This window comes from Limoniibacter endophyticus, from assembly GCF_014652835.1.
Classification (GTDB): Bacteria; Pseudomonadota; Alphaproteobacteria; order Rhizobiales; family Rhizobiaceae; genus Limoniibacter; species Limoniibacter endophyticus.
Genome location: NZ_BMZO01000012.1, coordinates 57,301 through 147,030 on the forward strand (window position 1 = coordinate 57,301; position 89,730 = coordinate 147,030).

Annotated in this window: 83 protein-coding genes, 3 tRNA genes and 1 riboswitch; of the genes, 59 read left to right on the top strand and 27 right to left on the bottom strand. The window is 57.5% G+C overall.

From position 1 onward, the window contains the following. Positions 1 to 54: 54 nt before the first annotated feature. On the bottom strand, positions 55 to 1,284 hold the full coding sequence (gene hemA, locus IE151_RS16565) for a 5-aminolevulinate synthase (RefSeq protein ID WP_189492956.1): 1,230 nt from the start codon (positions 1,282 to 1,284) through the stop codon (positions 55 to 57). A gap of 155 nt (positions 1,285 to 1,439) precedes the next feature. Between hemA and IE151_RS16570 the strand changes: the two genes are divergently transcribed. Continuing rightward, positions 1,440 to 2,348 (top strand): histone deacetylase family protein, encoded by a 909-nt coding sequence (locus IE151_RS16570; protein WP_189492807.1) that lies wholly within the window; start codon positions 1,440 to 1,442, stop codon positions 2,346 to 2,348. On the opposite strand, the gene IE151_RS16575 is transcribed toward IE151_RS16570, so the two are convergent. Further along, positions 2,335 to 2,595, bottom strand: coding sequence for a DUF6460 domain-containing protein (locus IE151_RS16575; protein ID WP_189492809.1), 261 nt, complete (start codon positions 2,593 to 2,595; stop codon positions 2,335 to 2,337). The two genes, IE151_RS16570 and IE151_RS16575, sit on opposite strands and share 14 nt — an antisense overlap. 122 nt (positions 2,596 to 2,717) lie before the next feature. Here IE151_RS16575 and IE151_RS16580 point away from each other — a divergent pair. Continuing rightward, positions 2,718 to 2,791, top strand: a tRNA-Gly gene (locus tag IE151_RS16580). Between the two features lie 64 nt (positions 2,792 to 2,855). Here IE151_RS16580 and IE151_RS16585 read toward each other — a convergent pair. Further along, positions 2,856 to 4,187 carry a dicarboxylate/amino acid:cation symporter gene (locus IE151_RS16585; RefSeq protein ID WP_189492811.1) on the bottom strand — a complete coding sequence of 444 codons (1,332 nt, stop codon included), beginning with the start codon at positions 4,185 to 4,187 and terminating at the stop codon, positions 2,856 to 2,858. 236 nt (positions 4,188 to 4,423) lie between these two features. Between IE151_RS16585 and IE151_RS16590 the strand changes: the two genes are divergently transcribed. After that, on the top strand, positions 4,424 to 6,271 hold the full coding sequence (locus IE151_RS16590) for a sensor histidine kinase (protein ID WP_189492813.1): 1,848 nt from the start codon (positions 4,424 to 4,426) through the stop codon (positions 6,269 to 6,271). A gap of 2 nt (positions 6,272 to 6,273) precedes the next feature. Then, a complete protein-coding gene (locus IE151_RS16595; RefSeq protein ID WP_189492816.1) occupies positions 6,274 to 7,623 on the top strand; it encodes a sigma-54-dependent transcriptional regulator in 1,350 nt (449 codons plus the stop codon). On the opposite strand, the gene IE151_RS16600 is transcribed toward IE151_RS16595, so the two are convergent. Then, entirely contained in the window at positions 7,620 to 8,714 is a 1,095-nt protein-coding gene (locus IE151_RS16600; RefSeq protein WP_189492818.1) for a 2'-deoxycytidine 5'-triphosphate deaminase, read from the bottom strand. The two genes, IE151_RS16595 and IE151_RS16600, sit on opposite strands and share 4 nt — an antisense overlap. 119 nt (positions 8,715 to 8,833) lie before the next feature. Continuing rightward, positions 8,834 to 8,911: riboswitch (SAM riboswitch) on the top strand. Between the two features lie 48 nt (positions 8,912 to 8,959). Between IE151_RS16600 and IE151_RS16605 the strand changes: the two genes are divergently transcribed. Together IE151_RS16605 and IE151_RS16610 are read left to right on the top strand one after the other, a co-directional pair. After that, positions 8,960 to 10,159 (top strand): O-succinylhomoserine sulfhydrylase, encoded by a 1,200-nt coding sequence (locus tag IE151_RS16605; protein ID WP_189492820.1) that lies wholly within the window; start codon positions 8,960 to 8,962, stop codon positions 10,157 to 10,159. A gap of 304 nt (positions 10,160 to 10,463) precedes the next feature. Beyond that, on the top strand, positions 10,464 to 12,407 hold the full coding sequence (locus tag IE151_RS16610) for a glycosyltransferase family 2 protein (RefSeq protein WP_189492822.1): 1,944 nt from the start codon (positions 10,464 to 10,466) through the stop codon (positions 12,405 to 12,407). A 10-nt stretch (positions 12,408 to 12,417) separates the two neighbouring features. On the opposite strand, the gene polA is transcribed toward IE151_RS16610, so the two are convergent. After that, the gene (polA, locus tag IE151_RS16615; protein ID WP_189492824.1) at positions 12,418 to 15,321 is read right to left on the bottom strand and encodes a DNA polymerase I; all 2,904 of its coding nucleotides are present in this window, start codon (positions 15,319 to 15,321) and stop codon (positions 12,418 to 12,420) included. Positions 15,322 to 15,697: 376 nt separating this feature from the next. Between polA and IE151_RS16620 the strand changes: the two genes are divergently transcribed. Together IE151_RS16620 and IE151_RS16625 are read left to right on the top strand one after the other, a co-directional pair. Continuing rightward, positions 15,698 to 17,089: a M20/M25/M40 family metallo-hydrolase gene (locus tag IE151_RS16620; RefSeq protein ID WP_189492826.1), complete on the top strand. Its 1,392-nt coding sequence runs from the start codon at positions 15,698 to 15,700 to the stop codon at positions 17,087 to 17,089. A 73-nt stretch (positions 17,090 to 17,162) separates the two neighbouring features. Continuing rightward, positions 17,163 to 17,780, top strand: coding sequence for a ribonuclease D (locus IE151_RS16625; protein WP_189492828.1), 618 nt, complete (start codon positions 17,163 to 17,165; stop codon positions 17,778 to 17,780). Positions 17,781 to 17,931: 151 nt separating this feature from the next. On the opposite strand, the gene IE151_RS16630 is transcribed toward IE151_RS16625, so the two are convergent. The 5 genes from IE151_RS16630 to IE151_RS16650 all read right to left on the bottom strand — a co-directional run bounded on the left by IE151_RS16630 (position 17,932) and on the right by IE151_RS16650 (position 23,678). Next, the gene (locus tag IE151_RS16630) at positions 17,932 to 18,282 is read right to left on the bottom strand and encodes a septal ring lytic transglycosylase RlpA family protein (protein ID WP_189492959.1); all 351 of its coding nucleotides are present in this window, start codon (positions 18,280 to 18,282) and stop codon (positions 17,932 to 17,934) included. A 396-nt stretch (positions 18,283 to 18,678) separates the two neighbouring features. Next, a complete protein-coding gene (gene lpdA / locus IE151_RS16635) occupies positions 18,679 to 20,076 on the bottom strand; it encodes a dihydrolipoyl dehydrogenase (protein ID WP_189492829.1) in 1,398 nt (465 codons plus the stop codon). A gap of 1 nt (position 20,077) precedes the next feature. Further along, positions 20,078 to 21,391 carry a dihydrolipoamide acetyltransferase family protein gene (locus tag IE151_RS16640; RefSeq protein ID WP_189492831.1) on the bottom strand — a complete coding sequence of 438 codons (1,314 nt, stop codon included), beginning with the start codon at positions 21,389 to 21,391 and terminating at the stop codon, positions 20,078 to 20,080. Continuing rightward, entirely contained in the window at positions 21,388 to 22,407 is a 1,020-nt protein-coding gene (locus tag IE151_RS16645; RefSeq protein ID WP_189492833.1) for an alpha-ketoacid dehydrogenase subunit beta, read from the bottom strand. The genes IE151_RS16640 and IE151_RS16645 overlap by 4 nt, the downstream gene beginning before the upstream one ends. Positions 22,408 to 22,409: 2 nt before the next feature. Beyond that, positions 22,410 to 23,678 carry a 3-methyl-2-oxobutanoate dehydrogenase (2-methylpropanoyl-transferring) subunit alpha gene (locus IE151_RS16650; RefSeq protein WP_189492835.1) on the bottom strand — a complete coding sequence of 423 codons (1,269 nt, stop codon included), beginning with the start codon at positions 23,676 to 23,678 and terminating at the stop codon, positions 22,410 to 22,412. A 508-nt stretch (positions 23,679 to 24,186) separates the two neighbouring features. Here IE151_RS16650 and IE151_RS16655 point away from each other — a divergent pair. The 5 genes from IE151_RS16655 to IE151_RS16675 all read left to right on the top strand — a co-directional run bounded on the left by IE151_RS16655 (position 24,187) and on the right by IE151_RS16675 (position 30,660). Next, complete coding sequence (locus tag IE151_RS16655) at positions 24,187 to 25,509, top strand: MFS transporter (RefSeq protein ID WP_244636850.1); 1,323 nt, start codon at positions 24,187 to 24,189, stop codon at positions 25,507 to 25,509. Between the two features lie 181 nt (positions 25,510 to 25,690). Next, a complete protein-coding gene (locus IE151_RS16660; RefSeq protein ID WP_189492839.1) occupies positions 25,691 to 27,856 on the top strand; it encodes a transglycosylase domain-containing protein in 2,166 nt (721 codons plus the stop codon). A gap of 95 nt (positions 27,857 to 27,951) precedes the next feature. Next, positions 27,952 to 29,172, top strand: coding sequence for a polyhydroxyalkanoate depolymerase (locus IE151_RS16665; RefSeq protein ID WP_189492841.1), 1,221 nt, complete (start codon positions 27,952 to 27,954; stop codon positions 29,170 to 29,172). A 15-nt stretch (positions 29,173 to 29,187) separates the two neighbouring features. After that, on the top strand, positions 29,188 to 29,709 hold the full coding sequence (locus IE151_RS16670; RefSeq protein ID WP_210310908.1) for a hypothetical protein: 522 nt from the start codon (positions 29,188 to 29,190) through the stop codon (positions 29,707 to 29,709). Positions 29,710 to 29,910: 201 nt separating this feature from the next. After that, positions 29,911 to 30,660 carry a helix-turn-helix transcriptional regulator gene (locus IE151_RS16675; protein WP_189492845.1) on the top strand — a complete coding sequence of 250 codons (750 nt, stop codon included), beginning with the start codon at positions 29,911 to 29,913 and terminating at the stop codon, positions 30,658 to 30,660. A gap of 17 nt (positions 30,661 to 30,677) precedes the next feature. Here IE151_RS16675 and IE151_RS16680 read toward each other — a convergent pair whose 3' ends face one another. The 3 genes from IE151_RS16680 to IE151_RS16690 form a co-directional block, all read right to left on the bottom strand. Continuing rightward, the gene (locus tag IE151_RS16680; RefSeq protein ID WP_244636851.1) at positions 30,678 to 31,652 is read right to left on the bottom strand and encodes an Hsp33 family molecular chaperone; all 975 of its coding nucleotides are present in this window, start codon (positions 31,650 to 31,652) and stop codon (positions 30,678 to 30,680) included. A 142-nt stretch (positions 31,653 to 31,794) separates the two neighbouring features. Further along, positions 31,795 to 32,706, bottom strand: coding sequence for an ornithine carbamoyltransferase (gene argF, locus IE151_RS16685; RefSeq protein WP_189492847.1), 912 nt, complete (start codon positions 32,704 to 32,706; stop codon positions 31,795 to 31,797). Next, on the bottom strand, positions 32,706 to 33,926 hold the full coding sequence (locus tag IE151_RS16690; RefSeq protein ID WP_189492849.1) for an aspartate aminotransferase family protein: 1,221 nt from the start codon (positions 33,924 to 33,926) through the stop codon (positions 32,706 to 32,708). The genes argF and IE151_RS16690 overlap by 1 nt, the downstream gene beginning before the upstream one ends. A gap of 466 nt (positions 33,927 to 34,392) precedes the next feature. Here IE151_RS16690 and IE151_RS16695 point away from each other — a divergent pair, with 466 nt between their 5' ends. Continuing rightward, positions 34,393 to 34,965 carry a GcrA family cell cycle regulator gene (locus IE151_RS16695; protein WP_189492851.1) on the top strand — a complete coding sequence of 191 codons (573 nt, stop codon included), beginning with the start codon at positions 34,393 to 34,395 and terminating at the stop codon, positions 34,963 to 34,965. Between the two features lie 66 nt (positions 34,966 to 35,031). Here the strand turns inward: IE151_RS16695 and phoU are convergent, their stop codons facing one another. Together phoU and IE151_RS16705 are read right to left on the bottom strand one after the other, a co-directional pair. Further along, positions 35,032 to 35,754, bottom strand: a complete 723-nt coding sequence (gene phoU / locus IE151_RS16700; RefSeq protein WP_189492853.1) for a phosphate signaling complex protein PhoU — start codon at positions 35,752 to 35,754, stop codon at positions 35,032 to 35,034. A 137-nt stretch (positions 35,755 to 35,891) separates the two neighbouring features. After that, positions 35,892 to 37,232, bottom strand: coding sequence for an ATP-binding protein (locus IE151_RS16705; RefSeq protein WP_244636852.1), 1,341 nt, complete (start codon positions 37,230 to 37,232; stop codon positions 35,892 to 35,894). A 176-nt stretch (positions 37,233 to 37,408) separates the two neighbouring features. Between IE151_RS16705 and ppk2 the strand changes: the two genes are divergently transcribed. Beyond that, entirely contained in the window at positions 37,409 to 38,329 is a 921-nt protein-coding gene (ppk2, locus tag IE151_RS16710; protein ID WP_189492854.1) for a polyphosphate kinase 2, read from the top strand. 4 nt (positions 38,330 to 38,333) lie between these two features. On the opposite strand, the gene IE151_RS16715 is transcribed toward ppk2, so the two are convergent. Further along, positions 38,334 to 38,774, bottom strand: a complete 441-nt coding sequence (locus IE151_RS16715) for a Fur family transcriptional regulator (protein WP_189492856.1) — start codon at positions 38,772 to 38,774, stop codon at positions 38,334 to 38,336. Between the two features lie 154 nt (positions 38,775 to 38,928). Here IE151_RS16715 and IE151_RS16720 point away from each other — a divergent pair, with 154 nt between their 5' ends. From IE151_RS16720 to IE151_RS16740, 5 genes are all read left to right on the top strand, one after another. Beyond that, positions 38,929 to 39,840 carry a metal ABC transporter substrate-binding protein gene (locus tag IE151_RS16720; RefSeq protein WP_189492858.1) on the top strand — a complete coding sequence of 304 codons (912 nt, stop codon included), beginning with the start codon at positions 38,929 to 38,931 and terminating at the stop codon, positions 39,838 to 39,840. Next, the gene (locus tag IE151_RS16725) at positions 39,837 to 40,697 is read left to right on the top strand and encodes a manganese/iron ABC transporter ATP-binding protein (protein ID WP_189492860.1); all 861 of its coding nucleotides are present in this window, start codon (positions 39,837 to 39,839) and stop codon (positions 40,695 to 40,697) included. The genes IE151_RS16720 and IE151_RS16725 overlap by 4 nt, the downstream gene beginning before the upstream one ends. Beyond that, positions 40,694 to 41,560, top strand: coding sequence for a metal ABC transporter permease (locus tag IE151_RS16730; protein WP_189492862.1), 867 nt, complete (start codon positions 40,694 to 40,696; stop codon positions 41,558 to 41,560). Before IE151_RS16725 ends, IE151_RS16730 begins: the two co-directional genes overlap by 4 nt. Beyond that, positions 41,557 to 42,411: a metal ABC transporter permease gene (locus tag IE151_RS16735; RefSeq protein ID WP_189492864.1), complete on the top strand. Its 855-nt coding sequence runs from the start codon at positions 41,557 to 41,559 to the stop codon at positions 42,409 to 42,411. The genes IE151_RS16730 and IE151_RS16735 overlap by 4 nt, the downstream gene beginning before the upstream one ends. 78 nt (positions 42,412 to 42,489) lie before the next feature. Then, positions 42,490 to 43,737: an NAD(P)/FAD-dependent oxidoreductase gene (locus IE151_RS16740; protein WP_189492866.1), complete on the top strand. Its 1,248-nt coding sequence runs from the start codon at positions 42,490 to 42,492 to the stop codon at positions 43,735 to 43,737. Here the strand turns inward: IE151_RS16740 and nth are convergent. After that, positions 43,734 to 44,471, bottom strand: coding sequence for an endonuclease III (nth, locus tag IE151_RS16745; RefSeq protein WP_189492868.1), 738 nt, complete (start codon positions 44,469 to 44,471; stop codon positions 43,734 to 43,736). The two genes, IE151_RS16740 and nth, sit on opposite strands and share 4 nt — an antisense overlap. Positions 44,472 to 44,493: 22 nt before the next feature. On the opposite strand from nth, the gene IE151_RS16750 reads away from it, so the two are divergent. From IE151_RS16750 to IE151_RS16765, 4 genes are all read left to right on the top strand, one after another. Continuing rightward, complete coding sequence (locus tag IE151_RS16750; RefSeq protein ID WP_189492965.1) at positions 44,494 to 44,985, top strand: DUF2244 domain-containing protein; 492 nt, start codon at positions 44,494 to 44,496, stop codon at positions 44,983 to 44,985. Between the two features lie 84 nt (positions 44,986 to 45,069). Further along, a complete protein-coding gene (locus IE151_RS16755) occupies positions 45,070 to 45,954 on the top strand; it encodes a methylated-DNA--[protein]-cysteine S-methyltransferase (RefSeq protein ID WP_244636853.1) in 885 nt (294 codons plus the stop codon). A 207-nt stretch (positions 45,955 to 46,161) separates the two neighbouring features. After that, a complete protein-coding gene (locus tag IE151_RS16760; protein ID WP_189492870.1) occupies positions 46,162 to 47,160 on the top strand; it encodes a BMP family lipoprotein in 999 nt (332 codons plus the stop codon). A gap of 584 nt (positions 47,161 to 47,744) precedes the next feature. Then, positions 47,745 to 47,942: a Flp family type IVb pilin gene (locus IE151_RS16765; RefSeq protein ID WP_189492872.1), complete on the top strand. Its 198-nt coding sequence runs from the start codon at positions 47,745 to 47,747 to the stop codon at positions 47,940 to 47,942. A 55-nt stretch (positions 47,943 to 47,997) separates the two neighbouring features. On the opposite strand, the gene IE151_RS16770 is transcribed toward IE151_RS16765, so the two are convergent. Further along, a tRNA-Thr gene (locus IE151_RS16770) sits at positions 47,998 to 48,072 on the bottom strand. Positions 48,073 to 48,237: 165 nt separating this feature from the next. Here IE151_RS16770 and IE151_RS16775 point away from each other — a divergent pair. From IE151_RS16775 to IE151_RS16820, 10 genes are all read left to right on the top strand, one after another. Next, positions 48,238 to 48,423, top strand: coding sequence for a hypothetical protein (locus tag IE151_RS16775; protein ID WP_189492874.1), 186 nt, complete (start codon positions 48,238 to 48,240; stop codon positions 48,421 to 48,423). Between the two features lie 99 nt (positions 48,424 to 48,522). Beyond that, positions 48,523 to 49,815 carry a UDP-N-acetylglucosamine 1-carboxyvinyltransferase gene (murA, locus tag IE151_RS16780; RefSeq protein ID WP_189492969.1) on the top strand — a complete coding sequence of 431 codons (1,293 nt, stop codon included), beginning with the start codon at positions 48,523 to 48,525 and terminating at the stop codon, positions 49,813 to 49,815. Positions 49,816 to 49,856: 41 nt separating this feature from the next. Further along, positions 49,857 to 51,149: a histidinol dehydrogenase gene (gene hisD, locus IE151_RS16785; protein ID WP_189492876.1), complete on the top strand. Its 1,293-nt coding sequence runs from the start codon at positions 49,857 to 49,859 to the stop codon at positions 51,147 to 51,149. A 110-nt stretch (positions 51,150 to 51,259) separates the two neighbouring features. Then, a complete protein-coding gene (locus IE151_RS16790; RefSeq protein ID WP_189492971.1) occupies positions 51,260 to 51,742 on the top strand; it encodes a UPF0262 family protein in 483 nt (160 codons plus the stop codon). A 62-nt stretch (positions 51,743 to 51,804) separates the two neighbouring features. Continuing rightward, a complete protein-coding gene (locus tag IE151_RS16795) occupies positions 51,805 to 52,224 on the top strand; it encodes an arsenate-mycothiol transferase ArsC (RefSeq protein WP_189492973.1) in 420 nt (139 codons plus the stop codon). 105 nt (positions 52,225 to 52,329) lie between these two features. Beyond that, positions 52,330 to 52,548 carry a translation initiation factor IF-1 gene (infA, locus tag IE151_RS16800; protein ID WP_189492878.1) on the top strand — a complete coding sequence of 73 codons (219 nt, stop codon included), beginning with the start codon at positions 52,330 to 52,332 and terminating at the stop codon, positions 52,546 to 52,548. Between the two features lie 51 nt (positions 52,549 to 52,599). Further along, the gene (locus IE151_RS16805; protein WP_189492879.1) at positions 52,600 to 53,229 is read left to right on the top strand and encodes a Maf-like protein; all 630 of its coding nucleotides are present in this window, start codon (positions 52,600 to 52,602) and stop codon (positions 53,227 to 53,229) included. A gap of 109 nt (positions 53,230 to 53,338) precedes the next feature. Further along, positions 53,339 to 53,548, top strand: coding sequence for a DNA gyrase inhibitor YacG (gene yacG, locus IE151_RS16810; RefSeq protein ID WP_189492882.1), 210 nt, complete (start codon positions 53,339 to 53,341; stop codon positions 53,546 to 53,548). A gap of 183 nt (positions 53,549 to 53,731) precedes the next feature. Then, a tRNA-Phe gene (locus tag IE151_RS16815) sits at positions 53,732 to 53,807 on the top strand. A gap of 329 nt (positions 53,808 to 54,136) precedes the next feature. Next, the gene (locus IE151_RS16820; RefSeq protein WP_189492884.1) at positions 54,137 to 54,769 is read left to right on the top strand and encodes an SGNH/GDSL hydrolase family protein; all 633 of its coding nucleotides are present in this window, start codon (positions 54,137 to 54,139) and stop codon (positions 54,767 to 54,769) included. Positions 54,770 to 54,773: 4 nt separating this feature from the next. Here the strand turns inward: IE151_RS16820 and IE151_RS16825 are convergent, their stop codons facing one another. Further along, positions 54,774 to 55,484 carry a FadR/GntR family transcriptional regulator gene (locus tag IE151_RS16825; protein ID WP_189492886.1) on the bottom strand — a complete coding sequence of 237 codons (711 nt, stop codon included), beginning with the start codon at positions 55,482 to 55,484 and terminating at the stop codon, positions 54,774 to 54,776. Positions 55,485 to 55,757: 273 nt separating this feature from the next. On the opposite strand from IE151_RS16825, the gene IE151_RS16830 reads away from it, so the two are divergent. The 7 genes from IE151_RS16830 (at position 55,758) to IE151_RS16860 (ending at position 63,876) form a co-directional block, all read left to right on the top strand. After that, complete coding sequence (locus IE151_RS16830) at positions 55,758 to 56,696, top strand: tripartite tricarboxylate transporter substrate binding protein (RefSeq protein WP_189492887.1); 939 nt, start codon at positions 55,758 to 55,760, stop codon at positions 56,694 to 56,696. A gap of 51 nt (positions 56,697 to 56,747) precedes the next feature. Next, on the top strand, positions 56,748 to 57,257 hold the full coding sequence (locus IE151_RS16835) for a tripartite tricarboxylate transporter TctB family protein (protein WP_189492889.1): 510 nt from the start codon (positions 56,748 to 56,750) through the stop codon (positions 57,255 to 57,257). An 11-nt stretch (positions 57,258 to 57,268) separates the two neighbouring features. Beyond that, positions 57,269 to 58,756 (top strand): tripartite tricarboxylate transporter permease, encoded by a 1,488-nt coding sequence (locus IE151_RS16840; protein WP_189492891.1) that lies wholly within the window; start codon positions 57,269 to 57,271, stop codon positions 58,754 to 58,756. Positions 58,757 to 58,840: 84 nt separating this feature from the next. Beyond that, complete coding sequence (locus IE151_RS16845; protein WP_189492893.1) at positions 58,841 to 60,004, top strand: mandelate racemase/muconate lactonizing enzyme family protein; 1,164 nt, start codon at positions 58,841 to 58,843, stop codon at positions 60,002 to 60,004. A gap of 46 nt (positions 60,005 to 60,050) precedes the next feature. Beyond that, on the top strand, positions 60,051 to 61,790 hold the full coding sequence (araD, locus tag IE151_RS16850) for an L-arabinonate dehydratase (protein ID WP_189492895.1): 1,740 nt from the start codon (positions 60,051 to 60,053) through the stop codon (positions 61,788 to 61,790). Between the two features lie 9 nt (positions 61,791 to 61,799). After that, positions 61,800 to 62,696, top strand: coding sequence for a dihydrodipicolinate synthase family protein (locus IE151_RS16855; protein WP_189492897.1), 897 nt, complete (start codon positions 61,800 to 61,802; stop codon positions 62,694 to 62,696). A gap of 244 nt (positions 62,697 to 62,940) precedes the next feature. Beyond that, positions 62,941 to 63,876 carry a pirin family protein gene (locus tag IE151_RS16860; protein ID WP_189492899.1) on the top strand — a complete coding sequence of 312 codons (936 nt, stop codon included), beginning with the start codon at positions 62,941 to 62,943 and terminating at the stop codon, positions 63,874 to 63,876. Positions 63,877 to 63,905: 29 nt separating this feature from the next. On the opposite strand, the gene IE151_RS16865 is transcribed toward IE151_RS16860, so the two are convergent. Beyond that, a complete protein-coding gene (locus IE151_RS16865; RefSeq protein ID WP_189492901.1) occupies positions 63,906 to 64,823 on the bottom strand; it encodes a LysR family transcriptional regulator in 918 nt (305 codons plus the stop codon). Between the two features lie 140 nt (positions 64,824 to 64,963). Between IE151_RS16865 and IE151_RS16870 the strand changes: the two genes are divergently transcribed. The 11 genes from IE151_RS16870 (at position 64,964) to mnhG (ending at position 77,450) form a co-directional block, all read left to right on the top strand. Next, the gene (locus IE151_RS16870; RefSeq protein ID WP_189492903.1) at positions 64,964 to 65,911 is read left to right on the top strand and encodes a ring-cleaving dioxygenase; all 948 of its coding nucleotides are present in this window, start codon (positions 64,964 to 64,966) and stop codon (positions 65,909 to 65,911) included. Positions 65,912 to 66,061: 150 nt separating this feature from the next. Next, positions 66,062 to 66,694, top strand: coding sequence for an isochorismate family cysteine hydrolase YcaC (ycaC, locus tag IE151_RS16875; RefSeq protein ID WP_189492905.1), 633 nt, complete (start codon positions 66,062 to 66,064; stop codon positions 66,692 to 66,694). 553 nt (positions 66,695 to 67,247) lie between these two features. Beyond that, positions 67,248 to 67,949 carry a gluconate 2-dehydrogenase subunit 3 family protein gene (locus IE151_RS16880; protein ID WP_189492907.1) on the top strand — a complete coding sequence of 234 codons (702 nt, stop codon included), beginning with the start codon at positions 67,248 to 67,250 and terminating at the stop codon, positions 67,947 to 67,949. Positions 67,950 to 67,952: 3 nt separating this feature from the next. Next, on the top strand, positions 67,953 to 69,722 hold the full coding sequence (locus IE151_RS16885) for a GMC family oxidoreductase (RefSeq protein ID WP_189492909.1): 1,770 nt from the start codon (positions 67,953 to 67,955) through the stop codon (positions 69,720 to 69,722). A gap of 11 nt (positions 69,723 to 69,733) precedes the next feature. After that, positions 69,734 to 71,053: a cytochrome c gene (locus IE151_RS16890; RefSeq protein ID WP_189492911.1), complete on the top strand. Its 1,320-nt coding sequence runs from the start codon at positions 69,734 to 69,736 to the stop codon at positions 71,051 to 71,053. 367 nt (positions 71,054 to 71,420) lie between these two features. Beyond that, positions 71,421 to 74,327, top strand: a complete 2,907-nt coding sequence (locus IE151_RS16895; protein ID WP_382344864.1) for a monovalent cation/H+ antiporter subunit A — start codon at positions 71,421 to 71,423, stop codon at positions 74,325 to 74,327. Next, complete coding sequence (locus IE151_RS16900) at positions 74,327 to 74,665, top strand: Na+/H+ antiporter subunit C (RefSeq protein ID WP_189492915.1); 339 nt, start codon at positions 74,327 to 74,329, stop codon at positions 74,663 to 74,665. Before IE151_RS16895 ends, IE151_RS16900 begins: the two co-directional genes overlap by 1 nt. Further along, the gene (locus IE151_RS16905; protein ID WP_189492917.1) at positions 74,662 to 76,287 is read left to right on the top strand and encodes a monovalent cation/H+ antiporter subunit D; all 1,626 of its coding nucleotides are present in this window, start codon (positions 74,662 to 74,664) and stop codon (positions 76,285 to 76,287) included. Before IE151_RS16900 ends, IE151_RS16905 begins: the two co-directional genes overlap by 4 nt. Before the next feature lies 1 nt (position 76,288). Next, the gene (locus tag IE151_RS16910) at positions 76,289 to 76,765 is read left to right on the top strand and encodes a Na+/H+ antiporter subunit E (RefSeq protein ID WP_189492919.1); all 477 of its coding nucleotides are present in this window, start codon (positions 76,289 to 76,291) and stop codon (positions 76,763 to 76,765) included. Then, positions 76,765 to 77,046, top strand: coding sequence for a K+/H+ antiporter subunit F (locus IE151_RS16915; RefSeq protein WP_189492975.1), 282 nt, complete (start codon positions 76,765 to 76,767; stop codon positions 77,044 to 77,046). The genes IE151_RS16910 and IE151_RS16915 overlap by 1 nt, the downstream gene beginning before the upstream one ends. Beyond that, complete coding sequence (mnhG, locus tag IE151_RS16920; protein WP_189492977.1) at positions 77,046 to 77,450, top strand: monovalent cation/H(+) antiporter subunit G; 405 nt, start codon at positions 77,046 to 77,048, stop codon at positions 77,448 to 77,450. Before IE151_RS16915 ends, mnhG begins: the two co-directional genes overlap by 1 nt. A 47-nt stretch (positions 77,451 to 77,497) precedes the next feature. On the opposite strand, the gene IE151_RS16925 is transcribed toward mnhG, so the two are convergent. From IE151_RS16925 to IE151_RS16940, 4 genes are all read right to left on the bottom strand, one after another. After that, a complete protein-coding gene (locus tag IE151_RS16925; protein WP_189492921.1) occupies positions 77,498 to 78,301 on the bottom strand; it encodes an ABC transporter permease in 804 nt (267 codons plus the stop codon). Further along, positions 78,298 to 79,179: an ABC transporter permease gene (locus IE151_RS16930; protein ID WP_189492923.1), complete on the bottom strand. Its 882-nt coding sequence runs from the start codon at positions 79,177 to 79,179 to the stop codon at positions 78,298 to 78,300. The genes IE151_RS16925 and IE151_RS16930 overlap by 4 nt, the downstream gene beginning before the upstream one ends. Further along, positions 79,172 to 80,236 carry an ABC transporter ATP-binding protein gene (locus tag IE151_RS16935; RefSeq protein ID WP_189492925.1) on the bottom strand — a complete coding sequence of 355 codons (1,065 nt, stop codon included), beginning with the start codon at positions 80,234 to 80,236 and terminating at the stop codon, positions 79,172 to 79,174. The genes IE151_RS16930 and IE151_RS16935 overlap by 8 nt, the downstream gene beginning before the upstream one ends. A gap of 77 nt (positions 80,237 to 80,313) precedes the next feature. Next, the gene (locus IE151_RS16940; RefSeq protein WP_189492927.1) at positions 80,314 to 81,435 is read right to left on the bottom strand and encodes an extracellular solute-binding protein; all 1,122 of its coding nucleotides are present in this window, start codon (positions 81,433 to 81,435) and stop codon (positions 80,314 to 80,316) included. A 501-nt stretch (positions 81,436 to 81,936) separates the two neighbouring features. Here IE151_RS16940 and IE151_RS16945 point away from each other — a divergent pair. Then, on the top strand, positions 81,937 to 82,635 hold the full coding sequence (locus IE151_RS16945; protein ID WP_189492929.1) for a sulfate transporter family protein: 699 nt from the start codon (positions 81,937 to 81,939) through the stop codon (positions 82,633 to 82,635). A 2-nt stretch (positions 82,636 to 82,637) separates the two neighbouring features. Here the strand turns inward: IE151_RS16945 and IE151_RS16950 are convergent, their stop codons facing one another. From IE151_RS16950 to hrcA, 3 genes are all read right to left on the bottom strand, one after another. Next, positions 82,638 to 83,267 (bottom strand): trimeric intracellular cation channel family protein, encoded by a 630-nt coding sequence (locus tag IE151_RS16950; RefSeq protein ID WP_382344869.1) that lies wholly within the window; start codon positions 83,265 to 83,267, stop codon positions 82,638 to 82,640. A gap of 103 nt (positions 83,268 to 83,370) precedes the next feature. After that, complete coding sequence (grpE, locus tag IE151_RS16955; RefSeq protein WP_189492932.1) at positions 83,371 to 84,033, bottom strand: nucleotide exchange factor GrpE; 663 nt, start codon at positions 84,031 to 84,033, stop codon at positions 83,371 to 83,373. Between the two features lie 99 nt (positions 84,034 to 84,132). Beyond that, a complete protein-coding gene (gene hrcA / locus IE151_RS16960) occupies positions 84,133 to 85,203 on the bottom strand; it encodes a heat-inducible transcriptional repressor HrcA (RefSeq protein WP_189492934.1) in 1,071 nt (356 codons plus the stop codon). A gap of 147 nt (positions 85,204 to 85,350) precedes the next feature. On the opposite strand from hrcA, the gene rph reads away from it, so the two are divergent. From rph to IE151_RS16990, 6 genes are read left to right on the top strand one after another with little or no spacing between them, the layout of a single operon-like run. Continuing rightward, a complete protein-coding gene (gene rph / locus IE151_RS16965; protein WP_189492936.1) occupies positions 85,351 to 86,067 on the top strand; it encodes a ribonuclease PH in 717 nt (238 codons plus the stop codon). Between the two features lie 2 nt (positions 86,068 to 86,069). After that, on the top strand, positions 86,070 to 86,480 hold the full coding sequence (locus tag IE151_RS16970; protein ID WP_189492938.1) for a VOC family protein: 411 nt from the start codon (positions 86,070 to 86,072) through the stop codon (positions 86,478 to 86,480). A 2-nt stretch (positions 86,481 to 86,482) separates the two neighbouring features. Further along, positions 86,483 to 87,130 (top strand): RdgB/HAM1 family non-canonical purine NTP pyrophosphatase, encoded by a 648-nt coding sequence (rdgB, locus tag IE151_RS16975; protein ID WP_189492940.1) that lies wholly within the window; start codon positions 86,483 to 86,485, stop codon positions 87,128 to 87,130. Continuing rightward, positions 87,127 to 88,293 carry a radical SAM family heme chaperone HemW gene (hemW, locus tag IE151_RS16980; RefSeq protein ID WP_189492942.1) on the top strand — a complete coding sequence of 389 codons (1,167 nt, stop codon included), beginning with the start codon at positions 87,127 to 87,129 and terminating at the stop codon, positions 88,291 to 88,293. Before rdgB ends, hemW begins: the two co-directional genes overlap by 4 nt. A 4-nt stretch (positions 88,294 to 88,297) precedes the next feature. Continuing rightward, on the top strand, positions 88,298 to 89,194 hold the full coding sequence (gene rsmI / locus IE151_RS16985) for a 16S rRNA (cytidine(1402)-2'-O)-methyltransferase (RefSeq protein ID WP_189492943.1): 897 nt from the start codon (positions 88,298 to 88,300) through the stop codon (positions 89,192 to 89,194). Continuing rightward, positions 89,187 to 89,567, top strand: a complete 381-nt coding sequence (locus tag IE151_RS16990; RefSeq protein WP_189492945.1) for a YraN family protein — start codon at positions 89,187 to 89,189, stop codon at positions 89,565 to 89,567. Before rsmI ends, IE151_RS16990 begins: the two co-directional genes overlap by 8 nt. Positions 89,568 to 89,730: the final 163 nt, after the last annotated feature.

The following is an 89,730-nucleotide window of genomic DNA, read 5'->3' on the forward strand; positions in this document are numbered from 1 at the left end:
GGTTATTATAGAAACGCCCGCTTCAAGCGGGCGTTTTCTTTGAATAAAGCGGCCTTAGGCCGCCTGGGAACTGGTTTGAGATGTAATTCCCAACGCTTCCCACGTTTCCAGAAGAGCATCTTTCAGCACCTCGATCATCGCATTGTCATGAAATGGCGACGGGGTGATCCGCAAGCGTTCCGTGCCACGTGGCACGGTGGGATAGTTGATCGGCTGAATATAAATGCCGTGCCTTTCAAGAAGACGGTCACTCGCCTTCTTGCACAGCTCCGCATTGCCGACCAATACCGGCACGATATGCGTCACTGAGTCCATCACCGGCAGACCGGCGGCGCGCAAGACGTCCTTGGCGCGCTGCGCCTGTCTTTGCTGCCCTTCGCGTTCAGCGTGAGAAGATTTGAGATGGCGGATCGAAGCGCAAGCCGCGGCAGCGACCGAAGGCGGCAAGGCCGTCGTGAAAATGAAGCCAGGCGCATAGGAACGCACGGCATCGATAAGCGCGCGCGAACCAGTAATATAACCGCCCATCGCGCCGAAGGCCTTGCCGAGCGTCCCTTCGATAACGTCGATCTCGGTCGCAAGGCCCTCGCATTCTGTGATGCCCCCACCGCGGGCGCCGTACATGCCCACCGCATGCACTTCGTCAATATAGGTCATGGCATCATAGCGTTTGGCGAGCGCCACGATCTCCGCGATAGGCGCAATATCGCCATCCATCGAATAAACAGATTCGAATGCGATCAGCTTGGCCCGTTCCAATGGCTGTGCTTTGAGCAGCTCTTCGAGATGCGCCACGTCATTATGTCGGAAAATCTGCTTTTCGCAGCCGGAGTGTCGTACGCCCTCGATCATAGAGGCGTGGTTGAGCGCGTCGGACAGAATGAGGCAGTTTGGAAGCAGCTTGGCAATCGTCGCGATGCCTGTTGCATTGGAAACATATCCGGAGGTGAAAACAAGACCGGCTTCCTTGCCATGCAGATCGGCAAGCTCTGTTTCCAGCTCGACGAGCGGATGATTGGTGCCGGAAATATTGCGCGTGCCGCCCGCACCTGTACCCATCCCTTGTGCTGCTTCGGTCATGGCGGCAATCACCTTTGGATGCTGGCCCATGCCGAGATAATCATTCGAGCACCAGATGGTGATTTCCCGGGTTTCCTTCGCCGACCTGTGCCAGGTTGCGACAGGAAAACGACCGACGATACGCTCAATATCCGCAAATACGCGATAGCGCCGCTCACGATGCAGCTGGTCTACCGCATCTTCGAAAAACTGCTGGTAATTCATCACATCTCCGCGCGTCCGTAACATCGTACCGCGCCTCTTTTGCTGATGACGAACATAGGCAATTCGCACGAAAACGTCCATACGAGGACACCGGGCAAATTGACACGGCAGCCCCGAGGCGCTTGCATGGCGGGCGCAACCGAACAGAGATCTTAATGCCACTGCACATCGTTCATCACCCCGCCTATGATGCGCAGTTCGATCCGGCTCATCGTTTCCCGATGAGCAAATACAGCCTTCTGATGCGCGAAATCGATGCGCTGGGCCTTGCGCACAGGGGGTTTATACACGCGCCAGCGCTTGCCAGCCGAACCCTGCTGTCCAAGGCCCATGATCGCCTCTATGTCGATCAGGTTTGCGATCTTCGGGTGCCTGAGACGATTGAAAAAGAAATCGGTTTTCAGGTTGATGAGAAGGTCTCGAGGCGCGCGCGTTATGCGAGCATGGGTTCGCTCATGGCCGGGCAACTTGCACTTGAACATGGAATTGCGTGCAACACGGCAGGTGGTAGCCATCATGCACGACGCGCCCATGGCGCAGGCTTTTGCACCTTCAATGACGTGGCGGTCGCGGCCTGCGCGCTCCTCGACCAAGGCAGGGTGGAGCGCGTTCTGATCGTTGACCTCGACGTCCACCAGGGTGACGGGACCGCCGATATTTTCCGCGGAGAGCCGCGTGTCTTCACGTTCTCGATGCATGCCGAGCGCAACTACCCAAGCCGGAAAATCCCATCCTCGCTGGACATAGGTTTGCCCGACGGCATGGGTGACCGCGCCTACCTTGATCAGTTGAACGCTGTTTTGCCACGTCTTATTGAAGCGGGGCGTCCCGATCTGGTCTTTTACAATGCGGGCGTCGATCCTCATATGGATGATCGTCTGGGCCGTATGAAGATGACCGATCAGGGGTTAGAATGGCGGGAGCGTACCGTGATCGATTTCTTTCGCAGCCGTCATATACCGCTCTGCGGTGTCATTGGCGGCGGCTACTCATACGATGCCGCCGCAGTCGCGAAGCGGCACGTCACCCTGTTCAGAGTCGGGGCCGAATTTAGCGACGGTTGAGGATGCGCAGGAGAATAAATACTGGAACGACCACCGAAGCGCCAAGCAGCAAATAGCCTGCAAACCGATTTACCGAATTGAAGCCAAGGCGCCAGATGTCGACAACGAAATCGCGGATACCGTAATATATATCGTAGGGTCCCCAGCCGAAGGCGCTCATGACGATGCCGACCAGAAAGGACACGATCGCAAGCTTCACCAGAATGCGAAGCGGGCTGTCTCCAAGAAAATCCGTTGCACGCGACATCGAAGCACTCTCCATATTGGTTATATGGACATAGAATGAGCGCTGGCGCATCGCAAGTCTTTGCATCGTTGGATTTTGCGCATTGAAGCGGCGCGGTGCCCGGTGTAACGATGCTGGCACAGGCGGGTATGATGTAATGGTAGCCTGTCAGCTTCCCAAGCTGAACGCGCGGGTTCGATTCCCGCTACCCGCTCCAATGTTTCTCCTGGAGACAAAAAGCGCCGCACAAGGCAGCGCTTTTTCCGGTCATTGGAGCAGTATTATTCTGCCGGCTGGATGACCTCGCCGGTTTCCTCGATCACGACAGGCTTGCCGCCCAGCGCCGTGTTCATCTTGTCCACGTCGAGTTCGTTTTCCCAACGTGCAACAACGAGCGAAGCAACGGCATTTCCGACAAGGTTGGTCAGTGCGCGGCATTCTGACATGAAGCGGTCGATGCCGAGGATCAGTGCCATTCCCGCTACCGGAACGGTTGGTACGACCGAAAGCGTCGCGGCAAGCGTTATGAAGCCCGCGCCGGTGATGCCCGCGGCACCCTTGGATGAAAGCATCGCCACCAGAAGTAGCAGGATTTGATCGCCGATCGAAAGGTCGATATTGGTCGCCTGCGCAATGAAGAGCGCAGCCATCGTCATGTAGATATTGGTGCCGTCGAGGTTGAAGGAATAGCCTGTCGGGATGACGAGGCCGACAACCGATTTCTTCGCGCCGGCTGCTTCCATCTTTTCCATCAGGCTCGGGAGCGCGGCTTCCGAGGAAGACGTACCGAGAACGAGCAGCAGCTCTTCCTTGATATAGCGGATCAGCGCGAAGATCGAGAAGCCATTATACCTGGCGACCGCGCCGAGCACCACGATCACGAAGAGAAGCGATGTCAGGTAGAACGTGCCGACGAGCATTGCGAGATTGGCGATTGAGCCGATGCCGTAGCGGCCGATGGTAAAGGCCATCGCTCCAAATGCACCGATCGGAGCCGCCTTCATCAGGATCCCGACGAGCTTGAACATCGGCGCGGTGACGGCGTGGAGAAAATCGAGAACCGGCTTGCCGCGATCTCCGACCATGCCAAGTGCTATGCCGAACAGGACAGAGAAGAACAGAACCTGCAGAATGTCGCCAGACGAGAAAGCACCGACGATGGTCGTCGGGATAATGTTCATCAGGAAGCCGGTGATCGACTGTTCATGTGCCTTCTCGGCATAGCTCGCGACAGCGGCGCCATCCAGCGTGGCGGGATCGATGTTAAGGCCAGCTCCAGGCTGGATGACATTGGCGACGATCATGCCGACGATCAGCGCAAGCGTTGAAAATGTGACGAAGTAGATCATTGCCTTGCCGGCAACTCGTCCGACCTTCTTCAGATCGCTCATGCCAGCAATGCCCGTGACGATGGTCAGGAAGATCACCGGAGCGATGATCATCTTGACGAGCTTGATGAAGGCATCACCGAGTGGCTTCATCGCTTCGCCATAGACCGGATGAAAGTGGCCAAGCAAAGTTCCGACGACGATCGCGAAGATCACCTGAACGTAAAGAACCTTGTAAAAAGGCACATGGCCGCGCGGCTGCGCGGTCGAAGGTATAGCTTTCATAATTGTCCTCCAAGACAGGCCCAGATGGAATGCTGTCACTCCGCCTCCCGGGCCGTTTGGCGTAGTTGCCAAATTGAATCTTGAAAAAGCATTTCGTGTGCCACTTCGGATTAACTTCCTGCAAGGATATGATTTCCAATGAGAAAAATTTTCAATCGATCAACTTTGGTTTTGGTTTGTGCGGAAAACCACACAAGCTTCTTGCGTATCTGGCGGATCTGTGCACAAGAAATCGTATGAGCGATGTTAGCTATAATGAACGTTTGCAGCGAAGTGCTTCCTATCTGCGCTTCTTTGTCATCATCGCTGTTCTCGCCACGCTAGCCGTCTCCCTTTTTGCTGTGCATCTGGGGCGGTCGACGGCGCTGGCAGACATGCAGGCGCAAGCTCGGACGGATACGACGCTTAAGATCGCGCTCCTGCGGGCGGTTCTCGAGCGGTCCGGCATATTGCCGCAGGTCTTGGCGCGTGATCCCGACCTGCGTTTGACGCTGAAAAGCCAAAGAGCTGTCGATTTTCGCAAACTGAACGAGAAGCTGGAACTCGTGGCGCGCGAAACCGGTGCGGCCGTTATCTATGCCGTGCGCGTGGATGGGCTGGCGGTTGCCGCCAGCAACTGGCGCGAGCCGGACAGTTTTGTCGGCAATGATTATAGCTTTCGCGCTTATTTTTACGACGCGATGAAAAGCGGCGCAGGCAAGCACTACGCGCTCGGCACAGTCAGCCGTCGGCCCGGTCTTTATGTCTCGCGTCGCATTGATGATCTCGATGGCACTCCTCTTGGTGCCATCGTTGTCAAGCTCGAGTTCGACCAGTTGGAACGCGATTGGGCAAGCTCCGGCAATCTGACTTTTATCACAGACGAAAAGGGCGTCGTTCTGGTTACCAGCAATTCCTCATTGCGCTTTCGCGCGATGAAGGCGCTTTCCGAACAGGAGCGAGAGACGTTGCGGGCGAGCCTGCAATTCGGCGACGCATCACTCGAACAGCTTGATATCCGGCAAAGGCAGCCGCTTGGTCCTGAAGAGAATCTGGTTTCCGCCGGCGAACCCATTGGAAAAATGAGCGAGACTTATCTCGATTTGCAGATGCCGGTTGAAGGAACGGGCTGGACGATCAACTACCTTGCGCCCGTCTCCGAAGCGATCGCAAAGGGCATACGCGAGTGGCTTTTGCTCTCTCTTGCCGCGCTTTTCCCGGTTCTCGCTGGAAGCGGCTTTTATCTGCGCAAGCGACACGCTGCCGATTTGCGCCTGATCGCGGAGCAGGAGGCGCGCGATGCGCTCGAACGCCGTGTGGAAGAGCGAACCAGCGATCTGAAGGCCGCGCATGGCCGCCTTGAAGCGGAGATAGAAGAGCATCGGGAAACGGAGCGGAAGCTTCAGGCAGTGCAACAGGAGCTGGTGAGCGCTAATCGCCTCGCCATTCTAGGACAGGTGGTCGCGGGTGTCGCGCATGAGGTTAATCAGCCGCTCGCGACCATTCGTACCTATGCCGACAATGCCCTCTCTTTTTTATCCATCGGGCGTGCCGAGGACGCCTGCCAGAACTTGACAACCATCGCCTCGCTTACAGAGCGGATCGCCCGCATCACACAGGAACTCAGAAACTTTGCGCGAAAGGGCAAGGGAAGCGACAAGTCAGAAGCCATTCCTGTGGGGGAAATCATCGACGGCGCACTTATGCTTTTACGCGCACGCTTTCGTACCCGGATGGAGGCATTGGAGATCGAATGGCCATCCTCGGACATGCGCGTTATGGGAAGTCGGATCCGTCTGGAGCAGGTATTAATCAATCTGCTGCAGAACGCTTTCGAAGCGATAGGAGAGCGCAGCGATGGAGAAGTTCGTGTTTACGCCGAGGTGAGAGAGGGCAGGGTGCACATCGTGGTGCATGATAATGGCGTTGGTCTGTCGCCCATGATCCGTGCGGGCCTGTTTACGCCATTCAATACCTCGAAAGAGCAGGGCCTTGGCCTGGGACTTGTCATTTCGCGCGAAATAATCACCGAACATGGCGGCACATTGTCGCTGGATAGTGATGAAGCTGGGACGCGCGCAACGATAATTGTGGAGAGAATTTAGGCATGATGACAGATGTCCTTCTTGTCGACGACGATCGCGATCTATCCGCTGCTATCGCGCAGTCACTGGAAATTGCCGGTCTTTCCGTTCAGCGTGCTGGGAGTGCCAATCAGGCCCGCACTTTGCTCGATGAGAATTTCTCGGGCGTGGTCGTCTCCGACGTGCGTATGCCTGGTATGGATGGGCTGGAATTTCTCGATCTCCTACATGCGATGGATGCGGATTTGCCTGTTGTGCTGATGACTGGCCATGGCGATATTCCCATGGCCGTGCGCGCCATGCAGACGGGTGCCTATGATTTCATTACCAAGCCCTTCGCTACGGAACAGCTTGTGACCAGCATCCGCCGTGCACTTGAAAAGCGCCGTCTTGTCATAGAAAACCGCGATCTGCGGGCTCGATCCCTTCAGGCTGGCGACAGCGCGCCGCTGATCGGCCAGACGCCGGCTATCGAACGTCTGCGCCAGACGCTGCGCCATATCGCCGATACCGACGTCGACGTGCTCGTGGCTGGTGAAACGGGAAGCGGCAAGGAGGTTGTTGCGACGCTGTTGCACCAATGGAGCGAACGGCGCTCCAAAGGCAATTTCGTTGCGCTCAATTGCGGTGCACTTCCCGACACGGTCCTGGAAAGTGAGCTCTTCGGCCATGAGGCTGGTGCCTTCACCGGCGCGCAGAAAAGACGTGTCGGCAGGATCGAGCACGCGAGTGGTGGCACGCTCTTCCTCGACGAGATCGAGAGCATGCCCGTTGAAACGCAGGTGAAGTTGCTGCGCGTTATCGAAGCGCGTGAGATTGCTCCGCTTGGTACGAATGAAATCAGACCGGTCGATTTACGTGTCGTGGCTGCGGCCAAAGTCGATCTGAGCGACCCGTCTACCCGGGGTGAATTTCGTGAGGACCTTTACTATCGCCTCAATGTCGTGACGATCTGCATTCCCCCGCTGCGAGAACGCAAAGCCGACATACCGCTGCTCTACACCCACTTTCTCCAACGCGCCTGTCAGCGGTTTAAGGCGGATATGCCGGAGACGAGTCGCGATATTCATGATTTCCTGATGAGCCATGATTGGCCCGGTAATGTTCGCGAGCTGTCGCATTTTGCCGAGCGGCGAGCGCTTGGCCTCGACCTCGCGACCTCGGTCGGTTCAAGTTCAGACGAGCGGCCAACGCCGCATGGCAGCCTGCCTGAGCAGGTGGAGGCATTTGAAAAGCAGGTGATCGAAAATGTCCTGCGCGGCACGCACGGGGATGTGAAGGAAACGCTCGCAGCGCTAGGAATTCCCCGTAAGACCTTCTATGACAAGCTGCAGCGCCACGGCATAAATCGTAGCGATTTCGCCGCGACTTAGGAACTTACGCGGAAATGCTTCGACAGTTTCAGGCCCTGCGCCTGATAATTGGATTTCAGATCGGTTCCATAGAGTGCGTCTGGGCGTGACAGCATATGCTCATAAACGAGCCGTCCGACGATCTGGCCGTGATCGAGAATGAACGGCACCTCGTGGCTGCGCACTTCCAGAACTGCACGGCTGCCCGTTCCGCCTGCTGCGGAATGCCCAAAGCCTGGATCGAAGAAGCCCGCGTAATGGACACGGAATTCGCCTACCAGAGGATCGAAAGGCGTCATCTCAGCAGCGTGATGCGGCGGCACATGCACCGCCTCCCGGGATACGAGAATATAGAACTCATCCGGGTCGAGCACGAGTTCGGGACGACCGTGATTATAAAGCGGCTCCCAGAAATCGTGCACATCCTGCGCAGCCTTCGCGTCAACGTCGACAAGGCCAGTATGATGTTTGGCGCGGTAGCCGATCAGCCCTTCATCAGTGCCGGTCAGGTCAATGGAAAGCGCGATGCCGCCACCGGAAACATTTGGCGCTTCGGCGGCAACCAGGGTCTCCGCTTCGTGTAAGGTCGAGACTTCCGTCTCTGTCAGCAATGCGTGTCCTTTGCGAAAACGGATCTGCGACAGGCGCGATCCCTTGCGTACGACGATCGGAAAGGTGCGCGGCGACACCTCCATATAAAGCGGGCCCTTGTAACCCGCCGGGATCTGGTCAAACTCCTGTCCGTAATCGGTCATGACGCGCGTGAAGATATCAAGACGACCGGTCGAACTCTTCGGATTGGCCGAGGCTGAAATCTCCTGCGGCAGCGCAAGGCGCTCAAGCAGAGGAATGATATAGACGCACCCGGTTTCAAGGACGGCGCCGTCCTCCAGGTTGATCTCGTGCAGCGTCAGGCGTTCTAATTTTTCGTCCACGCGGGAGATCGGCCCTGGTAGAAAACTGGCGCGCACACGCAGCGCTTTTGATCCGAGGCGCAGGTCGAGGCTGGCCGGTTGGATTTGGTCATCGGCGAGCACGTTCGGCGCGCTCAGAGCGCCGGTCTGAAAGAGGGCGGCGATATCCCGGTCGGGCAGAATTCCTGTCGTGCGCAAAGCTCAAGCCTTTTAAAAATCGGTGCATTGGCGCGAATTTCAGTTCGCTGGCCCAAGGCTGTGGCGCAAAACTTTAGACATTGGGCCAATTGACGCAAGAAGCCCGGAGGTCTAAACCCCATTTATCCCGTGGTGATTTGCCGGTCGGCTTGCAGCCACGTTAAATAAGTCGCTAAAGGGGCCGCACGTATGAGCGACCGGTTGCGACTTTTGCGACCGGTTTTTTTGTGCGTGAAAGATGGCAAATGACAACAGATACCGAAAAGCCCTTCAGCATCGAAACCCAACTTATTCATTCCGGTGTGATCCGTTCACAGTTTGCGGAAACCTCGGAATCGATCTTTCTGACACAGGGTTTCGTCTATCCGACAGCGGAAGCAGCACTCGCGCGCTTTAACGGCGAAGATCCGGGTTTCATCTATTCGCGCTATGCCAATCCGACCACCCAGATGTTCGAAGATCGCATGTGCGCGATCGAAGGCGCGGAAGATGCGCGGGCCATGGCATCCGGCATGGCGGCGGTCACCTCGGCGCTCCTGTGCTCGCTCAAGGCTGGAGATCACATCGTTTCGGCGCGGGCCTTGTTTGGCTCCTGTCGCTGGGTGATCGAGAATCTGATGCCCCGCTACGGCATAGAGTTTACCTTCGTAGATGGACGCGACCTCGACGCATGGAAGAAGGCGGTTCGTCCAAACACGAAGCTTTTCTTCATGGAAAGCCCGACGAATCCTTCCTTGGAAGTCATCGATATTCGTGCCGTTGCCGACATCGCAAACGGGATCGGCGCACGCGTTGTAGTTGATAATGTGTTCGCAACGCCGCTCTACCAGAAGCCGCTGCAGCTGGGCGCGCACGTCGTCGTCTATTCCGCTACCAAGCATATTGACGGGCAGGGGCGTTGCCTCGGCGGTATCGTGCTTTCGGACAAGAAGTGGATCGATGAGAACCTCCACGATTACTTCCGCCACACCGGCCCATCCATGTCGCCATTCAACGCCTGGACGCTTTTGAAGGGTTTGGAAACGCTGGCCGTTCGAGTCGAGTACCAGACGAAGTCGGCAGCGCGCGTCGCCGATTATCTTGCGGAAAGCGACGTCGTTTCACGTCTGCTCTACGCTGGACGCGCCGATCATCCGCAAGCCGATATCATCCGGAAGCAGATGACGGGCGGCTCGACCTTGATTTGCTTTGACGTAAAAGGTGGCCAGAAGGCCGCATTCGCCTTCGAAAACGCGCTCAAGATCATCCGCATTTCCAACAATCTTGGCGATGCCAAATCTCTGATTACTCATCCGGCTACAACAACCCATAAGAGCCTGGATGATCAAGGCCGGGCGGAGGCGGGTATCGGTGATGGCTCGTTGCGATTGTCGATTGGTCTTGAAAATCCGGACGACCTAATTGCGGACATCGAACGCGGCCTGAAGGCGGCGGCCGCAGCCTGAATTTTCGCCGAGATCGACTAGAAAGCCCGGTATTTAAAGGAGTGCCGGGCTTTTTACATGCTCCTCCGAGCCTCAATTAAAGCACATATTTTTTTGTCGCGCTATTACGCGATCGCGTACCTTACAAACCACTCATTTCCTGCCATGTTCGATCCGGAATTCGGCGACGGGGGCACCGTCTCTTCAGGGAACGTTCGGGTGGTGGCCCGGACTATAGCCATTTTATTGTCGAAACACTGGATTGGGGCGCTTCAAGCGACCGCCGGAGGCGTGTGTGCTTGAGACGGCATTGGGGGAATAGGGCATGTCGACCATGCAACGGACAGTGCTGCCTGCGATTACGCCGGCGGTGGAGGAGAAAATACGCGCGATCGTACCGGTCTATCCGGAACTGGGTGAGTGGCAGGCACTTCTGCGGACGCTGCGACTTTCGGAAGATAGTCAGGCCATCCTTGCCGCTCAGGCGAGACTGCGCAAGGTCAGCCTCTTGCAGGTCATGCGTGATCATCCGGCAATTGGCGAGACCGTGCTCTACAAAGCGATCGCACGGGCCGCCGGCATCGTGTATCGCCCCTATCCGCTTCCGTCCGACCTGCTCTTTTCGGATGATCAGGCGTCCCGTCTGCTAAGGCGTCATTCATGTGCACTTTTCGCGCCGCTGCGCCGCGGCACTTTGAGTATCCATTTCGCCATGCCTTTCGATGTTCTTGAGTATCCCGGCAATTTCGCGCGGCTTTGTGCAATGTCTGCGGAAGTAAAGGAAAGCTTCTGTCTCATCCCGCCATTGCACCTGCGTCAGGCCCTGTTCATTCGTTCGCGCGACCTGATCGCCCATCGGGCAACCTATGATATCGCGCTCAACACACCGGAGCACAGTGCACGGCAAGTAGTTGCCGGCGGGCAGACATTCATCCTCTGCACGATCGTGCTCATCTTGATAAGCCTGTCTCTGTCGAGCGCACCAGGATTTTGGCCGGGTCTTCATTTCCTGGCAAGTTCGGCTTTTCTGGTTTGCGTTCTCTTACGCGTTTTTGCAGCAACCGAAGCCCGCGCTGTCCCGGCGCCGACCATGCCCGAGCTCGGAATTTCCGATGATCCTCCAATCTATACCGTCCTGATCGCCCTCTACCGCGAAGCCGACGTAGTTCCGCAATTGCTTGTTGCACTCGGCAAACTTGTGTGGCCACGCGAACGACTGGAGATCAAGCTCGTTTGCGAGGAAGGAGATCATGAGACGATAGCAGCCATCGAAGCGCAACCCTTGCGGTCGTTCGTGGAACTGATCAAGGTCCCGCGTTTCGGACCTCAAACGAAGCCCAAGGCGCTTGCCTACGCGCTACAGGCATCGAGCGGGAGCCTGGTCGTTCTTTACGACGCGGAGGATCGGCCGCATTCGTTGCAATTGATGGAGGCATGGGAACGCTTTCGCGACGAAGGACCCGAACTTGCCTGCTTGCAAGCCCCCCTCGATATCGATAATCGCCACGAAGGCACTTTGGCCCGCATGTTCTGGTTCGAGTACTGCGGGCTGTTCAAGGGTCTGCTGCCATGGCTGGCGAAGCGAGGGCTGATCATGCCGCTTGGTGGCACGTCAAACCATTTCCGGCGCGAGGCCCTGGAAAAGGTGGGCGGATGGGATCCGTTCAATGTCACTGAAGATGCGGACCTCGGGGTTCGTCTGGCGCGGCATGGTTACCGCTGCGGCGTGCTTTCACTTCCGACGCTCGAGGATGCCCCTATTTCATTCAAGGATTGGTTGCCGCAACGCACGCGCTGGATGAAGGGCTGGATGCAGACATGGCTCGTTCACATGCGCCATCCGCTGCGACTGGTCCGCCAGATCGGCCTCAAGTCTTTTATCCTGGTCCAGGTGCTCTTTGCCGGGATGCTCCTTTCAGCGATGGTTCACCCACTGCTCGTTTTCTCGGTAATTTCGACAGTCGGAATGGCAATTCTAAGCGAGGACGTAACGCAATATTCGGTATTGATCGGCGTCGATATCGCGGTTCTGTCCTTGGGCTACGTCTCGTTCCTGTTGCTCGGCCACCGGACGCTGGCGCCGAAGCAGAAACGCGGTTTCTGGAAGGTGGCGATGATGACGCCCGTCTACTGGTGCCTGCTGGCGCTTGCCGGGTGGCGCGCATTTTTCCAATTGATGCGCCGCCCCCACCACTGGGAAAAGACGACGCACAAGCCCAGTAACAAACTTCTGGCGCCGTCCGGCAATTCCTTGGACGCCGCGGAGTGACGAAGAGTAATCAGTGCGCCTCGTCCCAGCTGTTGGCAGCACGCGCATCGACATGGAGAGGCACGCGCATGGAAAGGGCGGGCATTGCTGCACTTTCCATGGTCTGGCGAATGACAGGAATTGCCTTCTCTGCTTCCGCGTCGTCCACTTCGAAGATTAACTCATCATGCACTTGCAGCAGCATGTCGGCTTTTACCTTCGCCGCTTGGAGGGCTGCATCCATCTGCACCATCGCTCTACGGATAATGTCGGCGGCAGAACCCTGAATGGGAGCGTTGATGGCCGCGCGTTCATTGAAGGCGCGGATCTGCGGGTTGGAAGCCTTGATGTCGGGATAATGCGCGCGTCGCCCAAAGATCGTTTCGACATAACCGTTCTCGCGGCAGAAATTCTTTGTGCTTTCCATGTAGTCGCGAATGCCCGGGAAACGCTCGAAATAGCGCTTGATATAGTCCGAAGCTTCTTCCCTCGGGATTGATAGCTGGTTAGCTAAACCAAAGGCAGAGATGCCATAGATAATGCCGAAATTGATCGCCTTGGCGCGGCGGCGAATCTCAGTCGGCATGCCCTCGACCGGTACCGAGAACATTTCCGATGCGGTCATGGCATGGATGTCGACACCGTCGGAGAAGGCTTGACGCAGCTGAGGAATGTCGGCGACATGCGCCAGCACACGCAACTCGATTTGACTATAGTCGGCAGAAATCAACTTCCTGCCCGCCGGCGCAATGAAAGCCGTCCGGATTTTTCGACCTTCCGCCGTGCGAATCGGAATGTTCTGCAGATTCGGCTCCGATGAGGAAAGCCGGCCCGTGGAGGTCGCGGCCATAGCATAAGAGGTATGAACCCGCCTTGTGCGCGGATGGATATAGCCTGGCAGTGCGTCCGTATAGGTTGATTTCAGCTTGGTGAGCTGCCGCCAATCGACGATCTTGCGCGGCAATTCATGCCCTTCCGCCGCAAGTTCTTCCAAAACCTGGGCTGAAGTGGACCATTGGCCGGTTTTCGTTTTGGATCCGCCGGGTACACCCATCTTGCCGAACAGAATATCGCCAAGTTGCTTGGGCGACCCGATATTGAACCGTTCGCCGGCAACCTCGTAGATTTCGTCTTCGAACGCGGCTGCACGTTGCGCTAACTCGCCCGAGAGGCGGCTCAGGGTCTGCCGGTCAATCTCGATGCCGCGTTGTTCCATGGCGCCAAGCGCGGCAATCAGCGGTCGCTCCAGGCGCTCATAAACACTCGTCATGCCTTCCGCGGCAAGCCGCGGCTTCAACACGCGCCAGATCGCAAGCGTCGCGTGTACTAGGTCACTGGCATAATTTGCCGCAGCTACCATGCTTGTCTGCTCGACAGGAACAGCACTGCGTCCAGTTCCCGTTAGCTCTTTCAACACTGATAGCGTTTTGTCGAGCCAACGTGCCGCCAGAGCCTCCAGGCTATGCGCGCCAGTACCTGAGTCGAGCACGTAGGACAAAAGCTGGATGTCGTCCGGGGGCGAGAGCGTAACGCCGCGCTGGGCCAGCATGACGTAATCGAATTTCGCATCGTGGCCGATCTTGAGAACAGACGCGTCTTCGAGCAGGGGTTTCAGCAGTGAAAGGGCGTCCCCTTCGGAAATCTGTTCTTCGGCCAGACCGCCGCCCAGCAGATCGCTATCTCCGGAATGATGCCCGACTGGAATGTAGGCACAAATGCCGTTCTCCAGCGCCAGCGTGAGGCCGACAATCTCAGCCTTCATAGGATCTGCCGAGCTTGCCAGAATGTCGAAGGCAAGTGTGCCGCTTTCGGTTGCCGCCGCGATCCAGTCTGCAAGCACCTGACTGCCGCGGATGATTGTATGATCGACCGGCTCCTTCGCCAGCTTCTTTACGGCGTCGGCGCGTTTTGCGACCAGATCGGCAGGCGTCAGCGGACCGCGCTGGGCTGTATCCTGGGTCGTGGCTCCAGCACCTACATCCGGACCATGTGCATCCTCGCCCCATTCCACAGCGATGCTCTTGGCTTCGATGGCCGAGGCATCCGCCTCCGTCGCTTCCGCAACGCGCTTCGTCAGCGTGGTGAATTCCATGGCCTTAAGGAAGGCGATCAGTTTCGGTCCATCAAGCGGGTTGAGCACAAGCTCGTCCAGCTGTTCTACGATCGGTGCATCGTTCCTCAGCTTCACCAGCTCGCGCGACAGGCGGGCATTGTCGGCATGTTGGATGATGTTTTCTCGCCGCTTGTTCTGCTTGATTTCGGAAGCTCGCATAAGCAGCGTATCCAGGTCACCAAACTCTTCCAGCAATTGTGCCGCCGTCTTCGGCCCTATGCCCGGCACGCCTGGAACATTATCGATGGAATCGCCCGTGAGCGCCTGCAGGTCGATCATTTTTTCGGGCGGGACGCCCCATTTTTCGATGACTTCCGGGACGCCGATCTGCTTGTCCTTCATCGGATCGTACATCTGCGTTGTTGCGCCCACGAGCTGCATCAGATCCTTGTCGGAGGAGATGATCGTGGTATCGGCGCCAGCTTCGCAGGCGAGACGAGCATAAGTTGCGATCAGATCGTCGGCCTCAAATCCTTCCATCTCGATGCAAGGCAGATCGAAAGCGCGTGTTGCTTCGCGGATCAGGCCAAATTGCGGAACGAGGTCTTCCGGGGGGGCGGTACGATTGGCCTTGTACTCGCCGTAAAGCGCATTGCGGAACGTCTTGGAGGAGTAGTCGAAAATGACGGCAAAATGGGTCGGCGTAACTCCGACATCGGTGTCGCGCGCATTCTTCAGGAGCTTCCACAGCATGTTGCAGAAGCCTGCGACCGCGCCAACCGGCAAGCCGTCCGACTTGCGTGACAGCGGGGGCAATGCGTGATAGGCGCGGAAGATGTAGCCCGAGCCGTCGACAAGGAAGAGATGATCGCCTTTTTTCATAGCCCAACGGGTAGCGTCAGCTGCGGCGCATGTCCATCCTCTTTCGCTATCCGGATGCATCCCGCGCGACAAGGCGATTTGGTCGAAAAACTTACAAAAACGTAATGTTCATGCCCTTGAATCGCCACTTTCGGAGTATCAATTAAGCAGTGTCGGCAATTTAATGCCGCGTCCGGATCACAGGCATGTCCCCCGCCTCGTTCGGACTTTATGCGGCAGCCTATCCCCCTCTCCGGGCTGCCGTTTGTTTCAAGAACCGTCGTGGCATCCCCCTCCGCCACGGCGGTTTTTGTTTTTCTGCGCTTCTGCCTCGTGTCGCGGTGTCTTCGGGCTTCCTTTGCGCTACCTTGCGCACAACGAATCGAAAGGAAGCAATATGCCTGCGCTTGATCCTGTTCTTTCCCGTATCGATGCCGGTCTCGACGCCAGCGTCGAGCGCCTTTTCTCGCTTTTGCGCATCAAGTCGATCTCCACTGACAAAGCCTATTCGGCAGAATGCCGCAAGGCTGCGCAGTTTCTCGTGGAGGATCTGAAATCAATCGGCTTCGAGGCGAGCATACGCGATACGCCCGGCCATCCCATGGTTGTGGCGCATCATTCCGGCGAAACCGATGCTGCGCCGCACGTGCTTTTCTATGGCCATTATGACGTTCAGCCAGTTGACCCGCTGGAGCTTTGGGATGCTGATCCCTTCGATCCGGCAATCAAGGAACTGAACGGGCGAAAAGTTTTGACGGGTCGCGGAACGTCGGATGACAAGGGGCAGCTCATGACCTTCGTCGAGGCCTGTCGCGCCTTCAAGGCGGAGCGGGGCTCGCTGCCTTGCAAAGTCACTATCCTGTTTGAAGGTGAAGAGGAAAGCGGGTCTCCGTCGCTCAAGCCTTTCCTCGAAGCCAATAAAGACGAGTTGAAGGCGGATTTTGCGCTGGTTTGCGATACCGGCATGTGGGACCACGAGACGCCGGCGATTTCCACCGGTCTGCGGGGTCTGGTCGGTGAGGAGATTACTGTTCATGCAGCCGATCGTGATCTCCATTCTGGACATTTTGGCGGGGCGGCTGCCAATCCTATCCATATACTGTCGAAGGTCCTGGCAGGCCTGCATGACGAAACCGGTCGCGTCACGCTTGATGGTTTTTATGATGGCGTCGAGGAGATTCCCTCCAACATTCGTCAGTCATGGAACGAGCTTGGCATGACTGCCGAGAAATTCCTCGGGCCAATCGGTCTGAGCGAACCCGCGGGTGAAAAGAACCGCTCGCTGCTTGAGCTTATCTGGGCACGTCCGACCGCGGAAGTGAACGGCATTACTGGCGGCTATTCGGGGCAAGGCTTCAAGACGGTAATTGCAGCGCAAGCTTCCGCCAAGATTTCCTTCCGTCTGGTTCAGAAGCAAGACCCGGAGAAGATTCGCGCCGCTTTTCGTGATTATGTTAGGTCGAAGATGCCAGCGGACTGCCGCGTCGAGTTTCATGAGCATGGCGGCTCCCCCGGTATCCAGCTTTCTTACGATTCCCCGTTCCTGGGTGTCGCCAAGCAGGCGCTTTCGGACGAATGGCCAAAGCCAGCCGTCATGATCGCGATGGGAGGATCGATCCCTATTGTTGGCGATTTCCAGAAGCTTCTGGGCATGGAATCACTGCTCGTGGGCTTTGGGTTGGAAGATGATCGTATTCACTCGCCAAACGAGAAATACGAGCTGGCATCCTTCCACAAGGGAGCCCGTTCCTGGGCCCGTATTCTGCAAGGAATCGCCGACGCCCAGTGATTTTGCTTGTTATTGCTACGTTTTTCGGGAAAACCAAATACAGTTTTCCCGAAATTTCAAATTCGAGCTGCACATGACCATCCGCTTCCACAAGAATGATCTACCCGATCTGAGCAATTACAGTGTCGAGGCGGTTGCCATCGATACTGAAACGCTTGGCCTTAATCCGCATCGGGACCGGCTTTGTGTCGTGCAGCTTTCGCCCGGCGATGGCACGGCGGATGTCATTCAGATCGACAAGGGCCAGAAGACCGCGCCGAACCTGATGAAGCTTCTCGGCGACGAAAAAATCGCCAAGCTATTTCATTTTGCGCGGTTTGACGTGGCTGTGCTTTATCATACGTTTGGCATCATGCCGCAGCCCGTCTTCTGCACGAAGATTGCTTCCAAGCTCACCCGCACCTATACGGACCGCCACGGCCTGAAGGACGTTGTCAACGAATTTGCCGGCGTCAGCCTCTCCAAGGCGCAGCAATCTTCAGACTGGGCGGCAGAAACATTGACGCAGGAGCAGCTCGATTATGCTGCCTCCGACGTGCTTTATCTGCATAAGGTATGGGAAGGGCTGAAATTCCGTCTGGATAGGGACGGACGCACCGAAGAGGCCGCCGCCTGTTTCGCCTTCCTGCCCTATCGCGCCCGCCTCGATCTTATGGGTTGGGATGAGCAGGACATTTTTGCCCACAGCTAAGCCGACACATGACGTGAAGGCCGGCGGGTGTGGAGCTTACGGGCTTTTCTACCCTGCCGCATGAACAGGAAATCTTAAAGGATTTTGGACCGCAAGATGAGAGCCTAAATCATCGCGTCATGATTGGTATTCGTCCGCGATATTGATGGGTTCAGGCAATTCGTTCGAAGCAGATTTTGGTGTGGCCGTTGGAAATGAAACCAAGCTTGCCTGCCGCCCCTTTGGAAAGATCCAAAACGCGTCCCTTGATAAACGGGCCACGGTCGTTAATGCGAACGACGACGCTCCTGCCATTGTTCTGATTGGTAACGCGGATTTTCGATCCGAAAGGGAGTTTCTTGTGAGCCGCAGTCATAGCTGAGGGGTTCATGCGTTCGCCAGAGGCGGTCTTGGAGGTGAGGGCATACCAGGAGGCTTTACCACATTGGGCGAAGGCAGATGCCGGAGTAAGGGTAAGCAGGGCAGGCACCGCTGCTGCTAGCAAATAGTTTCGAAGTGTCATGCAGAATACTTTCTGGCTCGTGATCCTGCATGGCGAGTTAAAGCCCAACTTGGGCGTCGACGAGATTCGTTCCCTCACGATAATTGTTTTTTGGTAATATTTCTCGACCCGTCGCAGCGAGAGATATATTGACGAATGCTTCATCTTCATCTTTGAAGATCGTCGCAAACTGTGTCGATATATCTCTAACAACCTGAAATTTGGGACTGAATCTCGACTGTGATAGAAGGCCTTACGTCGCCGTGGGGGAGCGCTTCCGACAGGTTATGGATCTTTATTCCCGATATTATCCACAAGTCGTACACAGGGCGTTTTTTAGGAAAATCCATAGGAATTCGTTAGTTGCAGAACAAAATGTGGCACGAAAACGCTGCAATCGCGCCACATTCTCCGAGCTTACACGTGGATCGCCAGCCCCAGAGCCTTGAGGGCTGCTTCCTGCAAGCCTTCACCTTGTGTTGGATGAGCGTGAATAGTGCCGGCAATATCTTCCAGCCTGGTTCCCATTTCGATCGCCAGCCCGAACGCCGCGGAAAGTTCGGCAACCCCCTTACCAACCGCTTGTATACCAAGAACGAGATGATTGTCCTCGCGGGCCACAATACGTACGAAACCATCTTCGCCATCAAGCGTCATGGCGCGTGCATTGGCCATGTAGGGAAATTGCCCGAGTTTGACGGCAATGCCAGCCTTGCGCGCGTCTTCGGGCGAGAGGCCGGCCGTGACGATTTCCGGATCAGTAAAGCAGACGGCGGGGATGACGCGCTTGTCCCAGCTGCGGCGATGTCCGGCCAGAATTTCCGCAACCATCTCGCCTTGCGCCATTGCCCGGTGCGCCAGCATAGGTTCTCCGGTAACATCACCAATAGCGTGGATCCCGCGCATGGATGTGCGGCACCGTTCGTCGATGCGCAGGAAGCGCCCATCCGTATCAAGCTCCAGCTCTTCGCGGCCCCAGCCATCGAGTTGCGCTTTTCTGCCCACCGTGACCAAGACTTTTTCCGCCTCGATCTTGTCCTTCCTGCCTGAGACAGTGTCAAAGGAGAGCTTTCGGGCCGTTGCATCGTAGCCAGTTGTTTTACAGCCAAGCTGAAGCCTGACACCGAGCGCGTCCAGTCTGCGCATGACGGGCTTGGTCAGCTCTGCATCGTAAAGCGGCAGGATGCGATCCGTTGCCTCGATGATGGACACTGATACCCCCATCTTGGCAAAGGCAATCCCAAGTTCAAGGCCGATATAACCTGCACCGACGACTGCCATCGTTTGCGGCAACTGTTTCATCGACAGGGCCTGCGTGGAGGAGAGCACATGTTCACCAAAGGGAAGGCCTGGAAGCTCGACCGGAATAGATCCGGTTGCGATTACGACGTTCTCCGCGTGAATGATCTGTGTTCCGATTTCCGTCTCTACCGAAACCGTGCGTCCGTCACGGAAGGTCGCTTGTCCGGCAACGATCTTGACCTTGGCCTTTTTCAGAAGCCCGGCAACGCCATTATTGAGGCGTCCGACGATGTGATCCTTCCACGCCACCGTCTTGGCGATATCGAGCGTGGGGTTCTCGATGCTAATGCCGAGATGGCTCCCGCCAGACGCCTGCGCGAGTGCTTCGGCATAGTGGTCGGCGGCGTGGATAAGCGCCTTTGATGGAATGCATCCGACATTGAGGCAGGTGCCGCCGGGTTTCTGGAAATCGACGATGACAGTGTCTAGGCCGAGCTGGCCGGCGCGAATGGCGCAGACGTAACCGCCGGGGCCAGCGCCGATCACCAGTACCTTGCAGGAAATTTCCTTCATCTCAGTCCTCCACGAAGATCATGGCGGGCGTTTCCAGCAACGTCTTGATCCGCTGGATGAATACCGCCGCGTCCCAACCGTCGACCACCCGATGATCGAAGCTGGATGAAAGGTTCATCATCTTGCGTGGAAGAAACTGCGTCCCCTCCCATACAGGTCGTACCGCCATTTTGTTGACACCGATGATCGCCACTTCCGGGTGATTGATGACAGGCGTTGTGGCAATCCCCCCGAGGGCACCGAGCGAGGTAATCGTAATCGTCGAGCCGGAAAGTTCCTCGCGGCTGGCCGTGCCGTTGCGGGCCGCATCGGCCACGCGAGAAAGCTCCTCGGCATTGTCCCAGACGCTCCTTGCCTCTGCATGGCGGACGACCGGCACGATCAGGCCGTTCTGGGTTTGCGTGGCTATACCTATATGCACGCCCCCATGCTGATGCACGACGCCGGCCTCATCATCGAAGATCGCATTCATTCCCGGCTGGTCCGCGATCGCCTTGACCATGGCGCGCATCAGGAAGGGCAGAATGGTAAGCTTTGGCTGGTCGACCCGCTTGGCCTTGTTGAGGGCTGCGCGCAGCTCCTCAAGCGCCGTCAGATCAACTTCCTCCACATAGGTAATATGGGGAATGCGCGTCTTGGCGATGGACATTTTCTCCGCGATCTTGCGGCGAAGCCCGACGATTTTGATTTCTCGAATAGCGGTATTTGCAACGAGCGCAGGCGCTGTCGTGCCCGCTGGTCCGCGCGCAAGGAAACCATCGAGATCATCATGGGTGATGCGTCCGGCCGGGCCGGTGCCGGAAACCTGACGCAGATCGACGCCTTCATCCTGCGCACGTTTGCGTACAGCCGGGGAGGCGAGCGCCTTTTCACCCGCCTTTCGAGGCGCGCCGAAACTTGCCGGCTTCTGCGTCGGTTTAGGCTTGGGCGCAGCGGGTGTCGAGGCAGGCTCCCTTGGGGCCTTGGCAGCATCAACCTTCTCATCCACCAGTTCCTTGACCTGATGGCCTTCTTCGGCCTCGGTCGCGGCTTGTGCTTCTTGGCCCGGCTGCGTCTCCGGCACCGCGCTGTCGCCCTCGACCTTGAGCCGGATCAGCGGGGAACCCACCGCCACGATATCGCCGATTTCGGCACCCAGCCACGCGACTTCTCCATCGACCGGTGAAGGGATCTCGACGGTTGCCTTGTCGGTCATGACCGCCGCAAGCACCTGATCCTCGCGCACCAGGTCACCGACCTTCACCTGCCATTCGACGAGTTCAGCTTCTGCGACGCCTTCGCCGACATCGGGCAGCTTGATGACATGTTCGCTCATGGCTGCTCCTCCAGCGCTTCGATCATGGCCTGGCCGACACGGGCGGGACCGGGGAAATAATCCCATTCCTGCGCATGAGGGTAGGGCGTGTCCCACCCGGTGACACGAGCAATGGGCGCTTCCAGATGATAGAAGCACTGTTCCTGCACGAGCGCGGCCAGTTCTGCGCCGAAGCCGGACGTCAGCGTTGCCTCGTGGACAATAATGCAACGGCCGGTCTTCTTCACGGATGTCGTGATGGTTTCGAGGTCGAGGGGCACGAGGCTGCGCAGGTCGATCACCTCCGCGTCGATGCCAGTATCTTCCGCCGCCGCTTGCGCGACATAGACCATGGTGCCATAGGCCAGCACGGTGAGCGCCGAGCCCTCTCGCCGCACGACAGCCTTGCCGAGCGGCACTGTGAAATGGCCTTCCGGCACGTCGCCAAGTTCATGTTTCGACCAGGGCGTGATCGGGCGGTCATGATGCCCGTCGAAGGGACCGTTATAAAGTCGCTTCGGCTCGAAGAAGATAACCGGATCGGGGTCTTCAATAGAGGATATCAGCAGGCCTTTGGCATCGTAGGGATTTGACGGAATAACCACCTTGAGACCCGACACATGCGTAAAGAGGGCCTCTGGGCTCTGGCTATGCGTCTGCCCCCCGAAAATGCCGCCCCCTGAAGGCATACGGATGACTATAGGGGCGGTGAACTGACCGTTTGAGCGATATCGGATGCGGGCTGCCTCCGAGACGATCTGGTCGAAAGCCGGGTAAACATAGTCCGCGAACTGCACCTCAATACATGGCTTCAGCCCGTAGGCTGCCATGCCGATTGCGGCTCCGACTATGCCGGATTCGGAAATAGGCGCGTCGAAGCAGCGATGAGTGCCATATTTCTGCTGCAGCCCCTGCGTGGCGCGAAATACGCCGCCAAAATAGCCAACATCCTCGCCGAACACGACAACATCGCCATCGCGCTCCATCGAGACGTCCATTGCGCTGCGCACTGCTTCGATCATAGACATTCTCGGCATGATCAAATTCCCGCTTTTTGACGCTGGCGACGAAGATGCGGTGGCATTTCTGCATAGACGCCCTCGAACATGTCGCGCGCCGAAGGTTTGCCGCCCGAGTGCAGCGTGCCATGTTTCTCTGCTTGCTTCTGCGCGGATATGACCGCATCGAGGACTTCGGCTTCCGACTGTTTATGGCGCTCTTCCGACCAGACCCCCCGCGCGATCAGGTGATTTTTCAAGCGGATGACCGGATCGCCAAGCGGCCAGGCCTCCGATTCCGTCTTGGGCCGATAGGCGGATGGATCATCCGACGTCGAGTGCGCGCCGACGCGATAGGTGACATATTCGATAAGGGTCGGCCCAAGGTTCCTGCGCGCGCGTTCCGCGGCCCATTTGGCAACGGCGTGCACCGCCAGATAATCGTTGCCATCGACACGTAGTGCGGGAATGCCGAAGCCCAGGCCGCGCGCGGCAAAGGTGCCTGCTCCGCCTCGGGCAATTCCCTGGAAGGTCGAAATGGCCCACTGATTATTGACGATGTTGAGAATGACAGGCGCGCGATAGGTCGAGGCAAAGACGAGCGCCGCGTGGAAATCCGATTCCGCCGTCGAACCGTCGCCGATCCATCCGGCTGCAATCTTGTCATCACCCTTAATCGCCGATGCCATGGCCCAGCCGACGGATTGCACGAATTGTGTACCGAGGTTGCCGGAGATCGAAAAGAAGCCGTGGTCGCGCGCCGAATACATGATCGGCATCTGCCGGCCCTTCAGCGGATCGGCTTCGTTCGAATAGATCTGGTTCATCATGTCGACCATTGGATACCCCCCTGCGATGAGGAGGCCTGCCTGGCGATAGGTCGGAAAATTCATGTCGCCGGGCAGAAGCGCTTTGCGGAAGGCGCAGCTGGCCGCCTCCTCGCCCATATGCTGCATATAGAAGCTCGTCTTGCCCTGCCGTTGCGCCATCTGCATGCGCGCATCGAAGGCGCGCAGCGTCATCATGTCTTTCAGGCCTTCGAGCAGTTCCTCGTCCGTAAGTGTTCCGGCCCACGGCCCGACCGCTTCGCCGCTGCGGTTCAGGACCCGGATAATGGAAAAAGCCAGATCGCGCAGTGTTTCAGCTCGCTCATCGACCTCCGGACGGCGAACTGAACCGGCCTTTGGAATTGGAACATTCGAGAAGTCGGGCTGGCCTCCAGGACGCACAGCCGGCTCCGGCACATGAAACTTGAGGGGCGGATATTGGTTGCCGTCTGGAAGATCGGCGTTTGCGGACTTGTCTGTCACTGCTCCTCCCAAAGCTTTGGACCGTTTTCTTGCACCGACTATGGCGTAATTTCAGCGCCTTGTAAGCCTCCGCGAGCCGCTGCGGCAAAAACGAAATCTTGAACAGCTTCCGTTGCTTTAAGTCGCAACAAAATAACGTGCACACCCCCTCTGCTGATTATTTTCCGCTCGCCCGCTATTGCTGTGATGGATCAAAGGAAGTCGCCCCCGGATGCCGGGGAGCGGAGAACAGAAATCGTATCGTCAGTCAGATTAAGCAGCCGACCCGGATGGGCTTCTCGGTGCCGTTGCGCTATGACACGACAGAAGCTGTAACAGGCGGTGGTTTTGGTATATCCGGGAATGGCACTGCTCCGGAAATCGAGTGGGGGAGTTGATGCCGGTTGGATATGTCAGTGAGAGCCGACTGCGTGTGGCGACCGAGGATGTCGATGGCCTTCTCAGGACCGGTGCCTAAGTGAACCATACCAGATGCGCCGCGCACACAGATCTGAGGGCTCCCAGACTTTTGGCATATGCGCTCCCCGCCCTGCCGCTGGCCCTGCTCAGTCTGCCCTTTTATGCGACCATTCCGATCGTTTATGCCGAAGAGATCGGGCTTTCGCCCGCTTCTATCGGTTTCGTGCTGGCGCTGGCCCTTCTTTTAGGAGTTTTCACCGATCCGTTGATTGGGCTGCTGAGCGACAACGACGCGCGTTGGCTCGGTTCGTGGAGCGATCTCGGCCGCCGTCGCGGCTTTTTTGCAATCTCGCTGCCCATCACCGCTATCGCGGCGTTGATGATACTTTGGCCCTCTGCCAATGCCGGTATTATCTATTTCGCCTTTTGGGCCGCACTCCTGTCCATAGGCCAATCTGCAACCATGCTGCCCTATGCGGCCTGGGGGGCCGAGCTTGCGACCGATTACGAGGGAAGGGTGCGGGTTTCTGCTTATCGCGAAGCGACCGCTCTCGGCGGAATCTCGATTATTCTGGCGCTTCCCTTCTTCTTGGATTTTGCCACTCCGCTCGAGGACTTCTCCGCGTTGGCAGCAGTTGCCCTTTTCATCCTGATCGGCTTGCCGCTCTTGGGCGTTCTGGCCATTTCGAAATTGCCTGAACCGCAAAACCGTTCTTCATGTCAACTGGCATTTGTGGAAGGCTTGCGCGCAGTCTCCGAAAACCGGCCCTTTGTGCGGCTGCTAGCCGCTTATTTCATCAACGGCCTCGCAAACGGCGTTCCTGCCACGCTTCTTCTATATTTCATAGTGTACCGGGTCGGGAGACCGGACATGCAGGGAGCAGTGCTTTTTGTCTGCTGCCTTGCGGCTTTTGCGGGCGTGCCGCTTGCACTGGGCGCCGCCAAGCTGTTTGGCAAGCACAAGGCGTGGTGCCTCGCGATGATTATCTCCTGCGCGGCTTTCACATTGACTGGGTTCTTGAAAGAGGGCGAGTTCGGCGTGTTCATCGCTCTCAGCGTTGTTACCGGCTTCATGCTGGGGTTTGATCTGTCACTGCCGCCAGCCATACAGGCAGATGTCATCGACAGTGACACTGCAACATCCGGCTCACAGCGCACGGGCTTCTATTTTTCCCTGTGGGGCTTGGCGACAAAAGGCTCGCTTGCCCTTGCTGTTGGTCTTGTCTTTCCCGCTCTGGCTCTCGCTGGCTTCGATCCGGTGGCGCAGGTGAAGACAGAAGAAAGCCTTCTGGCGCTTACGGCGCTCTACGCCTGGCTCCCGCCGGTGCTGAAGGCCTTTGCCGTGAGCCTTATGTGGAACTTTCCGATTGACCAGGAGGAACAGATGCGGCTGGAGCGCGTCATTCAGCGCAGTTCCCGCGGTGTCCGCTAATCATTAAACATCGTGTTAATACCACTTTAAATCGCCGCATTTACGGTTCAGATGCTCGCGAGCGCGCGTGTCAGGAATTGTTGTACCTTTCGACGCACGCTATCTCGTTGGAATAACGCGTGAAATCTCCGAGGACGGGTAGTCTCGAGATGAGACATGCGCAGGGGTAATTACACAGGCAATGGCAAGAAAACCGAGTGATCACCGCATTGAACCGAGTTTCGACGATCGTGACGAGCGGATCGAAGAGGACGGTTTCGTTGCGCAGGCGGAGGACCGGATCATGCCATCCAAGACAAAAGGCAAACGCGTTTCATCGCGCAAGAGCGGAAGCCGAGGCAAGCAGCCGCGCCGGCATAAGCGCTCCCGGGGATCGATCTTTGGTCGTCTGATCTATTGGGGCTTCATCGCCTGTATCTGGGGCGGAGTAGCTCTGGTCGGCCTCATCGTCTACTACGGCGCGAAAATGCCTTCGGTTGCGAACTGGGAGATACCGGATCGTCCGCCGAATGTGCGCATTGTCTCCGTCGATAAGCAGCTGATAGCCAATCGTGGCATGACTGGCGGCGAGGCTGTGGGGCTGCACGAGATGTCGCCCTATATCGCGGAAGCCGTTATCGCTATCGAGGATCGCCGCTTCTATTCCCATTTCGGCGTGGATCTTATAGGTCTTGGCCGCGCCATGGCTGAAAACCTGACACAAGGCCGTTTGTCGCAAGGCGGTTCGACGCTGACGCAGCAGCTTGCCAAGAACCTGTTCCTGAAGCCTGATCGCACTATTGAACGCAAGGTACAGGAGGCCATGCTCGCCATCTGGCTGGAGCGTGAATATTCGAAGGATCAGATACTGGAGATGTATCTGAACCGGGTCTATTTCGGCTCGGGAGCCTATGGCGTCGAGGCCGCGTCGCGGCGCTATTTTCAGAAATCTGCCAAAGATGTGACGCTGGCGGAGGCTGCCCTGCTGGCCGGCCTTCTTAAGGCGCCTTCGCGCCTTTCACCTGCACGCGATCCGGAAGCGGCCAATGCGCGCGCCCAACTCGTCCTGACGGCGATGCGCCAGGAAGGCATGATCGATGATGGCCAGCTGAAAGCCGCAGTCAGCGCGCCGGCCAGCCGCGCAGCCGCCTATTGGACCGGGTCGGAACATTATGTAGCGGACAAGGTGATGGAGGTGCTGCCTGATCTCATTGGTGAGGTGCGCAGCGACCTTATCGTTGAATCGACCGTCGACATGACGTTGCAGAAGATCGCCGAAAAATCTATCCGCAACCTGATCGACAAGGACGGCAAGGCCAAGAAGGTCAGCCAGGGTGCGCTGGTTTCCATCGACAATTCCGGCGCCGTTCGTGCCCTTGTCGGCGGTTACGATTATTCCGACAGCCAGTTCGACCGCGCGTCTGAAGCACGGCGCCAGCCGGGTTCCGCGTTCAAGCCCTTCGTCTATCTTGCGGCCATCGAACAGGGCCGCACGCCGATGTCGATGCGCAACGATGCACCCATCACCATTGGCAACTGGACCCCGAAGAATTACGGCGGCAAGTATTATGGCCAGGTGACGCTGACGACGGCGCTGGCAAAATCGTTGAACTCGGTCGCCGCGCAACTCGCAATGGAAGTCGGTCCACAGACGGTCGTCGAGGCGGCGCAACGCATGGGCATCCAGTCGCCGCTGCAATCGAACATCTCGATCTCACTAGGTACATCGGAAGTCACGCCGCTCGAACTTACGGCAGCCTATGTGCCATTCGCCAACGGTGGCTATCGTCCCGAAATACATTTCGTCCAGCGCGTTACCACATCGTCAGGCGAGGTTCTCTACGAGGCAAAGAACGTGGCCACGCGCGTCCTCAGCCCCGAAGTCGTGGGCATGATGAATGCTATGATGACCAAGACGATCGAGGAAGGTACCGGCCATCGTGGTCAGTTCGGATGGCCAGCCGCCGGCAAGACGGGCACCTCGCAGAACTCGCGCGATGCCTGGTTCGTCGGCTACACTTCCAACCTGACAACCGGCGTCTGGTTCGGCAATGATGATAATAAGCCTATGGATCGGGTTACCGGAGGGGCTCTGCCTACCGCCGCATGGCATGATTTCATGGCGGCAGCTCACGAGGGCGTGCAGGTTGCCGCGCTGCCTGGGGAGTGGAACGGTAATTCTGTCGATACGATCAGCGATGCGATCCAAGCGATTCTCGACCAGGCACCCCCGGAGAGTGGCGCTTATACGGTTCCGGACAACGGTCAGACCGGTTCGATAGCACCGGTTCCTCCGGTCGACATAGGCGGCGGAACGGGCGCATCGCACGAAGTCAGCATCATGGATGTCATATTGGGCCGTCAGTAGCGCGGTAGGCGCTGCTGCTTGCATGATTGCATATCTATGAATAAGTTCGCGCGCGATAGTGCACCCTTTGGGGGCCCATTTTGCGAAAGCAGTTGATGTATTATCGCGTATTTGCCCTGTCGCAGTCTGTCCTGCAGCCTTTTCGTGCCTACGCCGAAACGGCCCGTGCATTCTATTCCGATCCGGCAAATCCGTTGTCTGAAACGCTCTTCGGCCGCTCCATGGTGGCTGGAGCGGAGCTTTTCGAACGCTCTACCCGCCGTTATGACAAGCCAGCGTTCGATATCGCCGAAGTGACCGTCGGAGGACAAGCTTTCGCCGTGGAGCAAACGACGGTGTGGCAAAAGCCCTTTTGCCATCTCCGGCATTTTGTTTGCAAGGGGCGAGAGCACCCGGCTCCGCGCCTGCTGATCGTGGCACCCATGTCAGGTCATCACGCAACGCTTTTGCGGGGGACGGTGGAAGATATGCTTCCCTATGCGGATGTATTCATCACCGATTGGATTGATGCTCGACAGGTGCCCTTATCCGCAGGGCGCTTTGGCCTCGATGAGTATATTGACTACGTGATAGATATTCTCTCCTTCCTTGGTAAGGACACGCATGTCTTGGCTGTCTGTCAGCCTTCTGTTCCAGTATTGGCGGCAGTGGCTGTCATGGAAGCGCGCAACGAGCCCGCCAGCCCCAGATCGATGACATTGATAGGCGGCCCCATTGATCCTCGAGTCAATCCGACCGCTGTGAACAAGCTTGCACAGGAGCGTGGCACCGAGTGGTTTGCCGAAAACGTCGTGATGGACGTTCCAGGGGGAGAGCCGGGTGCTGGCCGCGCCGTTTATCCAGGTTTCCTGCAACTTGCGGGTTTCGTGGGCATGAATTTCGACCGGCACCTCCATGCACATCAGGATTTCTTTCGTCATCTTGTGCAAGGCGACGAGGATGGGGCTGAGAAACACCGTCGTTTCTATGATGAATATATGGCCGTCATGGATCTTTCGGCCGAGTTCTATCTGGAGACAGTGGATGCCGTCTTCGTTCGCCACCTTCTGCCGAAGGGCGAAATGACCTACCGCGGCAACCGCGTTGATCCTGCCGCGATAAGGCGCTGCGCCCTCCTTACCATCGAGGGCGAAAAGGATGATATTTCAGGCGTCGGACAGACGCGTGCCGCGCATGAACTATGCGTGAATATTCCCCCACATCGTCAGCATTATCATCTGCAAGCCGAAGCCGGCCATTACGGCGTGTTTAACGGTTCCCGTTTCCGTCGCGAGATTGCGCCGCTCATCTCCGAATTTTTGCAAACCAACCCCTGACCGGCACTGGAACTCATGGAAAACTACCGCGTTTCTTCCGTTGAACTCCCGAAAACCCATGGAAGGTATATGCTTATCAAGCCTCTCATCGTCGCGCCTGTATTGGTACTTATTTCAGCTCTCGCCAGCTACGCACCTGCTCAGGGCATCAATAGTCAGGAATCGATCGACAAAATTGTCGGCACGCCCGTGGAGACGAAGACCGAGAAGGCGGAGGACGATCTGGGTCACATCCTGACTCTTATGGACAATTCGGAGGTGGTGCTATCTGAGGTGCGCAAGCGCACGAAGCTGGACCAGCTTGAAATTGTTTATCTGCAGGACGTCGGCATGACGAGTATGCCCGAGGCGATCCAGAAAAAGCAGGAAGAGCGAAAGGCGGAAATACTCGCACTTCAACAGACGATCGAAGGCAACGCCATGTTCTATCACGCGATCGATTCTCGCGGAATTCTGCTCCGTGACATCCTTGCAATCGAGTTTCTCAATCGGGATCGCGTAGTGATATATGCGGCCGGCAACAATCCAGGAAGCTGAATTTCATAAACAATATATAAGAATTAGGTTTATCTAAACAGATCTGTCATTTTTGACTATTGACGACAGGTAAAACAAGAAACCTGTGGAAGACTCGACTGCATTTGACTTAGAAAAATATAAAAAAATCCAAGAGGGAATTTTTCAGTAATTCGCGTATGTCGTACAGGCGGCATCGCTGACTTAGCGTGGCGGTGTGGAATGGGGCGTTTCGACAAGACACTTGAATTTATTGCGCGTTTGCAAAACGCGCAAACGGTGAAGACGGTCAACGCGACCTTGCTGTCGCTTATACAGCCTTTCGGGCTCGACTATTGTATCGCAGCAATCATCCCGCAAACGGGAAGATTGCCGACCAGCCGGCGGCGTCTACAGTCGCACATTCTATTCTCGAGCTGGCCTTCCGAGTGGCAGACACAATATGAGCGTGCCCGCTATATCCAACGTGATCCGCTGGTAAAGCGCTTCCAATGTGCCCCTGCGCCGTTTCGGTGGTCTGACGAGAGCGTGCGCGCCCTGATCAATGATGATCTTGGAGCTGCGACTCTGATGGATGAGGCACGTGACCATGGTTTGAAGGACGGGCTAGGCTTCGTCGTCGATACTCTGGACGGGCGCAGAGTTGCAGTGAGTTTCGCAGGCGAGAATGCGGATCTTTCACCTGCGGAACGCAGCGTGCTCAACCTGATTAGCGTTTATGCGGTCGGCAAGGCAATGGAAATTCTCGATGGGAAAAATCGGGTTGCCTTTGGCTTGCTCGGTCTGACCCTGCGCGAGGTCGAATGCCTGAATTGGGCATCGCATGGCAAGAGCGAATGGGAAATAGGTCAGATTCTGGCTATTTCGGAACACACGGCAGAAAAGCACCTCGCCAGCGCGAAAGTAAAGCTGCGCGCAGCAACGCGCGCGCAGGCTGTTTCGGAGGCTATGCGCCTGGGGTTGATCCGGTAGTTGCGGGCCAGCTCCCGTCAGCGGAAATCTGAAGCCGGAAAGCTGTATCGCGTCGAACAGAACTCGCAGTCAACGTGAACCTGACCGTCGGCTTCGGTGCTTTCATCCAGCTCCTCAGCCGTGAAGCCGCTGAGTATGCCGCGGATTTTCTCTTCAGAGCAGGAGCATTTATCCAGAACGGTCTGTCCTTCGAATACCCGAACCCCCTGCTCGTGGAACAGACGGAACAGGAGGCGTTCCGGCCGGATGGACGGATCTATCAGTTCGTCAGCCTCGATCGTCGAAATCAGCGCCATGGCCTCCTGCCACGCTGCATCCGGCTCGTAATTTTTCTCCTGTTCGTCATCGCTGCCGCTTGGTAGATCGGCCATGCGCATTCGCTCGGGTGCCTGCGGCAGGAACTGGGCGATCAGTCCGCCGGCCCGCCATTCCTCCGTACCCCCAGGAAGCATCATTCGGGCAACAGCCATCTTTACGTCGGTAGGGATCTGTTCCGACTGGCGGAAATAGGTGCGGGCCACCTCTTCAAGCGTAGAGCCGTCGAGGGCAACGACACCCTGGTAGCGGCTCGTATGTGCCCCTTGGTCGATAGTCATGGCCAGAACGCCGGCACCTAGAAGTTCGTGCGGCGCGTCCTTCCTGGCAGCGACCGCTTCCGCCAGACGCTCCGCATCGAAGCGGGCATAGGCGCGCACCGCATCCGGACTTGCAAAGTCGGCAACCAGCAGGTCGACGGGGCCATCGGATCGTGTCTGCACTATGAACTTGCCGTCGAATTTCATCGCTGTCCCGATCAAGACCGTCATCAGGATAGCTTCGGCGAGAAGACGCGCCACCGGTTCGGGATATTGATGGCGCGCCATGATGGAATTGAGCATCGGGCCGATCTGCACAGCGCGACCGCGCACGTCTAGCGGCTCCACGGCAAAAGGCACGACATGATCGTCGCGGGAATATTCGAGGTCGCCAAGAGATGGCTGCGTATCGGTCACGGCTTTAGGTCCTGCACGGAATGGTTCAATGATTTTGTCCCACGCCGAGGCGAAGCGGAAGGCTGTCTCAATTCGACGGGACAGATCTGATGCCTTTCAAGGAAGTACCAGATCCGGCAGATAGTGCGCTCCCTGCCCTGGATCAAGCACCTAGACAGTAGGCAAGCACCGCGCGCTGCGCATGCATCCGGTTCTCCGCTTCGTCGAACACCACGGAATGAGGGCCGTCGATGACAGAGTCGGTGACTTCTTCCCCGCGATGGGCTGGCAGGCAGTGCATGAACAGCGCGTCGGGACTGGCAAGCGCCATCAGTTCGTCATTGACCTGATAAGGCTGGAAGACGTTATGGCCTCGCGCCTTATGCTCCTGGCCCATGGAAACCCAGGTATCGGTCACGATGCAGTCGGATCCCGTTACGGCATCCTTGGCAGAGCGGAACATCTCGACGCGTCCACCATTTTCTTTTGCCCATGCAATGAAACGCTCGTCGGGTTCGCTTCCTGCCGGCACGGCGATATTGAGACGGAAGGAGAAGCGGGCGGAGGCTTCGACCAGCGAATGCAGCACGTTATTGCCGTCGCCCGTCCAGGCGAACAGCTTGTCCTTCACCGGTCCGCGGTGTTCTTCGAAGGTGAGGATGTCGGCCATGATCTGGCACGGATGCGTATCGTCGGTCAGACCGTTAATGACGGGTACGGTAGCATGTTCGGCCATTTCCAGAAGACGGTCGTGCCGAGTCGTGCGGATCATGATCGCATCAACGTAGCGCGACAGGACCTTGGCGGTGTCAGCAATGGTTTCCGAGCGTCCGAGCTGCATCTCGGCACCTGTCAGCATCAATGTCTCGCCACCGAGCTGGCGCATCGCCACGTCGAAGGAGACGCGGGTGCGCGTCGAAGCTTTCTCGAAGATCATGGCGAGGACCTTGCCCTCAAGCGGCTTGCTGCGCTCTCCGTTTTTTATCTTCGCCTTGCGTGCGGCGGCATCGTTGAGAATAGCCCGCAAGGTCTGGCCATCGGTCGCTGCGAGATCGAGAAAGTGACGAACGCTCATTACACGGCTCCCTTGGCGCGTGCGCCCTTGGCTTCATTCTGGGCTTCGGTTTGCAATTTTTCGCAGGCGGTTCGAATACGGGCGATGGCCTCACGTATGTCTTCGTCTGTTGCCGTCAATGGTGGCAGGAGGCGCACGACATTGTCACCAGCAGGCACGCAAAGAAGCTTCTCACCGGCGATAGCGTCCTTCACCACGTTGTTGGGCAATACGCATTTCAGTCCCATGAGAAGGCCGACACCCCGAGCTTCCGATACGACGCCGGGGAAACTGTCGGCGATTTCCGCCAGCCCCTGCTTGAGAAGCAGCGCCTTACGGTTAACCTCGTCGAGGAAGCCTTCTTCAAGCACAATGTCCAGAACAGCGTTGCCGACGGCCATTGCAAGCGGATTGCCGCCGAACGTGGTACCATGTGTGCCGGGCACCATGGCATCCGACGCAGCAGCGGTGGCAAGGCATGCTCCCATCGGGAAACCACCACCAATACCCTTGGCGACGGCCATGATATCCGGTGCGATTCCGGACCATTCATGTGCAAATAATTTGCCGGTGCGGCCGACGCCGGTCTGAACCTCGTCGAAGATCAGGAGAAGGTCGTGTGCATCGCAGAGCGCACGGATTTCTTTGAGTATCTTTGGCGGAAAGGCTCTCACGCCGCCTTCGCCCTGCACCGGTTCAAGCAGAATGGCAGCGGTGTCAGCACCGATGACTGCCTTTAGCGCATCGAGATCGCCATAGGGGACCTGATCGAAGCCCTCCACTTTGGGGCCGAAACCTTCGAGATATTTTTCCTGGCCCCCGGCGGCAATCGTCGCCAGCGTGCGGCCATGAAAGGCCCCCTGTATTGTGACGATGCGGTAGCGGTTCGGCTGGCCCTTGGCGAAGAAATGGCGACGCGCTGTCTTGATCGCGCATTCGAGCGCTTCCGCACCGGAATTGGTGAAAAAGACGCGGTCCGCAAATGTATTGGCAGCCAGGCGATCTGCAAGACGGCTCTGCTCCGGGATCTCGTAGAGATTGGAGACATGCCAGAGTTTTCCTGCTTGCTCCGTCAGCGCTGCAACAAGGTGCGGGTGCGCGTGGCCGAGTGAATTGACCGCGATGCCAGCCGCGAAATCGAGATATCGCTCGCCCTTGTCCGTCAGAAGCCAGCTTCCTTCACCTCGCTCGAATGTGAGCGGCAGGCGGGAGAAGGTCTGATACAGAGCGGTCGTACTCATTGCATATCCCCGGTCAACATAAGCTGAAGCGCATCCACCGCTTCAGGAAAAGAGAGTCCAGCCAGCGGTTCGCAGGGCTAGCAGGCCTCTCGATGTGAGATGCGGCCTGATTGGATTTCTGTGGAGAAGCTCCTGCCGCAAACGAAAAAAACCGCCAGAAGGCGGCGCAAACTTTATTCCGGTTTTCGAAGATCAAGTCAACGCTTGCGTTCCGTCTCGCAAAATCTTCCTCGCAGCGAGTAGGACATCTTTCGTGCCAAGTTGTTGAAAACCTCGAAAAGCGATTCGCGGCCTCTAGCAGAAGCTTGCCACGGAGTCAGCCATCACGTTAGACTCGTCAGAGAATTAAGCATTTCGTGCGGCAACCCATCCATTTGTCGGCGCTGCGGCGGCAGCAATGAATCCTGGCGAACAGCCGGGGCGTGGGGGGATTCCTGGGACCGCAGTCAGATGGAGCGAATGCGCCATGAACTGGACCGATGAACGAGTTGAACTTTTAAAGAAGCTTTGGTCGGAAGGCCTGAGCGCTAGCCAGATCGCGACCCAGCTGGGAGGCGTGAGCCGCAATGCGGTGATCGGCAAGGTGCATCGCCTGAAGCTTTCGGGTCGCGGGCGTTCAGCGCCAGCGCCCGCGCAGAAGGCAAAGCGACCGACGCCAACTGTAGCATCTTCGGCTGGTGTGCAGCGCAGCAGCGGTCGTGCCGCACCTTCCGGCATGAATCCGGTAAACGCCGTTTCCGGCGGGTCGATGCGTTCCATGCCGACGTCGATCGGTGCGACCGCGCTCAAGGCGCAATTCGATGCTACTCCGGTGCCGCAGCAGCAAGTGATGCGTTCAACCGAAGACGTCGTGGTGCCTATCTCGCGTCGCCTGCCGCTGGTTGCTCTGACTGAGCGCACCTGCAAATGGCCGAATGGCGATCCGCTCAGCGATGATTTCAACTTCTGTGGCAATGATTGCGCGGAAGCGGGCCCCTATTGCACCTACCATGCCAAATTGGCTTTTCAGCCGACTTCGGAACGCAGGCGCGTCAGGTAATTATGCATTTATAAAGAAAGGCCGGCTCATGAGCCGGCCTTTCTTGCTTCGATTTGCCAGAAGTTGTCAGGCGATCGGCATGCCTGTTACCCTATGCGTCTCGTCGTCCTTCGCGCGGTGATGATCCAGCTGCTGGCCGGTAACGATATAATAGAGAATTTCCGCAACGTTGGTTGCGTGGTCCCCGATGCGTTCGATGTTCTTGGCGCAGAAGAGAAGATGCGTACAGGTCGAGATATTGCGCGGATCTTCCATCATGTAGGTCAGCAACTCGCGAAACAGCGAGGTATACATGGCGTCTATCTGGTTGTCGCGATCGCGCAGATAGGCGAGGCGATCAACCGATCGCGATGCATAAGCGTCAAGAACATCCTTCAGCTGTGTGCGAGCCAGTTCGGAAAGCGCCTGCAGGCCGCGATAGAGCTTCGAAGGGTGGTTGGTGCCCGACATGGCGACAACGCGCTTGGCAATGTTCTTGCCCATATCGCCGACGCGCTCCAGTTCGGCCGAAATGCGGATTGCGCTGAGAATTTCACGTAGGTCCTGTGCCATGGGCTGGCGGCGTGCCAGTAGCGAAATAGCCATATCGTCAACCTCGCGCTGTGCTTGATCGAGCAAGGCATCATCCGCGATGACTTGGCTGGCGAGAGCCAGATCATCATTGGCCAGTGCCGTTACGGCCTGGTCGATAATCTGCTCTGCCTGGCCTCCCATGGCGGCAAGCTTGGCAGTCAAGGCATGCAGCTCATCGTCGAAGGATTTGACTGTGTGTTGGGTAAGCGAGTTCAAATGCCCGTCCTCCGATCAAAAGTGCGCGCGATGAGACATTTGCGCAGAGCTTAAATGAGAAGGCTAGCGCAATGTGATGACAGAAAAAAGAATATGGTGGATGATCTACGGGAATCTCGTATCTGAATCAGGGCCTTCTATGAGATTTCAGCTTGGTCTGCCTCGAGGTGAACGAGCTCATCATCCAGAATGTTGCCCTTCGCGAGCGGCAGAATGATGGAAAAGGTGGAGCCCTCTCCAAGCTTCGAGACGATGTCGAGGCGTCCGTGGTGGCGGGTCAGGATGTGCTTGACGATGGAAAGCCCCAGCCCGGTTCCCTTGTGGGTCCGGCTTTTTTCCACGTCGACGCGATAAAAACGCTCGGTCAGACGTGGAATATGCTCCTCCGGAATGCCAGGGCCGAAGTCGCGGAAACTCACCTCCGCCTCCTTCTCATTCGCCTTGACGAAAATTTCGACCCGCTTCCCCGACTGACCGTATTTGCAAGCATTCTCCAGCAGGTTCTGGAAGACTTGGAACAATTCGTCCTGGTTCCCATGCACCATCAGCGGTCTGGATGGAAGCGTGAGATCAATGTCCAGTTCGGCATTGCGGGCCATGGGAGACAGGCTGTCGATGACGCTGCTGACAATCGTGCGGATATCGAGGGAACGTCCGGCTCCCAGCCTTGGCTTCATTTCCAGCCGCGACAGTGAAAGCAGGTCGTCGATAAGACGGGCCATGCGGGTCGTCTGGGCCTGCATGATCTGCAGGAAGGCATCGCGCGCTTTCGGATCATCCTTGGCCGGACCTTGCAGTGTCTCGATAAAGCCTGAAACGGAGGCCAGCGGCGTTCGTAACTCGTGGCTGGCATTGGCGATGAAATCAGCCCGCATGCGATCCAGCCGACGCATTTCGCTCTGGTCACGAAAGACCATGACGAAGAGCCTGGCTGGCCCGTCCAGGGGCAGAGCTTCCACATGATAAAGCCGTTCCATGGGAAGGCGCTCGGCATAGTCTACCGCCTCAGCTTCTCCACCCTGCAATACGGTATCGATCAGGTTTTGCATTTCCGGCGCGCGGAAGCGCAGGCGCATGTGGGTTCCGGGCTGAACGCCTTCGAAGGCATCACGCGCGCCGGAATTGGCGAAAACGACTATACCTTTCGCATTGAAGACGAAGATAGGATCGGCGACGGCATCCGCCAGGCGCGTCGCGGACAAGGCTTCCATGGTCCTGCGCGGCTTGGGCACGTTGATGAGAGGCGCTTCCCGTACCAGTAATTGCCTGGGACGAAGGAAGAAAAGCACACCTGCTGCGGCCAGACCGATTGTGAAAACCAGGAAACCGACGGCAGGTCCGGCAGAAAGACCGAGATAGGGGAAGGCCAGCGCCAGCATCGTGACGAAGAGCGCGATGCGCCTGCGCAAGATGACCTGTCGCCGGTTACGCTGCCGCTCCTCGCCATGTGCGGGTGAAGAAGTATCCTGTAAACTCAAATCGTGCCTCGCTACCAGGCAATCGCCCCCGGATCGTGTCGAACCGCTTTCTCTATCCTGTCACTAAAGCAGTTTTGTTACAGCCGCGCCGCATTTTTCCAAAATGCTCGATTCTTCGCGCGAAATCGGCCATCCTGCCCTTGGGAGTTGCAGGGCTTGTGGCGGAAGGGAAGGCTATGGCGAAACAGACGGCGAAGAAAAAACCCAACAATGGCAAGGAAAAGACCATCGTGAAACTCAAGATCGACGGGAAAGCGCGTCGTTTTGACATAACTGATCCCAGCTTGCCGGACTGGGTGAAGGATCGTCAGCTTTCCGCCGGAGACTATCCTTATTCCGAGAAGCTTGATTCCAAAATATACGAAGAATCCCTTGAATCCTTGCAGATTGAACTCGTCAAGCTGCAGAGCTGGTTCCAGAAGGCCGGGGCGCGGCTTATGATCCTGTTCGAGGGACGTGACGCAGCAGGAAAGGGAGGTTCGATCGGTGCCTTGCGTCAACATCTCAACCCGCGCTCGGCGCGGAATGTTGCACTCCCCAAACCCTCCGAGACGGAGCGCGGGCAATGGTATTTCCAACGCTACATCACCCATTTTCCCGGCCACGGAGAGTTGGTGACCTTCGATCGATCCTGGTACAACCGCGCCGGCGTTGAACCGGTCATGGGTTTTTGCACGGCGGAAGAGCATGAAGCCTTCCTGCAGGAAGCGCCCAAGTTCGAAGAGTTGCTCGTGCGCGATGGCATTCATTTCTACAAGTTCTGGCTCAATGTCGGCCAGGAAACGCAGCTCAAGCGTTTTCATGACCGTTTTCACGACCCGCTGAAGAAGTGGAAATTCTCGCCCATTGATTTGGAGGGTATCGGTCGCTGGGATGATTACACGCGCTTCCGGGATGTCATGTTCGAGCGCACTCATACCGAGCACGCTCCCTGGAAGATCGTACGAGCCAACGACAAGCGGCGCGGACGGCTCGAATTGATCCGTCACATCCTCCTGACCATAGATTATGAAGGTCGCGATCTCGCCGTTCTAGGCAAGACGGATGAAAAGATTCTTCTCGACGGCTCCGATTTCATGAAGCTGTCGCTTCGATAAAGCTCTAGCGCGCGCCTTTTTTCGGCGCGCGCTTTCGTCCGTAAAGCTCCAGGCGATGATGCACGATGTCATAGCCGAGTGCCCGGGCGATCTCTTCCTGCAATTCCTCAATCTTTTCCGAATGGAATTCGATGACGTCGCCGGTCTCGATATCGATCAGGTGATCGTGGTGAGAATCGCTTGCCTGTTCGAACCGTGCCGGTCCGCCATCAAAGGCGTGACGATGAATAACGCCGATTTCTTCAAGCATTTTCATGGTGCGATAGACCGTCGAGAGTGAAATGCTCTTGTCGATGCTGGAGGCGCGCCGGAACAGCTCGATCGCGTCGGGATGATCTTCGCTTTCCGTCAGAATTGTCAGAATGATCTTACGTGGACGCGTGATACGAAAGCCGGCCTTGCGCAGCAGCTCCTCGTAGTTCGCAATGAGAATCGGTGTCGTCATCCCGCGAATATGCGCCAGACGCCGCGGCGTTTCCAGCCAATTTGCTGCTCCTGTAAAGTCGGCTGCTCTTTATTGCAAATAATTTGCAATTGCATTGACGGCAACGAAATCCATGCATAGCTTAAAAGGAGTCAGTATTCGGAGCTTTTCCTGCATGCGTCTCTTTCTGCTTTCACGTCCCGGTCACCCCCTCGTACTTGCTGCACTGGCCCTTGCCTTGCTGGGGGCGGGAGGAAATGCCCATGCAGAAAAACTGAAAGTCGTGACGACATTCACGGTCCTGGCTGACATGGCGCAGAATGTCGCAGGCGAGGCGGCAGATGTTCAGTCGATTACCAAGCCGGGTGCTGAAATTCACAATTACCAGCCTACCCCCGGAGACATTCTGCGTGCCCGTCACGCCGATCTGGTATTGTGGAATGGCTTGAACTTGGAGGCATGGTTCGGGCGCTTTTTCCGCAATCTGGGCAATGTTCCAAGTGCTACCCTGAGCGAGGGTGTCCACCCGATGCCGATCGTCGAAGGACCGTATGACGGCAAACCTAATCCGCACGCATGGATGTCGTTGTCCGATGCGCTGATCTATGTAGAGAATATCCGCAAGGCGCTAACGGAAAACGATCCGGACAATGCGGATGTCTACGCAAAGAACGCTGCCGCCTATTCCGAGAAAATCCGGGCGCTTTCGACGGAGATCGGAGCACGCGTCGAGGCGTTGCCGCCGGAACGCCGCTGGCTCGTAACCAGCGAAGGGGCATTCTCCTATCTTGCCCGTGATTTCGGCCTGAAGGAGCTTTATCTCTGGCCGATCAATGCCGATGCGCAAGGCACGCCACAGCAAGTGCGTCATGTCATCGACACCGTCAGGGAAAACAAGATTACCTCCGTTTTCTCCGAAAGCACCGTTTCGGCAGATCCGGCGAAGCAGGTTGCGCGCGAAACCGGCGCGCATTACGGCGGCGTTCTCTACGTCGACTCACTCAGCGATGCCGACGGCCCGGTGCCAACCTATCTCGATCTGATGAGTGTGACGACGAGAACAATTGTGGAAGGTCTGTCGAGATGATCGAACGCCTGGAGGCGGGCGAGACCGCCCTTTCCATCAATAATGTCACCGTTACATATCGCAACGGCCATACCGCGTTACGCGACGCAAGCTTCTCGCTGCCGCGTGGTTCGATCGCCGCGCTCGTTGGCGTTAACGGAGCCGGCAAATCGACGCTCTTTAAGGCGATCATGGGCTTCGTTCCGGCGGCGCGCGGTTCCGTGTCGGTTTTCGGCGCGCCTGTTCAGGCCGCGCTGCGCAAGAACATCGTTGCATACGTCCCGCAAAGCGAAGACGTCGACTGGAACTTTCCGGTTCTGGTCGAGGATGTGGTCATGATGGGACGCTATGGACACATGAACATGTTTCGGCGTCCGGCAAGGAGGGATCGGGAGAAGGTTGAAGAAGCGCTTGCCCGCTTAGGCATGAGCGATTTTCGCGCCCGCCAGATCGGCGAGCTTTCCGGCGGTCAGAAGAAGCGGGTCTTTCTGGCGCGGGCGCTGGCGCAGGAAGGGCAACTTATCCTGCTGGATGAGCCGTTCACGGGCGTTGACGTGAAGACCGAGGATGCAATTATTGCCCTGCTCGAGGAAATGCGGGAGGAGGGGCGGTTAATGCTTGTGTCCACGCATAATCTGGGTTCTGTGCCACGCTTCTGTGATCGTGTCGTGCTGGTTAACCGGACCGTGCTGGCGAGCGGTCCCACCGAAGTGGTGTTCACGCAGGAAAATCTCAGGCAGGCATTCGGCGGTGTGTTGCGTCACCATATTCTGGAAGGCGCGGATCTACATGACGATGAAGATCCGCGTGCATTGACGGTTCTGACCGATGATGAACGCCCGCTTGTGTTCTACGATCGTAAGGACGAGACGAAATGATTGCGCTTCTCGCCGAACCCTTTGCTTATGGCTATATGCGCAATGCCATGTTTGTCGGCGCATTGGTAGGCAGCGTCTGTGCCTTTCTTTCGGTCTATCTGATGCTGAAAGGCTGGTCGCTGATCGGCGACGCGCTCTCCCATTCAATCGTGCCGGGCGTGGCCGCCGCCTATATGTTCGGGCTGCCCTTCGCCGTGGGAGCCTTCTTTTCCGGTGGCCTCGCGGCGGGCGCCATGCTCTTCTTGTCAGGGCAGACGAAGCTCAAGGAAGATGCCGTCATCGGTCTCATCTTTTCGGCCTTCTTCGGTATCGGTCTCTTCATGGTTTCGATTTCACCAGCCAGCGTCGATATTCAGACCATTGTCATGGGTAATATTCTGGCGATCACGCCATCTGATACGGTGCAACTGGTCATAATTGCTCTCGTCAGCCTGATGATTCTCGGGTTGCGCTGGAAAGACCTTATGGTCGTCTTCTTCGATGAAAATCACGCGCGCTCGATCGGACTCAATCCGACGCGATTGAAATTTATCTTTTTTATCTTGTTGAGCGCCTCGACGGTTGCCGCTCTCCAGACCGTTGGCGCTTTCCTCGTCGTCGCACTGGTCGTTACTCCTGGGGCTACCGCTTATCTTCTGTCGGACCGTTTCCCGCGCCTGATCGTGATTTCGGTAACGATCGGCGCGCTCAGCTGCTTTCTGGGCGCCTATCTCTCGTTCTTTCTCGACGGCGCGACAGGCGGGATCATCGTCGTGCTGCAAACGCTGGTTTTCCTGATCGCCTTCCTTTTCGCTCCAAAGCACGGCCTGCTCGCCGCAAGGCGCAAGGCGCGCGAAGCGTTGATCGACGGAGGAAAGGCATGAGCGTCTTTCTTGCCGACCCGTGGCTTCCCTTCGATTTGCCTTTCATGCAGCAGGCGTTCTTGATGGCCTTGCTGGTTTCGCTGCCGCTGGCGCTGCTATCCTGCTTCCTCGTTCTGAAGGGGTGGGCGCTGATGGGGGATGCGATCAGCCACGGGGTTCTCCCGGGCATCGTCATTGCCTATATGGTCGGGTTGCCTTTGGCAGTCGGCGCATTCCTGGCCGGGCTTTTCTGCGCGATTTCGACCGGGTATCTGCGAGAAAACAGTCGCGTCAAGGAAGACACGGTTTTGGGAGTCGTCTTTTCCGGCATGTTCGGCCTTGGCGTCGTGCTCTACACGTGGGTGAAACCGGATGTGCATCTCGATCATATATTGTTTGGCGATATTCTCGGCCTCGTCTGGGGCGACGTCCTTGAAAGCGCCGTGATGGCGGCAATCGTTTTTGGTACAGTCGGCCTCTTCTGGAGGACATTCATGGCGCATGGTTTCGACGCGCAGCATGCTCGCGCAATCGGCCTGCCGGTTCGTCTGCTGCATTATGGGCTGCTTGCCGTGCTGTCGTTGGCTGTCGTCGGCGCACTGAAAGGTGTGGGCATCATTCTGGCGGTGGCGCTGTTGATCATGCCGGGTTCGATTGCGCTTCTGCTAACACGCCGTTTCGGTGCGATGTTGCTGACGGCGATGGCGATCGCGGGGTTCTGCGCGATCCTGGGCATCTATCTCAGCTTTTATATAGACAGCGCACCGGCCCCAACCATCGTGCTTTGCATGACGATCTGTTTCATTTTCTCCCTTCTCTTCTACCGCCTGCAAATGGCCCGAATTCAGAAGCAGATCGCAGTCTCGTCCTGATTTGCCTGTGTTGTGTTCCAACGCGGCCAAGCTTATGTCAGGAACCGACATGAACAGATAAAAACAGGCGCGATTCTCATGGCACAGGATACGGAAATCCCGGAAAAGATCGTCATCATCGGTCATGGCCATGCAGGTATCGAAGCGGCTGCTGCGCTGCGCCAGAAGGGTTTTGCAGGCAGCATCACAATCGTGGGCGATGAGCCGGATCTGCCTTATCAGCGACCGCCACTGTCCAAATCCTTTCTGAAAAGCGCTGATGATGCCGGATTGCCGTTGAAGGCGGACAGTTTTTTTGCCTCTTCGAACATCGATCTCAAACGTAACGTGAAGGCAAAGAGCATCGACTGCGAGACGAAAACGGTCGCGCTCAGTGGCGGCGCACGTCTCGACTATGATCATCTCATCATTGCAACGGGGGCGCAAAACCGTATGCCGCCTGTGGCAGGGCTTGTGCGCGAGCAAGTTCTGGAGCTGCGCACCCTTGCCGATGCCCGGAAGATGTTTGCTGTGCTCGACAGGCTCAGCCGTGTCGCCATTATCGGCGGCGGCTTCATCGGGTTAGAGGTCGCCGCCCTGTTGCGGGCGCGCGATGTCGAGGTCGATCTGTTCGAAGCGGCACCACGCCTGATGAGCCGTGTGCTTTCCGAGCCTGTTTCGGCCTGGTTCAAGACCTTTCATGACAAGCTCGGCACGCGTTTGCACCTGAATGCAAACGTCGAGCAACTGCATCACCATGCCGACCGCACCGACGTTCATTTCGCAGGAGGGCAGGTTCTTTCAGTCGATGCCGTTGTTGTTGCGGCCGGCATTATGCCGGAAACTGCTCTAGCCGAAGCGGCCGGGTTGGATGTGGATAATGGCATAGTGGTTGACGCCTGGCTGCGGACGTCGGACGCCTCGGTCTCTGCCATTGGCGATTGCGCTGTTTACCCGAATTTTTTCGCAGGTGAGATGATGCGGCTGGAATCGGTGCAGAATGCTGTCGACCAGGCACGCTTTGTCGCGGCGCGCCTTGTGGGCGGCGCGCAGGATAGCTACCGCGACCTGCCGTGGTTCTGGTCGAACCAGGGTAGTGCGCGCCTGCAGATAGCAGGCCTAGCGAATGGTCATGATCAGGTGGTTCTGCGCGGCTATCCGGAGACTGGGAAGTTCTCTGCTTTTCTCTACAAGGACACAAAACTGGTCTGCGTTGAAAGCGTCAATGCTGCGACCGATCACATGGTGGCCCGCCGTCTGATTGCGCAGAATATCGCCGTTCCGGTTGAGACGGCACGTGATCAGCACTCAGATCTCAAGGCGTTGCTGGCCGCTGCGGCGGCCTAGGCCGCGATCGGCGCCAGCGGCGCAGGCGTGGTTGCCTCCTTGTCCTCATACTTGCAGAGGTCGGCGATTACGCATTTTGCGCATTCGGGCCTACGGGCCTTGCAGACATAGCGTCCGTGCAGGATCAGCCAGTGGTGGGCGTGTTGCATGAACTCGCGCGGAATGATGCGCACCAGTTCGTCTTCTACCTGCTCCGGCGTTTTGCCCGGGGCCAGATGAATGCGGTTGCCTATGCGCAAAATATGCGTGTCGACTGCCATTGTTGGTTCGCCAAAAGCCATGTTGAGCACGACATTGGCCGTCTTCCGACCCACTCCCGGCAGTGTCACCATGGCTTCACGTGAGGGGGGAACCTCACCGCCGAAATTCTCGATCAGCGCTTTGGAAAGCGCAATCACATTCTTGGCCTTGTTGCGCCACAGCCCGATCGTACGGATGTGCTCGCCCACAGTGTCTTCGCCCAGTGCGACCATCTTTTCGGGGGTGTCAGCGATTTCGAAAAGCTTGCGGGTCGCGCGGTTGACGCCGGCATCCGTTGCTTGCGCGGAGAGCGCCACCGCGACGAGTAGTGTGAAGGCGTTCACATGCTCCAGCTCGCCTTTCGGCTCCGGGCGTTGAATCGCGAAGCGGCGGAAGATTTCCCTAATCTCCTCGCGCGAGTATTTACTGCGTTTGCGACGTGGCTTCCTGGCTGCCGGCTTTGGTGGCGACGGTTTGACGATAGGCTTGTTCATGGTCTTTCTATATAATCGCAACATGCAGGATACAAACCCGGCATTCGATCCAGAAGCACTGTTTTTTCAGGCCCGATTGACGCCCTATCGGTCTTTGGGGCGAGAGGGCTTTGGGCTGTTGATGGCGGCACTCATCATCGCCTGGGGCGCGGCAGGTCTCATCTTTGCGCAATTGGGGGCATGGCCGGTCTTCGGTTTCTTCGGCCTGGATGTCATTCTGGTCTATCTTGCTTTCCGGACCAATTACCGGGATGCGCAGCAGGCAGAAGAAGTCTCTTTATCACGCACCAAGCTTCTGGTGCGTCGCACGGAGCCGTCAGGAAAGATTAGCGAGTATAGTTTCAATCCGTTCTGGACGCGCTTCCGCGTTTCGCGTCATGAGGAATTCGGCATCACTGCCATGCATCTGGAAAGCAAGGACAGGCATCTCATTCTCGGGCAGTTCCTGAACGCTCATGCGCGTGAAGAATTCGCTCGAGATTTTGCGACAGCGCTGGCCCGGGCGAAATCTTGAGGTGGCAAGAAACGGGTGGCAGCGCAGGCTTCTTTGCGGCAGATTCGGCTCAAATTTGTAAACCTCGATCTGCGGGGAGAGATCATGACCATTCCTGTTCGCATGGAAACGCTGACGAAACTCGATACGAGTGAGCGCGATTACGACACGATCCGTCGCGTTATAGAGAAGATCAGCCTGGATTACCGCGACCAGCCCAGCTTGGAGGTTCTGGCTGAAAGCGTCGGCGAAACGCCGACCGGTCTGCAGAAGCTCTTCACGCGTTGGGCAGGGTTGTCGCCGAAAGCTTTCCTCCAGGCTGTGACACTCGACCATGCGCGCCGTCTTCTGGCAGATGGCCTTCCGCTTCTTGAAACCTCGCTTGAACTTGGGATGTCCGGGCCTGGGCGTCTGCACGACCTCTTTGTGACACATGAGGCCATGTCTCCGGGGGATTTCAAGGTACATGGCGCGCAGCTCATCATTCGCTACGGTTTTCATCCCTCGCCTTTTGGCGAATGTCTGGCGATGATCACCGATCGCGGCCTGGCCGGGCTAGCCTTCGCGGATGGCGGGGCTGACAATCGCAGGGCGATGCTGGACGATATGACGCGCCGTTGGAAAAAAGCGGTGTATCGCGAGGATAGCAAGGCCACCGCGCCTTATGTTTCTCGCATATTCGACCCGGAGGCATGGCAGCCAGACCGTCCCTTGCGCGTCGTCCTGATCGGGACGGATTTTCAGATATCGGTCTGGCAGGCGCTGCTCGACATTCCGTTCGGTCAGGCCACGACCTACGGCGCGATTGCCAGCCGCATCGGTAAGCCATCTGCAAGTCGCGCAGTCGGTGCGGCAATTGGTGCCAATCCGATCTCTTTCGTCGTTCCTTGCCATCGCGCTGTTGGCAAGACCGGAGCGCTTACGGGTTATCATTGGGGCCTGACACGTAAGCGCGCGATTCTCGGTTGGGAAGCGGGTGTAGCCGGCTAGTTTCGTATCGAACGCACTCCCTGTGCGCATCTTGCGGATTTGAGATGAAATTTCTGCGTCGGCGTGCCAGTTTAAGGCATCTTTTGCTCTCTGGCGCGCCGCGGTTGACTGATCGCGCGAAGCACGCGTCAGCGACTGGAAGCTGCTGAATCATCATGATCAGCAGGCAGAAACGAATAGCGAAGAAAAACAGGGAACGTGAATTCGATGAAGCGTCTTCTCACCGGGTTGTTTGCGGCAACCATGCTCACCATGCCAGCACTGGCTCAAGATGATTACCAGCCGGCCGTGATTTATGATCTCGGCGGCAAGTTCGACAAATCGTTCAATGAGGCGGCCTATAATGGCGCGCAGAAGTTCGCGGATGAAACGGGTGTGGAGTTCCGCGATTTCGAATTGCAGAACGATTCTCAGCGCGAGCAGGCGCTGCGCCGTTTCGCTGATGACGAAAACAATCCGATTGTCATGGCGGGTTTTGCCTGGGCTTCTGTTCTTGAAAAGGTCGCACCTGACTATCCAGATACCCATTTCGTCGTGATCGATACGGTTGTCGAGCAGCCGAATGTCGGTTCGATCGTGTTCAAGGAGGCTGAGGGTTCCTACATTGTGGGCGTATTGGCGGCGATGGCCTCCAAGTCCAAGACCGTCGGCTTCATCGGGGGCATGGACGTTCCGCTGATCCGCAAGTTCGGTTGCGGCTTTGTCGGTGGAGCCAAGGCTGGTGGCGCAACCAAGGTGCTCTACACAATGACCGGCGACACGCCTTCTGCCTGGAACGATCCGACGAAGGGCGGTGAAATCGCCCGCTCGCAGTTCGACCAGGGCTCGGACGTCGTTTATCATGCAGCTGGCGGCACCGGCATTGGCGTACTGCAGGCTGCCGCGGATGCTGGCAAACTGGGCATTGGCGTGGATTCCAATCAGAACGGGCTTCACCCCGGTAAAGTCCTTACCTCTATGGTCAAGGGTGTCGATACGGCAGTCTATGACGCGCTCAAAACTGGCCAGGCTGGCGAATTCAAGACCGGCGTGACCAATCTTGGCTTGAAAGAGGGGGGCGTCAGCTATGCTCTCGACGAGAATAATGCGGCTCTTATTACGGATGAGATGAAGGTCAAGGCCGAGGAAATCCAGGCGCAGATCGTCTCGGGTGAACTCGTGGTTCATGATTACATGACCGACAACAAGTGTCCCTATCAGGATTGACTTTGGTCCAGCTTTAATGCCGAAGAGCGAGAAAAGCCCACCCCGGAGAAGGGGTGGGCTTTTTTGCATTCTGTTGCGGGAAAGACACAAGCATTAGGGAAACATTAATGCTGTTTTTACGCAAATGCCCGATACTTCTTCTTGTCATCGCAATGTCAGGAATTTGCCCCAATCGGGCAGCTTATGGACTATGTGCGAAAGACGCACGCCATTCAAAGAACGAAAAAATTCATCAGGTTCGAGCCATGGTTACCGTCAGCTGGTTTACGCTTAAATTGAGAGCTTTCCACGACTTCCTCTTTTCCGGATATCGTCCGGAACGCCATTATATGCGTGGCCCGGGGCCGGCTTGCGCGCGTCGTTCGTCACGTCAGGTCTGACTATTCACGAATTAGAGCGTCCTGCTTCACTGAATCTCAAGGAAGCGATAAGAGGTTGTCCCGGGGATGATCGTGGGACGAGTCGGTCAGCCGCCTCCATTGCGTGGTCTGCCAGTATTCGAGGGCCGCGCCAACAGTTTGAATTGCCGCATCGGACTCATTGAAGATCATGCTTCGGGCGATGCGGTGGAAACGGCGAGATAAATGGCCTCTCTTCCAAAGAATGAAAGCCGAGCTAGGCGTTTTTTGAAAGATCAGCGCGGCGGTATTGCGATCGAGTATGGTTTGCTCGCTTTGCTGATCGCGGTCGTGATCTTTGGAGCCGTCATGGCAATAGGACAACATCCACTGGTAAAACCGTACCGGGAAATTTCCGACCGGCTGAGTGCAGACGACGCATAAGGTCGGGATCGCCTGAGGCTCGCGCTTTTCGGTGAGTATGGGGAGAGGAGTTTTCTGGTGCTGCCGAGTGGGATTGAACCACCGACCTCTCCCTTACCAAGGGAGTGCTCTACCACTGAGCTACGGCAGCGAACGCCGCGCCTTCTGCCACAGACTTATGGCCGTGGCAAGTCGATTTCGGCAAAATAATAAGCGGACCAGTAATTGCCAGTGAACAGCGGGCCTGGATATTCAGTCGGACTTCGCATGAATGGCTGCGACTGATATGCTTGTCCCGATAGAAGAGAGATGCTCCATGTCTGAAACGCAACACGATAATGGCGACAACGCCAAAAGCAAAAAGGCCGCACGTCTGGCCGAGCAGCTGCGCGCAAATCTCCAGCGACGCAAGGCGCAAGCCCGTGCACGTCGTGCAGGGCAGGCCGATTCGCGAGCGGAAGGCCTTCTCGGAAGCACAAAGCCCGCTGAGGATGCTGGCTAGGCACTACCTGTCCTTGCGCCCATCTCCCGGATGAACTAGACCGGGCGTTAACACTGCAACAATGAAGCCTGCATGAAGCAGGTTCGGAGCTTCGCATTCATGGATCGCATTCGTATCGTCGGCGGCAATAAGCTGAACGGCATCATCCCGATCTCCGGTGCCAAGAACGCCGCACTGCCATTGATGATCGCGTCATTGCTGACCGACGACACGCTGACGCTGGACAATGTCCCGCATCTGGCGGATGTCGAGCAGCTCATTCGTATTCTCGGCAATCACGGTGTGGATTATTCGGTAACGGGACGCCGTGAACGGCAAGGTGACACCTACTCGCGCACCATCCATTTTACCGCCCGCAACATTGTCGATACGACCGCACCATATGAGCTCGTTTCGAAGATGCGCGCGAGCTTCTGGGTTATAGGTCCGCTTTTGGCTCGCTGCGGCAAGGCGCGTGTTTCATTGCCGGGAGGCTGTGCCATCGGCACGCGCCCGGTGGATCTCTTCATTGATGGGTTGGCTGCTCTTGGCGCCAGGATCGAGATCGAGGCAGGTTATGTCGAGGCAACCGCTCCAAGGGGCGGTCTGATCGGCGCGGCCTATACTTTTCCTAAAGTTTCCGTCGGGGCCACGCATGTGCTTCTCATGGCGGCTTCGCTGGCCAATGGCCGTACCGTACTCAAAAACGCAGCCCGTGAGCCGGAAGTCGTCAATCTCGCCGACTGTCTCAATGCCATGGGCGCAAAAATTACCGGCGCGGGAACCTCGACCGTTACGATTGATGGGGTCACCTCGCTTTCCGGCGCGCGTCATGCCGTTATTCCCGATCGTATTGAAACCGGCACCTACGCCATGGCGGTTGCCATGACAGGTGGCGACGTTCTGCTCGGCGGCGCGCGTAGCGATCTGCTGGAAAATGCGTTCGATGTTCTGCGCGCTACCGGGACCGAGATCACTCAGACCAATGAAGGGGTGCGTGTACGCCGTAACGGCGCCGGAGTCAGCCCGGTCGATATAACGACCGAGCCTTTCCCGGGCTTCCCGACAGACTTGCAGGCGCAATTCATGGGCCTGATGACAATGGCCAAGGGCCGTTCCCACATTACCGAGACGATTTTCGAGAATCGTTTCATGCATGTGCAGGAGCTGGCACGTCTCGGGGCGAAGATCTCATTGAGCGGCCAGACGGCCATTGTCGATGGGGTCGAGGCGTTGAAGGGCGCACCTGTCATGGCAACTGACCTGCGCGCGTCCGTATCGCTGGTCATTGCGGGGCTCGCAGCCGAAGGCGAAACAGTGGTCAATCGCGTTTATCATCTGGACCGTGGTTTCGAGCGTCTGGAAGCCAAGCTTTCCGCCTGCGGCGCGACCGTTGAACGCATTTCCGGCTAGAGCATTCCCAGCACGTCCCGTAGCAGTGAAAGTATTCTCGCATGGCATCTCGTCTTCTTGCCTCTGCTCCTGATTTTGAAACGGCGTTCGAGGCGTTTCTCGCAACAAAACGCGAGGTTTCCGAGGATGTCGACCAAGCCGTGCGCGCCATCATCGCCACCGTGCGCCATGATGGTGATGCGGCGCTTATCGAGTACACGAAGCGCTTCGATCGCGCCGATCTGGAACAGCTTGGCCTGTGCGTGAGCGCCGAAGATATCCGCTCTGCCTATGACTACGCGGATGCCGACACTGTCGAGGCCCTGCGTTTTGCTCATCAACGCATCCTGAGCCATCATAGCCGTCAGATGCCGAAAGACGATTTCTACACCGATAACCTCGGCGTCGAACTCGGCTCGCGCTGGTCGGCAGTTGATGCTGTTGGTCTTTATGTGCCAGGTGGAACGGCGAGCTATCCGAGTTCGGTGCTCATGAACGCCGTTCCGGCCAAGGTGGCGGGCGTAAAGCGCCTCGTCATGGTGGTGCCATCGCCCGAGGGATTTATCAACCCGCTGGTGCTGATTGCCGCCGATATAGCAGGCGTGGACGAGATTTATCGTGTCGGTGGTGCTCAGGCTGTGGCCGCACTTGCCTATGGCACGCAGACGATTGCCCCCGTTCATAAGATCGTCGGTCCCGGAAACGCCTACGTGGCTGCCGCCAAGCGTCAGGTCTTTGGGAAGGTGGGCATAGACATGATTGCCGGGCCCTCCGAAATTCTCGTTATTGCAGATGACAAGAATGATCCGGATTGGATTGCTGCCGATCTTCTCTCGCAAGCCGAACACGACACGGCAGCCCAGTCGATCCTCATTACCGACGCCCCGGCATTTGCGGATGCCGTTGCACAAGCAGTGGAGCGTCAGCTGGCAACATTATCGCGGGAGGCAACCGCGCGTGCCAGTTGGAACGAGTTTGGAGCCATCATTCTCGTCGATGATTTCGAAAAAGCGTTGCCGCTTGCCGATCGCATTGCAGCGGAGCATGTCGAGATCGCAACCGACAATGCCGACAATCTCGCCGCAAAACTGCGCCATGCGGGAGCGATCTTCATCGGTCGTCATACGCCGGAAGTCATCGGCGATTACGTGGGCGGCTCCAATCACGTTCTGCCGACAGCGCGCTCCGCTCGCTTCTCCTCGGGTCTGTCGGTGCTGGATTTCGTTAAACGCTCGTCCGTTCTGAAACTCGGGCCAGAACAGCTGCGTGCGCTTGGGCCAGCAGCAATTGCGCTCGCCAAGGCCGAGGGGCTTGACGCGCATGCGCGGTCGGTAGCCGTACGCCTGAACCTTTAGCACGCCGAGCAAGAGCAGCAGCTTGCTTGCGCAAGACCAATGCCTTTTCGCTTTTCACCGAAAGGCTTAAATGCTCTACCTTGACGAAGGGGGAGACCGGCAGGGAACAGATGGAGCAGGCTGAAACCGCACGGCTGATCGAAATCGAGCTCGACGAGACGATCGCGCGCTCGACGCCGGAAATCGAGCATGAGCGGGCGGTGGCCATTTTCGATCTGATCGAGGAGCAGAATTTCTTCCAGCCCGCCCATGATCCGGGTGAAGGGCCTTATCGGCTCAAGCTTTCGCTTGTCGAAAAGCGGCTCATGTTCATTATTACCCGCGAGGATGGAGCGGAAGTCGTTACGCATATTCTTTCGCTTACGCCCTTGCGCCGCATTGCTCGCGATTATTTCACCATCTGTGAAAGCTATTACGACGCGATCCGTACAGCGACGCCCTCTCAGATTGAAGCGATCGACATGGGGCGGCGCGGCCTGCACGATGAGGGCTCGCATATGCTGATGGAGCGTCTTAGCGGCAAGATAGACATCGACTTTCAGACCGCGCGGCGCCTTTTCACGCTGATCTGCGTGCTGCACTGGCGGGGTTGATGATGGCGGCACAGGAAATTGCGGCGTCTGCACATGCGGCCGTCGCTGAAGACAAGAAGCCCATGCCGCATTCTGTTCTCTTTCTCTGCGGCATGAATGTCATTCGCTCACCGATGGCTGAGCAGCTGGCGCGCGAGATATTGCCGCCAGGCGTCTATATTGCCTCTGCCGGTGTGCGTTCGGGAGAACGCGACCCGTTTGTGGACGTTGTGATGCAGGAAACGGGGCTGTCTCTCGGCAATCATCAGCCCCGTACTATGGATGAGCTGGATGACACGGGATTCGATCTGGTCATCACACTGACGCCGGAAGCGCATCACCAGGCAATGGAATTGACAAGGCATCTTTCGCTCGAGGTCGAATATTGGCCAACGGATGACCCTACAGCCGTTACAGGGTCGCGTGAACAACGCCTGGATGCCTATCGCGCTGTAAGAAACGCGCTTAAAAAGCGCCTGATCGAACGCTTTTCTCGCTCTTGACGGAGAGCGTGACAATAACCATGTTCCCTTGATCTTCAATTTCGTATAGGTTGCCGCAAAATTCGACCTTCCGGTCGAACATATCGTCAATGGTAAAGGACTGGAATGCCGAAGGAAGAAGTACTTGAGTTTCCGGGTATCGTAACGGAACTCCTCCCGAACGCAATGTTTCGGGTCAAACTCGAAAACGATCACGAGATCATCGCACACACGGCTGGCCGCATGCGCAAGAATCGCATTCGCGTGCTGACGGGCGATAAGGTTCAGGTCGAAATGACGCCCTACGACCTTACCAAAGGCCGCATCACCTACCGTTTCAAGTAAACGTCTCGCGTTACGACTGCGTCCTTCATCACAAGGCCCGTCAGGATTTCCATGAGCGATCACTTTCGACTTGTCCTCGCCTCCGGTTCTCCGCGCAGGATCGAACTGTTGCAGCAGGTGGGGCTGGAACCCGACAGGCTCCTGCCGACCGATCTTGATGAAACCCCGCTGAAGGCCGAGCATCCTCGTTCACTCGCCAAGCGTCTGTCGATGGCGAAGGCAGAGCGTGCGCGCACGATTCTGAAAGCCGAGGGCAGTGTGAGCGATGTATTCATCGTCTCCGCAGATACGGTGGTGAGCGTCGGACGTCGCATTTTGCCAAAGGCGGAGAGAGCAGAAGAGGCGCGTTACTGCCTTGAGCTCTTGTCGGGGCGGGCGCATCGCGTCTATACGGGCGTCTGCGTTGTGACGCCAGGCGGCAAGGTGCGTCAGCGCCTTGTCGAGACGCGCTTGCGTTTCAAGCGGCTTTCGCGGACGGAGATCGATGCCTATATCGCTTCCGGTGAATGGCGGGGTAAGGCGGGCGGGTATGCCATCCAGGGCCTGGCGGGTTCATTCGTCGTCAAACTTGCCGGTTCCTATACCAATGTTGTCGGCTTGCCGCTTTACGAGACGGAAGCACTTCTGGCGGGCGAGGGCTTGCGTGCTCATTCCCGCTGGCACAAGCTTGCTGCCGATTGAGAACGTCTTGACTGGTGCGGATGCGCAGGAAGGTTGTACTTCTTTTCTTGCCGCTGTAGGTGATGCGGCCCGCGCTACTGCCGGAACACTATAGAATGCGTGAAAAAACATGAGCGATCAGGATAAAATCACGCCGCTGCGCGCGCCTATTCCTTGTCCAGAGTGCGGAAAGCCCTCGCAACGCGCGACCTTTCCCTTCTGCTCGCCGCGCTGCAAGGCGGTGGATCTTAATAGGTGGCTCACGGGAGCTTACATTATTCCGGTTCGGGACGATGAAGATGAGGACGGGGCCAGCAGTCCGTCGGAAAAAGATTCGTAATTTCAAGCCGTTCGCGGGTCCAATGGAGCGAAGCTGGCATCGCCTTCCGAAGCTGTGCAAAAACTTTGCCGATTTGACAAAATTATCCAATATTCGCGCTGGACACCGCGCAAAGCCATGCTATAACGCACCCGCTTTCGCCGATAAGGCAAGCCTTCGATTGGCCATCCCGGCTGATCTGATGCCCGGATAGCTCAGTTGGTAGAGCAGCGGATTGAAAATCCGCGTGTCGGTGGTTCGAATCCGCCTCCGGGCACCACTAATTTCTTGAAATTACTGGTGTTTTCGAAAGCTCTTTGAGCCCGCTTGTGCTGGAATTACGCTAGCACACGTCTGGCACAGTCCGCAAAATTGCTCTTTTCCGTCAAGGGCAGGTTATCGCGGTCCTGGCAGGCACCATATCAAAACTTCTCATTTAAACTTGGCCAAAGTCTTCCTGCTGTCGCTTGCTGGTCTGGAGGAAGCTTATTTCACCTGTCTGCTTGGCCGGATCGCGACGCCAGCCACCTGAGTTGCTTTTCCGCGCCTGCAACGAGTAAAATCCATTCGTGGCGCGACCTCTCAATGAGCATGTAACGGGATAGACATATGAAAACGATTATGGCGTTCGGCGATAGCTTGACTTGGGGAACTAATCCCGTCGCAGGTGGACGCCATCTCTATGAGGACCGCTGGCCGTCCGCATTGGGCAGGGGGCTGGGGCAAGACTTTCGCATCATTCCAGAGGGACTGGGAGGGCGGACCACGGCCTTCGATGATCTCACTGCTGCCTTCGAACGCAATGGTGCCCGCGCGCTACCTATGTTGCTCGCCACCCACTCACCGCTGGATTTGGTGATTATCATGTTGGGCGCCAACGATCTCAAGGCCTATATTAGCCCCACCGCGCATGGCGCAGCCGCAGGCATGGCGCGGCTGGTCGAGATAGTTCGAAGCTTCCCTTACAGCTGGGGCATGCAGGCACCAAAGATCATGTTGGTATCCCCGCCTCACCTGTGCAAGCGCGCGAATGGCGAAGGACCGCAATCCGGGCGGATCATCGCTGAATCTCTCAAACTTGCGGAAGGTTACAGGCTATTGGCCCAAGCGCAGGGTTGCAGCTTCTTTGATGCATCGACCGTAGCAACGGCAAGCGATGTCGATGGGGTCCACCTCGATGCTGCAAATACACGCGCCATTGGTACAGCCCTGGTCGCTCCGGTTCGCGAGGCGCTGACCTGATCGTTCAGGCGCCCACAAACACGCGTCGTCTGGCGCTTTCGATGTGGGCGCGCATGGATGATCGTGCCTGCTCGGCATCGCCGGTGGCGATAGCATCAACAATGAGTTTGTGCTCTTCGTACACGAGGGCGGTTCGGCCGACTGTGGAATGCGAGAGCGTGCGCGCTATTTTGGTTCCGACATGCAGTGCAACTGTTGCTGCTTTCACCGATGAGAAATAGTAGCTGTTCTCCGTGGCTTCGGCGACCGCCACATGGAACGCGATATCGTCCTCGGCAGGGATGTCCTTCATCTCCAAGGCGGCAACCCGCAGTTTTTCGACGATTGCGAGGATTTCCGTGATCTTGGCCCGTGATTGTCTTTGGGCTGCGACATAAGCCGCTTCTCCTTCTACCCCCACCCGGAACTCGTAGCAGCGTTGCAGATCTGCGATGCTTCCGGGTTCGGCAAACTCGATCACCGAACGGCTGGGCACGCTGATAACGCGTGTGCCAGCCCCTTGCCGGCTTTCAATCAGTCCATCGATCCGCAGCCGGAGCATCGCTTCGCGTACGACGGGTCGCGATACGCCGAACTGCACTGCCAACTCAACTTCGCTGGGAAGCTTGGTGCCCACAGGCCAGTCGCCTGCGCTGATCGACTTGTAGATACGCTCGTAAATCCCGTCGCTCAGCGAACCGGGGGCGCTTCGATGACCATCGAACTGTCCTGACATGACGCCTCCTTCTATGTGAGCGGCTCATTACGGCATCAGTATATCACATCGATGGAACTCGGCTGCAAGACGCCCTCACGCGAAAGGTATATCAACTTTATATTGGTAAGACCATTGACATCGGCCACTATGCGCTCGTACAAATTGCCTCGGGTTGGAGGACCTACCGACATCTGAGATCGATCCCAAAAAGGGATTGGCCCCCGCATCGTTTCTTGCGGATGGAAAACTGTGCCCAAGCCATGTTGACGAGATGTCCCTGAGGAGGAATTGATGTTGAAACTGCTGAAAACGCTGCTTTGCGCAGCTCTGCCTTTTGTGCCGCAAGCGGCACTCGCACAGGTTGATTATCCGACCGAGTCCGTTCGGATCATTGTTCCTGCCAATCCGGGGGGTGGCACCGACGCCGCTGCTCGCATCTTTGCCGAGTATTTCCAGCGTAATTCTGACGCTGTAACGGCCGTGGTCAACCAGGCCGCCGGTGGCGGCGTCGTGGCTGCACAGACAGTTGGGACAGCAAGCCCGGATGGGGCGACGCTGCTTTTCTTCCATGCCGCGTTCCACACCGCTAATCTCTCTGGCAATTCGCCGTTTAAGTGGGACCAGTTTACGCCTGTTGCTACAGTGACCGAGAGCAACGAGGTCTATGCGGTGCGTGCGGATACGCCGTACGACACGCTTGACCAGTTGATCGAAGCAGCGAAAGCCAAACCAAATACGATGAGTATTGGCACTCAGCTCGGTGGCACGACGCAGGTAAAGGCGCAGGCACTCAACGTGGCAGCCGGTGAAACAATGCGGATCGTTGACGCTGGTACCGAATCCGACCGCGTGGCGGCTCTGCTGGGTAGCCAGGTCGACGTCATCTCGATGAGCGTGGGTAGCGCAAAGCAATATGTAGCGGCCGGGCAGATGAAGGCTTTGGCTGTGATGAACGAAGTGCCGGATGTCACCGCACCGGAAATTCCGACGACCATCTCGCAGGGCATCGATATTTCGCTTCCTCTGGTTCAGACCGTTTATGGGCCGAAGGATATGGATCCTGCTGCGATTGCCGCTATCGAAGCGCTTATTGCCCAGATGGGTGAGGATCCCGAATTCAAGGCGCTCGTTGAAAAGCAAGGCCAGACGCTGGCACTCCGCGACGCTGCGGCCACGGCGGAGTTCTTGGACACCGAATATGCCACGATGCAGAGCTATTTCGCCAACTGATGCAATAAGGGGCCAACACCAGCTGTTGGTCCCTGATGCAAGGGGAAAATAATGTCTGAAGATCGGATGATTGGCGCGGTGCTTGCCGTTCTGGGTGTCGCAATGGCGGCTTACAGCATGACTATACCTGCACCGTTTGCATCAAGTGGTGATCTGGGGCCGGCGGTTCTGCCACAGGTACTCGGGGGGCTTCTGGCCGTATTGGGCCTCATATTGGCGCTCCGCCGGCCCAAGGCAGAATTGTTGGAAACAGCTGAGCGGGACCAAGGCGAGCAAGAAGAGGCTCCTGCAGACGATCAGATCATACGTATCGCCGCCCCGAGCCGCACTCGACAGATCTTGCTTGGCGTCTCTTTTGTCGCCTTTATCGCCTTGTTCGAGAGATTGGGCTTTACGCTCTCCACGGTGCTTTTTCTGATCGCCGCCATGATGCTGCTGGGCCCATTCAGCCGTATCCACCTGCTGCGGGCCTCGCTTCTTTCAATTAGCGTCTCCCTAGCCGTCGGATATGTTCTCAACGGCCTTCTAGGTCTGACAATTCCCGGTGTCTGGATCGGTTGACGGAGCGCTTCATGTTCGATCATTTTCTTTCCAGCTTTGGCATTTTGCTCGAATTGAACACTCTGGCGCTGATGGCTCTGGGCGTCTGCATCGGCTTGATCTTTGGAGCGCTGCCCGGCCTTTCGGCGACCATGGCTCTGGCGCTGCTGCTACCTCTGACCTTCGCCATGGAGCCGAATACCGGCATCGCCATGTTGGTCGGTACCTACATCGGCGGCGTCTCGGGCGGGCTTGTAGCGGCAACGCTGCTGCGCATTCCAGGCACGCCTTCTTCCATCGCCACAACGTTTGATGCCTATCCGCTGGCGCAGAAAGGATATCCGATCAAGGCTCTGGCAACCGGCATGGTGGCTAGTGCTGTCGGCGGTATGCTCGGGCTGATCGTGCTTGTGGCCTTCGCGCCGGTCATTGCGCGTTATGCCATCCAGTTCGGCCCCGCCGAATACACCGCACTTACAGTTGCCGCACTGATGCTAGTGATCGTTCTATCGGAAACCGACATCGTCAAAGGGCTGCTTTCAGCCGTCATAGGCCTGTCCTTGGCAACCGTTGGTTTTGCACCAATCGGAGGAACCTCACGGTTTACCTTTGGCAATGTCGATCTGATGGCGGGTATTGGCATCATCCCGTTCATGGTCGGCTTGTTTGCAGTCTCGCAGCTGTTGCGCGACGGCACCTCAGCCACCGTGTCCATGCGGAGTGGCAAGAAGTTGATCGGCAAGGGGATCAAGGCCGCCGAATTCATAGCCAATATCCCCAACATGCTGCGATCGGCCGCCATTGGCATTGGCATTGGCGTTCTACCCGGAATCGGCGGCTCAGCCGCCAATCTGGTGGCGTATGGCGCTGCGCGGTCTGCAGCAAAGAAACCGGAGGAGTTCGGTAAGGGGAGTGTTGCGGGTATCTACGCCCCGGAATCCGCAAACAACGCTGCTGTCGGTGGCGCCTTGCTTCCACTACTGACCCTGGGCATTCCTGGAGACGGCGTTACCGCTATCATGATCGGTGGTTTTACCATCCACGGCCTGCAACCTGGGCCGATGCTGTTCCAGACTAGCCCGGATCTGATCGCCATGATCTATGCGGCCTTCTTTCTGGCGACGATCATGCTCTTGGCTATCCAGCTTGGCACAATTCGGCTGTTCCCGAAGGTGCTGATGGTGCCGCGCCACTATCTGCTGCCCATTCTGGCATTGTTAATGGTCGTTGGCGTCTACGCCTCTGAATATCGCACCTTCGAATTATGGCTCATGCTTGGCTTCGGTATTCTCGGCTATGGCATGGAGAAATATCGTTTTCCGCTGGGACCCGCGGTGCTGGGTTTCGTGCTGGGGACAATCTTGGAAACCAACTTCCGCCGGGCGCTGATGTTTGCGGACGGGGACTGGAGCACCTTCGTCACGCGACCGATCTCCGCAGGTTTGTTTGCCCTCGCGACATTGTTCTTCGTCTTCAGCGTCTGGAGCGCCGTACGCGTGCGGCGCAAACATGCAGCATGACCTGAATCTGCGCCAGTGGGCTTTGCCCCGTTTCAATCCTGCTTAACGTTCCGCGGAAAACGCGGAAGCAAACCGGAATATCATATGAAAATTTCTTCCATCACCTTGACCCCCATCCAGACCCACCGCCGTACCGGGTCGATCAGCTCGCATCTTATTCTTCAGCTACATACGGACGAGGGGCTGACGGGGATTGGCGAGATCTCCGATCTGGACTGCTATCGGATGTATATGCCGGATGTGGATGCGGTGCGGTTGGGCATAGAGAAGATCGTTCTTGGCCGCGACCCGTTTGCCATTCAGGCTATCCATACGGAAATGGCGCAGTATCTGCATAATTATTTTGTATCTGCACCGAGCTATCCGCCGTTTACGCCGGCGTCCCAGATCGCCGCAGGCATCGACATGGCTTGTTACGATCTTGTGGGTAGGGCGCTGAATACTCCCGTCTACAACCTTCTCGGTGGCAAGAGCCGTGATGCGATGGAGATTTGCTACCCGCTGTTTCAGGTCAAAGCCGAGGAAGATTACGACAAGAACCTTGGCTATATTGCCGAGCTGCTGGGCCAGGGCATATCTCGCTTCCGCTACTATGTAGGCGTCGATTTCAAGAAGGATGAGAAATTCCTTGCAGCCGTTCGTGATCGTTTCGGCGACCGCGTGATGCTCAAGGCGCTGGATTTTCAGGCGCGTCATTACTGGAAAGACACCCTTCGGGCCTATGATCGTCTGAAGCAGTTTGGCTTCGAACTGATCGAAAGCCCGAGCTGGCGGGAAGATTTCGATGGAATGTCGGAGTTGCGCCGCCGTGTCGATGTAGAAATATCGGAACATTGCTCGTCCGCCACGCAAGCTATGCAGATGATCCGCGCCGGTGCCTGCGATGTGTTCAATATTACCGTAAATTCCGGCGGATTGCTTCAGGTTAAGAAGCTGATGGCGCTGGCCGAACTGGCTGGGATACGGGTTCTTATCGGCACCACCCAGGAACTCAGCATCGGGAGCGCCGCTCATGCTCATCTTGGCGCTTCGGTGCCGGACCTTCACGTCGCCTCCGACACCGTGGGGCCGCTTCTCTATGTTGAGGATGTGGTGAAAGAGCGCATCCGGTTTGAAGGCAACAGGCTGATTGTACCTACTGGTCCCGGTCTTGGCATGGAGCTCGATCATGACGCGCTGGAAAGTCTGCGGGCGCCTCTGGTCGAATGGGATCTTGCGGCTCATGGCGCTGGCTACCTGTCACATTGACGGTGATGCTTCTCCTGAACCGCTATAGCTTGCAGATAGGTCGCCAATGACATCGAACAGAAAATCCCCCCACGAACTTCGCAGTGCCCGCTGGCTTGGACCGGATGACCTGCGCAGTTTCGGCCACCGTTCACGATTGATGCAGCTTGGTTATTCCGAAGCTGATTTCATGCACAAGCCGCTGATTGGCGTGCTGAATACGTGGTCTGAACTCAATCCCTGTCACTCCCACTTTCGCGAACGCGCGCAGGATGTGAAGCGTGGCGTAGCGCAGGCGGGGGGCTTCGCCGTTGAGATGCCGTCAATATCCGTGGATGAGAGCTTCACCAAACCCACCTCCATGCTTTACCGCAACATGCTGGCTATGGAAGCCGAAGAGATGATCAGATCTCATCCCTTCGACGGAGTGGTGCTGATGGGTGGTTGTGACAAGACCACTCCAGGTCTGGTGATGGGTGCCTTAAGCGCTGGCGTACCATTCATCTATCTGCCGGCTGGTCCCATGCTGCGTGGACATTATGCGGGCAAGGTGCTGGGATCCGGTTCGGATGCCTGGAAATACTGGGACGAGCGACGTGCCGGCAATATTTCCGATGCAGAATGGCTTGGTATTCAGGGTGGCATTGCGCGATCGGCAGGCGTCTGTATGACCATGGGCACCGCCTCGACCATGACCGCCATTGCCGAAGCAATGGGGCTGACACTGCCCGGCGCCTCTTCCATTCCGGCCGTGGACTCCGGTCATCAGCGAATGTCCGCCGATTGCGGTCGTCGTGTCGTTGATATGGCATGGGAGGGTTTAACGCCCGACAAGATCGTCACAGCCTCCGCGGTACACAATGCCGCCATCGTTGCCATGGCCACGGGATGCTCCACCAATGCGGTCGTCCATCTGATCGCGATTGCGCGCCGCGCCGGTGTCGCGCTGGATCTCGACATGCTGGACGAGCTCGGTCGCACCACTCCGCTGATTGCCAATGTCCGCCCTTCGGGCAAGGACTATCTCATGGAGGACTTCTTCTACGCAGGCGGTCTGCGTGCCCTGATGAAGCAGATCGACGCGCGTCTCGATACGTCGTGCCTGACGGTGACCGGCAAGACGCTGGGCGAATGCCTGGAGGGAGCCGAGGTTTATAATGACGATGTCATTCGCCCGCTATCGAACCCTGTCTATGCAGAAGGTTCGCTCGCGGTGCTGCGCGGTAATCTGTGTCCGGACGGCGCGGTGATCAAGCCGGCAGCCTGTGATCCTAAGTTCCATGTCCATCAGGGCCCGGCTCTTGTTTATGACAGCTATGCTGAAATGAAGAAGGCCGTTGAGGACGAAAACTTGGCCGTGACGCCGGACCATGTTTTGGTGCTCCGCAATGCCGGGCCTCAGGGTGGTCCCGGAATGCCTGAATGGGGCATGCTCCCCATTCCGAAAGCCCTGATCAAACAAGGGCATCGCGACATGCTGCGCATCTCGGACGCGCGGATGTCGGGGACCTCCTATGGCGCATGCGTACTGCATGTTGCGCCGGAAGGCTTCGTGGGCGGACCGTTGGCCCTGCTGAAGACCGGCGACATTGTACGCCTCGATCTGCCAAATCGCAGGCTGGACATGCTTGTGGAAGAGGCGGAAATCGCCCGCCGGCGCGAAGCCTGGGTCCCGCCCGCTCCGCATTTCGAGCGCGGATGGGGGTGGATGTTCTCCAAGCACGTTACCCAGGCTGACAAGGGCTGTGACTTTGACTTTCTGGAGCGCAGCTTTGGCCGCGCTGCCGGAGAACCCGATATCTATTGAGGATTTTTCATGACACTCACTCTTGACCAAGCCCTCGAGGGCATTTCCGGAATTCTTGTAACGCCCTATGACGATGCGGGCGACATCGCACCGCAAAAACTCGCGCCGATCATCGACCGGGCCCTCGGCGCTGGCATGCACATGCCTGTGGTGAACGGCAATACGGGTGAATTCTATGCCCTGACGACCGACGAGGCCTGCACAATGGTACGGGAAGTGGTCGCCATGGTGGATGGCCGTGCACCGGTCCTGGCGGGTGTCGGTCGAGGTATTCGGGACGCCTGCCGTCTTGCGGAAGCTTCCGCCAAGGCAGGCGCTACGGCGTTGATGGTTCATCAGCCCCCGGATCCATTCGTTTCCCCCCGGGGCACAGTCGATTATCTTAAGGCCGTGTCTGACGCAGCCGGACTGCCCATGATGCTCTATCTGCGCAATGATACGATCGGCACCAAGGCCATTGCCGAACTTTGCGCCGTCGAAGGTGTGAAGGGGGTGAAATGGGCAACGCCCAACCCGCTGAAATTGGCGGACGCCATCGCCGCCTGCGATCCCTCGATCGTATGGGTAGGTGGACTGGCTGAGGTTTGGGCTCCGCCCCTTTACGCAGTGGGCGCGCGGGGATTTACGTCCGGCCTCGTCAATATTTGGCCGGAGCATTCGGTCGCAATCCATGCAGCTCTTGCCGCAGGAGATTACGCAGGCGCAAATGCCTTGATAGCAAGGATGAGTGACTTCGAGGCGGTCAGGGCAGAGGAACTCAACGGCACCAACGTGACTGGCGTGAAGGCAGCGCTTCAGGCCATTGGACAAAACTGCGGTCCGACCCGTCCCCCTTCCGCGTGGCCGCTGACAATGGCTCAACAAGAACGGTTGAACAGATTCCTGCGACAAATTCCAGAGATGTGAGCCTATTGCTGCCGCTCCAATCTAGGTCCGCTCCAGATTGGCGAGAATTGAGTCGGTGCGCTTGACCAGTGTCAGAGAGCGTCAATGACAAACGTCTGGAAACGGGCGCTGCGTTGTGTCGCCTCTGACACAAGGCCGCGCTCCGTGTCAGATGTGATGCTGTCACGAGAATAGACAAAGCCATTTGATCGCCTCAGTTTAAGGAGTATCGTTGCCAGAAATGCATCACCCGTGGAGTGAGAAGATGAGTTGGAACCCTTCTTTCGAGCCTGGTTGTCCAGATGAGGTTGGAGTGGAATCAATCGAAACGCTTATTATTCCACGAGCCCGTGACATAGGTTCATTCCAAGTGATGCGAGCTCTTCCCGCGCCGAAGCGGCAGATGGTTGGGCCCTTCATCTTCTTCGATCAGGCAGGTCCCGCGGAGTTTTTGACGGGGCAGGGTATAGATATACGTCCCCATCCGCACATCGGGCTTGGTACGGTCACATATCTCTACCGAGGTGATTTCCACCATCGCGACAGTATAGGCAGCGATCAGGTGATCCTGCCTGGCGCAGTGAATTGGATGGTAGCTGGAAAAGGTGTGTCTCATTCGGAGCGTACCAGCGCCACGGCACGCCACGGTCCGCACAGCCTGTATGGCATACAGACCTGGATAGCTCTTCCCGAGGACCGGGAGGACATGGATCCGATCTTCGAGCACCACGGCAAGGAGACTTTGCCCCAAATCGAGGCCGAGGGCATCGACGCAAGACTGATTCTGGGGAGTGCCTATGGGGAACAGGCCCCCGCGACACTCTATTCGGAAACTTTCTATCTGGACGTTGCGCTCGCGCCCGGTGCCCGCTTTCCCCTGCCTGATGATCACGAAGATCGAGGCATCTATATCACGGAGGGCGCGATCAGTGTTGCCGGTCAGGTTTTCGAAGCTGGTCGAATGATGGTGTTTCGACCCGGCGACAAGATTACCGTAATGGCCGGCTTACAGGGGGCGCGTTTGATGGCGCTGGGAGGCGCGACTCTCAACGGCCCGCGCTATATCTGGTGGAATTTTGTGGCGTCCTCCCGGGACAGAATAGAGGCGGCCAAGGAAGAATGGCGTGCGGCGCGCTGGGGTGAGGGGAGGTTCAGCCTCCCTCCAGATGATAATGACGAATTCATTCCGCTGCCGGTCTAACACAGTCCCGAACTCATGTGGCTAGCTAGCTATGGGGAGGGAGCAATCCAGTACGGCTGCCGGTGGAAAACCTGCGTGAGATGATCTACGATCGCTCGTAGCTTCAGCGGCATGGGCTTGACGGGTGGCCAGACGGCAGAAATCGGCAAAGGTGTCGGCGTCAGGCTTTCTGCAATCCTAACCAGATGCCCCGCTTTGAGCGCATCGTGAGCAATGAACATTGGCAACAACGCAACGCCCAAACCGGCTATTGCCATGTCTCTGATGGTTTCGCCATTATTTGCAATTATCCGACTTGTCATAGGGAGCCCGATCACGTTGCCGTCCGCTCCGACGAATTGCCAGACGTTCGTCGACTGAACATTCATGTACCCTGTGCAGGGGTGATCCGTAAGCTCCTCAAGGGTTTCGGGGCGCCCGCGCCGATTAATATAATCAGGGCTAGCGACAACCACACGAGGATCTTCGCAAAGCTTGCGCGCGATCAGATGAGAGTCCCGCAACTGTCCCACGCGGATTGCCAGGTCGAAACGTCCCCGCACCAGATCAATGATGCGGTCGTCGTAATCGAGAATGATCTCGAGTTCCGGATGTTGCCGCGCGAAATCTGCAATTACAGGGCTTAGGTGGGTGGTCCCGAAGCTCATCGGTGCGGAGATCGCGAGAGATCCGCGTAACCCCGTCATTCCCCACGCCGCGCTTTCGACTGCATTGGTCATCTCGGCTAGTGCCGGACGCAGGCGCAGTGCCAGCTCCTGCGCACTTTCCGTCGGGATGATACGGCCAGCATGACGCTGAAATAAGGCTGTTCCTAATGACGCCTCAAGATCAGATATCCGCTTGCTGACAACCGACTTAGATAGATTTGCGCGCGCCGCCGCACCGGAAACCGTTCCGGCGTCCATGACGTCCAGAAACGTCCTGACTTCTTCGATCGTCCATCTCATGCGATGATCTTATCGCACTCCCGGTGGCAACAACATCGATTTCGTTCGTGAATCACGAACGCCGGGTCTTTCGAATGAAGGCTCCCCGCGATTGCTATCGAGGAGCATATTGGACTCAATAGCAAAAAGGAGTGGCCAGCATGCAATTGACCGGTATCCATCATCTGACAGCGATCACTGCCGACGCCTCGGCCAACAAGCGCTTCTATACCGATGTGCTGGGCCTGCGCCTGGTCAAGAAGACCGTCAATCAGGATGATACAAGCGCCTACCATCTTTTCTATGCGGACGGCGAAGGAACGCCGGGCACAGACGTTACCTTCTTTGACTGGCCCGTCGAGCGCGAACGGCGAGGAGCAACGTCGATCAGCCGTACCGGGCTGCGTGTCTCCGGCGAGAACAGCCTCAACTATTGGGCCGCACGGTTTAAAGACACAGGTGTTTTCGCCGAGCCGATCAGGGTGATCGACGGTCGTGCCGCCATCGATTTCGAGGATGCGGAAGGCCAGCGGTTTCGACTTGTCGACGACGGTGGCGCAGGTGTCGCACATCCGTGGAACCGCAGCCCGGTGCCATCTGAGTTCCAGATACGTGGCCTCGGCCCCATCACCATCTCAGTGCCGAGATTGGAGAAGACCCAAGCGTTGCTGACCGATGTTCTCAACATGAAGGAAGAGCGCCAGTACGCCTCGCCTGACGGGGAAGGTGAGGTGCATGTTTACGGTATGGGCGAGGGCGGGCCTGCGGCAGAGCTTCATGTCGCCGTGCAGCCGGCTCTCCCAATGGCGCGTCAGGGTGCAGGTGCCGTTCATCATGTAGCGTTTCGTACAACGGATGTGCAGGCAATTCGTGCTTGGGCAGATCGCCTTTCAGAGTACCGCGTTCCAAGTTCCGGTGAAGTCGAGCGTTACTATTTCCGGTCGCTCTACTTCCGCGAGCCGGCTGGAAATCTTTTCGAGATAGCGACGGATGGCCCCGGATTCACAACTGACGAACCTCTGGAAAGTCTGGGCGAGGAGCTTTCTTTGCCACCTTTCCTGGAAGGTCGTCGGCAATTTATCGAGGCCAATCTGAAGCCGCTCGATTGAGTCTGCCGCCGCCGGTTTATCCGGTGGCGGATGTGCTCAGCGCCCATCACCTCACCCTATCGCGTGCCAGGCAGTATGCTTCCACCGCCCGCGCAAATTCGTGCTGGCATGCGCCCCTCGCCACCTGCGGGCACCCTGAAGGAGACGATGATGACCACACCATATGTTCGCTTGGACAAGGAAAATGCCGCTGTTCTGCTAGTTGATCATCAGGCTGGTCTGCTTTCGCTCGTGCGCGATATTGACCCTGACAAATTCAAGAATAACGTTCTGGCGCTTGCCGATCTCTCAAAGTATTTCGACCTGCCGACGATCTTGACCACGAGTTTCGAAGATGGCCCCAACGGGCCGCTTTTACCGGAACTGAAGGAGATATTTCCAGAGTCTCCCTTTATTCCCCGCCCTGGGCAGATCAACGCCTGGGACAATGAGGACTTCGTTAAAGCGGTCAAGGCTACCGGTAGGAAACAGCTGATCATTGCGGGCGTCGTGACGGAGGTTTGCGTCGCTTTCCCCGCGCTCTCGGCGATAGCCGAAGGTTACGAGGTGTTTGTCGTTACCGATGCATCTGGCACGTTTAACGAAGTCACCCGCCACTCCGCGTGGGAACGCATGTCGGCTGCGGGAGCGCACCTTATGACCTGGTTTGGGGTTGCTGCCGAGCTGCATCGCGACTGGCGTAACGACGTTGAAGGATTGGGAACATTGTTCTCCAACCATATCCCGGACTATCGCAACCTGATTAACAGCTACACAACAGTTCAAGCGGCAAAGACCGACTGACAGTTTTATACCCGCCGCAGCTTCTGCGGCGGGTATAAGCCAAGGCGGACATATTCACGCACGACAGGCACGATGGCAGCTGAATGGTTCGCCAGGTTCGACACGGCATGTCTCGTCGAGAATATTCGGGGACCGTAGGCTATGAAATTGCAAACAGTATCCGGTTTTTGACTTGCCGCCCAAAGCCAAGTGGTATCAGCGGGCATTTCATCGGCTAAGCACAGCGATGTAGGCTGAAGCCCGGACAAGTGCCTGGGCAAGTTGTGAAGACGGCCTGGTCATCCGCTTTGTAACTGAGCTTATAATGAGCGAAGCTTAATAGTCATCCGGTTAAGCTTTTTATGTTGAAAGCGCATTGCGAAAATTTAAGCAGTCCGCAACATTAATTCTGACAATTACGCTCCACAAAAATTTTTGCTTTCTATGCGGCATTTTGGCCTTGTCGAAATGCCGCACCTTCCGCTAAGTCAGGGATATAGCCACTCGCTGAAATACGGATGAGCACGTCGCCACATCCGCGCGGTTCCTCTCAACCGCGGCAAAGGAGCAAAAAATGAAAGACCTTCCGGGCTCACCGTCCCGCCGTTCCTTCTTGAAAGGCACGGCCGCGGCGGCTGCAGTTACGAGCGTTGCGGTTCCCGCTGTAGCGCAGACAAATTCCCAACCCGTTCCGCTCGATCAATACAAGCCTGAAACTCTTAACGCCGAAGAATGGGCCTTTGTCATGGCAGCCGCTGCCAGGCTGATTCCCTCTGACGGCGAGGGTCCAGGTGCAATCGAGGCGCGCGTTCCGGTCTTTATCGACAAGGAACTTGGCGGTGGCTTCGGTGCTGCCGCAGATTGGTACATGGAAGGCCCGCATGATGCGGCGGCCAGCCCGTTGCGTGGATGGCAGACGCCTTTGACTCCGCTGGAAATCTATCAGCAGGCGATTCCTGTATTCAATCAGTGGTGCCAGCAGACGCATGGCAAGATTTTTGCCGAGCTGGATGCGGCCCAACAGGATCAGGCGCTCGTTTCCCTGCAAAAGGGTGAAGTCGGCTTGGTGCCGGAATTGCGTGATTTCTTTACCATCCTGCTCCAGAACACGAAGGAAGGCTATTTCGCCGACCCGATGTATGGCGGCAATCACGGCATGGTTGCCTGGCAGTATATCGGTTTCCCCGGTGCGCGCGCCAGCTACAAGGAGTGGGTCGACCAGCACAATGTGCCTTATCCGCTCGGTCCAGTTTCCATTTCCGGCGAGAGAGCATAAACCATGGCACGCACAGAAAAGAAAAAAGACGTGGTCATCGTCGGCCTCGGCTGGACAGGTGCCATCCTTGGTATGGAACTGTCGAATGAGGGCGTCGAAATCGTCGCGCTCGAGCGCGGCCACGACCAGGACACGGTGCCTAACTTTAAATATCCGCAGATGATCGACGAGCTGAAATACGGCGTTCGTCTCGGCATGATGCAGAAGCCGCGCAACTCTACGCTGACCATCCGTCGTGATCTCAATGAAACCGCGCTTCCCTATCGCAGCCTCGGCTCCTTCTTGCCGGGAATTGGCGTCGGGGGTGCTGGTACGCACTGGAACGGCCTGAACTGGCGTCCGCAGGAAGTCGAATTTCGCCTGCGTTCTTACGTCGAAGAGCGTTGGGGTGCGGAAATCATTCCTGAAGACATGCAGATTCAGGATTACCCGCTCACCTATGACGAGCTGGAGCCGTTTTTCACCCGTTTCGAACGCGTCGCCGGCATTTCCGGCAAGGCCGGCAATATCAAGGGCCAGATCGTGGAAGGTGGCAATCCGTTTGAGGGATGGCGCTCGGAAGAGTATCCAATGCCTCCCATGCCAACGACCTGGGACGGCGCAAAATTCGCCGAAGCTGCGAAGGGCGCAGGCTTGCACCCGTTCCCGAGCCCGGGCGGCATCGCATCAACTGCGTATGTCAATGAATATGGCATGCAGATGGGGCCGTGCAATCACTGCGGTTTTTGTGAACGGTACGGCTGCTATCAATATTCCAAATCCTCGCCCCAGACCGCCATTCTCGATGCATTGCGCCGCAAGCCGAACTTCGAATATCGCACCGGTGCAGATGTATTGCGCGTCGAAATGGCGCCCGATGGCAAAACCGCAACCGGCGTCACCTATTTCGATGAGAATGCGCAAGAAGAAGTCTTCCAGCCCGCTGATCTGGTCATCCTCGCAGCCTATCAGCTGCATAATGTGCATTTGATGCTGCTTTCGGGCATCGGCCAGCCATACGACCCGAATACGGGTGAGGGCGTTACGGGCCGCAACTATGCGTATCAGATGAATGGCGGCTTTACCCTGTTCTTCAAGGATGAAGTCTTCAATCCGTTCATCGGCACGGGCGCAAATGGCATGTCGGTCGATGACTACGGTATGAATCAGAACGACTTCGGACGGGAAGGTTTCATCGGTGGCGCCTATTGGCGTTCGGGACAGACCAATGGTCAGCCGATCCGCTCCATGCCGCTGCCATCGGGCACTCCGACCTGGGGTTCGGATTGGAAGAAGGCCGTCGGCGAATGGTATGGCCACGCCATGTCGATCGGTTCGCACGGCTCGCATATGTCATATCGCAACAATTATCTCGACCTCGATCCCACCTATACGGATCGTCTTGGTCGACCGTTGATGCGCATGACCTTCAACTGGCATCCGAATGACTTGCGGATGAACGAGTTCATGAAGGCCAAGATGGAACCAATCGCCAAGGCATTAAACCCGGATGTGATGCAGGCGGGCTTCAAGGGCCAGGGTTCGGTATATGACGTGCGCCCGTACCAGACGACGCATAATGTCGGCGGCTCTGTCATGGGCGAGAACCCCCGTACATCGGCGGTCAATCGCTATCTGCAGGCGTGGGACAAGCACAATATCTTCGTGATGGGCTCCGGCGCTTTCCCGCAGAATACGCAGTACAACCCGACCGGCATGGTCGGCGGTCTGGCCTATTGGGCAGCGCATACGATCCGCACGGATTACCTGCGTAATCCGCGTCCGCTGGTTTAAGGAGAGAGGCGATGAAAAAGATCTTCAAGGTTCTCTTCGGTCTCGTCATTCTCGGCTTGGTCGCGCTCGCTGCTTTCATCTTTGTGCCAGTGCAGAAGACACCTGCTACCAAGCAACTTGCTGCCGACTTCAAGCCGGCGGAAGGTGCAGGCGAATATGTGATGCGTGCCGGCGATTGCATGGCCTGCCATACGGCGGAAGGCGGAAAGCCTTTTGCCGGCGGTCGCGCGATCGCAAGTCCCATGGGCACGATCTGGACCACCAACATCACCCCGGACAAGGAAACCGGCATCGGCGACTATACGCTCGATGACTTCCGTGCGTCGCTCTATGACGGCATCCGCAAGGATGGCGCGCATCTCTACCCGGCAATGCCGTATGAAAACTATCGCAAGATGACTGAAGAAGATGTCGTGGCACTCTACGACTACTTCATGAATCAGGTGGAGCCCGTCTCCAACAAGGTTGAGGAAACGACGCTTTCCTTCCCGTTCAACATGCGTTTTGGCCTGCGTGCGTGGAACTGGCTGGCGCTCAACGGCGATGCGGGTTTCACGCCCGTCGAGGGCCAGAGCGAAGTGTATAATCGCGGTGCCTACCTCGTGCAGGGTGCCGGTCACTGCGCCGCCTGCCATAGCCCGCGCAATCTGTTCATGGGGCAGGACGGAATCGACGAGTCGAGCGACAAGTTCCTGACTGGCGGCGATATTGACGGCTATACCGCGCCCGACCTTCGTGGCCCAGACAGTGCTTCGCAGAGCTGGACCAGCGAGCAAATGGCTCTCTATCTCTCCACCGCGCGTAACGCTCATACGAGTGCAACCGGAGAAATGATGCTCGTCATCCGCGACTCTCTGCAATACATGACGCCTGACGATAATATGGCAATTGCCACCTATCTAAAGACGATCAGTGGCGGCGAGGGTAATGCTCCTGTCCAGCAGCCCGCTCAGGTCCAGCCTACAGAGACGGAAAAAATGTTGACCGAGGCCAAGGCCGATCTGCCGATTGGTCCGCGTCTTTATCTCGACAATTGCGCCGCCTGCCACTTCGTAACCGGCAAGGGCGCAGCCGAGATATTCCCAGAGTTGGCAGGCAACTCGCTGGTAACGGCAGCATCGCCAAAAGGATTGGTATCAGTAATCCTGCACGGAGCGGAACTGCCCTCTACCGAACAGCGACCGATGAAGCTGCGCATGCAGGGCTATGCAGAGCGTCTGTCGGATGAGGAAGTGGCGGAACTTGCGACCTTCCTGCGCACTGCCTGGGGCAACGAGGCACCTGCCGTAACGCCTGCCGATGTTGCCGGCGCGCGCGAAGCCGTTCATTGAACCGCGTGACAGCAGGAAATGTGAAAAGGGCTCGCCAGCGGCGGGCCCTTTTCTTGAGGCGTCTTCACTGGTGAAGAGCCGTTGCAACATAATTCCCCATGAAGCGTTCACGATAGCGTTAGTGAGACGAATGCCGTCTTATGGTGTTTTCTTCAACCCGGCATCTTGACCGCTCTTCTCTCATCCTATTGAAGAATAAGAACCATTCCACAGCGTCGGGCAAAAAATCGCGAGCGTCCATCGTTCATTCGCCTCGTGGCGTCCTGTGCATCTGGGCTCTGGAGAACATGAAAAAGCAGGCTTGCAAGCCTGCGAAATCTAAACAGGAAGGAAACACACGCTTGGGATAACTGCACAACCGGCCCCCATCCTCCTGTTCCTCATGATACTTCCCTTCTTGGGAAGCATTCTCGTCGCGTGTACGCTCCGTACCAATTCAAGGTTCCTGCCAGTCTCGATTGCGGCGGTTGTTGCCGCCGTGATCAGCATCGCAACCGCGTATCTTTATCCGGCCATAGCGAATGGCGGCGTCATTCGCTATGACATTGAGTGGCTGCCGCAGCTTGGCCTGAATCTGACGCTGCGCATGGATGGTTTTGCCTGGATGTTTGCCATGTTGGTTGGCATCATCGGGCTGCTCGTGGTGCTTTACGCGCGTTATTACATGTCAGACGATGACCCGATTCCGCGTTTCTTCTCATTCCTGCTTGCCTTTATGGGATCGATGCTGGGTATTGTCATCTCGGGCAATGTCATCCTTCTGGCGATCTTCTGGGAGCTGACGAGCATCTCGTCCTTCCTGCTCATCAGTTACTGGCACCATAATCCTGCGGCTCGCGACGGCGCGCGCATGGCGCTGACCGTAACCGCGACCGGCGGGTTCTGTTTGCTGGCTGGATTGTTAATTCTCGGTCACATCGCTGGCAGCTATGATCTCGATACGATTCTTGCATCTGGCGACGCGATCCGCGCTCACCCGCTCTATCTGCCCGCGCTCATTTCAGTGCTAATCGGTGCCTTCACGAAAAGCGCCCAATTTCCGTTTCATTTCTGGCTCCCGAATGCCATGGCGGCACCGACGCCCGTCTCGGCCTATCTGCACTCGGCCACCATGGTGAAGGCAGGGGTTTTTCTGCTCGTGCGCCTGTCCCCGGCGCTTTCGGGCACCTATGAGTGGTTCCTCATTGTCGGTATAGCGGGATTGTCGACACTGGTGTTGGGCGCCTATTTCGCCATGTTCCAGCAAGACCTGAAAGGCCTGCTGGCTTACTCGACTATCAGTCATCTGGGCCTCATCACAACGCTGCTCAGCCTGGGGAGTCCGCTCGCAACGGTGGCGGCGATCTTCCACATGCTCAACCACGCGATCTTCAAGGCGTCGCTCTTCATGGCGGCGGGTATCATTGACCACGAGACCGGGACGCGCGACATGCGTCGCTTGAGCGGGCTGCTGCAATATCTGCCGATTACCGGACGATTTGCGATGATCGCCAGCGCCGCCATGGCGGGCGTGCCGCTGCTCAACGGCTTCCTGTCGAAGGAAATGTTCTTTGCCGAGGCTGTCGAGACGCATGCCGACTCCTGGCTCGATGTCTCACTTCCCTACTTCGCCGTGCTGGCCTCCATCTTCAGCGTCGCCTACTCGCTGCGTTTCATACACACGGTCTTCTTCGGCCCGAAACCGGTTGATCTCCCGATCGCGGCCCCCCATGAGCCGCCTCGCTGGATGCGTTTCCCGATCGAGACGCTGGTTGTCGCCTGTCTGGTAATAGGTATCGTTCCAAATTTCGCGATCGGCCCGGTTCTCTATCATGCGTCGTTCAGCGTGCTTGGCGAGCAGATGCCCTATTACAGCCTTTCCATCTGGCACGGTTTCAATATTCCACTTCTGATGAGTGTGATGGCGCTCGCCGCAGGCGTGTTGATCTATATCGTCTTCCGGAATTATTTCGCACGTTGCGATGACGGTCCCCCCTGGTTCCGTCATCTCCGCGGGCAACGGATTTTCGAGCGCATTCTGGTAACCGTCTCCTGGCGCTGGGCGCGTGCGCTCGAAAGCTTCTTCGGTACGCGCAATCTCCAGCCGCAACTGCGCCTCGTCGTTTTTGCGGGCTTTCTGGCCGGCGTCGTGCCGCTCTATCTCCTGGGCTTCCAGTCGCGTATGATCCCGCCCTCCAATCTCGATCTACCTTTTGCAGGCATGTGGCTGATCGGGGCCGGACTCGCCATGGGCACGGCCTATCTGGCGAAATATCATCGTCTGGCTGCCCTCGTCATGCTGGGCGGAACGGGTCTAATCGTCTGCGTAACCTTCGTATGGCTATCTGCTCCCGATCTTGCGATCACGCAGCTGCTCGTAGAAATCGTCACTACGGTTCTGATCCTGCTCGGTCTGCGCTGGCTGCCGAAACGTTCGGAGGAGGCGAAGGACACGTTGACCTTGCGCGCCCGCTTCCGTCGCTTCCGGGACTTTCTCCTGGCGACCGCCTGTGGAGTCGGCATGGCCTTCGTAGCCTATGCTGTCATGACGATGCGCGTTCCGGATGCCATCGCCAATTTCTTTCTGCAAAATGCCTATAGCCAGGGCGGCGGCACAAACGTAGTCAATGTCATCCTGGTCGATTTCCGCGGGTTCGATACGCTGGGCGAAATCGCCGTGCTCGGTATCGTGGCGCTGACGGTCTTTGCGCTCCTGCGCCGGTTCCGTCCGGCAGCAGACAGTATAGGTCCGACCATGCAGCAAAAGGCGCAACGTCGGTACGATGAAGAACAGCCGGACCGAGACCTTGGTGACACGGTACGGGACTATTTAACGGTACCGTCGGTGATCATGCAGTGGATGTTCCCGGTCATCATCACGCTTGCAGTCTACTTCTTCACCCGCGGCCACGACATGCCGGGTGGCGGCTTTGCCGCGGGGCTCACCATGTCGATAGCATTTCTGCTGCAATATCTGGCCGGCGGCACGCGCTGGGCGGAGGAACGGATCCGTATCTTGCCCCTGCACTGGATGGGGGCAGGACTTCTGGTGGCCACGGCAGGAGGCGTCGGTTCCTGGGTGTTCGGTTATCCGTTTCTGACCTCGCACACACGTTATGTTGAAATCCCGCTCATCGGTGACGTTCCCGCCGCCAGCGCGCTGATCTTTGATCTTGGAGTATTCCTGCTGGTTGTGGGTTCGACCGTGCTCATCCTGGTCGCACTGGCGCACCAATCCATCCGTATCAACCGCCTGCGTGCGCAGCTGGAAGAAACGAAAGAGGAGGCCGCCTGATGGAGCTTGTTCTTTCGATCGCAGTTGGCGTTATGACGGCGTGCGGCGTGTGGCTCATCCTTCGTCCGCGCACATATCAGGTCATCGTCGGGCTGGCTCTGCTATCTTATGCCGTCAATCTCTTCATCTTCGGTGTTGGCGGGGTACGGACCAACCAGCCGCCGCTCCTGGGAGAGGGTGTCGACGTCAACACATTGGCCGATCCCGTGCCGCAGGCGCTGGTCCTGACGGCCATCGTCATAGGCTTCGCCACCACAGCGCTCTTCCTCGTTGTTCTGCTTGCCTCGCGCGGCCTCACCGGTAGCGACCACGTCGATGGGAAGGATGACCCACGATGATCCATTGGTCGCAGCATCTCGTCATACTGCCCATCCTGCTGCCGCTCATCACGGGTGCGACGCTTGTCTTCATTGCAGATCGTAACAGAACGCTGAAGGCCATTATCAGCCTTGCCAGCACCGTTCTTTTAGCGTTTTTGGCGGTTCTCCTTCTCGGCCTTGCTGCTGGCGGCGCCGATTTCAATGGGGTTTATCTGCTCGGCAATTGGCCGATACCCTTTGGCATCACACTGGTGCTGGATCGCTTGTCGGCACTCATGCTGATGCTGACGGCGGTGGTGGCGATGCCGGTGCTGATCTTCTCCTTCGCGCGTTGGCACGCTGCCGGCGCTCATTTTCACAGCCTCTTTCAGTTCCTGCTGATGGGGCTGAACGGAGCATTTCTGACGGGCGATCTTTTCAATCTCTTCGTGTTCTTCGAAGTGATGCTGGCCGCGTCCTACGGTCTGCTCTTGCACGGCTCGGGGCCACGGCGCGTCAAGGCGAGCTTGCATTATATCGCCATTAACCTTGCCGCTGCGCTACTTTTTCTTATCGGCGTCAGTCTGATCTACGGAACCACTGGTTCGCTCAATATGGCCGATGTGGCGGACCGCATTCCGGATATGGAATCTGATCGCCGCATGCTGTTCGAGGCCGGAGCTGCCATTCTCGGCGTTGCGTTCCTGGTGAAAGCCGGCATGTGGCCGCTCTGCTTCTGGCTGCCAGGGGCCTATAGCGTGGCGGCAGCACCCGTCGCGGCGATCTTCACCTTGATGAGCAAGGTGGGCATTTACATCATCCTGCGCCTCACCATGCTGCTTTTCCCCGACGGAGCATCGGAGGCCTTCAGCGCATCGATCCTGTTTTACGGCGGGCTGGCAACGCTCGCATTCGGTATAATAGGGGTGCTGGCCTCGCAGGCGCTGCCGCGCATTGCTGCCTATTCTGTGCTGGTGTCTTCAGGCACGCTTCTTGCCGTCATCGGACTGGAAAATACCGCCGCTATCTCCGGGGCGCTTCTCTATCTTGTCAGCTCCACGCTTACACTTGCCGCCTTCTTCATGCTCGTCGAACTGGTCGAGCGCGGGCAGGATGCCGCAGCGTCGGTTCTTGCCGTCACAATGGAGGCTTATGGCGACGCCGACGACGATATCCCGGAAGAGGCCGAGGGCGTCACCATGCCGGGAACCTTGGCGATCCTTGGCATCTGCTTTGCCGCCTGTGCTATCCTTTTGGCGGGTCTGCCGCCATTCTCCGGTTTTATCGCGAAGTTTGCCATGCTGACCGCAATGCTCGGAGCTGGCGCTGCCGCCTCTCCCAGCATTTCCGAAGTTGCCGTGGTCGTACTCATACTTTTCGGCGGTCTGGCAACGCTGATTGCGATGACGCGGGCGGGTATACGCACCTTCTGGAGCTCCATCGAGCAGACCGTTCCGCGCGTCATGGTGATCGAGATCGTCCCCGTTCTCAGCATTCTTGTCCTGCTCGTCATGCTCACTGTCAAGGCGGGCGCAGTGCTGTCTTTCGTGGAAACGACGGTACAATCTGTCGTCGATCCGCGCGCTTATATCAAAGCAGCGGAAAAATCCGCGCCCATTCCGTCCTGGCGGCAACGTCAGGTAGATCAGGGAGACGAGTGAGATGTTCCCTTATCCGTTTCTCACCATTGGTCTGATCATCCTGTGGATGCTGCTGACGCATTTTTCGCTCGGCAGCTTCATCTTGGGAGCCATCGTCGCAACCGCGGCGTCCTGGGCCATGGCGGCCTTGCACCCGGAAACGCTCAGGTTGCGCAAATGGTACTTACTGCCGAAATTTATCCTGATCGTAGTGGTTGATATTATTCGCTCGAATGTTGCAGTTTGCACTATCGCATTGCGGCCGTCCCGCAGGGGGCGCCGCTCGGGCTTCATAGATCTGCCCCTGGAAAGCGATAGCCCAACAATTCTTGCTATCCTGGCCATCATCTTGACCGCTACGCCTGGATCTGCCTGGCTTGAATATGATCGGCGCAAGCGTTCGGTCCTCATTCATGTGCTGGATCTGGTCAACGAGGATGATTGGCGCGACCTGGTGAAGAACCGCTACGAGAAATTGTTGCTGGAGATTTTCGCATGATGAGCGCAACCGTCGTCAGCATCGCCCTTGCGGCTGCGCAGATCATGCTGGCGATTGCCATGGCGATCGTCGCAGCGCGCATCTTCACGGGACCGCGTGCACAAGATCGCATTCTGGCGCTCGATAATCTTTATGTGAACGCGATGCTGCTCCTCATTACTTTCGGGATCGGTTCAGGCCGGATCGTCTATTTCGAGGCCGCGCTGGTCATTGGCATGCTGGGTTTCGTGGCTACTGTCTCGCTCGCCAAATTTCTAATGCGCGGCGAGGTGATCGAATGATGGAAGATGCCGCCAACCTGCCGCTCTGGGCAGCAATTTTCATTGCAGCCTTCCTCATATTGGGTTCCGGGCTCGCCCTGATAGGTGCGATCGGTCTCGTCCGGTTCACGTCCTTCTACGAACGCTTGCACGCGCCAACACTAACCACCAGCTGGGGCACGGCGGCTATCATGCTCGCTTCCATCCTGTTTTTTTCCGTTCTTGGTGGCCGCTTCGTTCTGCATGAAATCCTGATTGGGATTTTCGTGACGATAACGACGCCGATCACACTCATGCTGCTTGCGCGCGCAGCGCTCCATCGAGACCGCTTCGAGCAGGCCGGTGACTTCGGCGATCCAGTGAGCAAGGAAGACCACACCGACGAGAAGCAGGAAGAACTTGCGGAAGGTAGGAAACCGCTATGACGAGAGCGGGTTATCGGAAGAAAAAAGCTACCCGTACGTAGTCATGTTCAAGCCGACCCTTGCCGCTCCCGGTGACGGCGGGCGATCTCGAAGGCCACGGCGCAGCTAATCGTAACCAGGATCATGATCAGGGCCAGCGCGTTCACGCTTGGCGTAAGGCCAGTGCGCACTTTGGTGGCGAGGTAGATCGTCAGCGGCGTTTCGAAACCGCGTACGAAGAGCGTCGTATTATAGTTTTCGACGGATTGCAAAAGTGCCAGGAGAGCCGCGCCCCAAAGGGCCGGTTTCAGGAAAGGCAGAAGTACGCGGCGAAAGACCATGAACTTGGATGCGCCCAGACCGAGTGCTGCCTCTTCCTGCGCTCGATCGAAACGCTGCAGGCGCGCGCTCACCATAAGCATCACGTAGCATATTATATAGCTTGATTGTGCCACGACGATCAGGAACATGCCTCCGCCGATACCGAGCTGGCGCCAGAGAACGAGCGTGGCTATGCCGATGACAACGCCGGGCATCAGCAGTGGCGAGACCATGAGGCCATAAAGAAAGCTTTTGGCGCGCGCATGCAGGCTGGTCAGGAGTAAGGCCGCCGCCGTACCAATCGGCAGGGAGACGGCCACGACGATAACGCCGATCAGCGCGGAGGAGCCTAGTGCCGCCCACATGTTGCGGTCGCCAAAGAGCTCGGAAAACCATTGCAAGGTCGTTCCCTGCCAGGGTGTAACTGTGGGGAAGCGGCTCGTGTTGAAGGTGGCTGCTCCCATGATGGCCAGGGGAGCGAACAGATACAGGAAGAAGGCCGCCATGTAGGCACGAAAAATCCAGCGACCGAAAGCAGCCCCGTTGCTCATTTCGCCACCTCCGTGAGGTCCACGCGGGCGACTTTAAGCGCCAGGAACACGGCGCAGAGGCAGAGCACGAGCAGGACGAGCGCGTAGGCCGCGCCGCGGTTCCAATCGCCGCCTTCGAAGAACCAGTTGTAGATGATCTGCGTGAACCAGCGGCTACCCGGCGCGCCGAGCAGTGCCGGAGCGACATAGGAGCCGGCAGCCAGCATGAAGGTGAAAACGCAACCGGTGGCAATGCCGGCTTTGGCATGCGGAACGACGACGCGGGCGTGGATGCGGGCGGTCGAGGCGCCGAGATCGCGCGCCGCTTCGATCTGCGACTTCTCGAGGCTCTCTATCGAGTTGTAGATCGGGAAGAGCATGAAAAGGATATAGGCATAGACCATGCCCGCAAGCACACCCGGATCACCATACCAGCGCACGGGCTGGTCGATGATGCCGGTGGAAAGCAAAAACGCGTTCAGTGGACCACGAAATGCCAGGAGAATATACCATGCCAATGTGCGCAGCACTTCGTTGATCCAGAAGGGGATCGTCAAGGCGAGGAGCACAATGGCAACCTGTTTGCGTGTCGCATTCTGCGCCAGCCAGAAAGCCAGGGGGTAGCAGACGATCAGGGTCAGAAATGCGACAAGCCCGCTCGCCCAGATGGTCTTGAGGAAGATCGAGCGATGTGATGCTTCGCCGGCGAGGTAGGTGATATTGTCCAGCGAGTAGACGTCGCGCGGCCCGCCGATCTCCGCCGGCGGCAGATTGGGACGTAGCGCGTAATCGATCATCATCAGGTTTGGGGCAAGGACCATGCCGATCAGCCAGGCCGCCACAAGCGCAACGAAAAGCGTGGCAAGCGGGCTGCCGAAGCGATTGTAAAGTTCACTCATGAGCCAGCACCACACCATGTTCTGGTGCAAAACCGACCTGATAGCGGTCGCCAATGGCTGGTGCTTTGCCAAGCATCGTGCTGCCGAGCGAGGAAACAAGCTCCATGCCGTCTTCCGTGATGCCGTTTAGGAGTGCGAATGGTCCTTCGAAATCGATGCGCTGTGCTTTCAGCGGGATGACGTTCTCAGACACTGCTGGGAAAAGGGCCTCGGGGCGGATGTAAAGCCGTGCCTTCGAGCCTGCCACGAGATTGTTACCGGCCCGAGCGCGAAGGAAGCCCACATTGGTCTCGATCTGCGCGATGCCACCTGTGACGGCGCTTACGGTTCCGTCGATGGCGTTCGTTTCGCCAACGAACTCTGCTACGAAATGCGTTTTTGGATTGGCATAAAGGTCCCGCGGACTTGCGACCTGCTGCAGAACGCCCTTGCTCATCACCGCCACGCGATCGGACATGGCAAGCGCCTCGGACTGATCATGGGTAATGTAGATAAAGGTCACTCCCGTGCGCTTCTGGAGGGCACGTAATTCGGTGCGCATATGCTGACGAAGCTTCAGGTCAAGCGCCGAAAGTGGCTCGTCGAGCAGCAGTACCTGAGGCTCGACCGCAAGGGCGCGGGCAATAGCCACGCGCTGGCGTTGCCCCCCGGAAAGTTCGTCTGGCAAACGATCGCCGAAGCCTTCGAGCGCGATCAGCTTGAGCAGTTCATCGGCTCGTCGGCGCCGCTCCGCCTTGGACGCGCCGCGTGCCTCCAGTCCGAAGGCAATGTTTTCCCACACCGGCATCAGCGGAAAAAGCGCAAGCGACTGGAAGATCATCGCGGTTGGGCGCTGGTTGGGGGAGAGCCTACCCATGTCCTTGTCGCCGATGCGGATCGTGCCGGATGTCGGATGCGAGAAACCGGCGATCATGCGCAAAAGCGTGGTCTTGCCGCAGCCGGAGGGCCCCAGAATGGAAAAGAACTCACCCGCATCGACCGTGAAGGAGACATCGTCCACGGCAGTAGTCTTGCCGAAAATCATGCTGACATTGCTGAGTTCGACCGAGTGCGACATTGTTTTCTTTTGCTGGGCTTGGATGGCTGAAAAACATGAAGGGCGGATCCTGCGACCCGCCCTTCATTATGGGAGGATCAGGCCGAGAGGAACCGGTCCTGATATTCGTTGCGTTTGGTCACGAACCAGTTCTCCTGGATTGGCCACCACCAAAGCTTTTCCAGAGCATCGCCTGGATAGGCTGCGGCGAAGAAATCCTTCGCCGCCTGTTCCAGATGCGCTTCTGCACCGACGGCGGTGGAGGAGATGGAAGTGGCATTGGTATACATTGCACCGGCTTCCGGCGTCAGGAACCAGTTGATGAAGGCGTAGGCCTGATCGAGATTGGTCGCACCTTTGGGAATCGAGATGCCTTCCATCCAGGTCAATGCACCTTCTTTCGGCGCGATGAAGCCAATAGGCAGACCTTCCTTGGCCAGAGCGGCACCTGTCGAATCCCACGTCTGGCCGACGGCGCAGCCATTGACGCGGAATGCGCCCTGCGCCTCGTTCTCGTTCGTCCAGAACTGAGCGATGTTTCCCTTGCGCTTGACCGCTTCGGCCAGGATCACGTCATAAACCTTGACCATGTTCTCTTCGGAAACGAAGGCTTCCCGCATCGGCATGGGGAGCTTGCCTTCGGCTTCGAGCCATAGTCCCAACCCGACGAGGCCGGAATGGCCGCGTACGGTTGCCTTGCCGACCATATCTTCCTTCCAGATATCGCCATAGGAAGCGGTGCCGTATTCGAGCGGCGCCTGGTCCTTGTCGAAGGCGATACCTTCCGTGCCCCAGTCGGTCGGAACCTGGAAGCGCTTGCCTTCGATAACAGCGCCTAGCGTCTTGGAATTTTCCCAGGCACTGGGCAAGCAGCGCGCGACTTCGACCTTGGCCTCGTCAATTGGTTGGACGAGATCGTATTCGACATAATTCGGCACGCGATCGACGGTTGGCCAGATGATGTCGAAACCGCCGCCATTATTGGCGCGCAGCTGGTTCAGGAGTTCATCATTGGTACCGTAGGGCGTAAAACTGGCTTTGATGCCGGTTGCCTGGTTGAAGGCCTGGAGCATGGCATCATTGACATAGCCGGCCCAGGCGAAGATTTTCACCTCGCCGGAAGATCCTTGCGCGTACGAGCGTGAAATCATTGGTGCGGCGAGCGAAAGGCTGGCAGCAGAGGCGGCTCCCTTCAGAAAAGTGCGGCGTGCGATCGTCATGTGATTTCCCCCATCCCTCGGGCTGTTGAAGTATTTCAGCCGATTAAGCGCTGCATGTTACATCTTGGTGACGCTGGCGCAACGGGTGCGAGAATCGATCAACACTATATCGGCAACCGGAATGGGTCTGCCCGGGAGATTACTTCCTATCTTGTTTGGCGGCTTATTAGCGTGTTGCGGCGAAGATGCCGTTCATAATCATCGCGGTCGCGCAGGTCATTGTCGTAGGAGGATAGGTTCGCTTCCCTGTGCGCTTCGCGATGGTCTTTTCCGGCAGTACACCCGGAGAGGACGCAAAGGCAGGCGGCTAATAAGAAAAGAGGACGTTTCATTGATGGCTCCAATCATTGCAGTTCCCGCAATCTTGACGCTTGTTTGTTCGAAGTCACCGTGAACCTGTCTCATACTGGAACCATCCGAAACGCTGGCGACGTGATCAAGCGGTTGCAATTTCTGAAAAACATTTCCAGATGTGAAGCTGGTTCGACTTCGGAGATGAGCATGATTTTCGACTCGGTACGTCTGGCGCTGAAGGACCTGTTCCGTCCGGAGTTTCGCAAGGCTTTCATAAAGACGCTGTTGCTCACGCTGCTCGCGCTTGTCGTTATATGGTTCGGCCTGAAATGGCTTTTCGACTTTCTGGCGCTTCCCTTCCTGACAGAGATGATGCGGCCGTCGGGCGAATGGGCATCATGGCTGGGTACCTTGTCGAGTATCCTCTTTGCTATTCTGTCGGCATTCGGGCTGGCATTCATGGTCGCGCCGGCATCTGCATTGGTTGCAGGGCTTTTTCAGGATGATGTTGCTGAACGCGTCGAAGAGACGAGCTATCCTGAACAACCGGTCGGTCAATCCCTGCCGCTAGGTGAGTCAGCCGTGGCGTCGCTCAAATTTCTCGCCATCGTCATTATCGGAAATATTTTTGCGCTTCTGATGCTTCTTATTCCAGGCGTGAACTTGATCGCGTTTTTCGTGGTGAATGGCTATCTGCTCGGTCGAGAATTCTTCGAGTTCGCTGCCATGCGCTATCGCACTCCGTCGGAAGCTCGTGCCTTCCGCGCCGAACACCGCGTGACGATTTTCCTGGCCGGTCTGGCAGTCGCTCTTTTCCTTGCCATCCCCTTCCTGAATCTGCTGACGCCGCTTTTCGCAACGTCTATGATGGTGCACCTGCACAAGAGATTGAGCGTTCGATCCTGAGATCAAGGAATGTCTTCCGGCTTGCGGCCCGGGCGACTTTTATAGCGCGGCAGGCTCCAGCCGTAGCGAATCGCTCCGGCGCGCACCAGAAAACCCACGGCAAAGCCGATATAGGCCGCCATGCCCGCCGGTAGGAGAGGCTGGCCTAGAACGAAAGCCAGTGCGCCGGCGACGCTTGCCGTGACATAGACTTCGTCGCGCATCAGAACAGACTCTTCGCCGGCTATCATGTCACGGATGATGCCGCCCAGCACGGCGGTGAGCACGCCGGTGACGATCGCGATGCTTGGTTCGCCTGAAGCTATCAGACCTTTGGAGGCGCCGACGACGGTGTAGGCGCCAAGTCCCAACGCATCAAGCCACAACAGTGCCTTGTAGCGTGATTCCAGCAGATGCGCGAAGACGTAGACGAGTAGCGCAATGCCAATGCACACAAGAACATAGACCGGCTGCACAACCCAGAAAACGGGAATATCGAGCAGCATGTCGCGAAACGTCCCGCCGCCAATGCCGGTAATGACCGCGAAAAACAGGAAGCCCACTATGTCGAGCTGCTTGCGCGAGGCGGCAAGCGCGCCCGTGGCCGCAAACACCGCGATGCCGCAATAGTCGAGAATTTGAAATGCCGTCAACGCGTCCATGCCGGCTCCTATCCGCATATGTCCTGCAAAAACTAACGCCCGGCACAAGGCCGGGCGTCAAGCTTTCTATGCAAACATGGTCCGTGACGCCAGGTCAGGCGTCTTTCTCGGCTTGTGCGTTGATCGGGCCTGGCTCCTCTCCGTCTGTACCTTCCGGCTGAGCGGGAGTTGGCGCTTCCTTCGGCCCACCCTTGGCGACGCCGACCATAGCCGGACGTAGCACGCGCGCGCCGATCGAATAGCCCGGCTGCACGACCTGCACGACCGTATTGTTCGGTACATCTGGATTTGGCACTTCGAACATGGCCTGATGAAAGTTCGGGTCGAACTTCTCTCCCTCTGGCGACAGCAGTTTCACGCCATGACGCTCGAGTGCGGAAAGCATGGAGCGCTCGGTGAGTTCGACCCCCTCGATCAGCGACTTCAAGCCGCCTTCGACGTTGCGCTCTTCATGTGGCACGGCATCGATGGCGCGGCGCAGATTGTCGGACACGGTCAACATGTCTCGGGCAAAATTCGTCACGGCATAAGAGCTGGCGTCGGCTACCTCACGCTGGGTGCGGCGACGCAGATTTTCCATGTCGGCGGCAAAGCGAAGGGCACGTTCCTTCAACTCCTCATTTTCCTTGAGTAGCTTCACGAGCGTGTCATGGTCAGCATTGTCCTCGGTGGCCGCGGCGTTGGCCTCTGCAGCTCCGGCAGCGGCCAGATCCGGGTTTTCTTCCGGTGCAGGGTTGTTATTGGCGTGGTCACTCATCGAGCGTTTCCCGTCTGTTGTATTCGAATAGGATTGTTTGCCCGCATATCGAGGCTCGAGCCGTAAAAATCAAGACCTCGCGTGAGCAAGCAAGGCAGATCACCGCAGCATACGGCTAATCACCTGTGCGGTATAATCGACCATTGGCACGATGCGAGCATAATTGAGGCGCGTTGGGCCGATCACGCCAAGCGCACCGACGACACGCGAGTTCTGATCACGATAGGGCGCAACGACAAGCGATGAGCCGGAAAGTGAAAAGAGCTTGTTCTCCGAGCCGATGAAGATACGCACGCCTGATCCGCCTTCAGTCAGGTCAAGGAGTTGCATCAAACCTTCCTTGGTCTCAAGATCGTCGAAGAGCAGCTTCAGTCGCTCGAAATCGGTTTCCTCGGTGACATCGTTGAGCAGATTGGCGCGGCCGCGCACGATCATGCGAATCGGCAGATCGGAACCCGCTCCTGCCCAAACGGCCATGCCGCGATCGACCAGTTCCTGCGACAGGGTGTCAAGAGCGGTGCGGGTTTCCTCTTTTAGACGCGCGATCTCGTTTCGCGCTTCAACGAGGGTACGACCACGAATATGTGCGTTGAGGAAGTTGGTCGCTTCGTTGAGCTGTGAGGCGGTCACGCCGGCCGGCAGGTCGATGACACGGTTCTCGACGTCTCCGTTCTGCGAAACCAGAATGGTGAGGGCCTTGGTTTTTTCGAGCTGAATGAACTCGACGTGCTTGAGCGCCGTTTCCGACTTTGTGGCCAGTACGAGCCCCGCACCCCGCGACATGCCCGACAGAAGCTGGCTTGCCTCCGTCAGCATCGAATCCAGCGAATCCGACTTGCCGGACGTCTTGATCTGGGCATCGATCGAGCGCCGCTCCTCTTCGCTCACGTCACCAAGCTCCATGAAGGCGTCGACGAAGAAGCGCAGGCCCTGCTGCGTCGGCATACGGCCGGCGGAAATATGCGGCGCGTATACCAGCCCCAGATGCTCCAGGTCGCTCATCACGTTGCGGATTGTCGCGGGCGAGAGTGCGTTGGGCAGAAGCCTGGAAAGGCTGCGCGAACCTACAGGCTCGCCATCGCGCAGATAGCTGTCCACCATATGGCGGAAAATATCACGCGAGCGTGTGTCGAGATTGGCAAGTGCGGGATCAAGCACGGGTTTTGTCATTTGGCTCATCCTTCCGCCTTTATGATATAAAAACTCTACGCCACCATACAAGCTGTTGCATCATATCCTGATCGGCCTTTTTCCTTTGCGTCGATAGGGGCCAGGAGGTACAAGCGCTCAAACTTTCGAAACAGGGATGACCGACACATGCGCCCATCCAAGCGCCAGAACGACGAACTGCGAGCCATATCCTTTGAACGCGGCGTGTCGAAGCACGCAGAAGGCTCCTGCCTCGTCAAGTTTGGCGACACGCATGTCCTTTGCACGGCGTCGCTTGAGGAGCGCGTGCCGGGCTGGATGCGTAATTCAGGCAAGGGTTGGGTCACTGCCGAATATGGCATGCTGCCGCGCTCGACCGGCGATCGCATGCGTCGCGAAGCATCGTCCGGCAAGCAGGGTGGCCGCACGCTGGAGATCCAGCGTCTGATCGGTCGCAGCCTGCGCGCAGTGGTTGATCTCGAGGCGCTCGGCGAAGTCCAGATAACGGTGGATTGTGACGTCATCCAGGCGGATGGCGGCACACGCACTGCTGCCATTACCGGCGGCTGGGTGGCGCTTTACGATTGCTTGCGCTGGATGGAAACGCGCCAGATGATCACGCTCTCGAAAGTGCTCAAGGATCACGTTGCAGCGATTTCGTGCGGTCTGCATGAAGGCAAGGCTGTGCTCGACCTCGATTATCTGGAGGATTCCTCTGCCCAGACCGATGCCAATTTCGTATTGACCGGCAAGGGCGGCATCGTCGAAATTCAGGGTACGGCCGAGGGCGAACCCTTTTCGGAAGAGCAGTTCGCCGAACTTCTGGGGCTTGCCCGCAAAGGCGTTAACAAGCTCGTTAGTCTCCAACAGATGGCAGTGGCCTGATCATGAAGGCGCGGGCGGTTCTCGAGGCAGCACTCTACGTTGATGATCTCGCAGCCTGCGAGGCGTTCTATCGCGACGTGCTCGGTCTTGAACTGGTCGCGCGTGTCGAGGGCCGTCACGTTTTTCTGCGCTGCGGCCAGAATATGGTTCTGCTCTTTGACGCGGAGGCCACGAAAGTGCCGCCTTCGCCTGATGCAAAGCTGCCGGTTCCTCCGCACGGCGCGCGGGGCCAGGGGCATATGTGCTTTGCTGCCAGCGCAGAAGAACTGGATAGCTGGATGCGTTATCTTGAGGCGAATGGCATTGCGATTGAAGCTGCTTTCGAGTGGCCACAGGGCGGGCGGTCGATCTATATACGCGACCCGTCCGGTAACTCCATCGAGTTCGCCGAACCGAAGATTTGGGGCTTCTGAATATGCACATGCTTGATGCGAAGAAGATCGTCGTTGCCAGTCACAATGCCGGCAAGCTGAAGGAAATCGCTGAACTGATCGCGCCTTTCGGCTTTGAAGCGAAATCGGCGGCGGATTATGGGCTGCCCGAACCGGAAGAAAACGGTACGACCTTCGAAGAGAACGCCTATACAAAAGCCTTTGCTGCGGCCAAGGCGACCGGCCTGCCGGCGCTTTCGGACGATTCCGGCCTTTGCGTGGACGCGCTTGATGGTGCGCCTGGCGTCTACACTGCCGATTGGGCAACACGCGAGGATGGCAAGCGCGATTTCAGCAGGGCGATGCAGAAGGTCGAGGATATCTTGCAGGAAAAGAACGCTCTGGACCCATCGCAGCGCACCGGCCGTTTCGTTGCGGTCCTTTGCCTTGCGTTTCCCGATGGGCATGCGGAATATTTCCGTGGTGAGGCGCAAGGCACCCTCATCTGGCCGCCACGCGGCAGTGACGGCTTCGGCTATGATCCGGTCTTCTTGCCGGAAGGAGAGACGCGCACATTTGGCGAAATGCCTTCGTCGGAAAAGCATGGCTGGGTTCCGGGGCAGGCGCAGGCCCTGTCTCATCGTGCAAAGGCTTTCCAGAAATTCGCACAGGCGCGTCTGGTCGCTGAATGACCATAAGCGGCGACAGAACGCCGGGCTTCGGCGTCTATCTGCATTGGCCGTTCTGCGCCGCCAAATGCCCCTATTGCGACTTCAATTCTCATGTCCGCCATCAGCCGGTCGATCAGCCGCGTTTCGCAAAGGCCTTTGCGCGCGAGATCGAGGTGATGCGCGAACGCACCGGCAGGAAGCGCGTCACCAGCATTTTCCTGGGCGGCGGTACGCCATCCCTGATGCTTCCGGAAACGGTAGGGAATGTTCTGGAATCGGTCGCCAGGCATTATGAGATCGACTCCGATGCCGAGATCACGCTCGAAGCCAATCCGACCTCTGTGGAAGCAGATCGCTTTCGGGGTTATCGCGCGGCAGGCGTCAACCGGGTGTCGCTGGGCGTTCAGGCGCTCAATGATCGCGACCTGAAATTCCTCGGCCGGATGCATAATGTCGAGGAAGCACTCGTCGCCATCGGTCTGGCGCGCGAGATATTCCCGCGCCTTTCATTCGATCTGATCTATGCCCGCCCGCACCAAACCGCACAGGATTGGACGACGGAACTCAATGCCGCGATTGATCACGCAGTCGATCATCTATCGCTCTATCAGCTCACAATCGAGGAGGGGACGCCCTTCTTCAATCTGCACCGGGCCAAAAAATTCACGGTGCCAGACGCCGATCATGCAGCGCATCTCTACGAGGTGACGCAGGCAGTTGCGGCCTCGCGCGGCCTGCCTGCTTACGAAGTGTCGAACCACGCGCGGCCGGGCGCCGAAAGCCGGCACAATCTTACCTACTGGCGCTACGGCGAATATATCGGCGTCGGTCCCGGCGCTCACGGCCGTTTTGTCGAAGACGGTATACGGACAGTGACGATCGGCGAACGCAATCCGGAAAAATGGCTTGAACTGGTCGAGGCCAAAGGGACCGGCGAGATCGATGGTGAGTTGCTGGAGACAGAACAGGAAGCCGACGAGTTTCTGATGATGGGCTTGCGTCTGGTCGAGGGAATCGATCTGGTACGTTACGAGGAACTCGCGGGCCGACCGCTCGCGCAGGAGCGCATCGCGATCCTGCGCGAGGAAGGCCTGATTGAGCCGGTTGGCAATTCCGGCCTTCGCGCTACCCCAGCCGGCATGCTGGTGCTCGATGCGCTGGTGGCGGATATCGGGAGAGAGTGACGTTATGGTCGAGGACAGCACCAACAGAACCTATCTCGTCGGTGGCGAGGTAATCCGTGCACGTTCATTTGAACCGGCGATCTATCTGGTTGCGACGCCAATTGGCAATCTTGGGGATATTACTCTGCGCGCCATCGAGACCTTGGCAGGGGCGGACATTCTTGCCTGCGAGGATACGCGTGTCACCCGCATCCTGCTTGAGCGCTATGGCATCTCACGGCGTATGTTCGCCTATCATGAGCATAATGAGCAAGCTGCCGCGCAGAAGCTGATCGATGCTGTAAATGAAGGCAAGAGTGTCGCGCTTTGCTCCGATGCCGGAACGCCGCTCATTTCCGATCCGGGATATCGTCTTGTCTCAACGGCGCGTGAAGCTGGCGTCAAGGTTGTGCCGTTGCCGGGTCCGTCCGCTCTTCTTGCCGCACTTTCGGCCAGCGGCCTTCCATCCGACGCTTTCTTCTTCGCGGGTTTTCTGCCTAACAAGGCGTCGCAGCGCAAGACCCGGCTCGATCAGCTTGCTCATATTCCCGGTACGTTGATCTTCTATGAGTCGCCGCGCCGCTTGCCTCAAAGTCTCGCCGCGATGGCGGAGGTTCTGGGAGAAAGCCGCCGCGCGGTCGTGGCGCGAGAACTGACCAAGACCTTTGAGGAGTTTCGTTCTGCTCCGCTCGGTGAACTGGCTGCCCATTATGCGGAAGCAGAAAGCATTCGCGGCGAAATCGTCGTCTGCATCGAGCCGCCTCTACAGGAGGAGATCGCAGGCGAGGCAGACATCGATCGCATGTTACGCGATCTCGCCGGCCAGATGTCGACATCGAAGGCGGCCGGTGAGGTGGCAAAGATGACGGGGCTGCAAAAGGCCGATCTCTACAAGCGCTTGCTTGAGCTGAAAGATGACTAAGGGCGGTGCACCTGCTCCCAAGCGTCTCAGGGCCTATCGCCGGGGCGGCCGGGCAGAAACGCTTGCCTGCATTTTCCTGATGTTCAAGGGCTTCCGTATCGTCGCCCGTAACTGGAAAACCCCGCTTGGCGAGGTCGATATCATTGCGCGGCGCGGGTCACTCATCGTGATCGCCGAGGTCAAGGCGCGCGACACGCTCGAAGCTGCGATGGAGGCGGTCGGTCCGCATGCATTGCGGCGCATCGAAGCGGCCGGCGATCTCTGGCTGGCGCGTCAATCCGGAAGCGCCCAGTTCTCAATCCGCTATGATCTGATCGCCGTTCTGCCTCGAAAACTTCCCAAGCACGTAAAGAATATCTGGCAAAACCGCTAATCTCGCGGGTTGAAGCATATTGAGGCCGTGGATGGATTTCTCGCCCTTGCCGGAGCGGGCGAAAATATTCCGCAATAGTTTCAATGGAAAGGCGGAAGGTCCTGCCTTCATCCCGTCGTTCATGCGCCGATTTATCCCACACCCCGCAGCCTGGCTTATTATC

Bases quoted from the DNA above. Each gene is read 5' to 3' on its own strand.
- hemA (WP_189492956.1), bottom strand. From the start codon at position 1,284: ATGAATTACCAGCAGTTTTTCGAAGATGCGGTAGACCAGCTGCATCGT.
- IE151_RS16570 (WP_189492807.1), top strand. From the start codon at position 1,440: ATGCCACTGCACATCGTTCATCACCCCGCCTATGATGCGCAGTTCGAT.
- IE151_RS16575 (WP_189492809.1), bottom strand. From the start codon at position 2,595: ATGTCGCGTGCAACGGATTTTCTTGGAGACAGCCCGCTTCGCATTCTG.
- IE151_RS16585 (WP_189492811.1), bottom strand. From the start codon at position 4,187: ATGAAAGCTATACCTTCGACCGCGCAGCCGCGCGGCCATGTGCCTTTT.
- IE151_RS16590 (WP_189492813.1), top strand. From the start codon at position 4,424: ATGAGCGATGTTAGCTATAATGAACGTTTGCAGCGAAGTGCTTCCTAT.
- IE151_RS16595 (WP_189492816.1), top strand. From the start codon at position 6,274: ATGATGACAGATGTCCTTCTTGTCGACGACGATCGCGATCTATCCGCT.
- IE151_RS16605 (WP_189492820.1), top strand. From the start codon at position 8,960: ATGACAACAGATACCGAAAAGCCCTTCAGCATCGAAACCCAACTTATT.
- IE151_RS16610 (WP_189492822.1), top strand. From the start codon at position 10,464: ATGTCGACCATGCAACGGACAGTGCTGCCTGCGATTACGCCGGCGGTG.
- polA (WP_189492824.1), bottom strand. From the start codon at position 15,321: ATGAAAAAAGGCGATCATCTCTTCCTTGTCGACGGCTCGGGCTACATC.
- IE151_RS16620 (WP_189492826.1), top strand. From the start codon at position 15,698: ATGCCTGCGCTTGATCCTGTTCTTTCCCGTATCGATGCCGGTCTCGAC.
- IE151_RS16625 (WP_189492828.1), top strand. From the start codon at position 17,163: ATGACCATCCGCTTCCACAAGAATGATCTACCCGATCTGAGCAATTAC.
- IE151_RS16630 (WP_189492959.1), bottom strand. From the start codon at position 18,282: ATGACACTTCGAAACTATTTGCTAGCAGCAGCGGTGCCTGCCCTGCTT.
- lpdA (WP_189492829.1), bottom strand. From the start codon at position 20,076: ATGAAGGAAATTTCCTGCAAGGTACTGGTGATCGGCGCTGGCCCCGGC.
- IE151_RS16640 (WP_189492831.1), bottom strand. From the start codon at position 21,391: ATGAGCGAACATGTCATCAAGCTGCCCGATGTCGGCGAAGGCGTCGCA.
- IE151_RS16645 (WP_189492833.1), bottom strand. From the start codon at position 22,407: ATGCCGAGAATGTCTATGATCGAAGCAGTGCGCAGCGCAATGGACGTC.
- IE151_RS16660 (WP_189492839.1), top strand. From the start codon at position 25,691: ATGGCAAGAAAACCGAGTGATCACCGCATTGAACCGAGTTTCGACGAT.
- IE151_RS16665 (WP_189492841.1), top strand. From the start codon at position 27,952: ATGTATTATCGCGTATTTGCCCTGTCGCAGTCTGTCCTGCAGCCTTTT.
- IE151_RS16670 (WP_210310908.1), top strand. From the start codon at position 29,188: ATGGAAAACTACCGCGTTTCTTCCGTTGAACTCCCGAAAACCCATGGA.
- IE151_RS16675 (WP_189492845.1), top strand. From the start codon at position 29,911: ATGGGGCGTTTCGACAAGACACTTGAATTTATTGCGCGTTTGCAAAAC.
- argF (WP_189492847.1), bottom strand. From the start codon at position 32,706: ATGAGCGTTCGTCACTTTCTCGATCTCGCAGCGACCGATGGCCAGACC.
- IE151_RS16690 (WP_189492849.1), bottom strand. From the start codon at position 33,926: ATGAGTACGACCGCTCTGTATCAGACCTTCTCCCGCCTGCCGCTCACA.
- IE151_RS16695 (WP_189492851.1), top strand. From the start codon at position 34,393: ATGAACTGGACCGATGAACGAGTTGAACTTTTAAAGAAGCTTTGGTCG.
- ppk2 (WP_189492854.1), top strand. From the start codon at position 37,409: ATGGCGAAACAGACGGCGAAGAAAAAACCCAACAATGGCAAGGAAAAG.
- IE151_RS16715 (WP_189492856.1), bottom strand. From the start codon at position 38,774: ATGACGACACCGATTCTCATTGCGAACTACGAGGAGCTGCTGCGCAAG.
- IE151_RS16720 (WP_189492858.1), top strand. From the start codon at position 38,929: ATGCGTCTCTTTCTGCTTTCACGTCCCGGTCACCCCCTCGTACTTGCT.
- IE151_RS16725 (WP_189492860.1), top strand. From the start codon at position 39,837: ATGATCGAACGCCTGGAGGCGGGCGAGACCGCCCTTTCCATCAATAAT.
- IE151_RS16730 (WP_189492862.1), top strand. From the start codon at position 40,694: ATGATTGCGCTTCTCGCCGAACCCTTTGCTTATGGCTATATGCGCAAT.
- IE151_RS16735 (WP_189492864.1), top strand. From the start codon at position 41,557: ATGAGCGTCTTTCTTGCCGACCCGTGGCTTCCCTTCGATTTGCCTTTC.
- IE151_RS16740 (WP_189492866.1), top strand. From the start codon at position 42,490: ATGGCACAGGATACGGAAATCCCGGAAAAGATCGTCATCATCGGTCAT.
- nth (WP_189492868.1), bottom strand. From the start codon at position 44,471: ATGAACAAGCCTATCGTCAAACCGTCGCCACCAAAGCCGGCAGCCAGG.
- IE151_RS16750 (WP_189492965.1), top strand. From the start codon at position 44,494: ATGCAGGATACAAACCCGGCATTCGATCCAGAAGCACTGTTTTTTCAG.
- IE151_RS16755 (WP_244636853.1), top strand. From the start codon at position 45,070: ATGACCATTCCTGTTCGCATGGAAACGCTGACGAAACTCGATACGAGT.
- IE151_RS16760 (WP_189492870.1), top strand. From the start codon at position 46,162: ATGAAGCGTCTTCTCACCGGGTTGTTTGCGGCAACCATGCTCACCATG.
- IE151_RS16765 (WP_189492872.1), top strand. From the start codon at position 47,745: ATGGCCTCTCTTCCAAAGAATGAAAGCCGAGCTAGGCGTTTTTTGAAA.
- IE151_RS16775 (WP_189492874.1), top strand. From the start codon at position 48,238: ATGTCTGAAACGCAACACGATAATGGCGACAACGCCAAAAGCAAAAAG.
- murA (WP_189492969.1), top strand. From the start codon at position 48,523: ATGGATCGCATTCGTATCGTCGGCGGCAATAAGCTGAACGGCATCATC.
- hisD (WP_189492876.1), top strand. From the start codon at position 49,857: ATGGCATCTCGTCTTCTTGCCTCTGCTCCTGATTTTGAAACGGCGTTC.
- IE151_RS16790 (WP_189492971.1), top strand. From the start codon at position 51,260: ATGGAGCAGGCTGAAACCGCACGGCTGATCGAAATCGAGCTCGACGAG.
- IE151_RS16795 (WP_189492973.1), top strand. From the start codon at position 51,805: ATGCCGCATTCTGTTCTCTTTCTCTGCGGCATGAATGTCATTCGCTCA.
- infA (WP_189492878.1), top strand. From the start codon at position 52,330: ATGCCGAAGGAAGAAGTACTTGAGTTTCCGGGTATCGTAACGGAACTC.
- IE151_RS16805 (WP_189492879.1), top strand. From the start codon at position 52,600: ATGAGCGATCACTTTCGACTTGTCCTCGCCTCCGGTTCTCCGCGCAGG.
- yacG (WP_189492882.1), top strand. From the start codon at position 53,339: ATGAGCGATCAGGATAAAATCACGCCGCTGCGCGCGCCTATTCCTTGT.
- IE151_RS16820 (WP_189492884.1), top strand. From the start codon at position 54,137: ATGAAAACGATTATGGCGTTCGGCGATAGCTTGACTTGGGGAACTAAT.
- IE151_RS16825 (WP_189492886.1), bottom strand. From the start codon at position 55,484: ATGTCAGGACAGTTCGATGGTCATCGAAGCGCCCCCGGTTCGCTGAGC.
- IE151_RS16830 (WP_189492887.1), top strand. From the start codon at position 55,758: ATGTTGAAACTGCTGAAAACGCTGCTTTGCGCAGCTCTGCCTTTTGTG.
- IE151_RS16835 (WP_189492889.1), top strand. From the start codon at position 56,748: ATGTCTGAAGATCGGATGATTGGCGCGGTGCTTGCCGTTCTGGGTGTC.
- IE151_RS16840 (WP_189492891.1), top strand. From the start codon at position 57,269: ATGTTCGATCATTTTCTTTCCAGCTTTGGCATTTTGCTCGAATTGAAC.
- IE151_RS16845 (WP_189492893.1), top strand. From the start codon at position 58,841: ATGAAAATTTCTTCCATCACCTTGACCCCCATCCAGACCCACCGCCGT.
- araD (WP_189492895.1), top strand. From the start codon at position 60,051: ATGACATCGAACAGAAAATCCCCCCACGAACTTCGCAGTGCCCGCTGG.
- IE151_RS16855 (WP_189492897.1), top strand. From the start codon at position 61,800: ATGACACTCACTCTTGACCAAGCCCTCGAGGGCATTTCCGGAATTCTT.
- IE151_RS16860 (WP_189492899.1), top strand. From the start codon at position 62,941: ATGAGTTGGAACCCTTCTTTCGAGCCTGGTTGTCCAGATGAGGTTGGA.
- IE151_RS16865 (WP_189492901.1), bottom strand. From the start codon at position 64,823: ATGAGATGGACGATCGAAGAAGTCAGGACGTTTCTGGACGTCATGGAC.
- IE151_RS16870 (WP_189492903.1), top strand. From the start codon at position 64,964: ATGCAATTGACCGGTATCCATCATCTGACAGCGATCACTGCCGACGCC.
- ycaC (WP_189492905.1), top strand. From the start codon at position 66,062: ATGACCACACCATATGTTCGCTTGGACAAGGAAAATGCCGCTGTTCTG.
- IE151_RS16880 (WP_189492907.1), top strand. From the start codon at position 67,248: ATGAAAGACCTTCCGGGCTCACCGTCCCGCCGTTCCTTCTTGAAAGGC.
- IE151_RS16885 (WP_189492909.1), top strand. From the start codon at position 67,953: ATGGCACGCACAGAAAAGAAAAAAGACGTGGTCATCGTCGGCCTCGGC.
- IE151_RS16890 (WP_189492911.1), top strand. From the start codon at position 69,734: ATGAAAAAGATCTTCAAGGTTCTCTTCGGTCTCGTCATTCTCGGCTTG.
- IE151_RS16900 (WP_189492915.1), top strand. From the start codon at position 74,327: ATGGAGCTTGTTCTTTCGATCGCAGTTGGCGTTATGACGGCGTGCGGC.
- IE151_RS16905 (WP_189492917.1), top strand. From the start codon at position 74,662: ATGATCCATTGGTCGCAGCATCTCGTCATACTGCCCATCCTGCTGCCG.
- IE151_RS16910 (WP_189492919.1), top strand. From the start codon at position 76,289: ATGTTCCCTTATCCGTTTCTCACCATTGGTCTGATCATCCTGTGGATG.
- IE151_RS16915 (WP_189492975.1), top strand. From the start codon at position 76,765: ATGAGCGCAACCGTCGTCAGCATCGCCCTTGCGGCTGCGCAGATCATG.
- mnhG (WP_189492977.1), top strand. From the start codon at position 77,046: ATGGAAGATGCCGCCAACCTGCCGCTCTGGGCAGCAATTTTCATTGCA.
- IE151_RS16925 (WP_189492921.1), bottom strand. From the start codon at position 78,301: ATGAGCAACGGGGCTGCTTTCGGTCGCTGGATTTTTCGTGCCTACATG.
- IE151_RS16930 (WP_189492923.1), bottom strand. From the start codon at position 79,179: ATGAGTGAACTTTACAATCGCTTCGGCAGCCCGCTTGCCACGCTTTTC.
- IE151_RS16935 (WP_189492925.1), bottom strand. From the start codon at position 80,236: ATGTCGCACTCGGTCGAACTCAGCAATGTCAGCATGATTTTCGGCAAG.
- IE151_RS16940 (WP_189492927.1), bottom strand. From the start codon at position 81,435: ATGACGATCGCACGCCGCACTTTTCTGAAGGGAGCCGCCTCTGCTGCC.
- IE151_RS16945 (WP_189492929.1), top strand. From the start codon at position 81,937: ATGATTTTCGACTCGGTACGTCTGGCGCTGAAGGACCTGTTCCGTCCG.
- grpE (WP_189492932.1), bottom strand. From the start codon at position 84,033: ATGAGTGACCACGCCAATAACAACCCTGCACCGGAAGAAAACCCGGAT.
- hrcA (WP_189492934.1), bottom strand. From the start codon at position 85,203: ATGACAAAACCCGTGCTTGATCCCGCACTTGCCAATCTCGACACACGC.
- rph (WP_189492936.1), top strand. From the start codon at position 85,351: ATGCGCCCATCCAAGCGCCAGAACGACGAACTGCGAGCCATATCCTTT.
- IE151_RS16970 (WP_189492938.1), top strand. From the start codon at position 86,070: ATGAAGGCGCGGGCGGTTCTCGAGGCAGCACTCTACGTTGATGATCTC.
- rdgB (WP_189492940.1), top strand. From the start codon at position 86,483: ATGCACATGCTTGATGCGAAGAAGATCGTCGTTGCCAGTCACAATGCC.
- hemW (WP_189492942.1), top strand. From the start codon at position 87,127: ATGACCATAAGCGGCGACAGAACGCCGGGCTTCGGCGTCTATCTGCAT.
- rsmI (WP_189492943.1), top strand. From the start codon at position 88,298: ATGGTCGAGGACAGCACCAACAGAACCTATCTCGTCGGTGGCGAGGTA.
- IE151_RS16990 (WP_189492945.1), top strand. From the start codon at position 89,187: ATGACTAAGGGCGGTGCACCTGCTCCCAAGCGTCTCAGGGCCTATCGC.